This window comes from Paenibacillus amylolyticus (assembly GCF_036894225.1).
GTDB classification, from domain to species: domain Bacteria; phylum Bacillota; class Bacilli; order Paenibacillales; family Paenibacillaceae; genus Paenibacillus; species Paenibacillus amylolyticus.
Window position 1 is genome coordinate 1730145 of record NZ_CP145892.1, and the last position, 115343, is coordinate 1845487.

At 42.1% G+C, this 115343-nt stretch carries 128 protein-coding genes and 2 pseudogenes (2 of these 130 cut by a window edge); 113 read left to right on the forward strand and 17 right to left on the reverse strand.

The window, feature by feature from the left end:
- Nucleotides 1–39, reverse strand: partial view of a DUF1273 domain-containing protein gene (locus V6668_RS07725; RefSeq protein ID WP_338708914.1) — the start only. Its footprint begins 540 nt before the window's first position; the window shows 39 of its 579 coding nt (coding positions 1–39); it begins with the start codon at nt 37–39; its stop codon lies beyond the left edge, outside the window.
- A 72-nt stretch (nt 40–111) separates the two neighbouring features.
- A complete protein-coding gene (locus tag V6668_RS07730) occupies nt 112–1260 on the reverse strand; it encodes an RluA family pseudouridine synthase (RefSeq protein WP_338708076.1) in 1149 nt (382 codons plus the stop codon).
- Nucleotides 1261–1450: 190 nt separating this feature from the next.
- Here V6668_RS07730 and V6668_RS07735 point away from each other — a divergent pair, with 190 nt between their 5' ends.
- A complete protein-coding gene (locus V6668_RS07735) occupies nt 1451–1858 on the forward strand; it encodes a hypothetical protein (RefSeq protein WP_076327225.1) in 408 nt (135 codons plus the stop codon).
- A 217-nt stretch (nt 1859–2075) separates the two neighbouring features.
- Here the strand turns inward: V6668_RS07735 and V6668_RS07740 are convergent, their stop codons facing one another.
- Nucleotides 2076–2786 (reverse strand): GT-D fold domain-containing glycosyltransferase, encoded by a 711-nt coding sequence (locus V6668_RS07740; RefSeq protein ID WP_338708077.1) that lies wholly within the window; start codon nt 2784–2786, stop codon nt 2076–2078.
- A 312-nt stretch (nt 2787–3098) separates the two neighbouring features.
- On the opposite strand from V6668_RS07740, the gene V6668_RS07745 reads away from it, so the two are divergent.
- The 6 genes from V6668_RS07745 (at nt 3099) to V6668_RS07770 (ending at nt 9717) form a co-directional block, all read left to right on the forward strand.
- Nucleotides 3099–3788, forward strand: coding sequence for a glycosyltransferase (locus tag V6668_RS07745; protein ID WP_076327223.1), 690 nt, complete (start codon nt 3099–3101; stop codon nt 3786–3788).
- A gap of 18 nt (nt 3789–3806) precedes the next feature.
- Nucleotides 3807–4796, forward strand: coding sequence for a polysaccharide biosynthesis protein (locus V6668_RS07750; RefSeq protein ID WP_338708078.1), 990 nt, complete (start codon nt 3807–3809; stop codon nt 4794–4796).
- 75 nt (nt 4797–4871) lie between these two features.
- Nucleotides 4872–6275: a nucleotide sugar dehydrogenase gene (locus V6668_RS07755; protein ID WP_338708079.1), complete on the forward strand. Its 1404-nt coding sequence runs from the start codon at nt 4872–4874 to the stop codon at nt 6273–6275.
- On the forward strand, nt 6262–7008 hold the full coding sequence (locus tag V6668_RS07760) for a class I SAM-dependent methyltransferase (RefSeq protein WP_338708080.1): 747 nt from the start codon (nt 6262–6264) through the stop codon (nt 7006–7008). The genes V6668_RS07755 and V6668_RS07760 overlap by 14 nt, the downstream gene beginning before the upstream one ends.
- Before the next feature lie 1073 nt (nt 7009–8081).
- Nucleotides 8082–9212: a glycosyltransferase family 2 protein gene (locus V6668_RS07765; RefSeq protein WP_338708081.1), complete on the forward strand. Its 1131-nt coding sequence runs from the start codon at nt 8082–8084 to the stop codon at nt 9210–9212.
- Between the two features lie 148 nt (nt 9213–9360).
- Nucleotides 9361–9717: a hypothetical protein gene (locus tag V6668_RS07770; RefSeq protein WP_338708082.1), complete on the forward strand. Its 357-nt coding sequence runs from the start codon at nt 9361–9363 to the stop codon at nt 9715–9717.
- Between the two features lie 350 nt (nt 9718–10067).
- Here the strand turns inward: V6668_RS07770 and V6668_RS07775 are convergent.
- Nucleotides 10068–10409, reverse strand: a pseudogene (locus V6668_RS07775) (hypothetical protein); the annotation flags it as partial.
- A 208-nt stretch (nt 10410–10617) separates the two neighbouring features.
- Entirely contained in the window at nt 10618–11511 is an 894-nt protein-coding gene (locus tag V6668_RS07780; protein WP_338708083.1) for an AraC family transcriptional regulator, read from the reverse strand.
- Nucleotides 11512–11601: 90 nt separating this feature from the next.
- Here V6668_RS07780 and V6668_RS07785 point away from each other — a divergent pair, with 90 nt between their 5' ends.
- The 17 genes and pseudogenes from V6668_RS07785 (at nt 11602) to V6668_RS07865 (ending at nt 28083) form a co-directional block, all read left to right on the forward strand.
- Nucleotides 11602–13446, forward strand: a complete 1845-nt coding sequence (locus tag V6668_RS07785; protein WP_338708084.1) for an ABC transporter ATP-binding protein — start codon at nt 11602–11604, stop codon at nt 13444–13446.
- Between the two features lie 187 nt (nt 13447–13633).
- Nucleotides 13634–15385 carry an ABC transporter ATP-binding protein gene (locus tag V6668_RS07790; protein WP_422395270.1) on the forward strand — a complete coding sequence of 584 codons (1752 nt, stop codon included), beginning with the start codon at nt 13634–13636 and terminating at the stop codon, nt 15383–15385.
- Nucleotides 15364–15657 (forward strand): annotated as a pseudogene (locus V6668_RS07795) (Rpn family recombination-promoting nuclease/putative transposase); the annotation flags it as partial. The gene V6668_RS07790 and the pseudogene V6668_RS07795, both read left to right, overlap by 22 nt.
- A gap of 373 nt (nt 15658–16030) precedes the next feature.
- Nucleotides 16031–17911: a DNA helicase RecQ gene (gene recQ, locus V6668_RS07800; protein WP_036669316.1), complete on the forward strand. Its 1881-nt coding sequence runs from the start codon at nt 16031–16033 to the stop codon at nt 17909–17911.
- Between the two features lie 405 nt (nt 17912–18316).
- Nucleotides 18317–20359: a B12-binding domain-containing radical SAM protein gene (locus V6668_RS07805; protein WP_076327218.1), complete on the forward strand. Its 2043-nt coding sequence runs from the start codon at nt 18317–18319 to the stop codon at nt 20357–20359.
- A 306-nt stretch (nt 20360–20665) separates the two neighbouring features.
- Nucleotides 20666–20995 (forward strand): DUF3024 domain-containing protein, encoded by a 330-nt coding sequence (locus tag V6668_RS07810; protein ID WP_051447171.1) that lies wholly within the window; start codon nt 20666–20668, stop codon nt 20993–20995.
- Between the two features lie 138 nt (nt 20996–21133).
- The gene (locus V6668_RS07815) at nt 21134–21778 is read left to right on the forward strand and encodes a DUF3885 domain-containing protein (RefSeq protein WP_036669326.1); all 645 of its coding nucleotides are present in this window, start codon (nt 21134–21136) and stop codon (nt 21776–21778) included.
- A gap of 115 nt (nt 21779–21893) precedes the next feature.
- Complete coding sequence (locus tag V6668_RS07820) at nt 21894–22373, forward strand: hypothetical protein (protein ID WP_036669330.1); 480 nt, start codon at nt 21894–21896, stop codon at nt 22371–22373.
- 47 nt (nt 22374–22420) lie between these two features.
- Nucleotides 22421–22987: a histidine phosphatase family protein gene (locus V6668_RS07825; RefSeq protein ID WP_036669545.1), complete on the forward strand. Its 567-nt coding sequence runs from the start codon at nt 22421–22423 to the stop codon at nt 22985–22987.
- 55 nt (nt 22988–23042) lie between these two features.
- Complete coding sequence (locus tag V6668_RS07830) at nt 23043–23393, forward strand: hypothetical protein (protein WP_036669332.1); 351 nt, start codon at nt 23043–23045, stop codon at nt 23391–23393.
- 46 nt (nt 23394–23439) lie between these two features.
- Nucleotides 23440–24036, forward strand: coding sequence for a chloramphenicol phosphotransferase CPT family protein (locus V6668_RS07835; protein ID WP_036669335.1), 597 nt, complete (start codon nt 23440–23442; stop codon nt 24034–24036).
- A gap of 154 nt (nt 24037–24190) precedes the next feature.
- Nucleotides 24191–24700: a DUF6933 domain-containing protein gene (locus tag V6668_RS07840; RefSeq protein WP_036669337.1), complete on the forward strand. Its 510-nt coding sequence runs from the start codon at nt 24191–24193 to the stop codon at nt 24698–24700.
- 179 nt (nt 24701–24879) lie between these two features.
- Nucleotides 24880–25137 (forward strand): hypothetical protein, encoded by a 258-nt coding sequence (locus V6668_RS07845; RefSeq protein WP_036669338.1) that lies wholly within the window; start codon nt 24880–24882, stop codon nt 25135–25137.
- Nucleotides 25138–25257: 120 nt separating this feature from the next.
- Entirely contained in the window at nt 25258–25485 is a 228-nt protein-coding gene (locus V6668_RS07850; RefSeq protein ID WP_235193759.1) for a hypothetical protein, read from the forward strand.
- Nucleotides 25486–25889: 404 nt separating this feature from the next.
- The gene (locus V6668_RS07855) at nt 25890–26930 is read left to right on the forward strand and encodes an iron-siderophore ABC transporter substrate-binding protein (protein ID WP_338708087.1); all 1041 of its coding nucleotides are present in this window, start codon (nt 25890–25892) and stop codon (nt 26928–26930) included.
- 1 nt (nt 26931) lies between these two features.
- Nucleotides 26932–27708 (forward strand): IucA/IucC family C-terminal-domain containing protein, encoded by a 777-nt coding sequence (locus V6668_RS07860; RefSeq protein ID WP_338708088.1) that lies wholly within the window; start codon nt 26932–26934, stop codon nt 27706–27708.
- A 45-nt stretch (nt 27709–27753) separates the two neighbouring features.
- Nucleotides 27754–28083: a hypothetical protein gene (locus V6668_RS07865; RefSeq protein ID WP_036669343.1), complete on the forward strand. Its 330-nt coding sequence runs from the start codon at nt 27754–27756 to the stop codon at nt 28081–28083.
- Nucleotides 28084–28857: 774 nt separating this feature from the next.
- On the opposite strand, the gene V6668_RS07870 is transcribed toward V6668_RS07865, so the two are convergent.
- The 4 genes from V6668_RS07870 to V6668_RS07885 all read right to left on the reverse strand — a co-directional run bounded on the left by V6668_RS07870 (nt 28858) and on the right by V6668_RS07885 (nt 31603).
- On the reverse strand, nt 28858–29493 hold the full coding sequence (locus V6668_RS07870; RefSeq protein WP_338708089.1) for an ATP-binding cassette domain-containing protein: 636 nt from the start codon (nt 29491–29493) through the stop codon (nt 28858–28860).
- A gap of 19 nt (nt 29494–29512) precedes the next feature.
- Nucleotides 29513–30259, reverse strand: coding sequence for a hypothetical protein (locus V6668_RS07875; protein WP_036610592.1), 747 nt, complete (start codon nt 30257–30259; stop codon nt 29513–29515).
- Nucleotides 30256–31203, reverse strand: a complete 948-nt coding sequence (locus V6668_RS07880) for a YydG family radical SAM peptide epimerase (RefSeq protein WP_036611077.1) — start codon at nt 31201–31203, stop codon at nt 30256–30258. Before V6668_RS07880 ends, V6668_RS07875 begins: the two co-directional genes overlap by 4 nt.
- 271 nt (nt 31204–31474) lie before the next feature.
- Nucleotides 31475–31603, reverse strand: coding sequence for an epipeptide YydF family RiPP (locus V6668_RS07885; RefSeq protein ID WP_036669347.1), 129 nt, complete (start codon nt 31601–31603; stop codon nt 31475–31477).
- 303 nt (nt 31604–31906) lie between these two features.
- Here V6668_RS07885 and V6668_RS07890 point away from each other — a divergent pair, with 303 nt between their 5' ends.
- The 15 genes from V6668_RS07890 to V6668_RS07960 all read left to right on the forward strand — a co-directional run bounded on the left by V6668_RS07890 (nt 31907) and on the right by V6668_RS07960 (nt 44910).
- A complete protein-coding gene (locus tag V6668_RS07890) occupies nt 31907–33628 on the forward strand; it encodes a helix-turn-helix domain-containing protein (protein WP_036669350.1) in 1722 nt (573 codons plus the stop codon).
- Between the two features lie 330 nt (nt 33629–33958).
- Nucleotides 33959–34564, forward strand: coding sequence for a hypothetical protein (locus tag V6668_RS07895; RefSeq protein WP_036669352.1), 606 nt, complete (start codon nt 33959–33961; stop codon nt 34562–34564).
- A 165-nt stretch (nt 34565–34729) separates the two neighbouring features.
- Nucleotides 34730–35200 carry a GNAT family N-acetyltransferase gene (locus V6668_RS07900; RefSeq protein WP_338708090.1) on the forward strand — a complete coding sequence of 157 codons (471 nt, stop codon included), beginning with the start codon at nt 34730–34732 and terminating at the stop codon, nt 35198–35200.
- Between the two features lie 281 nt (nt 35201–35481).
- Nucleotides 35482–36168, forward strand: coding sequence for a hypothetical protein (locus V6668_RS07905; protein WP_036669357.1), 687 nt, complete (start codon nt 35482–35484; stop codon nt 36166–36168).
- A 130-nt stretch (nt 36169–36298) separates the two neighbouring features.
- Entirely contained in the window at nt 36299–36607 is a 309-nt protein-coding gene (locus tag V6668_RS07910; RefSeq protein WP_036669359.1) for a hypothetical protein, read from the forward strand.
- A gap of 264 nt (nt 36608–36871) precedes the next feature.
- A complete protein-coding gene (locus V6668_RS07915; RefSeq protein ID WP_156946089.1) occupies nt 36872–37201 on the forward strand; it encodes a hypothetical protein in 330 nt (109 codons plus the stop codon).
- 104 nt (nt 37202–37305) lie between these two features.
- Nucleotides 37306–37740, forward strand: coding sequence for a DUF4279 domain-containing protein (locus V6668_RS07920; protein ID WP_235193760.1), 435 nt, complete (start codon nt 37306–37308; stop codon nt 37738–37740).
- 172 nt (nt 37741–37912) lie between these two features.
- A complete protein-coding gene (locus tag V6668_RS07925; protein ID WP_036669362.1) occupies nt 37913–38143 on the forward strand; it encodes a hypothetical protein in 231 nt (76 codons plus the stop codon).
- An 81-nt stretch (nt 38144–38224) separates the two neighbouring features.
- Nucleotides 38225–38860: an AAA family ATPase gene (locus V6668_RS07930; protein ID WP_036610570.1), complete on the forward strand. Its 636-nt coding sequence runs from the start codon at nt 38225–38227 to the stop codon at nt 38858–38860.
- A 104-nt stretch (nt 38861–38964) separates the two neighbouring features.
- On the forward strand, nt 38965–39339 hold the full coding sequence (locus V6668_RS07935; protein WP_036669364.1) for a hypothetical protein: 375 nt from the start codon (nt 38965–38967) through the stop codon (nt 39337–39339).
- A gap of 111 nt (nt 39340–39450) precedes the next feature.
- Nucleotides 39451–41256 (forward strand): serine hydrolase domain-containing protein, encoded by a 1806-nt coding sequence (locus tag V6668_RS07940; protein ID WP_338708091.1) that lies wholly within the window; start codon nt 39451–39453, stop codon nt 41254–41256.
- 320 nt (nt 41257–41576) lie between these two features.
- The gene (locus V6668_RS07945) at nt 41577–42812 is read left to right on the forward strand and encodes a WXG100 family type VII secretion target (RefSeq protein WP_338708092.1); all 1236 of its coding nucleotides are present in this window, start codon (nt 41577–41579) and stop codon (nt 42810–42812) included.
- Between the two features lie 12 nt (nt 42813–42824).
- Entirely contained in the window at nt 42825–43118 is a 294-nt protein-coding gene (locus V6668_RS07950) for a hypothetical protein (protein WP_338708093.1), read from the forward strand.
- 78 nt (nt 43119–43196) lie between these two features.
- The gene (locus V6668_RS07955) at nt 43197–43400 is read left to right on the forward strand and encodes a helix-turn-helix transcriptional regulator (RefSeq protein ID WP_338708094.1); all 204 of its coding nucleotides are present in this window, start codon (nt 43197–43199) and stop codon (nt 43398–43400) included.
- Between the two features lie 184 nt (nt 43401–43584).
- Nucleotides 43585–44910 carry an RNA-binding domain-containing protein gene (locus V6668_RS07960; RefSeq protein ID WP_338708095.1) on the forward strand — a complete coding sequence of 442 codons (1326 nt, stop codon included), beginning with the start codon at nt 43585–43587 and terminating at the stop codon, nt 44908–44910.
- A 768-nt stretch (nt 44911–45678) separates the two neighbouring features.
- Here V6668_RS07960 and V6668_RS07965 read toward each other — a convergent pair.
- Nucleotides 45679–46035 carry a hypothetical protein gene (locus V6668_RS07965; protein ID WP_338708096.1) on the reverse strand — a complete coding sequence of 119 codons (357 nt, stop codon included), beginning with the start codon at nt 46033–46035 and terminating at the stop codon, nt 45679–45681.
- Nucleotides 46036–46841: 806 nt separating this feature from the next.
- The gene (locus tag V6668_RS07970; RefSeq protein WP_338708097.1) at nt 46842–47129 is read right to left on the reverse strand and encodes a DUF6809 family protein; all 288 of its coding nucleotides are present in this window, start codon (nt 47127–47129) and stop codon (nt 46842–46844) included.
- 155 nt (nt 47130–47284) lie between these two features.
- On the opposite strand from V6668_RS07970, the gene V6668_RS07975 reads away from it, so the two are divergent.
- The 13 genes from V6668_RS07975 (at nt 47285) to V6668_RS08035 (ending at nt 61260) form a co-directional block, all read left to right on the forward strand.
- Nucleotides 47285–47509 carry a helix-turn-helix transcriptional regulator gene (locus V6668_RS07975; protein ID WP_338708098.1) on the forward strand — a complete coding sequence of 75 codons (225 nt, stop codon included), beginning with the start codon at nt 47285–47287 and terminating at the stop codon, nt 47507–47509.
- 285 nt (nt 47510–47794) lie between these two features.
- Nucleotides 47795–48634: a restriction endonuclease gene (locus tag V6668_RS07980; protein WP_338708099.1), complete on the forward strand. Its 840-nt coding sequence runs from the start codon at nt 47795–47797 to the stop codon at nt 48632–48634.
- A gap of 318 nt (nt 48635–48952) precedes the next feature.
- A complete protein-coding gene (locus tag V6668_RS07985; protein ID WP_338708100.1) occupies nt 48953–50926 on the forward strand; it encodes an ATP-dependent nuclease in 1974 nt (657 codons plus the stop codon).
- Nucleotides 50923–52728 carry an ATP-dependent helicase gene (locus V6668_RS07990; RefSeq protein ID WP_338708101.1) on the forward strand — a complete coding sequence of 602 codons (1806 nt, stop codon included), beginning with the start codon at nt 50923–50925 and terminating at the stop codon, nt 52726–52728. The genes V6668_RS07985 and V6668_RS07990 overlap by 4 nt, the downstream gene beginning before the upstream one ends.
- A gap of 497 nt (nt 52729–53225) precedes the next feature.
- Nucleotides 53226–53966 (forward strand): restriction endonuclease, encoded by a 741-nt coding sequence (locus V6668_RS07995; protein WP_338708102.1) that lies wholly within the window; start codon nt 53226–53228, stop codon nt 53964–53966.
- 137 nt (nt 53967–54103) lie between these two features.
- On the forward strand, nt 54104–55306 hold the full coding sequence (locus tag V6668_RS08000; RefSeq protein WP_338708103.1) for a protein kinase family protein: 1203 nt from the start codon (nt 54104–54106) through the stop codon (nt 55304–55306).
- A gap of 163 nt (nt 55307–55469) precedes the next feature.
- The gene (locus tag V6668_RS08005) at nt 55470–56477 is read left to right on the forward strand and encodes a hypothetical protein (protein ID WP_338708104.1); all 1008 of its coding nucleotides are present in this window, start codon (nt 55470–55472) and stop codon (nt 56475–56477) included.
- 186 nt (nt 56478–56663) lie between these two features.
- On the forward strand, nt 56664–57668 hold the full coding sequence (locus V6668_RS08010) for a hypothetical protein (protein WP_338708106.1): 1005 nt from the start codon (nt 56664–56666) through the stop codon (nt 57666–57668).
- 613 nt (nt 57669–58281) lie between these two features.
- A complete protein-coding gene (locus V6668_RS08015) occupies nt 58282–58455 on the forward strand; it encodes an aspartyl-phosphate phosphatase Spo0E family protein (protein WP_338708107.1) in 174 nt (57 codons plus the stop codon).
- A 36-nt stretch (nt 58456–58491) separates the two neighbouring features.
- A complete protein-coding gene (locus V6668_RS08020; RefSeq protein WP_338708108.1) occupies nt 58492–58800 on the forward strand; it encodes a hypothetical protein in 309 nt (102 codons plus the stop codon).
- A 205-nt stretch (nt 58801–59005) separates the two neighbouring features.
- Nucleotides 59006–59605: a hypothetical protein gene (locus V6668_RS08025; RefSeq protein ID WP_036669386.1), complete on the forward strand. Its 600-nt coding sequence runs from the start codon at nt 59006–59008 to the stop codon at nt 59603–59605.
- Between the two features lie 444 nt (nt 59606–60049).
- Nucleotides 60050–60658: a hypothetical protein gene (locus V6668_RS08030; protein ID WP_051449644.1), complete on the forward strand. Its 609-nt coding sequence runs from the start codon at nt 60050–60052 to the stop codon at nt 60656–60658.
- A gap of 17 nt (nt 60659–60675) precedes the next feature.
- The gene (locus V6668_RS08035; RefSeq protein WP_143781017.1) at nt 60676–61260 is read left to right on the forward strand and encodes a hypothetical protein; all 585 of its coding nucleotides are present in this window, start codon (nt 60676–60678) and stop codon (nt 61258–61260) included.
- A gap of 126 nt (nt 61261–61386) precedes the next feature.
- On the opposite strand, the gene V6668_RS08040 is transcribed toward V6668_RS08035, so the two are convergent.
- The 3 genes from V6668_RS08040 to V6668_RS08050 all read right to left on the reverse strand — a co-directional run bounded on the left by V6668_RS08040 (nt 61387) and on the right by V6668_RS08050 (nt 66851).
- Nucleotides 61387–63066 carry an ABC transporter substrate-binding protein gene (locus tag V6668_RS08040; protein WP_338708109.1) on the reverse strand — a complete coding sequence of 560 codons (1680 nt, stop codon included), beginning with the start codon at nt 63064–63066 and terminating at the stop codon, nt 61387–61389.
- Nucleotides 63067–63200: 134 nt separating this feature from the next.
- Nucleotides 63201–64811 carry a response regulator transcription factor gene (locus V6668_RS08045; protein WP_338708110.1) on the reverse strand — a complete coding sequence of 537 codons (1611 nt, stop codon included), beginning with the start codon at nt 64809–64811 and terminating at the stop codon, nt 63201–63203.
- 228 nt (nt 64812–65039) lie between these two features.
- Complete coding sequence (locus V6668_RS08050; protein ID WP_338708111.1) at nt 65040–66851, reverse strand: sensor histidine kinase; 1812 nt, start codon at nt 66849–66851, stop codon at nt 65040–65042.
- A gap of 276 nt (nt 66852–67127) precedes the next feature.
- Between V6668_RS08050 and V6668_RS08055 the strand changes: the two genes are divergently transcribed.
- The 6 genes from V6668_RS08055 to V6668_RS08080 all read left to right on the forward strand — a co-directional run bounded on the left by V6668_RS08055 (nt 67128) and on the right by V6668_RS08080 (nt 72908).
- Nucleotides 67128–67985: an ABC transporter permease gene (locus tag V6668_RS08055; RefSeq protein ID WP_179086446.1), complete on the forward strand. Its 858-nt coding sequence runs from the start codon at nt 67128–67130 to the stop codon at nt 67983–67985.
- Nucleotides 67986–68001: 16 nt separating this feature from the next.
- On the forward strand, nt 68002–68874 hold the full coding sequence (locus V6668_RS08060) for a carbohydrate ABC transporter permease (RefSeq protein WP_036610522.1): 873 nt from the start codon (nt 68002–68004) through the stop codon (nt 68872–68874).
- A gap of 192 nt (nt 68875–69066) precedes the next feature.
- Nucleotides 69067–69723 carry a hypothetical protein gene (locus V6668_RS08065; RefSeq protein WP_036610519.1) on the forward strand — a complete coding sequence of 219 codons (657 nt, stop codon included), beginning with the start codon at nt 69067–69069 and terminating at the stop codon, nt 69721–69723.
- Nucleotides 69724–69765: 42 nt separating this feature from the next.
- Entirely contained in the window at nt 69766–70233 is a 468-nt protein-coding gene (locus V6668_RS08070) for a GNAT family N-acetyltransferase (protein WP_036610514.1), read from the forward strand.
- Nucleotides 70234–70353: 120 nt separating this feature from the next.
- Nucleotides 70354–71970, forward strand: coding sequence for a xylulokinase (locus tag V6668_RS08075; protein WP_036611069.1), 1617 nt, complete (start codon nt 70354–70356; stop codon nt 71968–71970).
- Between the two features lie 296 nt (nt 71971–72266).
- Nucleotides 72267–72908, forward strand: coding sequence for a FusB/FusC family EF-G-binding protein (locus tag V6668_RS08080; protein WP_036610511.1), 642 nt, complete (start codon nt 72267–72269; stop codon nt 72906–72908).
- A 129-nt stretch (nt 72909–73037) separates the two neighbouring features.
- Here the strand turns inward: V6668_RS08080 and V6668_RS08085 are convergent, their stop codons facing one another.
- Nucleotides 73038–73625 carry an NAD(P)H oxidoreductase gene (locus tag V6668_RS08085; RefSeq protein WP_036610508.1) on the reverse strand — a complete coding sequence of 196 codons (588 nt, stop codon included), beginning with the start codon at nt 73623–73625 and terminating at the stop codon, nt 73038–73040.
- A gap of 244 nt (nt 73626–73869) precedes the next feature.
- Between V6668_RS08085 and V6668_RS08090 the strand changes: the two genes are divergently transcribed.
- From V6668_RS08090 to V6668_RS08155, 14 genes are all read left to right on the forward strand, one after another.
- Complete coding sequence (locus V6668_RS08090) at nt 73870–74268, forward strand: winged helix-turn-helix transcriptional regulator (protein WP_036610505.1); 399 nt, start codon at nt 73870–73872, stop codon at nt 74266–74268.
- Nucleotides 74265–74750, forward strand: a complete 486-nt coding sequence (locus V6668_RS08095; RefSeq protein WP_338708112.1) for an NUDIX hydrolase — start codon at nt 74265–74267, stop codon at nt 74748–74750. The genes V6668_RS08090 and V6668_RS08095 overlap by 4 nt, the downstream gene beginning before the upstream one ends.
- A 69-nt stretch (nt 74751–74819) precedes the next feature.
- The gene (locus V6668_RS08100; RefSeq protein WP_036610502.1) at nt 74820–75209 is read left to right on the forward strand and encodes a hypothetical protein; all 390 of its coding nucleotides are present in this window, start codon (nt 74820–74822) and stop codon (nt 75207–75209) included.
- A 229-nt stretch (nt 75210–75438) separates the two neighbouring features.
- Complete coding sequence (locus V6668_RS08105; RefSeq protein WP_338708113.1) at nt 75439–76302, forward strand: DUF4085 family protein; 864 nt, start codon at nt 75439–75441, stop codon at nt 76300–76302.
- A 14-nt stretch (nt 76303–76316) separates the two neighbouring features.
- Nucleotides 76317–76610, forward strand: coding sequence for a hypothetical protein (locus tag V6668_RS08110; protein ID WP_143781019.1), 294 nt, complete (start codon nt 76317–76319; stop codon nt 76608–76610).
- Nucleotides 76611–76632: 22 nt separating this feature from the next.
- A complete protein-coding gene (locus tag V6668_RS08115) occupies nt 76633–76848 on the forward strand; it encodes a hypothetical protein (protein WP_036610495.1) in 216 nt (71 codons plus the stop codon).
- A gap of 46 nt (nt 76849–76894) precedes the next feature.
- Complete coding sequence (locus V6668_RS08120; RefSeq protein ID WP_036610494.1) at nt 76895–77440, forward strand: HAD-IIIA family hydrolase; 546 nt, start codon at nt 76895–76897, stop codon at nt 77438–77440.
- Between the two features lie 20 nt (nt 77441–77460).
- The gene (locus V6668_RS08125) at nt 77461–77934 is read left to right on the forward strand and encodes an NUDIX domain-containing protein (protein ID WP_036610491.1); all 474 of its coding nucleotides are present in this window, start codon (nt 77461–77463) and stop codon (nt 77932–77934) included.
- An 84-nt stretch (nt 77935–78018) separates the two neighbouring features.
- Complete coding sequence (locus V6668_RS08130; RefSeq protein WP_036610487.1) at nt 78019–78882, forward strand: phosphotransferase; 864 nt, start codon at nt 78019–78021, stop codon at nt 78880–78882.
- Between the two features lie 70 nt (nt 78883–78952).
- Entirely contained in the window at nt 78953–79507 is a 555-nt protein-coding gene (locus tag V6668_RS08135) for a MepB family protein (RefSeq protein ID WP_036610484.1), read from the forward strand.
- A gap of 25 nt (nt 79508–79532) precedes the next feature.
- Nucleotides 79533–79718: a hypothetical protein gene (locus V6668_RS08140; RefSeq protein WP_036610482.1), complete on the forward strand. Its 186-nt coding sequence runs from the start codon at nt 79533–79535 to the stop codon at nt 79716–79718.
- 115 nt (nt 79719–79833) lie between these two features.
- On the forward strand, nt 79834–80874 hold the full coding sequence (locus tag V6668_RS08145) for a hypothetical protein (protein ID WP_036610479.1): 1041 nt from the start codon (nt 79834–79836) through the stop codon (nt 80872–80874).
- Between the two features lie 37 nt (nt 80875–80911).
- The gene (locus V6668_RS08150) at nt 80912–81346 is read left to right on the forward strand and encodes a hypothetical protein (protein ID WP_338708115.1); all 435 of its coding nucleotides are present in this window, start codon (nt 80912–80914) and stop codon (nt 81344–81346) included.
- A 63-nt stretch (nt 81347–81409) separates the two neighbouring features.
- Nucleotides 81410–81706: an SHOCT domain-containing protein gene (locus V6668_RS08155; protein ID WP_338708116.1), complete on the forward strand. Its 297-nt coding sequence runs from the start codon at nt 81410–81412 to the stop codon at nt 81704–81706.
- Between the two features lie 142 nt (nt 81707–81848).
- On the opposite strand, the gene V6668_RS08160 is transcribed toward V6668_RS08155, so the two are convergent.
- On the reverse strand, nt 81849–82832 hold the full coding sequence (locus V6668_RS08160) for a cation diffusion facilitator family transporter (protein WP_076252671.1): 984 nt from the start codon (nt 82830–82832) through the stop codon (nt 81849–81851).
- A gap of 292 nt (nt 82833–83124) precedes the next feature.
- Between V6668_RS08160 and V6668_RS08165 the strand changes: the two genes are divergently transcribed.
- The 9 genes from V6668_RS08165 (at nt 83125) to V6668_RS08205 (ending at nt 90324) form a co-directional block, all read left to right on the forward strand.
- The gene (locus V6668_RS08165) at nt 83125–83802 is read left to right on the forward strand and encodes a response regulator transcription factor (RefSeq protein WP_282322204.1); all 678 of its coding nucleotides are present in this window, start codon (nt 83125–83127) and stop codon (nt 83800–83802) included.
- A complete protein-coding gene (locus V6668_RS08170) occupies nt 83799–85175 on the forward strand; it encodes a HAMP domain-containing sensor histidine kinase (protein ID WP_338708117.1) in 1377 nt (458 codons plus the stop codon). The genes V6668_RS08165 and V6668_RS08170 overlap by 4 nt, the downstream gene beginning before the upstream one ends.
- 67 nt (nt 85176–85242) lie before the next feature.
- Nucleotides 85243–86373 carry an ABC transporter permease gene (locus V6668_RS08175; RefSeq protein WP_338708118.1) on the forward strand — a complete coding sequence of 377 codons (1131 nt, stop codon included), beginning with the start codon at nt 85243–85245 and terminating at the stop codon, nt 86371–86373.
- Nucleotides 86370–87047, forward strand: coding sequence for an ABC transporter ATP-binding protein (locus V6668_RS08180; protein ID WP_338708119.1), 678 nt, complete (start codon nt 86370–86372; stop codon nt 87045–87047). Before V6668_RS08175 ends, V6668_RS08180 begins: the two co-directional genes overlap by 4 nt.
- A gap of 134 nt (nt 87048–87181) precedes the next feature.
- Nucleotides 87182–87751 (forward strand): NUDIX hydrolase, encoded by a 570-nt coding sequence (locus V6668_RS08185; RefSeq protein WP_338708120.1) that lies wholly within the window; start codon nt 87182–87184, stop codon nt 87749–87751.
- Nucleotides 87752–87796: 45 nt separating this feature from the next.
- A complete protein-coding gene (locus tag V6668_RS08190; RefSeq protein WP_235200764.1) occupies nt 87797–88309 on the forward strand; it encodes a DUF4275 family protein in 513 nt (170 codons plus the stop codon).
- 58 nt (nt 88310–88367) lie between these two features.
- The gene (locus V6668_RS08195) at nt 88368–88961 is read left to right on the forward strand and encodes a DUF4304 domain-containing protein (protein ID WP_338708121.1); all 594 of its coding nucleotides are present in this window, start codon (nt 88368–88370) and stop codon (nt 88959–88961) included.
- 42 nt (nt 88962–89003) lie between these two features.
- Entirely contained in the window at nt 89004–89819 is an 816-nt protein-coding gene (locus V6668_RS08200) for a phosphotransferase (RefSeq protein ID WP_338708122.1), read from the forward strand.
- A 211-nt stretch (nt 89820–90030) separates the two neighbouring features.
- The gene (locus V6668_RS08205; RefSeq protein WP_338708123.1) at nt 90031–90324 is read left to right on the forward strand and encodes an RNA polymerase alpha subunit C-terminal domain-containing protein; all 294 of its coding nucleotides are present in this window, start codon (nt 90031–90033) and stop codon (nt 90322–90324) included.
- Nucleotides 90325–90343: 19 nt separating this feature from the next.
- On the opposite strand, the gene V6668_RS08210 is transcribed toward V6668_RS08205, so the two are convergent.
- Complete coding sequence (locus V6668_RS08210) at nt 90344–91282, reverse strand: hypothetical protein (RefSeq protein ID WP_338708124.1); 939 nt, start codon at nt 91280–91282, stop codon at nt 90344–90346.
- A 364-nt stretch (nt 91283–91646) separates the two neighbouring features.
- Here V6668_RS08210 and V6668_RS08215 point away from each other — a divergent pair, with 364 nt between their 5' ends.
- The 32 genes from V6668_RS08215 to V6668_RS08370 all read left to right on the forward strand — a co-directional run.
- Nucleotides 91647–92153 (forward strand): DUF2569 domain-containing protein, encoded by a 507-nt coding sequence (locus V6668_RS08215; protein ID WP_076252651.1) that lies wholly within the window; start codon nt 91647–91649, stop codon nt 92151–92153.
- Between the two features lie 128 nt (nt 92154–92281).
- A complete protein-coding gene (locus V6668_RS08220; RefSeq protein ID WP_076318215.1) occupies nt 92282–92896 on the forward strand; it encodes a histidine phosphatase family protein in 615 nt (204 codons plus the stop codon).
- A 41-nt stretch (nt 92897–92937) separates the two neighbouring features.
- Nucleotides 92938–93594, forward strand: a complete 657-nt coding sequence (locus V6668_RS08225) for a pyridoxal 5'-phosphate synthase (protein WP_338708125.1) — start codon at nt 92938–92940, stop codon at nt 93592–93594.
- 80 nt (nt 93595–93674) lie between these two features.
- Nucleotides 93675–94244, forward strand: coding sequence for a GNAT family N-acetyltransferase (locus tag V6668_RS08230; RefSeq protein WP_036669445.1), 570 nt, complete (start codon nt 93675–93677; stop codon nt 94242–94244).
- 339 nt (nt 94245–94583) lie between these two features.
- A complete protein-coding gene (locus V6668_RS08235; RefSeq protein WP_338708126.1) occupies nt 94584–95540 on the forward strand; it encodes a radical SAM protein in 957 nt (318 codons plus the stop codon).
- A gap of 428 nt (nt 95541–95968) precedes the next feature.
- Entirely contained in the window at nt 95969–96982 is a 1014-nt protein-coding gene (locus tag V6668_RS08240) for a phosphodiester glycosidase family protein (RefSeq protein ID WP_051447167.1), read from the forward strand.
- Nucleotides 96979–97992, forward strand: coding sequence for a bifunctional glycosyltransferase family 2/GtrA family protein (locus V6668_RS08245; protein WP_338708127.1), 1014 nt, complete (start codon nt 96979–96981; stop codon nt 97990–97992). Before V6668_RS08240 ends, V6668_RS08245 begins: the two co-directional genes overlap by 4 nt.
- Nucleotides 97993–98119: 127 nt before the next feature.
- Complete coding sequence (locus V6668_RS08250) at nt 98120–98380, forward strand: DUF962 domain-containing protein (RefSeq protein WP_076252634.1); 261 nt, start codon at nt 98120–98122, stop codon at nt 98378–98380.
- Between the two features lie 21 nt (nt 98381–98401).
- Nucleotides 98402–99112, forward strand: a complete 711-nt coding sequence (locus V6668_RS08255; protein ID WP_036611058.1) for an AAA family ATPase — start codon at nt 98402–98404, stop codon at nt 99110–99112.
- Nucleotides 99113–99179: 67 nt separating this feature from the next.
- On the forward strand, nt 99180–99674 hold the full coding sequence (locus V6668_RS08260; protein WP_036610433.1) for a cysteine hydrolase family protein: 495 nt from the start codon (nt 99180–99182) through the stop codon (nt 99672–99674).
- Between the two features lie 443 nt (nt 99675–100117).
- Nucleotides 100118–100639 carry a GNAT family N-acetyltransferase gene (locus V6668_RS08265; RefSeq protein WP_235200763.1) on the forward strand — a complete coding sequence of 174 codons (522 nt, stop codon included), beginning with the start codon at nt 100118–100120 and terminating at the stop codon, nt 100637–100639.
- 54 nt (nt 100640–100693) lie between these two features.
- The gene (locus tag V6668_RS08270; protein ID WP_338708128.1) at nt 100694–101074 is read left to right on the forward strand and encodes a hypothetical protein; all 381 of its coding nucleotides are present in this window, start codon (nt 100694–100696) and stop codon (nt 101072–101074) included.
- A 305-nt stretch (nt 101075–101379) separates the two neighbouring features.
- Entirely contained in the window at nt 101380–104100 is a 2721-nt protein-coding gene (locus V6668_RS08275) for a YDG domain-containing protein (protein WP_338708129.1), read from the forward strand.
- Between the two features lie 237 nt (nt 104101–104337).
- On the forward strand, nt 104338–104820 hold the full coding sequence (locus tag V6668_RS08280) for a hypothetical protein (protein WP_338708130.1): 483 nt from the start codon (nt 104338–104340) through the stop codon (nt 104818–104820).
- Nucleotides 104821–104920: 100 nt separating this feature from the next.
- Nucleotides 104921–105226 (forward strand): hypothetical protein, encoded by a 306-nt coding sequence (locus V6668_RS08285; protein ID WP_338708131.1) that lies wholly within the window; start codon nt 104921–104923, stop codon nt 105224–105226.
- Between the two features lie 48 nt (nt 105227–105274).
- Nucleotides 105275–105919, forward strand: a complete 645-nt coding sequence (locus tag V6668_RS08290; RefSeq protein ID WP_338708132.1) for a hypothetical protein — start codon at nt 105275–105277, stop codon at nt 105917–105919.
- Between the two features lie 126 nt (nt 105920–106045).
- Complete coding sequence (locus tag V6668_RS08295) at nt 106046–106498, forward strand: hypothetical protein (RefSeq protein WP_076318228.1); 453 nt, start codon at nt 106046–106048, stop codon at nt 106496–106498.
- Between the two features lie 31 nt (nt 106499–106529).
- Nucleotides 106530–107033, forward strand: a complete 504-nt coding sequence (locus V6668_RS08300) for a DUF4188 domain-containing protein (protein WP_338708133.1) — start codon at nt 106530–106532, stop codon at nt 107031–107033.
- Nucleotides 107034–107057: 24 nt separating this feature from the next.
- Nucleotides 107058–107558, forward strand: a complete 501-nt coding sequence (locus tag V6668_RS08305) for a hypothetical protein (RefSeq protein WP_338708134.1) — start codon at nt 107058–107060, stop codon at nt 107556–107558.
- Nucleotides 107559–107729: 171 nt separating this feature from the next.
- A complete protein-coding gene (locus V6668_RS08310; RefSeq protein WP_047842163.1) occupies nt 107730–108176 on the forward strand; it encodes a LytTR family DNA-binding domain-containing protein in 447 nt (148 codons plus the stop codon).
- Nucleotides 108173–108583 carry a hypothetical protein gene (locus V6668_RS08315; protein ID WP_076252609.1) on the forward strand — a complete coding sequence of 137 codons (411 nt, stop codon included), beginning with the start codon at nt 108173–108175 and terminating at the stop codon, nt 108581–108583. Before V6668_RS08310 ends, V6668_RS08315 begins: the two co-directional genes overlap by 4 nt.
- 163 nt (nt 108584–108746) lie before the next feature.
- Nucleotides 108747–109139 (forward strand): hypothetical protein, encoded by a 393-nt coding sequence (locus V6668_RS08320; protein ID WP_338708135.1) that lies wholly within the window; start codon nt 108747–108749, stop codon nt 109137–109139.
- 5 nt (nt 109140–109144) lie between these two features.
- Nucleotides 109145–109492 (forward strand): hypothetical protein, encoded by a 348-nt coding sequence (locus V6668_RS08325; RefSeq protein WP_338708136.1) that lies wholly within the window; start codon nt 109145–109147, stop codon nt 109490–109492.
- A 290-nt stretch (nt 109493–109782) separates the two neighbouring features.
- On the forward strand, nt 109783–110235 hold the full coding sequence (locus tag V6668_RS08330; RefSeq protein WP_338708137.1) for a hypothetical protein: 453 nt from the start codon (nt 109783–109785) through the stop codon (nt 110233–110235).
- Between the two features lie 59 nt (nt 110236–110294).
- Nucleotides 110295–111137, forward strand: a complete 843-nt coding sequence (locus V6668_RS08335) for a hypothetical protein (RefSeq protein WP_338708138.1) — start codon at nt 110295–110297, stop codon at nt 111135–111137.
- Nucleotides 111138–111345: 208 nt separating this feature from the next.
- Nucleotides 111346–111849 (forward strand): NUDIX hydrolase, encoded by a 504-nt coding sequence (locus V6668_RS08340; protein WP_338708139.1) that lies wholly within the window; start codon nt 111346–111348, stop codon nt 111847–111849.
- Nucleotides 111850–111863: 14 nt separating this feature from the next.
- Nucleotides 111864–112433 carry a phosphoglycerate mutase family protein gene (locus V6668_RS08345; protein WP_338708140.1) on the forward strand — a complete coding sequence of 190 codons (570 nt, stop codon included), beginning with the start codon at nt 111864–111866 and terminating at the stop codon, nt 112431–112433.
- Nucleotides 112434–112526: 93 nt separating this feature from the next.
- The gene (locus tag V6668_RS08350) at nt 112527–113042 is read left to right on the forward strand and encodes a nucleoside deaminase (RefSeq protein ID WP_338708141.1); all 516 of its coding nucleotides are present in this window, start codon (nt 112527–112529) and stop codon (nt 113040–113042) included.
- Between the two features lie 26 nt (nt 113043–113068).
- Nucleotides 113069–113611 carry a GNAT family N-acetyltransferase gene (locus tag V6668_RS08355; protein ID WP_076252595.1) on the forward strand — a complete coding sequence of 181 codons (543 nt, stop codon included), beginning with the start codon at nt 113069–113071 and terminating at the stop codon, nt 113609–113611.
- 77 nt (nt 113612–113688) lie between these two features.
- Nucleotides 113689–114582 carry a PhzF family phenazine biosynthesis isomerase gene (locus tag V6668_RS08360; RefSeq protein ID WP_338708142.1) on the forward strand — a complete coding sequence of 298 codons (894 nt, stop codon included), beginning with the start codon at nt 113689–113691 and terminating at the stop codon, nt 114580–114582.
- A gap of 40 nt (nt 114583–114622) precedes the next feature.
- Nucleotides 114623–115075 (forward strand): GNAT family N-acetyltransferase, encoded by a 453-nt coding sequence (locus V6668_RS08365; RefSeq protein ID WP_338708143.1) that lies wholly within the window; start codon nt 114623–114625, stop codon nt 115073–115075.
- 53 nt (nt 115076–115128) lie between these two features.
- Nucleotides 115129–115343: the beginning of a GNAT family N-acetyltransferase gene (locus V6668_RS08370; RefSeq protein WP_338708144.1), read on the forward strand. Its footprint extends 625 nt past the window's final position; 215 of the gene's 840 nt are visible here — the first part of the coding sequence; its start codon is at nt 115129–115131; the stop codon falls past the right edge of the window.

The window sequence follows — 115343 nt, forward strand, 5'->3', positions numbered from 1 at the left end:
TTCATGTGCCCGGTAACCGGTGATTAACAGGTTTTTCAGTGTCCGTTCCTCCTTTCAGGCATGATCAATCGATCAGTGAATTTTCTATATATGCACACATTAGAGGTGCAGTTATTTCGCAGGTGGAGTTTCTGCACGGAACGGATACAGGAATGGCTTCGGAATATCCGTTTCAAATGACATTAACTCATCCGTTGTGGGATGGATAAACGAGAGTATACGTGCATGAAGTCCGAGACGGCCAAGGTCTCTTGTGCGTGCGCCGTATTTTCTGTCACCGGCGATCGGATGTCCGAGATCTTCCATATGCACACGAATCTGATTTTTACGCCCTGTCTCCAGACGCACTTCCAGCAAGGAGAACTCACGGTTCGATTTCAGACGTTTGTAATGTGTGATGGCATGTTGTCCATCATTCGGACGAGAGCTGGAATACATTTTCAGCGTTTTGGTTTCCTTCAACCAGGAAGAGATGGTGCCTTCTTCTTTGGCTACTGAACCTTCAACAAGGGCAACGTAGACGCGGTCCTGCACATTTTCTTTCCAGTTGTTTTGCAGCTTCTGCTGCACCTCTTCACTTTTGGCAAACATCATCACACCCGATGTATCCCGATCCAGACGATGGACAACAAAGATCCGGTTGAGCGGATTGGTGCGGCGCACATGCTCTGTCAGTTGGCGATAAGCCGTCAGGTCGTCCGTCTTGTCAGCGGCAATGGACAATAGTCCGGCTTCCTTGCGGATCACAATGATATCATCGTCTTCATGCAAAATGTTAATACCCGTCAAGGATGGAGCAGCGACTGCACCTTCTTTTCGGATGTAGACAATCTGACCTGGCGTCAGCGCTTCATTAAACTTGGTTACAACCTTCTGATCCACGGATACCTGTCCACGACCCAGAATGGACTTCACTGCGTTCCGTCCTGATTTCAAATGCTGCAACAGGAAGTTCAACAGTTCATCCGGTTCAGTTACTTTGTACTGGCGTGGTGGTTCCTGCTTGCGATAGTAGGAATTGCCTGGTCGTTTGGTTGCGCTGGCATTTTTGGGTTTGTTGCCTCCAGCTTTCTTGGGTGCACCCGATGATTTCGCGGTTATTGGCTTCTTATTCTCCTCCGTATTGCGTGATGCGGAAGCACCTGATGTTTTGGCAGATGAGAAGTTGGACTTGCCGGAACGTGCTGAAGATGAACCTGTATAAGATTTCCCCTTGGCCGAGGCCGATGTCTTGCTGGTTGGACGTTTGCGTTTATTCATGAATAGTAATCTCCTTCTGAACAGCCTGTACCGCTTGTGTGCATACGATCCGTTCATTTTCGTTATGCAGTTCAATATACCATTAACAGTCGACAAATAAAAATAGGTTCATACAATCTGCTATACATCCAATCATAAGAGTAGTGAGATTCATAGGATAGGGTATCCCATAGCATTGGAGGTGTTACTCATGGGCGTGTTTCTCGATATGAGAACTTCGATGAACTCGGCAACCGTAGGACAGCCCGGTTTGTCACTGTCAGATTCCCCGACAGCTTTTGGCACCATTGGTCTACAGACGCAGGGTGTGGTGAATCCCATTATTACGTTGAACGGGACAGTAGGTGTTACGGGAGAACTGGGAGATACCTTTGTTGTGGAGCTTGTGCGGGGTTTTTTATATGATCCTTTCTATATCATCTACCGTGCTGAAGGTACGATTGGACAGAACGGAGGTGCCGAATTCCATTCGTTCACAGCTCAGGATCTGTCTGCACCACCAGCATTGGAAAGTGTGTATACTTCGTTCATCTCGGGGGTGTCCACAGCAGTAAGAACCGGGCCGGAGATGTTATACGGTATTGCAGCCACCGGTTAGTAGTGAAAGGCGAAATATTACAGGCAGAGTGCTTCGTCATCACTTCTGTTGACGGCAGAGTTCGCTTCATACCCCAGAGACGCAAGACAATGCATCGATAGGTTTCGACTAGCGCTCAGCAAGAAACCCTCGGCTTAAGCAGTCGGGGGTTTTTGCCGTACAAGCATCTGCACGTTTCAATACAAATCATGAATCTAAAGTTTGGAACTGTCCAGGATCAATTGGCACGGCCTTTCAGAATGATGTTGTTGGCTTTGCCAAAGTCGATGGCAACTTTGCCTGCGAGTGCAGCTGTTCGCTCCGCAAGGATAACCGCATTGACGCCACAGGAGAAGAGAGCGACGTCGAAGGTATGTTGATTATTCTGAATCCAATGCAGCGTTTCATCCATTTGATCATAGCTGTCGAAGGGCAGGGCAGTCACAATGTTCAGATTATACGGATCATGTTCGAGCATGACACGCAGTGCCTCAATCTCACGAGTAACGAGTAACACACGGTTGCCTGCAAGCATCTGCCAGAAACGCGGGTTCTGCGCCAGTTCCCGATTAACACAGGCGTGACAAGTCATCGGAGGAGAGATGCCAAAGTGTGCAAATACCATGTCGGTCAGGGGTCTTTTGAGATAATCGGGAGCATTAATGGTGCTGTCACCACGAGGAAGAATGCCCACGATATCGGCACGTTGCAAGGAAGCGGCGACTTCATCCCGTAGTTTCGGGTTGGGAAGACGAAGTCCCTTTTGCCCTAGGTTGGCTTTCTTGGCCCAACGCTCCTGAAGGACCTGTTCCGTGGGCCATACGGTTTCTTGAGACATGACGATATTCTCGCCGTCACCGACTCTTACAAGAGACAGCGGTTGGTGTTCCAGAAGTGCCGCTTCGAGCTGATCAAGCACACCTTCCATTTCAAGATAGATCGAATTCATCTGATGGGTTGCCTCCTTTGAAAATTGAACTGTTCTATTCTATGTTGCGACTACCGTAACGATATGTACGTTCGACCCAAAGGGCGCCATCTTCGGTTGTATATCAATCTATTTATATGAAATTTAGTACATCTGTCGGTACCGCTTCTATCAACGTTTCATACGATATAGAGTGCTGGATTCACAAGCGAGATGTCGCTTGTAAGCGATCAGATAGATAGAAGATGGTCTTCGTAGGAAGACGGCATCAAAACTATGAAAACAGTCTGTATCCGGTAAACGGAACTTGTAGCGTTCATGAGGAGGCATGTTATGTCCAGGAAAGTTGTGATTGAGATTAACTTTAACAATTACGGGATGGACCCACAGCGATTAACGCGGGAATGGCTGGAGCGTCGGATGAGCATCTTCCGCACGTTCACATTGCATTGCCTGAAGGCGCAGACGAATCAGGATTTTCTCACAGTGGTGAAGTTGTCCAAGGAATCCGGGGAATTAATGCAGGAGATTCTGGCGGGTCAGGAGCCGCTTCCTTCCAATATTCGTTTTGGAACCAATATGGAGAGTGTGCGTGCCATTTTGGCGTTTGCCAATGGTTCGGAGCAACTCTATATTGCCCGTCTGGATTCGGATGATTTATACCATAAAACCTTTGTTCAACAGCTCTACGATATTCAACCACAGCAGCAGACGATGGCATTGATTAACCAGAACGGATATCTGTGGGACAGTGTGAATAACGAGATGGCCCCAGCGTTTCACCGTTCTCCACAGTTCTATGTCTACTTATATAAGACAGCCGAATACGCAGCAGGATACCGGGTCAAGCTCCCGGGCAGAGGTACACATGGCAATGTCATTGAACTGCCGCACGAGCTGCTTGCTCCGCGCAATTATGTCAACATCGTGCATTCGAGCAATACTTCAACCAAAAAGGTACCGCCCAAAGACCGGTTAAGCCGGGATGAGATGGCACAGGTACTACGCGAATTCATGATCTGATCAGGGAGGGATTCATCCATGATTCAAGGACAAACGATTCTGATCACTGGAGGAACGGGCTCCTGGGGTCAAAAGCTGACTGAGGTACTGCTGAAGCAGGACCCGGCTGAGATTCGCCTTCTGTCACGTAATGAATACGCCCAGATTGCGATGCTGCGAGAGTTCAACCATGATCCGCGTCTGCGATTCATCATTGGGGATATCCGCGATTATCGGGCAGTGGAAGATGCATGCAGAGGTGTGGGTGTGCTCTTCCATCTGGCTGCACTGAAGCATGTTCCGGTCTGCGAGGACCAGCCTGATGAAGCGTTCAAGACCAATGTGATCGGTACCCAGAATATTATTCGGGCTGCGATACGTATGCAGGTTGCCAAAGTCATCGATGTGTCCACCGATAAGGCGGTAGATCCGATTAACGTATATGGCATGACAAAGGCTTTGGGTGAAAAAATGATGATCCGTGCCAACTGGCTAAGTGAAGGTACCCGGTTTGTCTGCATCCGCGGGGGCAATGTGCTTGGAACCAGCGGAAGTGTCGTGCCCTTGTTCCGTCGTCAGATCAATGAAGGCAAAAGCCCGACCATTACGGATATAGGCATGACCCGTTTTTTCCTGACGCGTACCGAAGCTATACATTTACTTCTTAAAGCGGCTGAGGCGGCCGTGGGTGGAGAGACTTTTGTGATGAAAATGAAAGCTTGCAAGATGACGGAACTTGCATCCGTCATGTTGGAACAGGCAGGTCGTCCATCCTTCGATTATAAGGTGACGGGAATACGTCCAGGCGAGAAATTACATGAAGTGCTGATCTCGCCCTTTGAAGCGCCGCGTACGTACCAATACGATGCACAGTATTATGTCATCCTGCCGGAGCACAAGGACAAGAGCCTGACGGATCAGTACAGCAGTCTGCCACGTGTGAACTTCTCCGAGTATCGCTCGGACAGTGCCATGATGAACAAACCAGCGATTGCCCGGTTTTTGCGTGCAGGTGGCTATATCGATTAGGGTGTGTCTCAAAACTCGTTCGGAGTTTTCAGACACACCCACCGAGGGGAGGCGGAGCGTTTGGAGGTGGAAGGAATGGAAGAAAATCATGAGCACAACCAGCACGAAGGAAATGAAGAGTTACAGCAACGTGCCCTAATACAACATATTAATGACCGCTCCCTAAAAGCTGTTGTCATCGGTCTCGGTTATGTTGGTTTGCCCATGGCTGTAGAGATAGCACAGGCCGGTTATCAAGTCCACGGGATTGACATCGATACTTCCAAGGTAGCCAAGCTGAACGCCGGGAATTCGTATGTCATAGGTATAGAAGATGATGTTGTGCAGTCGCTTATGCAGGCTGGATTATTCACGGCAAGCACCGATTATGCAGCGGTGGCACAGGCCAATGTCATTGTGATCTGTGTGCCCACCCCACTGACCGCCGAGCATCAACCGGATATCTCGTATATCTCGGCGGCGGTGGATGGCATGACTCCGTATTTGCAGGAAGGCAGCCTGGTTATATTGGAAAGCACGACCTATCCGGGCACAACGGAGGAACGCGTCAAACAACCGATTGAAGCGGCAAACGGCTGGCGAGCTGGAGAACAGTTCTACGTCTGTTATTCTCCAGAGCGGGTAGATCCGGGCAGTGTGCATTATGGTGTGAAAAATACCCCAAAGATTATTGGCGGTTCGACACCCGCTTGTCTGAATTATGGTAAACAGTTCTACGGCTCGTTCCTCAACGAAGTTGTTCCGGTAAGTTCAACAACGGTAGCGGAGACAGCAAAGCTGTTCGAAAATACATTTCGCAGTGTCAATATTGCACTCGTGAATGAGCTGACCCCGGCCTGTGAACAGATGGGGGTAAACATCTGGGAAGTACTGAATGCGGCGGCAACCAAGCCGTTTGGTTATATGCCATTCTATCCCGGTCCCGGCATCGGAGGGCACTGTATTCCAATCGATCCGATCTATCTGTCCTGGGCTGCAAACCGTCAGGGATCGGAGCTGCAATTCATTCAGCTGGCGGATGCAACCAATCGGCAAATGCCAGAGAGAGTGGTGAAGCGTGCCTCGGAGCTGCTGGAGCAGAATGGTGTAACTGTGCGAGGAGCACGTGTTGTACTGGCGGGTATGGCTTATAAAAAAGATATTGACGACTTGCGCGAATCGCCAGCATTGGACGTTTTTCGGCTGCTAAGCGCAGCGGGTGCAGGTGTGGTTTTCACCGATCCAATGGTGCCTGTCTTCCGTAAGGATGACGGTACAGTGCTGCACTCTTGTCCAGCGGTGCCGGAATTGTGGACAGGAGCTGATTTGGTGATCATTACCACGGATCATTCGGGATTCAATTATCAGGAGATGGCAGATCATGCAAAGCTGATTTTCGATACACGCAATGCAACGGCCGGATGCCACGGGGGGAATATTGTGGTGCTGGGTCAGCCGGTTCACAGAGTGAAAACGGGAGAAATCTATGGCGAATCATGATCGAGTGAGTGAACGCTATTACGGCGAGATTAATTCGGAGGATTCTCATGAAGCGACGAGAACGCGTATCCACTGGATGTGCCGTGAGGCGAAAGGCAAACGCATCCTGGATGTTGGGTGCAGTCAGGGCATTACGTCCATTCTGCTGGCACGTGAAGGGTTTCGTGTAACAGGGATCGATCTGGAAGAAGAAAGTGTCCGATATGCGCAAGCTGAGCTTGCCAAAGAGTCTAGGCCAGTTAGAAATAATGTAGATTTTCGAATGCTGGATATTACGCAATGGAAAGTAAGGACTGCCTTTGATACTGTGCTGCTTGGTGAAGTGCTGGAGCATTTTGCTCATCCGGAGACGTTGTTGATCCAGATTTATCGGCTGTTGCAAGAAGATGGGACGTTGGTTGTGACTGTGCCGTATGGGTATCACCCGTTCTATGACCACAAGCAGACCTTCTATGCGGGAAGCCTGGCGATGACCCTGATGCCGTATTTTGAAGTATTGAAACTCGAAGTTCATCATAAATATCTATGTTGCGTGGCCCGCAAACGGCGGAGTACACAGCTGCATATATCGCCGACTTTGGATCAACTGCTGGAGTGGATGGAGCTGGATCATGTCCATTTTGCCGAGGTGGAACATCAGCACCTCCGCGTAATGAAGCAGCGCAAGAAGGCACTGGACAGTGCGGTGGAGCAGGTGAAACGCCTTCGCCGTCAGGAGAGTGGGGAAGGGTAGCTGTGAAGGTAGGGACAGAGACAGATACAGAGGCAGAGACAGCGGCAAGGGTAAGAGCAGGGTAGGAGCCAAAGCTAAGGACACTGCAAGTGTAAGGGCAAACCCAAACCCAAACCCAAACCCAAACCCAAACCCAAACCCAAACCCAAACCCAAACCTAAGGACACTGACGCTGACACTTTGCTGCAAGTAACTGCAAGGTAAAGGTAAGGATACTGCAACTGTGTTGCGAATAACTGTAGAAGCAAAGGCAAACGCAAACGCAAACGTAAATCTAAACTTTAATTTTAAGACTAGGGGAAAACTCCTGCCTGCGTAAATGTGAATAGGAGAGTGCTCTGGAGCATCATTGCGGTTCTTGTTTTGAAGGAGACTAGGGCGCTCCCGCTTAGATTCAAGGGATGGTTTCGAAAGTAGCTTCTGCAAGCTTCCCAGAGCATTTGTCAGGGCACTTGTCAGATCACCTAGCTGGATCATCTCTATTCCACACTGCTGTTTAGTATGACGACAGAGCTATTCTATGTTCTAACGAATCTCACACGTCTTATTTTGATGAAATAGACGAGATGAGAAATGTAACGAATCTCAGCGGCGCTATTTCATCTGAAAGCTGCAATAAACGACGAATGGATGCCTATAATGCGAGAATAGCGGGTCTCAGATTCGTTACATTTACCAGGTGGCTGAAATACACCAAATAGCGTCACCTCAGTTCGTTAGCACAGTGAAAATGAAAAGAATTCCGTGACCAATACCAAATACCAAATAAATTGGATTAAACATTTACACGAAACGGAGAAGACAAAAAGAATATCAAGAAGTGGAGCTAAAAGCGTTCTGAATGAAAGCTGCATCGGAAGCATATGTTTCGTCTTTATCCCCGGATTTATCCTTTATAAAAGGGATTAAAAAAGTTGGGGATAACAACGATCAGAAAGTTTCTGTCATCGGAGTGTCCAGTGTAAATCTCTTTTAGTCAACTTACGATAGTACGCTGTTCGAAGTATTTAACCAACAAAAGCAAATCGTTATGACATTTCGCAATACGCGTACGACAGGAAGGGGCTCAAAACGTGATCACCATCAGTCTGTGCATGATTGTGAAGAACGAGGAACGCACGCTGGCGCGCTGTCTGGACTCGGTTGCCGGCATCGCGGACGAGATCGTCATTGTGGATACCGGTTCATCGGATCGCACGATGGACATCGCTGCGCAGTATACCGACCAGGTCTACACATATGAATGGACGGAAGACTTTGCCGCAGCGCGGAATGAGTCATTCGCCAAGGCCACGCAGGAGTATATCCTGTGGCTGGATGCAGATGATGTGCTGCTGCCCGCGGAACGGGCGAAGCTGGAGGTGTTGAAGCAGCAGCTTCCGTCCGGGGGGAAGACGGAGGCTGTGATCTTGAACTACACGCTGGCCGAGGGAGCGGAGGGGAGTCCACTTGTGACGGACCGACGCCTTCGCCTGGTCAAGCGGGATGCCGGGTGCCGCTGGCATGGCCGGCTGCACGAGCAGCTTAGCTTCCCGCGGGGCGAGGTCATTACGGCAGATATTGCCGTCACGCATCGCCGCGAAGCGGGACATCATTCGGCGCGAAACGTGCGCATTCTGCGCAAATGGATCGCCGAAGAGGGCGTAGCCCAAGGTCGCCTGCTGTTTTATTATGCAGGCGAATGTTATGACCGCCAGCGTTATGCGGCGGCGGTACGCGGTTACATGAAGCTGCTGGAGCAGCCAAGTGGTTACCGCGAGGATCGCCTGATTGCCTGCGCGCGGCTGGCGGAATGTTATGAACGACTGGGTGAGCCGGGCCGTAAGCTCGGAGCATTGCTGCAGTCGTTCCAGTATGATCTGCCACATGCCGATTTATGCTGTGCCATTGCGGCCTGTTTCCATGAGCGGCAGGAACCCGTTTCGGCGATCTACTGGTATATGCAGGCGGTGGACGTGAGCAGCCGCGATCCGGGCCTGCGCCCGGTACCTATGGCTTGCCGTACCTGGCTGCCACATGCCCGTTTATCCCTTTGTTACGCTCATCTGGGCAACTGGGAGCAGGCATTGATGCATAACACCAAAGCCCGTGAGTACTTGCCCAACGATCCCGGGTTGCTTGCCAATCGCCAGAAGCTCGAAGTTGTGGTACGCAAAGAGATAAAGGAGCGGGAAGAACGTGGTGAAGTGTCACCGCGTAAGTAGGGAGACGGACTGGGACAGATGAGGACAAAAGGGTTTGAAGCGGGAGTAGAGATAGAGAAAATAGATGGAAGTAGAAGTGAAACAACAACAAAAACTAATCCGTTGCTGGTAGAATGCGATAGGGCGGATCAGTGAAAATAAGGGTTGAGTGGAAATAGAGTGTAAGGCACAATTGCGAGCAGAAGCAGAAGCAGAAGCAGAAGCAGAAGCAGAAGCAGAAGCAGAAGCAGAAGCAGAAGCAGAAGCAGAAGCAGAAGCAGAAGCAGAAGCAGAAGCAGAAGCAGAAGCAGAAGCAGAAGCAGAAGCAGAAGCAGAAGCAGAAGCAGAAGCAGAAGCAGAAGCAGAAGCAGAAGCAGAAGCAGAAGCAGAAGCAGAAGCAGAAGCAGAAGCAGAAGCAGAAGCAGAAGCAGAAGCAGAAGCAGAAGCAGAAGCAGAAGCAGAAGCAGAAGCAGAAGCAGAAGCAGAAGCAGAAGCAGAAGCAGAAGCAGAAGGTGCTTACGACTAAGCGGTAGAATAGATGTGATAGATAAGTTATGTGCTGCCATATGTTTAAAGTACGATAGCTACGATATTGTTAGTGACTGAGCTTATGCAGACCACAATGAAGTATAAGTAAATAAACGATAAAATGCAGAACAAGAGCAGCCCCGCTTAACCGAAAGAGTCGGTGAGTGGGGCTTTTAACGCTTCTCGTGCCGCGTGTATCTCCTGCCATGGTGTAATGAAAGTAGCATTTGGTGAAATTTTCACAAGGCATACAGAGCATTGGGACTTTTGACATGCGGTGCAGTGAGGATTACGCATCAAGATGAGCCGTCGAGTGTTCAGAGCCGTCATATTATCTGCTAAGATGTTTTATATTTCGGGTGCCGGGCATCGCACAGACTGGTCCTTCATTCGTAAGCTTTTGCAAGCCCAGCCCCAGCCATCATATATTTCGTCATCGATATTGAGGGTCATGGTCTCATCCGTATATTCATTCCAGTTTTCAATCCGGAGTGTGTTTTCACTTTCCCATTCGAGATGGTTATTTCCGTGGTGCTTGGCACGATAGATCGTTTTTACCGTGGCGTCCTCAGGTGCATTTGTCTTCTTAACATCGACCCAGATTGTAACGCCGCCTGCCGCACCACCGTAAGGTATACCGTAAATTTCGGCAGTATAGTCACCATTACGTGAAGACATGGAATAGCTTAATTCTCCTTTCTCAGAACGGTCTCAAACGTGGAGAAGTAAGGACGGAGCCAGAAATACAGGAATACAGCGGCAAACAGTACAAGAATCAACAATGTAAATGTAGTGAGAATAGGGTGTCTACGTATCCAAGGTTTGCGAGGATTTGTATGGGATGAACTTGAATTAGCTTGAGTATTTGAGTCCATAAGGTTGAACCTCCATATGCAGCTTACAGTGAAATTTGCTTTGCAGGAATATAAATGTCCAACTCTCCGTAGTGGTCCTGAGCCAGACTGCCGTCAATTCTTTCAAAATAGTAGGGATCACTCTTCTCGTACCCCGAATGGCTCTGCCAATATTCATCGATAAATGTCCAGACACTGTCCAGATGATCAATATTGATGAGACTTGGATGGAAATCACAGACAAATTTGAATACGGCATACTGGTTGGCCGGGACCTCAATTCCGTCCAGTTCTTCAGGGATATGATCCAGACTGGTGACCTCTACAGACGGCTGATATGTACTGTAATCCTCGTTAATTTCATTGGTAAATCCGATATATACGTTGGGTTGCAACACGTTAGGAATCGAATGAAAGTGTTTTTCAAAAAAGTCGTTGCCTGCTGAATTGGCTTCATAGTGCTCTTCGTTATCTGCATACCGAATGTGGGACCGTTGCCCAATGAGTTTCATGGCCGGTTTTCGTACATACGTTGGTTTGAAAATATATCCATATGGAAGCGTTGTGATCATGGACGAAGTCATGCGGGCTGTAAATTCAAGGTCTCCAGCTCCCTGTTTGCGATACTGCAGGGGTGTAATGCCGAAGGCTTGTTTGAAAGCACGTATGTAGGATTGTTCATGTTCAAAAGCGTAATGTCCGCTGATATCGATAATCTTCCAGTTCAGATTCACCAATTGCTCCAGGCTGCGTGCCAATTTGCGTGAACGAATGTATTCTCCAGGCAATTGTCCGCTGACATGTTTGAACATGCGATGCAGGTGGAATTTGGATATATGAGTCACAGATGCCAGATGATCCAGCGTTAATTTGTCTTGAATATGGTCTTCTATGTAGTCGAATAGCTTATCCAGTGTGTCTAGCAGATCGTGTTGCATATCAATCTCCCTACTTCTAATAGTACTTACAGCAATAAATGTTCATTTTTTCCTTATCACCGATGATATCATAACCAAGTACATAATTTAATGACAAGATTGGAGAAAGCATCCATGTTTGCTGACAAAAAAAATTATACAACGTTAGGCATGTTAACTCGATTATGGACAATAACGGGCAAGTACCGTATGTTCATCATTCTGTTACTTTTCGCCGCATGCTTGGTCTCCCTGATTGAGGTCGGTTATTTGGAATCGATCCGAAGACTGGTCAAAGGCGCGACTGAAGCACAGTTTTCGTTACTCTACTCAGGGTTGATCATAGGCGTTAGCATTGTAGTATTACGATTGATTGTAACCGCATTCATGACGAGGGTCGAGACGTTATTCCAGCAAAAGACATTATTGTCTGTGCAGTTTCTACTGCTCTCATCCTTTAGCAACACAGAGACACGCGATCTGGCGCATTATCATACGGGTGACCTAACCTCTAGGGTCTGGACTTCAGCCAAGGAAGCACAGAAGGGGATCAACCAACATGGCATTGAACTCGCGAAAAATATCATTCAGCTGATTCTTGCCTTTGCTTACTTCAGCTGGGTTAACTTGCCGCTGTCGTTGGCTATCATTGCATTCACTTTGATCTATCCTCTTGTAACAGTAGGACTGGGTAAACGTCTACAAAGACGGCATGATCAGTTGAATGCCAGTGCAGCATCAAGAGATGAGATACTGACTGAAATCATCCAAGCCCCGGTTGAGATCCGAAGTTACGGACTCGCGGGTTATGTACACCTTCATTTTAAAGATCGAATGGATCAAGTGTTCAGACATACAATGTCCGTATCTGTGTTACAACGACTTTCGGAAGCAGCCGGACGGGTCTCCACGTATGGTGGCATGATTCTGATTCTCTATCTAGGCGGCATGCAGGTCCTGAATGGACATATGGATGTAGGAGGACTGGCAGCTTTTCTGGTAGCAAGCAGTCAGTTAACTCGTCCGATTGAATCGTTATCTGGGCTGTGGAATGATTTTATTGGTTCGGCTTCACATGCGTCCAGAATCTTTGAAGTGCTGGATTTGGAGAGAAAGAACACGGTTGCTAATACCGGTACAAATACATATGTACGGTCCGATACGCATTTAGGCCAGCTTGAAAAACAATCTAAACCGGCTGGCATCAACGTGCAGCATGTGTCTTATAGGTATGCGGAGCAAGAAGAAGTGTTAACAGATATTTCTTTTGAGGCCAAGAAAGGAAAGCTTACTGTAATCACGGGGCCAAGTGGATGCGGGAAAACCACGTTATTGAAATTGATAGCCGGATTAGATAGACCTGTTACTGGTTCGATCCAGGTCATGAATCAGAAGAATTCACTGAAGGATATACACGAAGTTCAGACAGGGCATGTCAATCAGGTGTATGTTCCGCAACAAGCCTTTATTTTCACAGGTACAGTGGAAGAGAATATTGTTTTTGGACAAGAGGAGATATCTGCCGATCAAGTAAAGGTTGCGGCCCATATGACGCATGCACATGACGCGATTATGCGTCAATCGCTCGGCTATGGGACAGAGCTTCAGCCGCAAGGCGGGACGATGTCGGGTGGTGAGCTTCAGCGTATTAGTTTAGCCAGAGCGATGCTGAGGAACCCGGATATTCTATTGTTGGATGAACCGACGTCATCTCAAGACCCGTGGCATGAGCAACGATTGAATGATCTCTTTGCCCGAATCACTGCTGACAAAGGCACAACGGTTATTGCAGTTACTCATCGATTATCGCTGATCAAACGGGCAGATCAGGTCATCTATATTCAGAAGGGACGCGTCGAAGATACGGGGACTCATCGTGAATTGCTGGATCGTCCAAACGGATATCGAAGTTATATTGCGGAGCAGGATACGGAAGTGGAGGGACAGCATGAGTAACAAGATCGAAGATGCAGCATATGCCGATGACGTTGAAATGAAAAGCAGTCATGAGAAAAGCGGAGCATATGAGATAAATGAAAATATCGAAAATGAAGCTCATCATCAGATGAACGAAAGTGATGTTCCAGATGACCCGAAACAAGCTGTATCATTGGCAACGGTATGGCCCGTTATTTTTCGCTGGATGAAGCCTTATGGATTAGCTGTAGCGATCTTGCTCATTTTTATCGCCGCAGATGCGGTCTTTGATTGGGGACTTGCCTTTGTACAGGGATTCTTCGTGGATGCTATTCATGATGGGGGACAGGAGCAGCTTAATGCTACAGCGATCATCTTTATCGCCATTCTGGCAGGGTTTATCGTATTACTCGCGATGCATCGTTATGTGCTGGTATGGCTCAAGGAATCGATGCAACGGGATATGTCCATGGATCTGTTGAAACTGTTAAACCGGATGCCCTATTCATGGGTGCGCAGACAGAAGTCCGGGGATGTGATGCTTCGCATCAAGGAAGACACCAAGCATGGTGCAGAAGTTGTGGAGGCTATTGCAGAGGGTGTTACGGTTGTATTCATCATTGCTCTATCGCTGGGTTATTTGTACAGAGCAGATGCATGGGTTGCGGTTATCGCCTTGGTAAGTGCAGGTGCAATCTGGTTTACGGCGAGGTTGTATGATCAGCGAATTGTACATCTGTCCGATGAGGTCGAATCCAGGGAAGGCGAGTCCCAAGAACAGATCCAACAGTATGTTGAAGGGATACCGGTGATTCAGATGTATAATGCTTCACCGTGGTTTCTCGCTCGATTTCGGACACAACAGCAATCACTGAATCGTGTTCATGCCAAGTTGCAGATGACCCTGAGCATGTCGGATAACGTGGTGATGGCGGTGTTTGGTTTGGCTCAATTGGCAGCGTTGTTCCTTATTGCTTTGTCAGCGGCTAGGGGAACTTTGTCTCCGGGCATAGTTGTTGCAAGTAGTCTGCTGTTTGAACTGGTGGTGTGGCCAGTACTCGGCTTGTCCAGCCAGTGGAGTCAGATGCAAGCCAGCGTGGGTGCATTTGGACGTATCTCTGCATGGTTGAAATTGGCGGAGAACAAGAAGACAGACACATCCAATACTAAGCACGAGGAGCTTGCACAGGGAATTTGTAACCAAGATCAAGGGAGTACACAAAAAGGGGCACATAAAGAGAACGAAATTGCTATGCTACGTCTTCAACAGGTTATGGTAACCGATGAAAACATTGGTCGGAAGATTCTGGATCAGATTACGTTTAATCTGGTTCCTGGTGAACTGGTTGCGGTAGTTGGCGCCAGCGGTGCTGGCAAATCTACACTGTGCCAAGTGTGTGCGGGGTTGATCGAGCCAACAAACGGAAGCGTAATGCTGGGTGATAAACATGTTGCAGAGTATGTAGAGATGGATGACCAGTCCAGACTCACGTATATGCCGCAGACACCAACTTTTTTTACAGGAACGATCGAAGAAAATATTCGTCTGAGTTCAGACGTTACATCGGACAGAGTGAAGCTTGCGGCAAAGCAGGCAGGTTTGCATGAATATATTGAGGCACAAGAAGGACAATACGAAACAATGTTGCATGAGAAAGGGGCCAATCTATCTGGAGGCCAACAACAGCGACTGTCGCTTGCCAGACTCTTTATGAGGTCATCTGATCTGTATATTCTGGACGAACCAACGTCATCTCTGGATATTCAGACAGAACAGAACGTGATGAATCACTTGCTGAACTTTATGAAAGGCAGCATAGGATTGCTTGTCACACATCGAATGGAGGTTGCTCGCCAGTGCTCTCGCATCCTTGTGATGGAACATGGTCGAATTGCCGAGGATGGAACGCATGAACAACTGATGCAGAGGAAAGGATTGTATTATCGCATGAATGCAAGAGGCGGTGGTACAACATGAATGAACCTATTTTGAAGAAGGCAATGGATACGCTGGAGTTCTTGAGTCAGGATCGGGAAGCACGTCGTTTGTATGAAGAGCGGCAGAAGTATTTGCATGATGAAGTTTCCGTGATTGAGTGGGCTATGGAAAAGGGAATAGCTCAAGGAATAGAAAAGGGATTAGTAGAAGGGGAAAAAAGAAAGACGATTGAAATTGTGAAGAACATGCTCTCACTTGGACTCGAAGTTGCTGTTATTGCAAAGGCCAGTGGCTTGCCGGAGTCTGGGTAGAGTCGTTAAAAGATTAAAGTGAAGTTGTAAAGTTGTAAGGTATAGTAGCTTCACCAGATGAATGGGTACGGGTACACTAGCGTGATATGAGTGTGTCGGTTGTGAATAAAAGTTTACAACAATCGTTTTGTCCAACTAGGGCAGGACGGTTGTTTTTATTTTAATGAAGAAGCTTTAAACGTTTTACAGTAAAACGCGGTTGCTCATTCGGGGCTGGGCCGTTAAACTAAAGGGAGCGGCGTTTGCTTGACGGACAAGTCATGAGAACGCCATTTTGTTGTCAAGGATGCGGGATATGTGCCGCTTTCGGATGTCAGAATCGGATCGGACCAAGCTGGTGGGAAAACGCCGGTGATAAGTAAGGAGTCTTTACATGAGTGTGCAAACACCTACATTAGAAGAAGCGCAGGGTCTCCTGCAAAAATATTATGGCTACCCCGACTTCCGTGAGGGACAGAAAAAGATCGTAGCCAGCCTGCTCGAACGTGAAGATACGTTGGGTATTATGCCAACCGGGGGCGGTAAGTCGATCTGTTATCAGATCCCCGCTCTGTTATATTCGGGTCTGACGCTTGTTGTCTCCCCGTTGATCTCATTGATGAAGGACCAGGTCGATGCGTTGACGACCGCCGGAATTGCTGCCGCGTATATTAATAGTACACTTAGCGGCAAAGAAGTGAATGATCGCATCCGCGCGGCGCAGCGCGGTGAGCTGAAGTTGCTCTATGTCGCGCCTGAGCGACTGGAGCTGGATTGGTTCCGCGAGGAGATGGGCCATTTGCCGATCTCTTGCGTTGCCGTGGATGAGGCCCACTGTGTATCGCAGTGGGGGCATGATTTTCGGACAAGCTACCTGGCGGTAGCGCCGTTTGTGGACAGTTTGCCGGAGCGGCCGGTGGTTGCGGCCTTTACGGCTACAGCGACGCCCGAGGTCATGGGCGATATTCTGCGGCTGCTGCGTTTGCAGGACCCGCAGACGTATGTGACCGGACTTGGGCGGGATAATCTGGCGTTTAGCGTGCTGCGTGGCGAGAGCAAGAAGGATTTTGTCCTGAATTATGCGCGCGAGCATGCCAGCGAGCCAGGTATTATATACGCCGCGACCCGTAAGGACGTGGACGATCTGCATCAGCGTTTGTTGCAGGCGGGATTGCCCGCAGGACGCTACCATGCCGGGATGACGGACGATGAACGGTCCCAGAGCCAGGAAGCTTTTTTGTACGATGATATCCGAGTGATGGTGGCGACCAATGCGTTCGGGATGGGGATTGATAAGTCGAACGTGCGTTACGTTATTCATAACAGCATGCCGAAAAATATGGAGGCATACGTGCAGGAAGCCGGACGTGCAGGCCGGGATGGAGAGCCAAGCCAGTGTATTCTGTTATTCGGGGCACAGGACATTATCACCCAGAAGTTCCTGATTGAGCAGAATCCGATGGACGGCGACCGCAAACAGAACGATTACCGGAAGCTGCAACAGATGGTGGATTACTGTTACACAACGCGTTGTCTGCGCAGTGCGCAACTGGATTATTTCGGTGAGGTGCATGACGATACACCTTGCGGTACTTGCAGTTCCTGTACGGACGACCGCGAGTTGGTAGACATGACGATTGATGCACAGAAAATATTCAGCTGCATTCACCGCATGCGTGAACGGTATGGTGTATCGCTGGTCGCTTCTGTGCTCAAAGGCTCCCGTGCCAAAAAAGTGCTCGATTACGGCTTCAACTCTCTGCCAACCTACGGCGTGATGGGTAATCGGACAGAGCGCGAGATATCGGAGATCATCAACGTGATGGTATCCGAAGGATATCTGATGCTGTCTGAGGGACAGTATCCGGTTGTGCGTTTACAGCCACTAGCGGTTGAAGTGCTCAAAGGCCAGCGTGAAGTGATGCAGCGTGTTGTCCGCAAGACAGCGGCAACAGCTTCGGGTACGAACTATGGTGGACGCCGCGGACGCGATGCGATGCCATCTGCGGTTAATGAGACGGTATTTGAACAACTTCGTCTGATCCGGCGTGATCTGGCGGCGAAAGAGCATGTACCATCGTACATTATCTTCAATGATGCGACCCTGCGTGAGATGAGTGTGGTATGTCCACAGACAGAACGTGACATGCTGGATATCAAAGGGGTCGGTGAGGTCAAGTACCGCAAGTACGGACTGCCGTTCCTGGAGTTTTTCCAGAAGCAATCGGGCGAAGAAGTGGATACGGATGATGATGCGTTTTACGAGTATGAGTGAGTATGAAATGAGTAAGAGTAAGAGTGAATTGAGTATGAATTGTTAATTTTCACTTTCCAATCTTTGAAGTTGGTTGTCGCGTCTCTGTAGAGTGGACAAATGGTGGCGAATTGTCTTTCAAAGGGTGGACATTGGCGTTGGTAATGGCTGACCGTATCGTATACAACATGTAGTTTGAAGGTACGGATTTTATACTGTATGTTGTGGTTTTGATTTAGTGCGGTGTATATGTCTTTTTGAAAAGAGTGTCCACTCTTTGAAAGACAAAAGTTGGATATGTCCATGAGACATGGAATGGCTAGGTCAAAAGAGGTTTAGATGAACAGCATCCGGGGCAGGATGGCTGTGCAGCTTTCCTTTTATCAAAAAAATATGGTCTGGGTGTCCAGGCAAAGGTTGTGAACCATGAAGGTTATTCTTTCTACATTAAATGCAAAGTACATCCATACCTCCTTGGCCTTGCGGTGTCTGAAGGCATACAGTGAGAAGGATTTTGATATTGACCTGGCGGAGTATACGATCAAGGACCCAGTGATGAATATTGTGTCTGATCTGTATCAGCGCGGCGCGGACGTGATTGGTTTCTCGTGTTACATCTGGAACATCGAAGAGACGATCAAGGTCATTGATAATCTGAAAAAGGTTATGCCGAATGTGAAAATTCTGCTGGGCGGGCCGGAAGTGTCCTACGACACGGAATATTGGATGAACCGGATTCCCAATGTTGATTTCATCGTGATGGGTGAAGGGGAAGAGACGCTGCATCAGCTTTTGATGGAGCTTGAAGGAAGCAAGAAGTTCCACTTTGTCTATGGACTGGCGTATCGCAAAGGGGAAGAGGTCATTCTCATGCCAGGACGGCCGAAGGCGGATCTGAACGATTTGCCGTCACCACATCGATTTGATGAGGATATCCCAGAGCTTGGGAAGCGGGTTGTTTATTTTGAAACCAGTCGGGGCTGTCCGTTCAGTTGTCAGTTCTGTCTGTCCAGTATAGAGGTCGGCGTGCGCTATTACGATATTGAGCGGACGAAGTCGGACATTCTGTACCTGATTGAGAAGGGCGCAAAGCTGATTAAGTTTGTGGACCGGACGTTTAACATTAAGCGGGATTATGCGCTCGAAATGTTCAAATTCCTGATTGAGAATCATCAGGGGACGGTGTTTCAGTTTGAAATCACGGCGGATATTATGCGTCCTGAAGTACTGGACTATCTGGCAGAGAATGCGCCACCAGGCACATTTCGGTTCGAGATCGGGGTTCAGTCCACGAATGATCCGACAAATGAACTGGTGAAACGTCGCCAGAACTTTACCAAGCTGAGCCGTACCGTGAACAAGGTGAAAGCCAGTGGCAAAATCGACCAGCATTTGGATCTCATCGCCGGATTGCCTGAGGAAGATTACAATACGTTCCGCAAAACGTTTAATGATGTGTTTGCACTGGGGCCGGAAGAGCTTCAGCTGGGATTCCTCAAAATGCTGCGCGGTACAGGTCTGCGTCTGGATGCGGAAAAGTACAACTACACGTACATGGATCACGCGCCATATGAGATTCTGGGCAGTGATGTGCTGCCTTTCAGCGATATCGTGCGCTTGAAGCGGCTGGAGGATGTACTGGAGAAATACTGGAACGCACACCGAATGGACCATACGCTGAAGTATCTGATGGAGCAGGAGTTCAACTCACCGTTTGATTTCTTCCAGGCGTTTGGGGATTACTGGGAAGGTCAGGGTTGGCAGAAGATTGGTCACCAACTGGAGGATTTGTTTACTCGTTTGCACAGCTTCCTGGAGTCACGGAACACGCCGCATATGGATATCGTGCTCGGCCTGATGAAGCTGGATTATTTCCTCGGTCACAAATACAAACCACGCAAAATCTGGTGGGAAGATCCGCTTCAGAAAGACCAGTGGGCGGGTTATATGAAAACGTTGGCTGAACGTCCGGAAGACGTTCGTCTGCCACGTGTTGCCGGCGCCTCAGGCACGGCATGGCTGGAAAGCAGCGGCACGGGTCCGAGTGCCGCTGCGGGAAGTTCGGCTGCTGCCGGAGAAGACTCTGCCGCAGATGCGGCGGGTGTGATCGGCAGCGAAGCCGGGGGTGCAGCGTCGCTCACTTCGGGCGACGCAACAGGGTCCGCCGCGGATGGAGCGGCGGACATGGTGGACGGCAACGCTTCGCGTGCGTTGCCGATGACCTCGGCCATGACCGCACAGACGGTCATGGGTGCCCGTGCTTTCGCCGACCTTGGTCTCGGCGAAAAGGAACTGCAGAAGCACACCGTATTGGATGTGCTTCCGTTCCGGCTTGAGCGTGTGCTAGCTGGCGCCAGCCCGCTTGCCGCGAAAGGCCGGACGCTGCTGGTCGTTGTGTACCAGCAGCACGAAGGGCAGCAGGCGCAGTATTACACGCTGCCGCTGGGAGAAGAAGCCGCTGCTATGTAGGTGCAGCGGCCTGAGATAAGCTACATGGCTAATTGGTGCCATGTAGCAGGATGAAGCATCACGACTATACGGTCGTGATGCTTTTTTTCGTGCATCGCGGCTTTGTGCTCGTGATGCTACCAAGGTGGGCACCGCGATCATTGACGCGGTGCAACCCCATTGGGCGCAGCACCTCACCCTCACGTGGCTTGCTATTGCACAAGCCGCGCTCCGGTTTACCTTTTACAAGTAAAGCATCATTTAAATCGGAGAAATCAACATGATATAATCTAAGCAAAACAGATCAAGGCAGGGGAGTTCGAGAGCATGGATGATTTTACGAAGAAGCGGATTCAAAAGATTATGGACCATTACACCGAGAATGCTGTACCCGAGCATGTGAAAAGTCAGATGAAGATTAGTTATAAAATCAGAGGTAACCATGTGACATTGATTGAAGAAAGACAAGCCTTTCAAAGCGATAAATGGGTACAATTGCCGGTAGCACAATTCAGAATGGATGAGAAGGTATGGAAAGTGTATTGGCAGGACAGTAAAGGAAAGTGGCATTACATCGATGATATCGATCCGAACGAAGATTTTGAAACACAGCTCAAGATCGTGGACGAAGGTCATAACGGAATGTTCTGGGGTTAATTTTTCTGAAAAGGCGTTGGGGGGTTGATTAACCCAATTAATATTAAAAGATCTGAATATAAAACCGCAAACCTTTGAAGAGACGGATACCTTCTTTAATCTGGCATTCATCTTTAAAGTGAACTTGGAGGCCACAGAATGGATCTGAAGACGTACCTGGCAGAGCATTTTCCAAACCTGACCTTAGAACCGCCTCTTTTTTATAATTGGGATGTTGCAATACGATTCGAACTTGGCAATCCACTAATGTTTGGAATGAATACAGAGCATTACATGGAACAAGTGTATCATCGATCACTCGAATTATTTAAAGCTCTTCATGATCAAGAAGATGAAGTCCTATTAATAACTCAAGCTTATTTTGCAGATAAGCTTAAACACAAAGTGGAAAAATTGAACCTGTACAGAAAATATATCAAGAAGAAAGGGCCGATTAGAGCCTTGAGCCTTGAGATATTTCCAGGTTTGGATTGTGAACCGGATGACATCCTAAACCCAAGGAACAACATGTATAGGTATTGGACTAAATGTAGAGTTGAGGGCTTGAGATATAATCAGTTAATCAAAGCTATATGTAATCATGAGGTTGGAATTAAGCCAAAGATATATCATAGGGTGTATTTCATTAATATAAGTAAGAAAACGATATTTCATATCTATGATGATAGAGGTTGCGATGTGATTTCAGCATCAAAAGAAGCACTAACGGATATCTATACAGAATATAACGATTGGATTCTAGATTATGATCGACACAGAATTAACAATATATTTATAGGATAATGGGGTGGATGATCCAAGGAAGTTCCCAGATGTTGATCGCACAGGGATAATGTATTATTTGAAATACAGGTTTGGAAAGAACTTTAAGAGTGTTCCGATGTAAGGAGTATGGATTATGGATAAAAAAGAGAAGAAGATTATTATTGCTATAATTGTACTTGCTGTAGTTGTATTAGGAGTTATATGGTACCTAAAAGTAGGCTATCTATTAAAGAAACCGGAGATGCCTGAGGCAAATATTGCAATTCAGACCCAAATGGTGGATGGTGGTGCGATCAGTTTACGAAATGCTGATTATACGGAAAATCAAATCAAGATTGGATATGAAGTGAAAGGGTTTAGTTTGGAGGAATATAATATTGCTTGTGAGCTTTATCGTGACGGACATTTGATTTCAACTTCTGGCTCAACAGGTGGAGGTTTGATAGAACTGGACGAAAAGCATTATTACTTCATCGGTTATGAGAATATAACTGAAATGACTTTGCCTGAATCTATACATCTAAACGTGAAGATTAAAGTGATACCCAATGATTTTAGACAAAAATCGATAACTTTAACATTTGACGTTAGTCTTGATAAAGAAGTGAAATAGATTAAAGAGGGCAGTAAATTTTGATAAAAGAAATTCAAGGGGGTCCTATGAAGACCATCGTTTATATGGTAAGGCATGCGGAGTCACCGTATACGGAAGGAACGGAAAGAACGAGGGGGCTTACCCTACAGGGCAAGATGAATGCAGAACGAATAACGGAAATATTAACGAATGAAGGAATACATGCCATTGTCTCAAGTCCTTATGCCAGGGCTATTCTGACCTTAGAGGGTGTGGCAGCAGCGTTAGAATTAGATATTCAGATCATGGAGGATCTGCGGGAAAGGCATTTTTCAGATGATATGATTGCGGATGAAGAGTTTGAGCCTGCTTCGAAGAAGATGTTCGATGACCCGGATTATGCATTGCCAGGGGGCGAGTCGAACACGGTTTGCCAGAGTAGAGCAGTGGGCGTGTTGAAACAGATATTAGAAGAATACAAGGGTGAAAAAGTGGCGATCGGCACACACGGACATGTAATGACGTTGATGATGAATTACTTTGATTCGAGTTACGGATTGGATTTTATGAATCAAACCAAGAAACCGGACATTTATCGACTACAATTTGACGAGATGGAATTAGAGAACGTGACAAGGCTATGGAGCGAATGAAAGTGAGTAAGCGAGAACGCTTGTTCATAATTTTGGTTACAGGGGAGTGATTCCAATGACGTTACAAAACTTGTTTCTTGGAAAACCAACGAAACTATGGAATGAGAGAATGATTGAAGGCGGAGATGAGCTTTTCACAGAAGAGAGATTACTCATGTCTGATCAAGCCCTAGATACATATTTGCACCAATTAATAGCATTACAAGAAACGCAAGATTCTGAGCGCATGATGAAGGCTGTAGAAGAAGTTGTGCTTAGGTTTAATGAAATGAATGAGGCCAATGGTTATTTTATTGAGACGATGGAACGTGAAGAATTGGCTGATTTTATAGACAAGGCGGCTAGACTGGCTGGATTAGACATCCAGGAGGATGAAGACATTACGGAAGAATGGAGAGAGTGGTAATTCGGCAGAACAGTGTTTTCCAATTTTAATGATAAGGGTGATCAATATGGAACGAGGACTCATTATATTTTTGAACGGAACGTCAAGTTCGGGGAAGACAAGCATTGCGATGGAAATGAAAAATCAGGGAGACATTCCGTTTCATCATCTATCTGTAGATCAATTTCTGCATAATTATGATCAGTTTATCGACAATACATATCCAGATATGAAACCAACAAGAGAAGTGGAACACCATGTGATGACCGATATCCTGTTCGATCCCATCAATTCGATGTACTGTGCAACCATTAAGCTATTTTCGGAAATGGGTTTGAATGTCATCGTGGATACAGTCATCAGCAATGACAAGTGGTTTAATGATTTTTATGAGTTACTATCGGATTATCCGATATTGTTTGTAGGCGTGCAGTGCTCGAAAGAGGAACTCACCAGAAGAGAGCAGAGCAGGGGAGACCGCGAGATTGGACTTGCCCATTCCCAGTTTGATTACATCTACTCCTATGATGAATATGATCTGGAAGTGAATACGGAAGAGCTTAGCTCAGCTGCATGTGCGGAAAAAATATTAAGTTATATGAAGTCTGATCAGGAATACTCGGCATTTAAGAAATTAAGCAGAAGAGAGGTAAAAACACCGTAAAAGAAATGAATTCAAGACCAAGGCTGGTAAGGTGGTCAAAAATTGGAGATGGAGGATTAGACCTCAAGACAAAGTCTGTATTTTGCAAACAAATTTGGATATAGTTCGCTTGAAGTAGTTTATAATCAGCTTAAGGAGTAAGGAGGAGTCGAGCATGATTATTTTCAAAGCAACCCAACTCACATTAAAAGATCTTCATGCCAAACCGGAAACCATCCAAGACAGCGATGACTTCTTTAGTTGGCATGCAAACTTCTTCACGTTGTATGGCAGAAAACACTATGTGTTTATGAATGATTTGTCCAGATTAAGCTTGACTGTCGATGGGATTAGAACGAATCAAGCGAATAAACTGGCAGGAATCTTTAAAAAGAATTTAGAGGACTATTTGGCCGTTGAGAAACTTCCTGACCACCTGGTGAACTATTATTTGGAAAAATGTAATGAGAGCATGATCACCAAAACCGATAGTCGAAGTGTTATAAGTACCATGAATGAAATCATGCTTGTGATGAAGACGCTTGAAGTTGAAGATAATGATTTTCGTGATAAAGATGAACGGCATATGAGGAATAATAGATCTATGTATAAACCCATCGACTATAAAAAACCCATTGAGATATTTGTTAAAGAGCTTCAAACACGGTTTGAAATGGAGAGTTAGAGAAACTGGATTTTCATCGGAGACCTCTAATGCAAAAACAGTATAAGATAGATCATGGTGGGTTATTCCAGCAAACCACATCTGGTCAAGTCAGACGTCTCGAATACGGTAAAATGAGATCAGGAGATATGTTAAAATTACAGAAAGTAGAACTAACTCAATAACAGGAGGTAGAACACATGAAATGGCAAGAAGTTAGAGAACTGTTCCCTGACCAATTTGTTCTGGTTTCTATCATTCATTATCATGAGGAAGATAACAAAAAAATAGTAGATGAAGTTGCACCAATCCGAACCATATCAGAACGAGATGTAAATAAAGAGTTTTTTCAAGTAGAGCCTGGTAACGTCGTGTATCATACTTCAAATCAAGACTTTGTGATCAACCTTCGCAGAGATCCATTAATGAGAGTGAGACGTAATACGAATGAAAATTAACTATGATGGTCAGTTAATTACAACGTCACTCACCATTACATTTAGAGGCAGAGTATTAAGAATAGATGATGTAATTATAGATACAGGATCCTCACATACGATCTTTTAGAGGAAGTCGGTGTGACCTATGAAACCGGCGATTCGATATATGAAGCATACGGGATTGGAGGAAGTATTCCTTTCTACACCAAAGTCATGGACAGGATTGAAATAGGAACAAAAAGCATTGGGAATATAGAAATAGATGTAGGCATATTACCTAAAGAACATAAAGGGCTTCTCGGATTGGATATTCTGAAACAACAAAATTTTATAATTGATCTGAAAATATTAGAATTACATTATTGAAAATTATAGTAATGAATGAGACCTATTTATAGTGCGTTTCGGATAATAAGATACATATACAAGTGGTTTTTACCTAACAAATTTTGTTGGGTTTTTTTGTTCTAGATCCTACGCGCTTTTCAACAGTTGAATTATGCTCTTATCCCATTACTCTAATCCGTAACCAACACTAAACATAAGCACGATTCGCTGCCATGAAACCGATTGCCCGTTCTCCGGTTTGAGCACAAGAAGCATGGTTTATTTTCTTCCAAGAAGCTATTGCCTTTCTCCGCACCATGTCGCATTAGTCCGGCTCAAATGTCGCAAAAGTACATGGTAACGCGATGCGTAGATCGTATATACTCTCTTTATGTTTCGATAATGAAAATCATTATCAGTATTATACATAAGGGGGATTCATCATGAATCAAGGAACAAAGAGGCAGGCTGCCGGAAGCAAGGCATATGCTGCTCACAAATCACGATTATTCATGGGCTTGATGTTGGCCCTTATTCTTGTCCTGACGGCTTGCGGTGCCGCAACAGGTACAGATAGCGGTAAACAATCTGGGGCAACGCCAGCGGAGACAGCTGCGAATGCGGAAACGCAGACGGACGGAGCTTTTCCCGTAACGATCACACACATGAAGGGTGAGCTGACGCTAAACGAAAAACCACAGAGAATTGCAGTCCTTGATGTTAAGTTTCTGGATCAAATGTTAGCGGTTGGTGAGAAGCCGGCTGGCAGTGTTATCGCTGGAGGTAATACCGATTATCCAGAATACTTAGGCGATCAGCCGAGTGATGTACAGGTTCTGGGTACACGGGACGAGCCTAATCTGGAAGCGATTGTAGCCTTGGACCCGGATCTGATTATTATGACGGATTTCCAGGAGAAGCAGTATGAGAGTGTAAGCAAAATTGCACCTACTCTCGTACTGGACTTCTACGAAGACTGGCGTGATACGTTAGCCACAGTTGCTAAGATTACAGATAAGCAGGACGAAGCGGAGAAAGTGCGTACAGCCTATGAAGAGAAAGTTGCTGGACTGAAGGCTAAGCTGGCGGAGAAGATGGGCGATGAAACGGTAGCTCTTATTCGTCCGAGAAAAGAAGGCATTCGTGTTCACGGTATTGAGCACCGCATTGGCGGTATTATGTACAATGACTTGGGGCTGAAAATGCCTGCTCTGGTACAGGAGATTAATGAAGATGGTTCCGTAGAAATCTCGATGGAAAAAGTGCCTGAGATCGGGGCAGATCGTTATTTTGTCCTGTCGGATGAGCTGTTTGCGGCAGAAGCCGAGGCTATGTTGACTAATCCAGTGTGGAAGTCCCTTGATGCTGTTAAAAATAACCTTACGTATGACGTAAACTCAACACTTTGGATCGCTTATTATGGACCGCTTGCGATTAATCTGATTGTCGATCAGGCAGCAGAAGCCCTACTCGGATCGAACTAATATGAACCGATATCTCTCGACAGACTTATGGAAAGAGACGGTAGAGGATCATTCGATTTTGCTTGGTGAGCCGCCTGATCATAGTGTCCGTACCATTGCTTTGAGTGAGTTGCATGACGAAGAGGCGTGTCGAGAGTATATCCGCTGGTTTCAGAACTATATCGATGCACCAGACATGAAAGTCGCAGCTTCTATGTTAGCCAAGCGGCTTGGCTATCTATGGACGACTCCGCTCGTGACCGCGATGACTTTTCATCATCAGCATGTTACCTTTCAGCTTGAAAACAGCTTTCTCTATCATCCAGCGCTCTCAGATCATGAGGGCGGTACACGATTTCCTTTTCTAGCGGTGAATGGACTTCAGGCTGAAGGACTAACGGGAGACAGGGCAGTGTGGCGGGAAAAGGTGGTCGAGGAGATGTTTGCAGTACAACTTACACCGCTGTTAAAGACGCTTGCTGCGATTGCGCCACTTTCGATGAGTATTCTCTGGGAGAATATCATGGTACGTATCGGCCGACTATTCGCTCCTGATGAAGCCGAGACTGAGCAGGAAAGTAAGATCATTCGAGAGGACTTTTCATATCTGACGCAGGTGGCATCCGGGGAAGTGTTTGGTGAGAGGAAGAATCCGTTAACCCGCTTCACCGATTGTAAGGACAATGTGCATGTTGCCAAAAGCGAGCGAATTACCTGCTGTTTCTATTACCAGATGTCAGGCGAATATTGTCTCAAATGTCCGAAAATTGACAATGAGAAAGAATCTCAACTAAAATGACAACAGCAACAAATTTACCTTTGCTATTGTCAGGAGATGAGAAAAATGCCGCTGCAAGAACAGACAAGTCTATGGAGTGATACGGCGATCAAGATGCTTGACGGGTATAGCGGTACTTTGCAGACAGGTAGCGTTTTACACGAAACGGAATTAACTTCAAATGTGCTGCTGCTGGCATATGGAGGGGAAGGGGAGCTTGCAATGGATGGCGAGGGTTGCCACATTGGAGCTTCTTTTGCTTGTCATGTGGTGAAGGGATCATCCTTTACGCTGACGGCCAGATCAGTTTCGGAGAGGAATCACAGCAGAAAACTGTTAGGGTTCAGAAATACGCAACCTTTATGTTTTGATGGGACTATCCATATAATGGTGTAAAAAGAGTTGATATCAGATTGCCACAAAGTCCAGCTTGTACATCAACTTTTTAGTCAATTCCAAGCTTTAACCAACGTTTGTTCATCAGTTTACTTATCAGAACACTCATTACAAATAAGATACCATTATAGACAATAACCGTTAATACATTACTTAGAGAAATGAAATTGCTCCCTTGTACAAACACTTGGTCAATATGGGAATAAAGGAGATTCGAAGCGTCGAATACAGCAACATATGTTAATTTATCAGAACTAGCTACTAAAACGACACCTAATATCCAGTATAAGATGCTTAAACCAATACTCATCAAGATGTTAGATGAAAGCAAACTGATTGTCCCAATAATGAGGATATATTGTGTGACTACAGACGTCAACAAAAACACCATAAGAAAAAACAGGCTAAAATCCTTGTACATCATAGATACAAATGAAAGTAATATTGTAATTAAAATAAGCGATTCCATAAAAAGTACAGCAACTTTATTCAAAAAAAATCTAAGACTGTCATACGATAATAATCTATAAAACAGAATGGTTTTATTAGAGTATTCTTTATTAACGAAGAATGCAATGATAAACGAGAACATTAAAAATCCAAATTGAGTAAACACAGTATACGTACTGAAGAGATACTCTCGATAACTTAGAGATGTAACTTTATCAATTCCAATAGGAAGGAACCAACCGATTAAGAACGACAATACAAAAATAAGTGCCAGAAACATAAATACTTTATTAAATAGGCTTTTTGCAAATTCAATCATAGTCACTAGTCCTCAATATATATTTTTATTAGTTGATCTTTGTCCTCGTATTGCACTAGTTTTTTGTCTTGAAAGAGGAAGTACCTTCCCTCGATGTTTTTGAGATCTGATAAATTGTGAGTGATGTTTAATATGATTTTGTTTGAATGCTGCTTGCTATAGATATTAAGAAATTGGTGAATCTCATTGACTGTTTTTTTATCAAGAGAATTAGTGATCTCGTCCAGAATGATAATCTCTTTATTTTCTAAAAGAAATGATACCAGCTTAAGCTTCTGTTTCTGTCCATCACTTAAATTTTTAATGAGAATGTTGGATGGTATATTTTCAATATTCAATAAATCACTAAGCTGATCCAACATCATCCGATCATATCTTTTAATTAATATCTTAAAAAGCAATTTTGCGGAAATATCTTCAGGTATATTAGAATAACTTGAGATTACGGTTAGATTTGAGGATAGTTGTTTCGGGAAAAAACCGCTCTTATTTAGAATAAAGTCTTTCGCCAATCTGGATTTCCCCACACCGTTCTTCCCTACAATATGGTTGACACTCCCTGATTGAAAATGTAAATGTGCGTGATCAAGCAAGAGATTATTTTTGATTCTTAACGTATAGCCACTTATATCTAAAACCATGGCATGAATTCCTCCTCTTTTAAAACCACAATAATACTGAACGTATAGCTAGTAAAACTCCAATAATCTGAATTATTTTAATAATCAAATGATTTTTCTTAGAGTTTTCAAATTCATCTTTATTTAGGAGTGTAAGTAAAATTTTATATCCATCAGAGTTCAACACGGGGATCACATTCCATAATAATGCTAAAAAGAAGAAAATATATGATACCGACAACATATCCATTTTCAAGAATAACGTATTGATGATCTGGAACGTTAAAATAATGAATAAATTTATGTAAATACCTGCTGAATGAACAATGAGCTTTTCTTTTTTGGATAACATATAAATATCGTTTAGTTGAACATAAAAAGAAGGAAAAACATAAAAGTTCATTTTGAATCCAACTTTATTATGCTTCCGCCCAAAAAAATTCATGGATTTTATGTGGCCTAGCTCATGAATAAAGACATTAAAAATCATGTAAGAAGCAAAAATGAAATAGTTTTTCAGGTTATGTTCAAACCCAGGGAATTTATAACCGAAAAAATGAATAAAATAAAGATTAGACACAAGTAGTATTAAAAAAATTGTGATATAAATGGTGAAATTCACAGAATTAATTTTACTCTTATATTCGGTCAACTGCTCCTTTAAAGTTTCATTTAAATGGATAATACTTGTCTTATAAAATTCTTTTTTGCACTTATCTTTAACAAAGACTTCGTTTTCTACAAAAATTTCATATTCTTCGTTTTCAAACGTAAAACACTGCTTCATACCATATTCTCGTAGTAATTCATCATATATGGTGTTAACAAATCAATATTCTCTTCCGTTTTAAATAAAATATTGCAAATGTTACATATTGATGAAAATTGTTCCGGAATTTTAATATGATTAAATTCAGGGTTGCTCTGAACTATATCAATAAACCATTTAAACCCTTCCTTTCTCATAATGTAAAATAGAAGATTGGCGTTTAATTTTTCAATGGTTCTGTCAAACGTTTGATCCATACTTTCTCTCAAATGCAATTTGGTATCAAATACCGCTGGCGAGCAACAAGGATATATTTGACCATCAAAATGATACACGACTTCAAATCCAGGACAATGCAAACTCCTTTCGTTACTGAGTTTATAAATATGTTGAAAGCTGTCCGGTTCTTCATGTTTTGCTTCTCCAACTGGCATGAGTGGGAACTTTGTCACTCTGATCCCAAGCAAAGATTCTCCCATATATTCTAATATACGATTAGACATTTTACTTTTTGTTACAGCCATATTTAGCGCCACGCTCGTATTAGAGAAGTCTCTGCTACATTCCAGTATATTTTTAATGGCGTCTGCTTTAACGTATGGTTCATGAAATTCATCATAACTTATTGTTAGATTGGTCACATTGTAATACTCCATGTCGTTAAAATACTGTTCTGTTTTTTTTCTACTCATACCCCAAAAGCCGTTACTAATAAGGGTGATTCTCTTCTGATGAGGTTTTATAATTTCTAATAGCTCTTGTAAAAATGGATAGTTCAAAAAAATTTCTCCACCTGTGAATGAAATCAAGTTTACTTTTTTATTTTCAGCCAATTCATGGGCAAGTTGTCTTATGTAATTTGGCTCCATAGACTGAGTCGAGGCTGGAGAACAAGAAAAGCAGCAATGAGCGCAGGCTGCGTTACATTTCGCTCCCAGGTTTATGACCGCATTGTTATACATGAACATTTCCTTTCTACCGTTCTTAAATGAAGTGAGATGTAAAAGCGTTATTTCATACACAGTCGCTCGAAATTCCTACTAAATAATTCCTAATAAAGTAGCCAGACCCCATAATTAGTGGTTGGCAGTCTTCAGGCGCAAATTGTGCCAGAGCTCACATGAGTAATTCCCGTATGTATCAAAATTGATGAAGAAGCTTGGAGCTTTAGATGACTCAACCACTAATTTGAGTTTTAGCTTTTATGGAATTCACAGATTCAGAAAAGACATTTTACTTGCTTCCGCCTCCTGAACCTACAATCCAAGCACCCTCTCCAGATCTGACAAAATACCACATATCATTAACTTTAGCCAGTTTCTCCGATTTAGAAATCAATTCTTTAATCTCTAATTTTTTCATATGTATTCACCTCCTTCTAATTACCACCATTATACATGTAATTGTTATACAGACAAGTTAAAAATATGTGAAACCTATTAAATGATTGGATACTGCTGGGGATTAACGAGACTTTGATCAACATTGCTGAATCTTCGCCTAACAACTGAATATTCGTTTCCCTCATAGTGTTCTGACCATTGCTTTGCCTGAGCTGCATGACGAAGAGGTGTGCCGAGTCCGAAAATTGACAATGAGAAAGAATCTCAACTACAATAACAACAGCAATGATTATGCCTATGTGATTGTCAGGAGATGAGAAAAATGCCGCTGCAAGAACAGACAAGTCTATGGAGTGATACAACGATCAAGATGCTTGACGGGTATAGCGGTACTTTGCAGACAGGCAGTGTTCTTAGCGAAACTGAATTAACTTCAAATGTGCTGCTGCTGGCATATGGAGGGGAAGGGGAGCTTGCAATGGATGGCGAGGGTAGCCACATTGGAGCTTCTTTTGCCTGTCATGTGGTGAAGGGATCATCCTTTACGCTGACGGCCAGATCAGAGGACATTCATTATATTGTCATTATGTACAAGGCTTCTTCCATAGAGGGTGCCTCTCTTGTTGTGCCTTCATATCGCAAGCACCCGCTGCGCAGGTCATTTGTTCAAAACTCGGCAACCCATGCGGAATGGATCGAAAACGCCGAAAAAATCGTTGTCAAATGGCGCCGCGGTGAAGGACTGGAACGTTTCTATGCCAACGCTTTGCTTCAAGGAATGATCTACGAGCTGATCATGGAGTATGAACGGGGTCAAGGGGGAGCGGAGTCCGACATGGTGGATGTAGTCGCTTCTTATATCACATCGCACTATCGTCAAAACTTGGAGCTAAAAGAGCTGGCAGCCCTGGCGGGCTGTAGTGTAAGACAGCTGCAGCGACGATTCAAACAAGAGAAGCAGCTTGGACCGATGGAATACGTCATTCAGCTGCGTATGGAAAGTGCCTCACGCATGCTGCGTCATACGGATGCGTCCATTGGGGAAATTGCTGAAAAAATGGGCTACCGCGACATGTATTATTTCAGTAGGGCATTTAAAAAATATAATGGCGTCCCACCGCTACATTACCGGCATGCCGCCGCTTCGAGAAGAGATGCAGACTATGCGAATGCTTTGCTGCAACATCGCACAGCTTCTTCCTATGAATCAGCCGAAGGCCCGGTCATCTGCCATATGCGCGGGGAGTACACCGTCACCGAAATAGCACAGCGTATAGCTGTCCTCGATGTGCAATATGCTGATCATTTGCTTGCACTGGGCTTGTCTCCGGTAGGAAGTGTCGGACTTGGAAGTAGCGTGTTAACGTTCCCTCAATCACTCCGGTCAGGACTCCAGCATACAGCATTACTTGGTACGTATGAATACCCCGATCTCCAGGCGGTAGAGCGACTTGCACCGGATCTGATTATTTGCACCGAGGTGCATGATCAGCACCATGAACTGTTAAGTGGAATCGCTCCAGTACTCATGTTCAAGCGTAACGAAAACTGGCAGACCATTCTAAGTCTGTTCGGTGAACTGACAGGCAAGCGAGCAGAGGCCAAGCAGATTATCGCGGATTATCATCGCCGAACAGCTTTGCTATCCGAGGAATTGTCCTCCGTACTGGCAGGAAAAAGTGTGGCATTGATTCGTCCACTCGATTCCCTCGTGCGCGTCCATTCTGCTGCTCATCGCACAGGCGCTGTGTTGTACCGGGATCTGGGTCTGCCCGTTCCGTTATTTGTGGCAGATACCACCGACACGGCCTATCATATCTCGGTTGAGAGATTACCTGCAGTACAGGCTAGCCACTACTTTTTGCTGAGTAATGAGTTTATGCAGGATGGGATATCTGCGACCGAGCAACGTGTCTGGGGGATGCTCGATACGGATGAAGGCCAGCACATACACTCGGTCGATGCCGCAACATGGATCGGTTGTTATGGGCCGACAGGTATTAATGGGATAGTGGATCAGATTGAACAGGCGTTGTTGGCTTGATAGGTAGTTGCTGGCGCTAGCCCGCTTGCAGCGAAAGTTGGTACGCTCTACCTTTTTTAAAGTTGATATGTTCCAAATGCATCGGAAGGTCGTCGGATTCCCCATGGGATAAAGAAGGGCCTTTTTGTTTTATTACTATACGGAAGGTTCCACTGCATACTCGCGTCCTGTACAACCCTGCATATATTCAGCGTATTCAAAGCCTATTGGATCGATTGGATAAGGGGTTGAGAAAACTAATAAATCTCCCTTATTAGCCAATTCACCTTCGCAATTGTAACAATATGGGTTATCATATACGTAGTTCAGGCACAAGTAGGAGGTGACTTAATGAGAAAAAATATTGCAATAATCATACTAATGGTTGGATTGGTAATAAGCATGTACTTCAACTATCAATTCAAAGCGTACAAAGATAATCAAGAAGTTGAATACACGGTTAAACTAAATCATGGAACTCAAATGGGTATAAAAGAATCAATCTTTAATTTAGATAATGTGATAAAAAGCTTAGAGGACGGCTCTTCGAAGGAAACAGTCATACATGCCTTAGGAAATGTGGCGGTATCTTTGAAAGTTGGTGAAGAATCATTTGTCTTTCTGAAATCCGACTTCAGGGAAGATCAATTATCATCAACTTATTTAATCTATAATGTGTTTAGAGATATGTATACGCATATAAGAGTAGAAATCATAGGCGAAATTTTATCGAATAAGATATCGCTAGAAAAAGAATCGAGAAATCAACTGATTAAGGATATTGGAGTGCTTAAACAAGATTTGGAGTATATTGATAGTCAATTTAACGAGGATATTCTGAAAGAACAAAGTCCTAAGTGGATTGAAAACAGATGGAAAGAGTTAATTGGAGAGATTGTAAATCGAAATACGGATTATAAGTTATATGAAAGAATGAAAATGAAATACAATCTATAATGAGTTCGTGAGAGACTATGGATATAGGCGGATAACCCCGCACCAACTAACTGTGCTCATGTAGCAGCACCCTTTCGGGTGCTTTTAAGCCGGTGGTGGGTTAGCATCTACGAAACGACATCAAACCATAAGGAGGCCAATTACGTGATTAGATTGTGTAAAAGCATGGATACGGATGTAATGTATCAGATTATTAATGATGCAGCAAAGGCATACAAAGGAGTAATTCCTGACGATAGGTATCATGAGCCTTATATGACATTGGAAGAGCTAAAGTGCGAAATGAACGATGGTGTAGTATTTTGGGGGTTTGAAGAAAAAAATCAATTATTAGGAGTTATGGGAATTCAAGATAAGGGTGATGTATGTTTAATTAGACACGCATATGTACGAACAAACCAACGGAATAGCGGAATAGGTACGAAGCTTTTAACTCATATGGTGGCTTTAACAAATAAACCGATCTTAATAGGGACATGGGACTCAGCTGAATGGGCTAAGAAATTTTACTTAAAGAATGGTTTTAAACTGGTAGCACCTGATGAGAAGAAAAAGCTATTAAATACCTATTGGAATGTTCCAGAAAGACAAATTGAGACCTCTGTAGTCTTATGCGATAGCAAGAGGGCCACTTGACAAAATTTCAGAATATACAAGTTCAAATTAAATTAAAATTGGTTTCGTATAATATCATATTCCCGCGTAGGGGCTTGCGCCCTTTGATCTGCCCGTAATATTTCTGTGGAATGGATTAGCAGGTACATCCATTCCCTAAGATAAGGGCTATCTAAAGGGGGGCGTCGTGATGCTGGAACATTCCAGAAATTAATAAATCAAAATTTGAAAAGAGGTTTTTTCCTAAAACCGCTTATGTTTAGTTCTGGACGCTTAAGTGAAAGACTATAAGGAGGGACATAATGAAGCTTTTTCGTGGAAAAGAAGCTTTAATTCAAGATACTGATCTTATAAAACCTTCAATATATACGCCTCTTGGAACAATTGAACTTTCACTTGCTGCCTCTGGCGAATGTTATTTTCCTACTCACTGTACTCAGCTCAAACATGGCGGATTGCTCTACCAATATTACTACGACTCGTTTGATTGCGAGTTAGTGCTCTGTAATCTGAACCACAATCTTTCTTCACCTCAGGAAGTAGACGAATGCTGGGGAGCCGTATTTAGAATCAAACCCAATGCATATCATCAGATAAGCACTTGTAGCTTTTCTGCTTTGTGGAAAGAGGGATACAGCTGGGAAGATTACGGATCTGACACGGGAGAAAATCTTGAAGCTGTCGAATATGAGAATGAACAGTACCGCTTACACATAGGAACCCAAGAAGAACCACTGATAATGGGAAAAAGAAACCAAGGTGATAGGACTCCTAAATCTCTTGCTTTGAACTCTGCTTTTGAGAAGTGTAGTTTTGTCTTACATTCTGATCAAGGCATTGAAGTATCTATGACAGAGATTAATTCCCACCAGATATGCCAAGTACATTTTTTAATAGCATGGAAGAGAAAAATAGAAGAGGATATTTCTACTTGGTTAGCTGTAGACCAGCCTACGAAAGAAATCTTAAAGGGAGAAGATATTTGGTAAACGATAAACGAAAAAAGTCTATAAGGACCAAGAGATACAACTTTGAGCAAGTGGTGGAAGAGTTGTAGTACTTTACATAAAAATAGAGGATGAATTTTGATATACGTCTAAGGTAGAAGGAGAGCGTGTAATGAACAACATAAACTCTCATAATTGCAACCTAAATATAAGGTATGACCTGCCTGTTGAGGTATGGGATAAAGTTTCTAAAGTATATGAGAGTATGCCAGGGTGGATTGGTTATAAAAGTGGAATTCCATATTGGTTTGGAACTGAAGAGGATGATGTTTTCATTGAAGCATCCGTTGAGCCTAGTGGATTATCATTTTATGCACAGATGAATAGCGATGTATGGATATCTTGGATAGAAACATTTAAGTTGGAAGCGTCAAAAGTGTTGGGTTTTGATGTTGGTGAACCTGAAGATGGATATGTGTGATGAATGAACGAAGTTGTAAGAATCATGGGCAGTGAATACCCACGCTGGGTGACATAGGTGTCTGGAGGTATTGTTGCAGATCATCAATGGTAAGCTCATTCAGTGGCATGATAACTCAACTGAGCTGCGTAAAATCTATAGTGAAACATTTATGTTGGAGGATCTAAACCAATAAAATGATCTAAAAAGGATAAAAAGAAAAAAATGATAACCTCTATTAGCATTGATGAACGGAATGGGACCACATTTAATGAAGAGATCGTTATGAAACCTACATGGGCAGACAGTTTACGTTTTTTGAGAAAACTCGATGGAGATAAATTTACATTAGTTTTTTTTGAGGTATCTGACACAGGTTCAGCATTAGTTGGAGGCGGACCGGAATATTTTGTAGTGTCTATTACAATGGATGAACATATATATACGCTTATGAACGATAAGCGGGGAAATAGTGAAATTTCTCTAGTGATTGGTGGTCAGTTAGGAAATTATTGCGATAACATTTGTATAGAATTAATACCCATGCTTGAAGTACTAAAGTATTTTTATGAAACTGGTAAACTACACGAATTACATCAATGGAAACAAGAATAATTACTGGTCAGTTAGGGTTCTCGGGCTCGTAAACACCAAAGGTTATGTGCAATTGTATTAAAAGAGTTGGAGTAGGAGAGATCCATACATCAATTCTTAAAGAGGTGAAACTCCTGAAAGACAAAACCAAAGTGATGGCCTATTTTTGTTTATTTGGGGATGAATTCGATCCGAATCATGTAACTTCAATACTTAGAATCGAACCTACCAATACGGCTTACAAAGGCGACATAATTAACAAAAAGCATCGAATAAAAGAAACATCATGGACATTAGGTACGGATTATGAAGAATCATTAGATGTAAATCACCAATTAATAAAAGTAGTCGATATGTTAAGAAACAAAGTAAAAGAGATCAACTCGATTCGAATTGAACATCAATTAAGAACAAAATTTTTCATTGTAATAAGAATAGAAGAGGGGAAAACGCCTGCTCTTTATTTCGATTCTGATTTTATTGAATTTGTTAATATGATTCATGCTGAAATTGATGTTGATTTGTATGCAAATCCATATAATGATGAAAAATTGGAATAAGAAAATAAAGTTTGTAAGACACGCTTTGAAGGAATGGACATCAGATAACATTATGTAGGAATAAACGAACCTTAAGGCTCATCAATATCGGATAACAAAGTGTTTATGATGTGTGACAGGTATCCTTTTTGCTGAAAATAGTGGTGTTTTTCTTAAAGGAGGATCTTAAATAATGAGAAAACGACATTCTATTGAAAAAGCGGAGTGGTCAGAAACAAGAGAGAACCAGTATCACAAAGACTGCAAGAATATTGTATTTTCATTTGGCGATAGACTCATTGAAGAGGGTGGCACGGTTTATTTGAAACGAAAAGAAGTCGAGATTAAGGTAATAAAACCTCTTAAAAGAAAAACATTCTGGTATGAAACTTGGCTAAAGATCAAAGAAATCTACAGTACATAGTCTAATGAAATTCAACATGATCGCTTAAGAGCCAGTGAAGGTTGATTAATCATTTTGTGAGTAATATTTGGAGGTAATTGAATGACGATAATTTGTCTCGAAGGTGCCAGTTCTGTAGGTAAAAGTACCACTTGTCAGCAGTTCGCTACACAATATGATGCATTTATTGTTCCAGAAACAGGGCTTCTTTTTGAATCTCCTCAACTTGACGGTAAGGAACTTATGATGTGGTTGCTGGAGAGACAAATCGATAGATGGCATATAGCATATGAGAAGAATCAACAACATGAGTATGTGATTTTGGATGGCGATGTATTTAAGATTTGGTACAGCTGGATATATGGTTATGAGCACCTATCTTTAGATGAAACAGCGAACTTTTTTAGAGAGAAGTTATTGAAGAATGAAATATCATTACCGGATGCTTATGTACTGTTCTGGGCTGAAGAAGATGAGCTGCGCAAGCGAAAGGAGATGGATCAGACAAGATCCAGAAGAAATTTTGATAAACATCTGCGCATGATTGAACCTCAAATGAGATACTTCCATTATCTTAATGAACTGGTACCAGGATATGTAGGGATTCATAAAGCAGAGACTGTAGCAGATAATATACATCATATTGTAAAGCATAGCGAGACATTACCGGACATAAAAAAACGAGAGATCGAAATCTTTGATAGAGTAATTGATTTTTACAAGAGTACTACTCCTTAATCTTAGTGTGGCTTTTGATATCAGATCTCAAAGCTATTCTAGCTGTGTCTTGGATAACTGACCAAATACTGCGATCAAAGAAAAAGAAATATATGAGGTGGGTTATGGGCGTAAGAAAAAAATATAAACGTAAAATCGTTCGCTCCAATCGATTATTTTATTGGTATGTTGAACCGGATATTGACGATGAAGGGATAATCAAATTACATATCGTTTCTGAGGATAAGAAGTTAATCGTCACTTATGAAGTTGGACAACACAGTATTAAGAACAAGATCCCATTTATAGTCATCATCGGAGAAGAATTCGAAGGATGGACAACAGAATATATAGGATACAGAAGAGTACTAACACCGAAATGGAGCGATGAGATCATCACGCCAAAATTGATAGGTGAAATCATTGATTGGTGCCTCTTGAAAGATAAAGAAATAAACATCGTTAATTGGAAAAGTGAGATTCTTCGGCCTCTCTCCTAGATGGATTGTAATTGCATTTGAAAATAATTTGGAGTCATATGGACTCTTTTGAAAACGCATACTCGAAAACAAGAGATGTAATTAACATTTAATATAAAAGGAGAGAAGCTAATGCAGATGAATCGTGGATATCACACGGTTAACAAAGTAATCGCTTGTGTTCTGTCATTCATATTTATCATTATGGCAATAGGGGTACCTGCCCACGCTGAAGAGAAACAGGTTGAGACTACACCATCCAGGATTCCTTTATCCAAGTTAGAGGAAACGATTGATGCTTATGTAGCCTCGTATGAGAAGTATACCGCTGCCGTTTCGGTTGTGGCTATCAAAGATGGTGAAACCATTGTGAATAAAGCATATGGTTACGCAGATATTGAGAATCAGCGAAAGGCGGATACCTCTACGGTTTTTGAATGGGCTTCCATCTCGAAACTGTTGGTCTATACGAGTGTGATGCAGCTTGTCGAACAAGGAAAGCTTGATTTGGAGACGGATATCCAAGAGTATCTGCCAGAGGGATTTTTCAAAAAGCTGAGATACGATGAACCGATTACCCTAATGAACCTGATGCATCACAATGCGGGTTGGGAAGATCAAACAGCGGCCGAAGTGTTCTATTACTCCGAGGATGAAACGTTAGAATTAGGAGAAACGTTGCGTAGAAATGAGCCGAAACAGATATATAAACCGAATAGCATAGTGGGTTATTCGAACTACGGCGTTGGTCTAGCTGGTTACATCGTGGAAGAGATAAGTGGCCAACCTTTTTATGAATATGTTGATCAACATATATTTAAACCACTTCATATGAACGACACTTCAATTCATCCAACGGGGCAAGATCATCCAGACCTAGTACAAAGAAGAAATGAGATTGAAGGGTATACAAAAGATTTAAAACTGATCCCTGAGAACAGAGTATACGTAACGTTTTATCCTACAGGGGCAGCGATTGGGACAGCAGAAGATTTAGGAAAATTCCTTGCAGCATTGATGCCTGTAGATGATAGCAATGTATTATTTAAGAACAGGGATACGTTGAACGAAATGTTGTCAACAAGTCTATATTATGAAGGCACTTCTACTCCGCGATTTGCGCATGGGTTCGTTGAGATGGAATACTGGGTGCCTACACTGATGCACGAGGGGAATTTGAAAGCATTCTCCAGCAAAGTTGTCTTTGATCCACAATCTAAATTTGGGATGGTCGTCATGACAAACCAGTCTTTTGAGGAAATTTATTATTATGGACTTATCAAAGAAATTTTTGGTGATAACGTCAATTCTAATAGAATTATTTCGGAGGGGGGAGGATATTTTCAATCCGCACGACGGGCAGCATCTAAATTTACTAATTTATTTACGGCTCTTGATATAAGGAAATTCACAAAAGCTGAATTAAGTAGTTCTTATCATGTTGTCGAGCATAATGGTGTTGTTGATAAAATTTCCTTTACTCCTTACATTGATTACTTGCCTATATCGAATGTAAAGGTAAACTTGATTAAAATATCTTTTATTCCTGCTTTGATTGCCGCCATTTTCACTTTAATTGCTTTGATCGGCTATGTAATCCGGATGCTTTTTAATAAACTAAATAAACGAAGAAATCCTAACACTAATTTTAATAAATATCATCTTGCAATTAACTTTGCAGGTGTGGCACTCCTTCTTAATCTTTTCATCCTACAAACGAAGTTGAAATTTCCAAATTATCCTGCTTATTCTTCGATACGGATCAATTTATTGTTTAACCTACTTTATGTGGTTCTAGCAGTGGCGTATCTTGGCTTGCTTATGTTCAAACTACGGAAGAACAATTACAGCAAAAAGCAAAAGGTGATGTACATCATGTCCGGCATCTCGGCTGCTATATTAGCTGCCTTTGTTGTGGGGTGGAATTTGTATGTTTAGATGGGCAGAAGCTAAATATAGATATTTCAAACATTACAAAGGCTTGCGGATGACTCCTATATATATAAGTGATATTAAGTGAGGTCAATTACAAAGACATAAAGACAGCAGTTCCTTATCGGGACCTGCTGTCTTTAAATTAGTTGGACAAGTATATAAACAAAGTCAAAGGTAACAACAAAAATGATCAGGGCTCTAATTTAGATCCTTCACTGGCTTAGTGCTACAGGTATTTGACACAGTTAATAAATGAACGGTAAAATCCAGATATTCCCTGAATTAAGAAACTAAGTATTTCGTTAGTAGGTGTGAGGTATTCTATGACGAGAATTATGATTACGCCAGAGCAACTTTTCGCAATTAGTAAACAGTTCTATACAGCTTATACTACTCTTCAACACATGAATGAAAGTCTTCTACGAAGCATGACTGATATAGAAGCGAACTGGGATGGGAGTACTAGAGAAAGGTTCTACTATGATTTCAAGAAGTCACACCTTGTTATGACTGAAGTTGTCACACTTATGAGTTCAATATCAACTGTGTTACATAACCATGGAGAACGATTACTCCAAGCTGATCGCGAGTCGGAAGGGCAAGTAGACATGAACTGTTTACCACCCCCACCGAATGCTTGTGGCCCACAGGAAGGTGTAGACGATCGTAATGCAGTTGAGAAGTCTGTAGATAGTTTAAAAGAGCTAGGACAAGCATTTATACAATCGGCAGACGACCGATATCAGAAGAGATATGATAGTGTAGGCGGATTTCTGGATTACTGGACATTTGGTATTCCGAGTGGACTCGTAAACGGGTATGTTGATCGAGCTGACAAAGCTTTTGAGTCGCCTCAAGACACACTGAACTGGTTGACATTTGGAGTCCATGGAACGATTAGGGAAGCCGTTTTGCCTACAAATGCTTGGTCAAGTGAACATTGGGCAAGTATGCTTGGTACAGGTGGTATGGTATTAGGCGTCAGCTCTGTTTTCAAACCTAAGCTACATATCGATACCCCTGTCAAATACGATGGCGCGGTAGATTTTAGACAGATTCTCAGTGACGGACAACGCAATGAGCTTCCGCTTACGGATAACCAAAAGATTGAGATAAAGAGTTACTTGAACAAGCTTGATTTCCCCGAAGAAAATATCTTAATCGCACAACCTGGTTATTATGATACCTGGAATACAGGCATGATGTATAATCGCTTGGTCATCAATACGGATGTCTTACCAGCAGCAGCCCCGGGAGTAGGGACTTTGAGTGCGAATACACGCATTTCAATGAATGCTACACTAGCTCACGAGATTGTTGGGCACTATGAGGCTTCTATCGCAGGCAGATCGTTCCCACTTTATGATCTTCCTCCTGAAGTCATCAAAAGAAACTATGCTCTTGATGAGGCTCAGGCAAGTATCCGGGCAGCAAGGTTTGCTCCTGAACTCAATTCTACTGAACGGTATGCTTTATTGAGAGACGCGATGGTTAGACTTCGTAATGCCGATCTCAGAGTGCGAGATGTCAAAGGCGAGCTATTCATAGATCAGAGATAAGGAGGCCATACAATGGAAACTAAAATACTGTTTGGCGTGGGGTTAGTCTTCGATACTCCGGAATTCGGAACCATCGTTATGGGGGCTAATGAAGAGTTGGATGAACTACTTCCTTCAACAATCAAAGAGATGATCGGTAAACAGATTATCATCAAAAAAACGGATGGGGAAGAGCAAATATTTGAAGTTGTCTCTACTCAAATTAACCATTCTATAGCCGGTAAAAAAAATATCGGTATATGTTTGGGTAAAAGTATATCCCCAGACGAAATACCTGCGGGTTCAATCGTCTACTGTTATCCATGAGGAAAAATTGACAGTAGGTATACTTTGTTGAAGCTACATGGAGTGGCAGCATTCAATTCAGATATGAAGGGATACTAGATGATAAGTTATAAACCATTTCAAAAATTGTTGATTGACAGGGAGATTAAGAAGCAGGATTTATTGAGAATGACGGGGATTTCATCTGCAACGATGGCAAAGCTCAATACGAATGAATATGTATCGTTAGAGGTAATTGATAAATTAAGTACGGCATTGGAATGCCAACCTGGAGATCTTTTGGAACATCTAACAGACCAATGAAAGAATAGTATAAGAGGATGTTGGTTAACTCGAAGATGTGATTCCGTCGTATAACATAATATTCAAGCAGCGGTTCCTTAAGAGCCTGGGTCTCCGGATAGATTTCGGAGGAATTTCAGCAGACAACCCCTTCGGGGGTTTATGAATAAAATAAAATGATTGGATTTACTTAACAGGAGGAAATATGTTAGAGAAGCTAAATATATATAATTTTGGCCCATTTAAAACATTTGAAATGAACTTCAATAAAGATATAACAATTATTCTCGGCCCAAATGCTTCTGGAAAGACGCAATTGCTTGGAGCTATAGTTGGAGTTTTTTATGGACAAGATTCAATTTCCGTAAACGATAACACAAACACAGAAGAAATGCGTCTTTCTTTAAAATTTAAGTTTCCAGATAGTCGAGTTGAACTAATACGAGGCTATACAAACAATAAATTTTATGTTGAGAATCACACACACTATATCTCAAATAATAAAATATTTCGTCTTAAAACTAATGATATCAATGAATTTGAACCAATTATTATCAATTATAAAAATAATTTGACTGAATTCAACATAGAACTTATAAAGAAGCATCTTCTTCAATTTCAAATTAAGGATACTTCGATGGACTTATTACTAAGGATAATTAATCGTATTGAAAAAACAAAAATTAAGAATTCGTATAAAATTCATTCCGGCGGAGACATGTATATTTTAGAACTATTGTTTTATTTGTCTATAGCCTTGGAAGATAAAACAAAATTGATTATTATTGATGAATTTGCAGGTATGCTTGATTCTCATTCAGCTTCAGCTCTATGGGATTTAATAATTGAAGTGTCAGAACGAATGCAGGTAATTATATCTATGAGTGGTTATCGTGTCCCACCTTTAGATCTTGAAAAGTCTATCAGAATATTACCTTCAGTAGATTACAAAAAAAGAAATAATATAACCTTTAATTATAGGTTCTTCGATTCTCTTCTTATCGAAAATCGAATATTTAACTCGTTAAAAAATAAAAATAAAATAGTTAAATACCTTATAAATACACAAGTTGAATTCGAGGAAAATATTACTATGGAATTTAAAGAAGTAAAAGGAGGTAATCCTGTAGACTCAATTCTAAGTGTCGTGGATCAATATGTAGTGGCTTATTTAAATGTAGAGAGAGATACAATTGGGACAATTTTATGGGGAATTAGTGATGATAGAATTGTTAAGGGGGTACGGCTAAACTATACCGAAAGGGATAGACTAAGAAGAGAAATAGTTAACAAACTTTCTCAAGTAACTCCTCCTATTCCAAGTCAAGTTTGTTCAATTTCATTAGTTCAATTGTATGATGAAAATATGAATATAGTAACTGATAAATATATTATTGAAGTTACTGTTCTTCCACATCAATCTGAATATTTTTTTGCTAATGGTAAAGATGAAGTTTATATAAAGACAGATGGCGGAAAACGAAGACTTAAGGCACATGAATTACAAATTGAACTGAAATCTAGAAAATGAATCAAGTGAAAGTAGTATGAATAAATTAAAGCATATATATGCATTTATTCAAGTTTTTTAAATATTGAAAATGAAGTATAAGAAAGAAGCGTTTCTAAAATAGTCATTGAAGTATTGACCGTCGTATAACAATATATTCACGCTGCGGCTCCGTTGGAGCCTTGGTCTGCTGGAAGGATTTCGTGGAAGTATATCGGCAGACAACCCCTTTGGGGTTTCATGAATACAGGAACGTGAAAGAATGGGAAACCATGAAGGAAAGAATAAGATGAAGAAGCGCGAGTTCCTTATCGGCGTTTTTGGCTTAGGGTTAGAACGTTTAAAAAAGCAAAGCGATTGACAAAGATAAGAATGATGAAGAAATGAAGGCAAGATTTGAAATTGGAAGCACGGTGTCACTTCCGATCAGACAGATAAAGAAAGGGAATTTAGTAAGTATTTCAAATCAAAGGAAGTCTGAAAAAGATTGAGAACGAGCTAAAAAATCATTGGAGAAAGATAGAAAGAAAGCATAGAATTAAAGAGGAAAAGATCAAATAGGATTAAGAGAATTTGGGAAGATCACAGGCAGCATATAACATAATATTCACGCGGCGGGCATACGCCCTTGATCCGGCAGTCGCCGGATACTCGACATGCATCGAGTCGTGAATACGGGAACGTTACATGCAACCTGAATAGCAGAAGAAATATAGAGAACCAAATAAATCAGACTGGCCAATTTAATTATTGGCCAGTCTGATTTGTAGTGAGTCTCTTAGAGATCAGTCAAAAGTCTACATCTGCTTCGTTGATTTCATCGAGTATGTCATCAAAATCTGTAAACTTATCTTTGTTGAATTTTACTTCTTCCTTTTTAAGTTTTTTTAGAATTTCTTTCTTTTCACCAGCATCTATTGTTTGTGAAGTGGAAATAGCATTAATAATGTCCTTAATTTCGTATATGTAATAACCATCGGTTGGCACAGATAAATCGTCTATGTCTTCAATATCTAGATCTTCATCTACAGCAAAATCAGACTTGTCTTTTTGAAATTGATCAACAAGATAAGCTTTCAAGTCTTCTTCGTCATCGAAACCTCGAACAGTAGATTTGTCTGCAGGAACGAGTAGATACTTTTGCAAGAAAATCACTCCCAAACTAAAGTTAGATTTTATAATACAACGATGCTTGATTACAAAGGAATTATATAACAATAAGCAAGAGCTGTAACTATCTAAATAGAAAAACATATATTTTTACATGAGAGAAATTAAAAAAGTGTAGAATGCTAAAAAAATACTGTAAAAATATAGAAATAAAGCATGAAGTCAAAGAAGTAAATGAATAAATAAGTTTAAGAGGATCTAAAAAACAGGCAGTATATAACATAATATTCAGGATGTGAACATTCGTTCTTGGTCTGGCATTCGCCAGACATCCGACATTCGTCGAATCGTGAATACAGGAACGTTATATGCAACCTGAAAGACTGGGAAATCATAAGAGATATTGAAATGAAGAAGCGCCGAATTGCTTATCGGCGTTTTTTGTTTAGGGTTAAAAATCAAAGGGAATACAAAGCTAAAGAACAATTAAATGAGAAAATCAAGGGTTAATACATGAAGCACAAAGTTGCTTCAGATCAGATGAATAGAAAAGAAGATCAGAAAGAGAAATTTAAAAGAAAATAGAGCTGAAAAACGTATTAAGACCTAAAAAACCATTGTGGAAAGATAGAAAGAAAGCATAGAATTGAAGAAGGAAATAATGAAATAAGATTAAGAGAAATTGGAAGGTCACAGGCAGCATATAACATCATATTCAAGCTACAGGCATAAGCCCTTGATCCGGCAGTTGCCGGACATCCGACATACGTCGGATCGTGAATATAGTGAACGTTATACGACAGAATCAAAAACAATAATAGAAAAGAGGATCATATGATCCTCTAAATGCTAGAGTTTTGCAATTCACAAAAGAGTTGTAAAGCGTCTTTGAAACCTTGTATGTAGATACTTCTTTCTAAGATGGATTGAAGAGAAATTTGAGCGTCTTCGTAAAGAAAAACCGTATGTTGAAGTTGATCAGGTAAAGCATCACGAAGTGTTTTAAAGTATTGATCTGCCTCCGTAGAAAGCTGATTGTATTCCGTATGACATTCCACAAGCTCAGTATAGAGTAACTCTAAACGTATTCTTATTAGTGGTTCTGTTAACGATTCTAATGTATTAACCATATAATTAATCCTCCTTATAATTAACTTTACGAAGTTATTATATAACCTTATAAGGTTAATTACAAGGTGAATATTTGACTTTGTAGAGTTAAAATTTTGCTTTTCGTTGATGATTATTGATGTGGAAGATAAGATAGAGCTATGGAGGGGAAAAGATGAAAGTAATCAAGTGCAATATACGAGAACTCATGGCAGAACATCGAATAGATGATATAACCGAATTGATGGTGAGATCAGGCTTAAGTCGTAACTCAATCAACAAGTTATATAGAGAGACGAATATAGAAACAACAAAATTAGAAACACTATTCAAGTTGTGTGATACGTTTAATTGTAAGTTGTCTGATTTAATCGACTATGTACCAGAAGAAAATAAATAGTGAGAGGCGTTTCGAGAAGAGATCTCGTCGTGTGACATAATATTCGAGCAGCGGCTCCTAACGGAGCCTTGGTCTGATGGAAGGATTTAGGAGGGAGTTTCAGCAGACAATCCTTGGGTTTCATGAATACAGGAATGTTATGTGAAATACTCGTAAATTATAAATAATGAAATGTGAAATAATTGATAGATTTACATATTACTCAGATATTATTTTCAAGTAAAAAAAGAAAATAGAAGAAAGAAAAACTTTATGAATGCTATGAAGTATACTCGGAGGGCATATATGACAAAAAAAATCTTATTGGATTTCTCAGATTTTTATGAAGATAGATACGAATACAGTCGAACTGGGCCAACTGATAATATTTTAACTCAAGAATACAGAAAACCCAATGATGTCAGCAACTTTTTTAAAAAAAGGGGTTTTTGTCCATTTTGCATGAAAAACATTCCGGAAGTTTTTAATAAGACAGATAAATTTACTATGGGTAAAGAAATGTGGACATTTATCAAAGTATGGGAATGTGACTCGTGCAAGTGGTGGGAATACTCAGATCAATTTAGCGAAGAGGAAGATCATATTTCAGAGTTACATACACAAAACTCGGATATTTTAAGACATGGAATTGTTAAAAAATTTAATATTGGTGACAAACAAATTCCAATTAATACACTTATAGACGAACTTATGAGAACAAAGGAGATACTATATAGTATCGATCCTTACAAATTTGAAGAAATTGCTCAACATGTATTTTCTGCATATTTTAATTGTGAGGTTAAACACGTCGGTCAAACTGGTGATGGCGGTATAGATTTAATTATTGTGCTTTCAGATGATCCAATTTTGGTACAAGTAAAGCGAAGGACGTCTGCAAACCATATTGAGTTAGTGAGCGGTATCCGGGAGTTTATTGGATCTATGTATATAAAGGATGCTCGGAAAGGAATATTCTTATCAACTGCAAAAGACTTCTCTAAAGGAGCCAAGGAAACAGTGAATGATGTTTTAAATAACAGAAAGTTTGACTTTTTTGAACTGAAGGACTTTAAGAGTTTCTGCGATATGTTAAGCGTTCTGAAAACAGAAGACTATAAACCATGGAATAAATTTATTAAATAAGTTTTGCTTTAAGTGTTGATGGGAAATGAGTTCTTTATGTAGTAAATCAAAGAAGGGAAGTCCATCACATAACAATGCATTCACGATGCTGGTTGCTAACGTCCCCTTTGTCCACACCGAGGGATTTCAAGGAAGAGGAATCAGGCAGTGAGGTTCTTGATTGCAATACGTTATACGACAGAACGAAGTAAGTATGATGAAGTTATCTCAATTAATGAAGAGTTAATAAATCTTAAATTGCGGTGAAGAGCTACAAAAAGAATTAAAATTCTTATAACTGAAAGGCGGATTTATATGCAATCTCCCTTTATATCGCGTGTGAAAGTTGAAAACTTTAGAAACTTTAGAAATGTAGATGCTTCATTGAGCCATAAGCAAATTATCATTGGTGAAAATAACGTAGGTAAAACCAATCTTATCCGGGCTATACAGCTTATCTTAGATCCAAGATTAAGTGATGAAGATCGTATGCTAGGAGAGTCTGATTTCTACAATGGAATATTAGATCCTTTAGAAAATGGTGAGGAGATCAAAATTTCTATTGAGGTTCAAGGATATGAAAATAACAAAACTTTACTTGCCGTCTTATGCGATGCTTCGATTTCTACAAGTCCGGCAACTCTAAAATTCACATATCGTTATTATCCTATATCTAAAGAAGACGGTTCCAAGGAGTATAACTATACAATTTACCAAGGGAACAATGAGGCTAATCTTTTTACGCATAAACAACGAAAATACTTCAATATTAGAGTGATCAGCGCTTTAAGGGACGTAGAAAATGAAATGAGAAATTCAAGGAAATCTCCAATTATTGAGTTATTAAAAGAATATGAATTTAACAAAGATGAGTTAGAAAGAATAGCTTCTAATTTGAAAACAGAGAGTAACGAATTGCTTTCTATGGATGAAATTCAGGATGCAATTACTAAAATGAATTCTCGTTTTGGCAAAGTGATTGGAATTCAACCTGATTCTGAATTGCAGCTTGAAACAATGGACTTCCAAGCGAATCGACTCATTTCAGCACTTAAACTAGTGATGGGCCAGCATAAGAGATCTACGAGTGAAACTAGTATGGGATTAACGAATCTCCTTTATATTTCCCTTATCTTACTTTTGCTTGAAGATAAAACTATCCCAAGTCTTTCAAGTACCACTCAATATCATTTTTTGAAAGAACTAGAAGGTTCAGAAATACTTGATGATTGTTATGAAGAATCTGATAAAGGTAACTTCAAGTTAAAAAACGATATAGAAGAAACAATATCAAGAACCTTATATGCTTTTATGGACAGTCCTAGCAGAGAGGCAAAAGGATTTACTCTTCTCGCCCTTGAAGAACCTGAAGCACATTTGCATCCTACTTTGCAGCGTATTATTTATAGAGATGTAATGCAGGGAAATACATCGTTACTGATGACGACTCATTCTCCTCATGTTACCTCTGTTGCTCCTCTTGAATCTATTGTACATTTGCTTTGGACATCTGATGGAACTCTTGTAAATACAACTGCAAATATCAAATTACCCCCTAATGAAAAACAGGATTTAGAAAGGTACTTAGACGTAAAGCGGGGAGAATTGTATTTTGGAAAAGCTGTTATTTTGGTAGAAGGAATAGCAGAAGAATATTTGATTCCTAAATTCGCAGAATTACTCGACAAGCCGTTAGATTCTAGGGGGATTTTGGTTTGCAATATTAACTCCACTAATTTCACTCCATACGTAAAATATCTTTATGAACTTGGAATTCCGTATGTATGTATAACGGATGGTGATTACTACATCATTGTTGAGGATAAGGAAGGAAAGGAATCTAGAAAGTACGGTCTAATGAAAGAATCTGATCACGAAAATTTTGGATACTTAGGAAATGAAATTATAGGACAACTTTTAGTGGACCTAAAAAAAATAAAGACTCTTCCTGATGATATGTCATGGGTAGAACAGGATGAATTATTTTCTGAGCAAGGCTTCTTTCTAGGAGCGTATACCCTAGAAACAGAAATAATGGCAAATTGTAAATCTAACATATCGGCCCAAGAAAAGATCTGGCAAACCTTTAATGAGTTAACAAGCGGCGGCGATCAACAAAAAGAGAATTTCAAAAAAGAACTAAATGAAGGAAAGTATGATGCCTGCTTGAGAAAAATAGAAAACAGCAGTAATGGAATAGGTAAAGGTCGCTTCGCCCAACGTCTTTCTATGAAATGTACAAAACATCATATTCCAAGCTATATAGAAGATGCTATTGATAAAATTTTTGAAAAAGTAGATGGTCTTATATGAGTAGTAGTTATATAGAGAAGCTACTTCAAATCAAGAAAGATCCTCATCAACATGAGGCTTTCACTTCTAAAACAAATACAGTAGTTATTGCTGGGCCTGGAAGTGGAAAAACTACTGTTTTAACTCTCAAAATAATGAGTTTACTTCATGATGCAATTGCCGAACCAAGAGGTCTTGCTTGTATTACTTATAGTCGTGCAGCAGCCAGAGAATTTGAAGAACGGTTACTGTCATACGGGTATCAACCCAAAAGCAATGTATTTCTTGGCACTGTTCATGCTTTTTGTATATCAGAGGTTATCGCACCTTTCGCACATCTTTCTATTTACGAGATTCCTTTGCCATTAAAAATCATTTCGGAAAAAGAAAGAAAGCTATTATTTAACGAGGTGTGCAGGGTGCTGCATATATCGAATGATGATTTAAAGATTGAAGAAATGGATAAGGAACGAAATTTAATTATTGAAGGAATAAGTAAAGTGCATATTCCTAGCTATGATCTAGCATTAAGAGTCGCTTTAGAATTTGAGGATAGACTACACGCTAGTGGCAGAATAGATTACATTGATGTTGTCAAATGTTCCACTTTAATTATTCAAAAAGAAAAGTATGTTAGAGATTGCTTGGAGGCTAAGTTCCCTTGGATTCTTATTGATGAGTATCAGGACTTGGGTAAGCCTCTACATGAAATGGTTCTATCCCTTTTTAATTTAACAAAAATTAAATTTTTTGCAGTGGGTGATCCCAATCAATCAATATATAGCTTTGCCGGAGCGATACCTGATTATCTATTAGAACTATCTGCTTTAAGAGAAATGAGTTCCATCGAACTGCTAACTAACTTTCGAAGTAACCAAGGCATTATAGATGCCTATACACTTGCAATGCCTCCGGCCAGCATTAAAAATTATAAAGCCGGAAGTAGATTTAATGAAGAAGCTGAATTTAAATTTGTAACTTGTAACGAGGGCCTTGAGGATCAATATCGAAAGGTTGTAGCATCGATTATTCCAGAATGTATTCAAAATGATGTTCCATACAGAGAAATATGCGTTTTAGTTGGTAGTAATGATAACGCTAAGAAACTAGGTGAGCTTTTTCAAAGTGAAGATATCCCATATTACATCAACAAACGTAAAGACTTCGAAATCACAGAGATCGTTAAATGGTTAATTGGATGTGCAAACTGGTGCTTAGATTCAACTAAGGAATCCTTCTCTGATTTATATTTATTTTGGGCAAATATTTTCGGGGTTCATAAAGGACACTCCATTACAAATGATGTTGTTAAACAAAAACTCTTTTATGCAGCCCTTACTCAAAGCAAGCAAGCATCTGACAACCTTTCAGATTGGCTTGATTGTATAGACGAACAGGTACAGTTGCTAGATCTACTTTTTGAATCTGACTTTTATTCAGACGAACATGAGAATTTAAAGAAACTCAAAGAACTTGCATATGATGGTGAGTTTCAAGATTTTTCTCTAAAAAACTTTGTGGGGATTTTAAAATCTTCTGATCGAGTGACTATTTCTACTCGACATAGCTCGAAAGGATTAGAATTTGAAGTTGTTATTTTGCTGGGATTGGAAGATGGAAGTTTCCCTTTTTTCAAAAGTATCAACAGTAAAGATCCTAGCAAGTTAGAAGAAGAATTCAGAGTTTTTTTCGTCTGTATAAGCCGAGCTAAAAGAGCTTGTTACTTAGTCAGATCACTAAAGCAACGAAATAAATATGGAAGAATATTTGATAAAGAGCCTTCAAGATTTTGGACGATGCTCTATGACGTGTATGGCGATTAATTACTTCTCTGTAACTCCTACCTTGAACTTTGTTTATTACGATGAGATGAGGCTCACAGTCAGCCTATATGCCCAATGTGAGCCTCATCTCATATTAGGCTAGTTTCTTTCTATTCGGTATTTTCTAAGGGTGCCGGAGTTTCCAGATGTTTTGATTATAAAAAATGTGTGAATATCCAGTTGTTCAGTAGAAAAAAAGGCTCTTCACCGTAACGTTTCATTCACAGACTTCAACTAAGAAACAGAAAACAAGCTGCATTCCCGATGTCGTAGAATTGTTGGAACATATAACGGTTTAATGAAAGAGTAGAATATAAGAGGGTGATGGTTAACTCGAAGATGTGATTCCGTCGTATAACATAATATTCAAGCTGCGGCTCCTTCGGAGCCTTGGTCTGCGGATGAATTTCGGAGAGGCATTTCAGCAGACAACCCCTTCGGGGTTCATGAATACAGTAACGTTATGTGAAATACATTAGGCGCCAAGGAGAGTATTTATGAGGATATTAGAAAGCCATCCAAGTGACTGGAAGGAATTAGAGGTGAAAGTTGCAAAGATTTTAAACGCTTCCGGATTCAAAGCAACAGTAAATAAGCAAATTAAAACAGTTAGAGGACATGTAAATGTTGATGTATATGCAGAAGATGTTAAATCTATTCCAAAGTCAATAAATTTATTCGAGTGCAAGTATTGGTCAGCAGATATTCCTCAAGCAGTGATTCATTCTTTTAGGACAGTATTAAATGACTTTGGGGCCAATAGTGGATTCATAATTGTTAAGAACGGTTTTCAATCAGGTGCTTATGATGCAGTTAAGAACACAAATGTTCATCTTTTAAGTTGGAATGAATTTCAAGATGTATTCATAGAAAGATGGCTTGAATGTACATTAGATACACTTAATGAAATTAGTCTACCGCTAAGGGATTATACTGACCCATTAGATATGGATAAGTTTTACGAAAAAGCTTCAGATGGTGATAAAGAAATCTACAAGAATCTCTGCGTTAAATATGTAGGAGTAGCACTTTACTCTAGTAAATTTCTTTACCAATTTCAAAGTGGAGTAATGCAAATTAAAAAAGAAGAAGTTGATCAAGTAATAGATAAAGCAATAAAGGAAGAATTATTAGGTACAACACGGTTTCGCTCATACTCCGATTATTTTGAATTTTTGTATGATAATTGTATGGAAGGGATGAGAGAGTTTGAATTACTATTTGAAAAGTATAACTGAGAAGGATGCACTTCACATAACATAATATTCACGCTGCGGACATTCGCCAGGCACCCGACATGCGTCGGATCGTGAATACAGGAACGTTATAGGAAATCAGCTTGCAGAAAATTTTTAATACCTAATGAGGTGAACACATGCAGAATGTAGATGGATTCTTGAATTTGAAAATCAGCCAACTTTCAACTTATAGAAATGAAAAAATTGTACTATTTTATGAGTTTTACAGAAACATACCTAATGAAAAGTTAAAAGAAATATTTTCAATACTTCATAGTAGCTTGAATGATTTATTCTCATTTATGAATAGTAAAAACAGGCCGGGGTTAGGTGGGCATTATAATGCTCATGAGAGTAGATCTCTGATCGAAATAATCGATAATATAAGAGTTCTTCAAACTTCCCTTAAAAATGATTATAGTTTTGAAATAGATCAAGAATATCAAGATACTATGAATTTTTGTGAGAAGTTTTTATCGGATAGTGGAGGCAGCGCAATTCCAGATGAATTAACGCGAATTAATATAATCGAAGATAGACCAGTATTTATATTACTTGATACAACAGTAATAAAAACGTTAAAAGCAACAGCTACAATAGACTTGAAGCAAATAGGAGAAGGTTCATATGCAAAGGTCTTCAAATATAAAGATCCGTTTTATGATTGTGATTTTGTAATCAAAAGAGCTAAAGAAGATTTAAGGGAAGACGAATTAATCAGATTTAAGAATGAGTACAACGACTTAAAGGCTTTAGATTCTCCATTTATTATTAAGGCATACTACTATGACGATGAGAAAAAAGAGTACACAATGGAATATGCAAATAAAACTCTTGAAAAGTTTATGAGTGAGAATAATACCAAATTAAATTTAGATAGAAGACGAATTTTGATAAATCAATTGTTGAATGCTTTTGAATATATACATTCAAAAGGTTATTTGCATAGGGATATTAGCTATCAAAATATTCTCGTGAAAATTTATGAAGATAGTTCATTAATGATAAAGGTATCAGACTTCGGTTTAGTAAAACGACCTGATAGTAAGCTTACGCGGCAGGGAACAGAAATAAAAGGAGCTATTAATGATTATTCTGATCTTGCTGTAGTCGGATTTGAGAACTACGAAGTACGTCATGAAACGTTTGCCCTAATCAAGATCATTTACTTTATTTTAACGGGGAGACAAACAAATTTTCATAAAGAAAAGAATGATGTCGTTAAGGAGTTTATCTTAAAAGGAATATCGTCTGACAAAAATGAGCGATACTCATCTATAGAACAAATTAGAAGGAAATTAATAGAGGATGTATACCCTGCTATAAGATCAATGAAGTGATTTCGACGAAGTTGCTTACATCCTATAACATAATATTCACGCTGGGGACAGACGTCCTTGATCCGGCATTCGCCGGATACTCGACATGCGTCGAGTTGTGAATACAGGAACGTTATACGCAACCCATGAATCCAAAAAAACTATTTTGGAAGGAATAAATTAAATGGAAAACAAAGAAACCTTAAAACAAGAATTTTTGAAAGCTAATCCATTATATCAACGGCTATCGTTCAATATAACCGAATCTCTAAAATTCTTACTTAAAGATAGTGGTATCCCATATTTAGACGTATATTCAAGAGTTAAAGAGTTTGATTCATTTTTCGATAAGATAGATCGGAAACAATATAAAAAACCATTTGATCAAATTGAAGATATTTGTGGTTTACGTATTGTTTGTTACTATCCTTCTGACATTTTGCAAATTAAAAAAATAATAGCCGAAGAATTTGTCATTGTGAATTCAGAAGATAAGGTTGATAATCTTGAACCAGACAAATTTGGATATAGATCTCATCATTTCGTTGTAACGCTAAGACACGAGTGGTTAAACGTTCCCAATTACAGAGGATTAGAAGGTATAAAAGCTGAAATTCAAGTACGAACGATATTGATGCATGCTTGGGCAGATATCTCTCATAAGCTATCTTACAAAAAGAAAGAACATATTCCAGAATTATTTCAGAGAAATTTATTTCAATTAAGTGCATTGTTTGAGATCGCAGACGATAGATTTGAAATGCTTCGAGCAGAGCGTGAAAAATATCGTAATAGTATGATTAACAATGGACAATTCAATCTTGTTCAAGAACTAAATTTAGATAGTCTCCAAGCTTTTTTGGACTTTAATTTTCCAGATCGAGTTAAAGACACCGATGATATTATAGATTTATTGGACGAATTAATGAAATACGAAGTTTCTTTAGAAGAATTGAATGAATCATACATTAAAGTCAAGGGATTATTACCTGAATTTGAGCAGGAAGTTTTCTATGAGAACAATATAGGTATTGACGAAGAAGAAAGTAGATGGACTCAGTGTGGAGTTGTTAGAAGTTTCCTAATCCTAACAAACGATCGCTATTGGGAAGATAGATGTTCTGAGTTTCCAAATAGCGTAATTGAATTAAGACGAAAACATAGAGATAAAGTAAAGAGTATTGAAGCTTGATCGATGAAGCCGGGGCAGCGTATAACATATTATTCACACATCGGGCATACGCCCTCGGTCCGGCAGAGTGATTTCAAGGAGGTAGAAGTAGCCGGACACATACGACTCCGTCGGGCGTCGTGAATACAAGAACGTTATCCGAAACCCCTTGGAGATACAAATAAATTATTACGAGGTGTATTTTAGATGTCAATTTCTTTGAGTTCGGAAATAATTCAAACAGTAAGGGAATTTCTAGATATCGATTATGAAATTACTCCAAGTGATTTATATGAAAAATTATATCAATACAGATCTAAAACTCATCCTGATTTATTTATTGACAAAGATGAAAAATCAGCTGCTGAGAATAGGTTTAAGGATTGTTATAAATACTTAGATGAACTATCAGATTATATAAATAAAGATAGGATGATTAACCCAAAGGAACTAACTGTATATGACAAAGAATTTGAAATGCTTCAGAGACGGCAAGAAATGATAAAAAATGAAAAAGAATTGGAAAGATATAAGAATGAGATTCTATTTCTTCAATCATCAAGCATTAATTTATCAAATAAAGTAAAATCACTGGAAAGCGAAATGAAAACTTTACGAACAAGTAAAATTTCGGAGAAATCTGATGAATTAATATCAACATATAGACCAACCTCAAAAAACTTTAAAGTATTAGGAATAACTATTGTACTTTCGACGTTAATTGCAGTGTTGACACAAATTGAGCAAATTACGGGCAAAATTTTAAAATATTCTCCTTTAGACAAATCAATTTTAAATATTATTGTTTTTACTGTCTTTGTTTTCGTGATTGTATTCTATCTAAAGAAGTTCATAGAACATAAAAGAGTTGAGGGATTTATAAAGGTTATACAATCTCAAAGAAGTATAAATGGATTCTATGAATATTTAATGGAAACTGCGAAAGATAAGGAGTTTAGTGATTATGATGTTTACCAGTATATTGAATTAAGACTCGAACCACAGAAGTTCATTTCGAAGCATATTCTTTCTAATATGAGTAAAGTAAATAAAGAAGAAACTTATGAAGTGTTAAAGGAGATTTTTATTTATAATCTCTTGATAAAAAGTTTAGTAGTGCATGTTGGGGCTGAAAATCTAAATCAAAAGTTTAAAATGAAAAAATCTAACTCATATAGTTTTGATGACATTAATTTAGACTTTGAATTCTAAAAAAACTTGCAAATAAAAGTAGGGAAAAATAGAGGTTGTATATCCTAGAAGAAGGGGCATCGGATAACAATTCATCTACGCTGCGGAGCTGATGCTCCTTGGTCTGCAAGATGAAATTCTAGGAAGTATATTCAGCAGACAACCCTCACAGCCTAACCGCATCGCGGCCAGTCGCTACGCTCCTTTAAGGCAGTGAGGGCTCGTAGATACCCGAACGTTAAACAAAACCCCTAAACAAAACAAAAGATACAACACATTTGAAAGTTGAGGATGAGATTAATGGAGGATCGAGTAGGAGCTTTTTAAAGCCTTGGTTGGAGGGGGGAGAAATTTCTTAACAGACAAGTGAAATTGCTGTGACTGTGAGGTTAGATAGGAAGCTGAGAGTTCGTCTTATTATTGACACCGAAAGTTTATATCGGTGTTTTTTTATTTTTAATTCGACTGCCGCATTAAAGTAATCATAGTTTATCTTAAAATTTGGTTTAGATGAAAATATTAGTATTCAACATCGGGTATAGATAATCGCTTTAAAATTGACTGTTCACGTCTAGTCTCAACAAGACATGGTGCAGTTAGACCCATCAGAGAGGTGGATGTATGAGCCGTTTGCTTGACTTATTTGGAAGAGGAACGGCGCAAGCTTAATCAACTTGGAGAGGCATCCTTGAAGCAAGCGATTCCGTTGTGGGAGAACCCTGAGGTTCAGGAACAGAGCCGGAGGGTGGATGAACTGGTGGCCCAAGTGAGTGAGATGAAGGCGAGACATAACCGAGTTGTAAGATGATGAGAGAGGTACAAAATGCGTAGGGGAGGAGAAGCAATGGAATTTCCACCGTGGATGCAACAAGCGATTCAAGCAAGGCTGGATGAGGTGACTGCCCGGCTTGAACATGATCCTGAACTGAGTCGAGTACGTGGGGGAACAGACGAAGCATTTGAAGTTTTGTTTGCAGGTAAAGATGTCGAGCAAACACCTGAATATAACGAGTGGGAGAATCGTTTTATTGTTAGCAAAGGCATAGAAAATGAGCGGTTGTATATGCAGGGACTACGAGATGGCATTCAGCTCACAGTATCCTTGCTGGGTCAGTCGAAGTCGATGCCAGAGGAGACCGATACAGAGGCTTGATCCACTAAGGCGAACCCAAAAGTCAGGGGAAGCTGCCTAATGGGAAGCTGCCCAATCTTAACTTAAAAACCGGAGCCGAAGCTTGAATCTATCGCTTCGGCTCCGGTTTTAATGCTCTACTTTTCCAAATTCTAAATTAAGGAAAGGAGGGCATTGAGTATGTGTTAAGCTTAAACAAACAAAGGCAGAAGTGAGGTATGGTTATATGAAAAAAATATCTAAATACTTAATTTTGCTTTTTATGTTTATTGCGATTGTGTTTATTCTTTTTTTTTTGAATACGGACAAAAAAGAAGCCAATGAGCCAGTGGTTAATGGCAATATCATTCACGTCAAAAACTTTGATCTGGATGCCAAATCAACGAATTTAAAGACTATGACAGAAGGGTCGATATTCGTTGAAGGTGAGAAGGAGCATATTGATCATATCAAAATAGTAGCCCATGTAGAGATTGACCCCGTTGACTGGGGTGGTGTTGCATTTTATATCCCTGATCAATGGAGTGTCTCAAGTATCACCAGCAGTTATCCTGAACATCAATCGAAGTTAAAGCCTGCTGAGTATGTATCCACCTGGATGAATTCTTCTGATGACTCTTCATGGCGCACGATGATTGAGATTGGGAGAGAACGAAATTACATAGCAAATGGCGGAGGCACTGGAACGATTGTGATCGAGTTAAGTCCAGATCAAAAGGGTATGTCCCCCTCTGAGTCATTAAAAATTGGTATTGAGGTCGGATCAGAAGAGAAAAATGGAAACCGAATTATGGGTACGGATTCTGTTAAAGTTGCTGTATTTTGAAGTGTTTAATCGTGGTTCTTTTATTTGGCAAACGAAAACTAATGGAAGTTGACCTAGTGTTCATAAAAAAGAAAATTTCCGAATTCCATTAGACACAAAATAGACACAAAATTAAGTAAACATTTTCCATATATGTTACGTTTATATAAATAGAGGGTTCAACATTTAGTTATCGCGAGAAAGCTGCTTGTATTCGTTAAATGACAGTGCAGATTCAGATTGTGATTAGAGAGATTTTCATGCTCTCTTTTACAATAAATATGCTTGTTAAATTATCAGGATGAAGGTGGACTTACTAAAAGCTCGAAGGTTCTATTTTATTTTAAAGATAGAACTTTTGAGACTCGTTCTTTAAAAGGGGGGCTTAGTTAATTTCACAAGGAAATTTAGTATGTTTTGTATTTCATCAAATGCTGAACAAATTTATACGGAGAGGTGAATATTTTGAAGAAACGTTGGATGGTAATGTTAACCTGTTTAATGGCTGCATTCCTCATTACAGCATCTGTAAAGGCAGCAAGCTCGGATTATTATAGCGGATCATGGGATACAACTAGTACAACCAGTTTAGGTATAGCAGTAGGGTCGAGTATGTCATCCAATTTAAGTTCGTTTCAAAGTTGGTATACCGGATGGAATGGTGTATCCTCCAAAGTAGGCTTGGCAAAGCCTTATGAACAATCAAGTCTAGATCAAACACCACACTTTGCAAGAATCAATATTATTGGAAAGAATCTTGGTTCTACAGGTAACTGGGCTGAAACCTGCAATTATAAATATAGTGTTATATGGGGTTACTCGTGTGATTGGAACGGATCTTGGAAAGACTCCATAATTGAATTCAATACCAACACGGATTCAAATACAAAAATAGGGTATTCGTTTCAGAGTGCTAATTTAAAGAAAAAAATATTCCTACACGAATTGGGACACTCATTAGGACTTAAACATCCAGATACTACTTCTAACGCCATAATGAAACAAGGGGATAATGGATACTATGTTGTACAGACCTATGATAAGTCAAATATAAAAGAGAAATATGGAAATTAAACTTTGGAGGTGCTGACGTGAAAAAGTGGATAATGGCAGGAGTTATAGCTGTGATGGGGGTTAGCATTTTTTTTGGATATAAGCATTTAAATGCACAAGAACTACGTCCAGATGCAGATTACCACAATTACGCTCTTTCTGAGGTAGAATCATTAGCTACTGTAATTGTGGAGGCTGATTGGGAAGAGGAAACGAATTCAATCGTTGAATTAGATCAAAAGGATAAGTATCCATTGGACACACGTACATTTTCAAATATAAAAGTGAAGAAAGTATACAAGGGTGAAGTGAAGGAGGGGGAGGAACTAAACGTAGTTGAATACTATGCCAAGTGGAGAGATGTGGCAGGTGCATATGTAAAATATCCAAATGAATTGTATCAACCTTTAACGTCGGGCAAAAACTATCTATTGTTTTTATATCAAAGTCCAGAGGAACCTTCAGGTTCATATGAGATCATCGGCAACCATCAGGGGAAATATGTTTACCCGGAAAGTCAAAGTAATATGAGTATTCAATCCACTAGTGATCTGGATATTGCCGAAAAAGATGAACATTATTCTGCCTTATATAACGAGGTAAGTGAAAAGTATTTTAAGTAGCACAATGGATATTATTTGAATTACAGAGGGCAAGCGACCCTGATCTACACTTAAAAACCCGAGCCGAAGCGTGAATAACTCGCTTCGGCTCGGGTTTTAATGCTCTACTTTTCCAAAATCCAATTCTTACTTCGCACTTACCGACTTAAACCAATCATTCACTTCTTGCGTGATCTGATCACCGCCATTGGATTTCCAGTTGGCGACGAATTGGTCAAAGGCATCAATTGGCAGATTGCCGTAGATGATTTTGTTGAAGGTTTCCATCTCGGACTGGCGGAGCAGGTTCCATTTGGATACCATGGTTGGTGTTGCAGCGCCAGTGAAATAGTTTTGTTTACGGACGTCGATCTGGGACATAACGACTTTACCTGCATACCAGTTTTCTGGTTTACGGAATTCGGCCATTTGTTTCTCGTAAGGTGTTTCAGGCTTCTCGCCGTTGGCCAGCTTCACGAGTGTTTTCATGTAAAGATCCGGGATACGTGCTGGGCCGGTCAGGAAAGGGAACTCGTTGGAGAAGTCTTTGATCTTCTCTTTGTCACTGGTCGGTTGTCCGTCAATGATATCCCAGTCATAACCTTTGGCGAAGCCGTATTCATACTCACTGCCCGCAGCCGGGTTAGCCAGGTTATCGAGCATGTAGTTGTAGTACAGGAAGATGGCTTCTGGATGCTTCGCATCCTTGTTGATCATGATACTTGCGTTGACACCAGAGTTCTGCCACTTCGTACCGATCTTGCCGTCTGGGCCAGCTGGAACAGGGTAAGCTTTATACTTTGAGCCAGGTACGTTCTTCAGCAGGTCAGGTGCAGGCCAGTCCGGTACCCAGTTTGCGCCAGGCAGAATGCCCGCTTTGCCAGCTGTCCAGCTTTCAGCGGATTTGCCTTCGTCCCACAGAGCGGAGTCAGCGTGGATATAACCTTTATCCATCCATTCAGCCAGCTTGGCAAGGGCTTGTTTGGCACCCGGGTTAACGGAGCCGTACTCGAGGTTGCCGTTTGCGTCTTTGTTCCATTGCTCCTCGATTGTGCCGTATGCACCGAACAACCAGTCGAGCTGACCCATCCAGGTGTTGGTGTTATTTTTCAGCGAGATCGCCAGAGGGAATACTTTGTCTGGAGACAGACCGTCCGGGTTTTCGTTTTTGAATTTGTCCATGATGTTCTCAAGGTCTGCGATGGTTTTCGGAGCTTCCAGGTTCAGCTTCTCCATCCAGTCCTCGCGGAGCCAGAGCAGTGTATCATCGTTATCGGTGTACTCCATGATCGGCATATTGTATTTCTTGCCGTCCTTGGTGAACGGATACCACAGTTCAGGATGTGCTGCTGCGTGATCTTTCAGAGTCTGACTCGCGTACTTGTCGAACAACTCATCGATAGCGATGAATTGACCGGAGTCGATCAGCTGATTCGTCAGTACCGCATTGGTGGGTACGGTAACGAAATCAGGCAGTTTCTCACCAGAGGCGATTGCCAGTTGCAGCTTTTGTCTGTATTGATCGTCATTGGCCGGATACCAGGTATCTTTATGTTTCATACCCAGCGTTTCGAGCATCCAGCGATCGTGCACGTTATTTTCTTTGGTATCTCCTTGCACGTATTTCTTCGGCATTAATACCGAACTGAACTCGATGGGTGGGTCATATTTTCCTTTAGCAAAAGCAGCTTCTGCTTCAGCTGAGCCGACAGTTCCCGGCGTATTATTACCATTGTCACTGGCTGTCTCGCCACTGCCGCACGCAGTGATCGTGATGAGCGCGATAACCATGAGCAGTGACCACCATGTTTTTTTGAATTTGATCATTGTTCAATCCCCCTACGGTGTATGATCTTTACAGTGTAACTGTACCAATTTGTGCGGGAGTGCATCTATATGAGTTTTTTAGTTTTGATAGGACTCTATTAGTGAAAGTTCAAAAAATTCGGTTTTCAGTCATGTTATTTATGCTGGTCTCTATATTCTTGCGGCGTAACGCCGAATTGACGCTTGAACACTTTGATAAAATAAGCCGGGTCCAAATAGCCAATTTCCATGCTGATTTCGTACACTTTTTTGGTGGTCGTCACCAGCTTGTGGCAGGCCCGATCCATACGCAGGCGCGAGATATAATCACTGATACCTTCGCCCGTTTCGATCTTATAGATCTTGGACAAATGCGTCGGGTGCAGATTGACATGGTCAGCCAGTACACGCAAAGACACATCCAGATGCAGGTTCTTATCTGTAAAATCCTGAATCTTCTTCACATACTCGGAACGAATGTCCTTGATCTCGTTGGACGTACCTTCCTTGAGTTTGCCCAGCACACTGAGCGACCATTTCCGCAATTTGCTGATGGTAGCGAAAACTTCCCCACTTTGCAAACCCTCGACATCATTTCCCATTAAAGTGGTCAGAGTCAGCTTGTTCCGGTGGGCAATATTGGTGAATGAAGCCGTAATAAGAAAACCTGCCTCCATGCAATGCTCCCATGATTCCGACCATTTCTCATCCAGTTCCGCGCAGACCGCGCGTATTTTCTCTTCGGCGGCATCCCACTGTCCGCTCTCTAGCAAACTAATAAAGGTGGGTGGGGTGTACAGTACATCCAAGGGACCTTGTGCCGCAGGTGTCTCGACATCGCTGACACGCATGACAAATTCGCGTTCATCGCCAACGATCTGCCGGAAGTAAGCGGAAGCCTGACGGAAACGATCGTAGAGCTGATCCGGAAAGGTGAACCACTCGGTGATAACGATGGAGAGGGAGCCTTTCAGAAATTGTTTTACTTTGGATTGAAGCTGAATGGACAGCTTCTCCAGAATGGTTTCTTTGCCAATATCGCCTTTCCGTTCTTTCAACTGAAGCAAAAACACCAGATATCCGTGCTCCTCCTTGACGCCCCACACCTCTATAAACTCACCCATAATCTCTTCCGCCATATTGATGATCGCATATTCGATCAGGGTCTGATCATTGCTGTCATAGTGTCCGAATTCTTCTTCCAAACGAACCAACATTAACGCGGCATCCCCGGTGTGAAAAGGGAGATCATAATTGGCGAGTTTCCGCTCCCATTCGGCAGCGGCGATTCGTTGTCCTTGCAAAGTCCCAAGGAGCAGTCGTCCTCGCAAATGGGGGAGATTCTCGCGCAATGTAAACTGCGTTCGTGTCAGTGAGCTGACCAGTTCCCATTCGTTGTTCAATTGATCGATGGCTTTCTGCACAGCACCCATTAATTCATCGTCAGTGGGCGGCTTCAGCAGATAGTCTACGGCTTCGAACTGGATGGCTTTTTTGGCGTAATCAAATTCGGAATACCCGGATAACAGAATACATTTTATTTTTTTGTCCCGGATGCGGATGCGTTCGATTAGTTCTATGCCTGTCATTTCGGGCATCTGGATGTCCGAGATCACGATATCGATGGGGTGGGTGTCGATCATTTGTAGTGCTTCGTGTGCCGAGTATGCTTTATGCACATGTTCGATCCCCAGCGTGTGCCATGGCTTGGTCATGGACAGGTTATCGACCCAGTGTGCTTCATCGTCTACGATCATCATTTGCATTATAATGTCTCCCTTGGTGGTTGAACTAAGGCATATTTACACTTGCCACTCCGATGACAGAATAACCTTCCGATCGCTGTTATCCCCAGATTTATTGAATGAATTTTATAAGGTTTAAATCTGGGGGTAAAGGCGAACACTTCGTTTCTTCAGGTTTTTTCTGTCCTCTGCGTTCACGTGTAAATGGTTTGTTCAAAATCAAATGTCAACTTATCGTTAGTATCGATATCAATTCATATCTGTACTACCTTTATCGGAATCTGTGTCCTCTTTTGGTATCTCCCAGATGATTTCGGTTCGGAATCCGCCAAGTGGGGATGGGCCGAATAGGAGGTAGGAATGACTGCCGAACAGGTGCGTGATTCGTTGGTGCGTATTCCAAAGGCCGCAGCCCATTTCTTCTTGTAAAGGTTCCTGCATCTTCAAGTTTAGCGCTTCGTACTGTTCCGGGCTTAGGCCTGGACCATCGTCGTCGATGTATATTCGGCCAAAACCATTCAAGCGCTCCCCGGTAATTCGGATTTCCCCGGATGAATAGGACTTCGCCACGCCGTGTATGACGGAATTCTCGACCATCGGTTGAAGCATTAATCGTGGCACCGACTGGGCAAGCATATCTTCAGGGATATCGATGTGATACTCAATGCGACCATTGCGCAGCTTCTGGATATCCAGATAGTTGATCAGCAGCTTGATCTCTTCTTGTAGCGACGACGTCTCCCGTTCCATACGGGTGGTGTAGCGATAATACGCACTTAGGTTATGCGCCATGGAGACGACGGCTTGCTCGTCCTTCATTTGGGCCATGTTGATGATATAACCAAGACAATTATATAGGAAATGCGGATTGATCTGCGCCTGTAATTGCTTCAGCGTAGCTTCCCTGGCTCTAATTTTCTCATGGAATACATTTTCGATCAGATCTTGAATCTGATGGGACATATCGTTGAATCGGCGGAACAGGAATGAGAACTCATTCTGGTTTTTGCTATACAGTCGGACAGAATAATCCCCTTGCTCTACACGGCGTAAACCTTTGATCAGCTTTTTGATCGGATATTGAACATTTCGGTACAGCAGGATTGACGCAGAGATACCCACCACCAGCAGCAAAATCATACAGGTGTAGAACAGATTCTGACTGAGCGAGATGGGTTTCAAAATCTGATACAGCGGGATGACGTCAACCAGATGCCAATCCAGATAGGTGGACTTCACGGAGCTAACCAGATATTTCTTTCCGTTCAGTTCGACCACGTCCTGTGTGGTATCCTCTGGCGAGTGCGTATCCAGATACTGAGTGAGTGCTGCGGATAACTGTTTGTCCGCGCTGCGATTCAGAATGGGTGCATTTCCTTTGTGATATAAGAAAGGATCACCTTGTCCGCCGGCTTTATACGTATCCAGCATATTCTGAATGTTCTCATAACTGAAGCTGGCTTCAATCACCAGATTACTTCCCGTGAGCATCCCCGGCTGTGCCAAGGAATCGGTATAGAACCAATAGAAGGAGTTCAGTTCGTCCTGTGATGCGGAACCCTGATCCCCATAGGTCCATCGTCCACTCATATTTTTTTTCAAATACGCCTCATCATACCCTGTCGTTTGGTTGTAGTTGGCGATGACATCCTTATTCTGCTGTGAATGCACCGCATATCGGGTGGGCCATATATCCGTAACGCCGGTTTGCAGCGTCATCTTCTCTTGTATCACATAACGGGTCTGCATCCGGTCATATCGATCATCCCACATGTTCAGGCCGTTGAAGGCTCTGACATTCGGATCTCGGGAGAGAATCAGGCTGAAATCCATCATCTGATTGATACGGGAGTCGATCTGACTGGACAGAAACGTGAGCTGTTTTGTGTTGGAGATCTGCAATTCTTTGCTGACGACATCATAGGTGACGTTATTCGAGTAGGTGTACATGATCAGAATGGGGATGAATAAGACCACAATTAACAAGTTTATTTTGGCGAATAGACTGAATCGGGATCTGGTTTTATTTTGAAAAGGCATTAAGCGCTTCCATATATACATGAAAAGTCTCCTTTAAATTCGTGTGTAAATTAACCTCTTCCTAGGATGGCCCTAACAAAACACTATCAAGCCTAACAATGTTATATAGCAGACCTCAGTATGGCTTGATACTATTTATATCAGAGAACCCCATCACACACAAAAACTTTTTTTGGGAACAGGAGCAGTGCTATGGAGGCTAAATTGGAGGGTAAGCGGGTTCCGCAGGCAAACGTTGGGAACAAGCTGGATAAAAAGAGAAAAAAACGCTATAAACAGCCATGGATTCTGCACTTCATGGTGTTGCCGGCGGCCATTATGGTCTTTATATTTTCATACATTCCGATGTCCGGGATTTTGATGGCATTTCAGGATTATAAACCTGCACTGGGATTTTTCAATTCCGAATGGGTAGGACTAAAGCACTTCAGGTACATGTGGGAAAATGATTACTTCCTGCAAATTACGTGGAACACGCTATTTTTTGCCTGCACGAAGATTGTCATGAATCTGATCATTCCGTTTGTCTTCGCCTTATTGCTAAACGAGGTACGGAAGATGGCGCTGAAAAGAACGATTCAAACGCTCGTGTATCTACCACACTTTCTGTCATGGGTAACGTTATCCGGTATCCTGATCGATATTCTGGCCCAGACGGGTATTGTCAATCAGTTCCTGGTATCCGTATTTGGTATCAAGCCGATCTTCTTCCTGGGGGATGGCAGCTGGTTCCGGTTCACGATTATTGCGAGTGATGTCTGGAAAGAGTTTGGTTTCAACACAATCATCTTCCTCGCGGCATTGTCCGGCATTAACCCGGCTCTGTATGAAGCGGCTGAGGTGGACGGTGCAGGACGCTGGAAGCAAACGATGTATATTACCATCCCGGCACTGATTCCCATTGGAATCGTAATCGCAACGCTGGCACTGGGTAATGTGCTTAACGCCAACTTTGACCAGATCTTTAACTTATATAGTCCGTTAATTTATCAACAAGGAGATATTATCGATACGTTTGTGTATAGAGAAGGTCTGCTTAGTGGGCAGTTCAGTTTCGCTACCGCTGTGAATCTGTTCAAATCGGTCATCAGCCTGATCCTGATTGTGATCTCGTACCGACTGGCTTACCGATTCGCCGGATATCGAATTTTCTAGAAAGGATGACAAACGAATGTATCATAAAACGATGCCTTACCGCATATTCAGCATATTCAACAATGTGTTCCTGACCATCCTTTCACTGCTCTGCTTGCTGCCTTTGTATCACTTGCTCATGGTATCACTTAGCGCATCCGCACCTGCAAATGCTGGTCTCGTAACGTTCTGGCCAATTGGATTTACACTGGAGGCGTATGCGAAGACATTTGCCAATACCAACTTCCTCTCCTCCTTATGGGTATCTGTGGAGCGGACGGTACTTGGTACTGGACTTGCGTTAATCGTTAATACGATTGCAGCCTATGCACTTTCCAAAGAGACGCGGGTGTTCCGCGCACGTAACATCTATCTCTGGTATTTTGTCATCACGATGCTGTTCAGCGGTGGCCTCATTCCGGGGTACATCCTGATTCTGAAGCTGGGACTGATGAACACATTGCTGGCCTTGATCCTGCCAGGATTGGTTGCGGTATTTAACATCATTCTGTTGCTGAATTTCTTCCGTACCGTTCCGAAGGATCTGGAAGAAGCGGCATTCATCGATGGAGCAGGACACTTTAAAACGTTTATCAAAATCTATCTGCCTGTCTCGGTACCCGTTATTGCAACGGTTTCGCTCTTCATGATGGTTGGGCATTGGAACGCATACTTTGACGGAATCATCTACATCCGTGATGCGGAAAAACTTCCACTGGCTACATTCATGCAGACGATCATCGTGCAAGCGGATATGTCGAAGCTTGATCCAGAAGCGGTGAAGAACCTGTCCCAACGGACGATTCGGGCTTCGCAGATCTTTATCAGCGCGCTGCCGATCTTGTTAGTGTATCCGTTCCTGCAACGTTATTTTGTTACTGGGATCGTGGTTGGGGCTGTTAAGGAGTAGTTAAATGTAGGGAATGAATAGGATTGTAAAATGGAGTCACTGAACTGGGGAAGGCCAGGGAGGTGGCTTCTTTTTGTGTATGGATAAAGAACGTTGCATATATGTAGTGTATTACCTTTATTTGAATAAAATGGTACGATGATAGCTGATTGAAACTTATCTTTATTATTCATATCAGAGGGTGTGTACGAAGTGAAAAAAATAATAATTGTTACTCTTGCTTTGTCGTTAGTAAGCGCTTCTCTTGCTTTTGCAGCGACAAGCGCACCACAGAAGATAAGTATATTTTTGAATGGAAAAGAACTAAAGACCAGGGCAGGGACAGAAGTCAAAATAATTGAAAATCGTGCTTATATCCCGGCCAGTGTTCTTCGTGATGCAAGATTTGCGGTAGAGTATAAGAATTCCAAGCTTAATCTAGTGAATAGTTATTCTCATTACACCAAAAATTTAATAGAGATGCATCTTTCCAATCATGAATTCACAAGCAAATTCATCAAGATCGAGCAAGAAGTGGTTGATGTTCTTAGTAAAGTAATATTAGAAGAGCAAGTTGACATCTCCAGATTACAACAGTTAATAAAGGAAGCCGAATTTAAGGGCTGGATCCGTCCAGAGGTGTTTACTCCAGTACAAGACTATAATTCCTTTGATTTTTCTGATGCGGGTTATAGTGTGGAATCATATAAAAAAGCGAGTACTGAGTTAATAGCCTATGTTCATACCGGGGACAAGGAAAGATTAAAGTCTTTCCACGAAGAGAGAAAAAAGGCGCTTGAGTATTACGATTCTTACACATATATGTATGATCGTATTTTTAAATTGAGCTATATTAGTGCAACAAAATAGGAAGAAAATAGTAATGATGATGAGTGCGGGAGGGAATTCAAAATGGAATTTAGAAGAATAACTTGGGATAATTTTATCGAATGTATTGAACTTAAAGTCACTCCAGATCAACAAAGATTCATATCCTCGAACCAACATGCACTTGCTGAAGCGTACGTGGCCTCAGATGAGGGGCAGATTATTATTACTTTTGCAGTCTATAAGGAAGACAATATGGTAGGTTTTATTTCGATGTACTATGATGACGGGGATGGCAATTTTGAATATAGCAGTTATGGCATCTTCAAGATGATGATTGACCAGCGATACCAAGGTAAGGGATATGGTAAAGAAATGGTAGTAAAAGCAATCGAGTATGCGAGAACTTTTCCACGTGGAAAAGCCAAAGTTGTAGAACTCACCTACAAACCTGAAAATGTAGTTGCGAAGAAAATTTATGACTCTCTTGGTTTTATTCAAACCGGTGAAATATTGGCATGTGGCGAAGTACAGGCGGTATTAACTTTGTAATTGTCCGTTACAGCTCCAATCCTGCTCTTTCTTCATGAAATTTACACCTTGATTTGGGCTATTCAAATCAACTATTTCCGAATCGGGCGAATTCCAAATTGAGAGAGGATGAATACGATGATGGATCAAAACTTGAAACAAGCAACAGTCAGGGGAGAAACTTCGCTAGGTATTGAATTTGGATCCACACGAATCAAAGCTGTACTCATGGATCACCATTTTAATACCATCTGTTCAAGCAGTTATGAGTGGGAAAATCAATTGATTGGCGGTTACTGGACTTACCCTATGGATGAAATGATTCATGGGTTGCAACAAACCTATCATCAATTAAAGCAAGAGGTTGAAAAAAATTATGGTGTAACGATACAAAAAATTGGCTCAATCGGATGTTCTGCTATGATGCAGGGTTACATTGCACTTGATCAAACAGGGGAGTTATTGGTTCCGTTTCGTACATGGCGTAATGCCACAACGGGTAAGGCTGCATCAGAGCTAACCGAGAAATTCCAGTTTAAAATTCCAGAGCGCTGGAGCATCGCACATTTGTATCAAGCGATTTTGAACGGAGAAGAGCATGTTACGAACATCAATTATATTACGACGTTATCGGGTTACATACATCGGCTGTTAACTGGCAGTAAAGCTATTGGTATAGGGGATGCCTCAGGTATGTTCCCAATTGATGAATCCACACTGGAATACCATGAAGATATGTTGAAGAAGTTTGACGATATAATTGCCGACAAAGGCTACACGTGGAATCTTAAAGATATTTTACCTAAAGTGTACACTGCCGGTGAACATGCCGGATATCTTAGTGAAGCTGGTGCCCGACTGTTAGATCCATCAGGTAATCTGGAATCCAATATTCCACTTTGCCCTCCGGAAGGCGATGCTGGAACAGGCATGGTTGCTACGAATAGCGTCCAAAAACGTACGGGTAACATTTCCGTAGGTACATCGATTTTTGCCATGATTGTATTAGATAAAAACCTATCTAGGGTATACCCTGAGATTGACATCGTGACTACACCTGATGGCAATCCTGTGGCTATGGTTCTTGCGAATAACTGCTCCAGCGATATTAATGCCTGGGTCGACTTGTTCCGTGAGTTTTATGAGGCGATGGGACAGAAGCCCGATATGAACCAGTTATTCAGTGTGTTGTTCAATGAAGCACTGAAAGCTGACGCTGATGGCGGTGGCTTACTGAGCTATGGCTACTATTCAGGCGAGAACATTACAGGAATTGCAAAAGGTCGTCCGTTGTTCGTACGTTCTCCAGAGAGCCGCTTCAACCTGGCAAACTTTATGAGAGTCCATCTGTTTGCTGCGTTTGCTGCACTAAGGCTCGGGCTGGATATTCTCACACAGAAGGAGCACGTAACGATTGAGCACATTTGGGCGCATGGCGGATTGTTCAAAACCCCACTAGTCGCTCAAAAAATGTGCGCATCCGCACTGAATATTCCCGTGTCGGTCATGTCTACCGCTGGTGAAGGTGGCGCATGGGGAATGGCTATTTTGGCTTCCTACATGGTTAATAAGCAGCAGCACGAGGGTTTGGCGGAGTACCTTACTACCAAGGTGTTTATTGATGCAGAAGGACAAGAGGTTTCTCCAAATAGCACGGATGTGAATGGATTTGCCTTGTTCATGGAGCGTTACACGGAAGGACTGGCCATTGAGCAGTCAGCGGTAGATCATTTCGTGGAGAATGGGAAGAAAGCCTGAGATGTAATCATATTTCTTGAACAGAGGAAATTGGAACGAAGCCCGTTGCCTACACTATGCTGCCCTGCTATAATTCCTGTATATCTACTGCATTGGGGGTTATGACGTGGCAATATGGATAATGCCGGATTGCTCGTTCGCTAGAAAGCCTTACGCAAAGCCTGAATAGGGGCGGACTTTGTGTAGGGCGCGACAAAAATGAGATTGTTGCCCTGGAATCAACATCAACATAATGTTACATCCCGCAGGCTTTGCACCTTATTTGTTCTTCCAATAAAAATAAGGGGCTGAACGCCATGCAAACACCATTTATTCAGAATCATCAATTTAATTATATTCAAAAACAAGCTGATTTCCTGCTTAAAACGCTACGCTCGGTTGTGGATCCCAAAGTATTGGAAACCGTCCGTTATACGGTCGGCACAAATGCGGTGAGCATCTTCGATGAACTCACTTCGGAGCAGAAGCAACTGCTGGAGCAGTTATCCACGTATGAGACGACACATGAATTGCAGACGTATCTGAACCAGCTCGAATCATATCTGATTCCATATCCGCAAGTATCAGCGAAGCAGATTCAGAAGCTTTTTCCAAAGGCCAAGAAGCTCAAAGTGCCCGATCTCGAATCCATCGATTACGCACACACAACCTATCTGAGATGGACTGACATTGCGACGAGCCGTTTGTTCATCGTGTACCCGTACGAAGGCAGATTCCTCGGTATTGAGGGACGGATTACACCTACGAACAAAAAGGGGTACTGCATGTTCTGTCATCGTCATCAGGAGCTCGGATTCTTCAACGTGAAGACCAAGGCTCATTCGCCGGATAACTTTTCTTCCATTGCCCAGTACGTATGCATGGATAACACAGCTTGCAACCATAGTATTACCGATATCACTATGCTGGAGAAGTTTCTTCTCTCGACAGTAAAATAATGCAAGACACACAGGCAGGGTCGCTCTTCGGAGCGACCTTTTTGCCGTGTTCAAGTATAGTAATCCGCTATTGAACGTACCACTAAACTTCAGAATTCATATTAGGTTCACACCTTTTTTCTCATACGATCATGGAGTCGGAATATCGTTGACATAGTTCAGTCCCAAGTGATGTGCATGGTTCAGCAGTGCCTCATAATGCTCAGGCTTGGATTCCAACGTTTCATATAAAAACTCAACCCTCGATTGGGACACGCCGCAGTAATCGGCAATTCCCACATTGAGCAGGTTGGTGATCGATTGACCATAGTTGCGCTTATGCATCTGTTCTTCCGTCACACCCGAAAGAGAGATCCACAATATCTGCTTATGAGAGAGCTTGTTCGCGCCGTAGGCAAATCCGTTGTTCATGACACGATCCACATAACCTTTCAAAATGGCTGGCAGATGCCACCACCAGAGAGGAAACACAAAAGCCACAGCATCGTGTTTCTTCAATCGCTTCATCTCGGTTTCAACCTCAGGCGAGAACACCTGAGTTTCTTGGGTATAGTCTGGTTCATCCATCTCTCGGAGAATTGGGTCGAAGCCAATTCCATGCAAATCCAATATCTCATAACCGTGACCGGCATCGGTAAGACCCTGTGCAAAACGTTGAGCTACCTGAAAGGTCAAGGAGTCTTTTCTTGGGTGGGATACTACAACGAGTACGTTCATCTTATCTTTCACTACCTTTCTGGATTGCAGTCTTGTAGCCATAAATCAGTGGCTGATGCTATTATAAACAGGTATGAAAACATCTGGAAGTACGCACTTTGATGTTCTATAGGAAGAATGAAGTGCCATAGGAACATCAAAGTACCCTAAATGAATGCCTTGAAATAGATTTGAATAATGGAAAAAATAGCAGAAAAAAAGATCATGCTTCACCTTGATAGCCTATTTATGGAGGGGTTCAAAAATGACAGAACATGGAGAAACGAGTGCTCCAAAAAAATATAAAGTAGGCGTGGAAGCGGCCTTGGAAGTAATGGGTGGGAAGTGGAAGCCTTTGATTATTTATCATTTGATGACCGGACGGAAACGCACGTCGGAGCTTCGGCGGTTAATACCGGACATTACGCAGAAGATGCTGACAACACAGCTCAGAGGACTTGAAAAGGATGAGATCATACAGCGCAAGGTATATTCAGAGGTACCTCCCAAAGTGGAATATGAGTTGACGGACTACGGCTGGGGACTCAAGCCTGCCCTGGACCATTTGTGTTATTGGGGAGAAGAGCATCTGGATAAAATCCACGGAGATAAGTTTAAAGTTTTGGAGGACTTCGATTCTGAAGAGAAGGGGGCGAGAAATTGAATGGTGCGGAGCACGTGAAACAGGTAGTCCCTATTCGTTGTGAAGGCGTGGCTGTAGTTCTGTTGAAGAAAAGCCTCGATCAATACCGTGTACTGATGCTAAAGCGGGCTGGTCGTATGTTGCATAACGAGTGGTGTTATGTTGGCGGCGGGATAGAAAAGGGCGAGAAGGCATGGGAAGCTGCACTCAGAGAAGTTCATGAGGAAACAGGTATTACGGAAGTCCGGTTGTATTCTGCCAATCAATTCGAACAATATTATTCACCCATGGGGGAGTATATCTATACCGCTCCCGTATTCGTAGGATATGTGGATGAACGCCAGCCTGTCCGGTTAAATCATGAACATACCGAGTACCAATGGATGACGTTTGACGAAGCTAAAGAAAATGCGGCATTGCCCAGAATTGAAGACATCTTGGATTTTGTTGAAAAGCATTTTGTCAGAAAAGCCCCTTCCGAGTGGCTTCGGATTAATGGTTAGAATAATTAGGAGGTGGAACTCATCACATACAAGACGATTTATCCAAGAGCATGGTTGAGCCTATTATGTATGTTGGTCATTGAAGCTATGTTTTTCAGAAATATTATTTATGATGAAAATGGTATTATGAAGTACTTCCTGATCGTTATATTGACTTTTATTCTCGGTTACATCGTTTTTCTGCTCTGGCGTTTGTTTTTCACTAAACCCAGTATTACGCTGGAAAGCGATCATGTGATTTCTATGAAACATCAGAGATATGATGCATCTCAGATTGAGTGTATTTATATGAATTACAGACGGATTGGCATCAAACTCTATGGTAAACGGTTAGTGCCGATGGATCTATGTTTTTATTTTCAACGAGGTCAGGAGTCCGCAGGCGTAGAATCAGTGTATGAATGGGCGGCGCGAAACGACAAAGAGATCAAACATAAATTTTTTCAAACCGTGGGGTAGACCAGTACGTCTGTTGAGTATAAGGAATCGTTGAGGCTGAAGATTTTGGAGGAGTAGCGATGAAAACAATGAGCAATTCCTAACGAGCGGTGAGCGCTTAAATGATGACCCAGTTGGGGAATTCCCAAGAAGGCGAGGAGCCTGATGCAGGAGATCATGTCCTCACTAATTAAAAAGCTCTAAGTTTCAATAGCAAAGTAGATTCTATAAATCAACAGGAGAGATGCATATGAGATATCGAACTAAAGAATGGTATGAGCTTTGTCAGCAGACAGGGCTTCATTTTGGGATGAGGGTACATAGAGGAACTTACGAATTGGACGAAGCACTTTTCCTGCGACGTTATAAGAGAAAAGAAAAAGAGTATGTAGAGTTTCAGCGTGAGATGTATAATACAGATCCTCGTTTTTTGCTGGAGCAAAATGGCCATGTTTTTGTACCTGCCGAAAAGTTTCTTAGTGGGAATGAAATATCGGAAGATGATAAAAAAGTATATCAGATGCCTGCTGAAGAAAGAGAGCGGATCGAGAAATTAATCGCGGATTATGATGTGAGGCCTCCTTTTGACGAGCTACAGCATAGAATTGCATTTAAAGAGATGCAGGAATGGGATTACAAACACCAGAAAGAACGATTACCAAAGGAAATATATGAGCAAATTGCGGATATCCGTGTATTTACGTTGGGTTATTGCACGAGAGAAGTTATGCTCCAGCTGAAGAAACAGAGTGCAGAAAATAGGAGAGAGATGGAGCGTGTATCGAATGAATACAGGGAAGCCATTCTAGCGCAGGATATTCCCGATGAAATCCGTAGTCGGGTTCAATTTCATGATTGTACAGTGATGGAACTACTGACGGGAGATGAAGTGGTCATTCGTTTTGACACCCGTGGGGGCTTCACCAATATAAATAAACTCACGCTCGTTGCGCCGGAAATCCTTAAGCAAGATGGTGAGATTGTAGGCAGTTACTGGCTGTATCAAGAGCTGTATCGGATCGATAACGTATATGAGCTTCATGTTCTATTTGATGGAGAGAATATGCCTGAGTTGATTGTTCGCTGTGCTGATATTCTCGTAGAGGAAGAATGAGAGAGGCCAAGAGGATGAATATGGAGGGAATAGAGATGGAATGGACCACCAGTACCTTTGGTTATTTATCTACTCCCGTATTTGTCGTGGGCATTGCATGTTACTTCTTTCCTGATTTTCTATACAAAATATTTGTTCTGATGAGATATCGAAAAATTAAACCGAATTACGAGTTTGAAGATAACCCACCTAATAGTGATATCCCTAAACATATCGAAATAATATTAAAAGTACTAGGCACCATAATGGTTATATTAGGGATGATATGGTTTTGGTTTTCAGAAGAGTTTTATAACATATTATTTTGACAGCAAGGAGTTGAACACCATTTTGGAGTTTTATGGAGCTTTAGTAGTATCACTTATATGTTTAATTGTCGTTCTTATCTTTGCTGCAATTGTACGTTATGCGATAGATTCATCCAAAACATCGAAAAAGCTGGATGTATTAATCAAAGAAGTACACTATCTGAAAACTGAAATTAAAAAATTGCAACACCATAAGCAGCAAGATGGTAGCAAGCATATTATTGATGAGAAAGTATAGATGAACGACAAGACTTGAAATTTTTTTAAGAAGGGAACAGACCATAATGAAACCACAGGGAAACGTACAAGCTGTTTTTATAGACAGAGATGGAACAATTGGTGGTACAGGTCATTTTATTCATCCGAGAGATTTCAGATTATACCCAAATGCTCAAGAAGCAATTATGCATTTAAAACGAGAAGGAATTATGGTACTGGCTTTTACGAATCAATATCGAATCTCACGTGGAGAAGCGAGTGTTGAGGATTTTGAAGAGCAATTTCGCGAGTACGGATTCGATCACTCCTATATATGTCCGCATGAGCAAGAATGCAGTTGCAGAAAGCCTAAACCCGGAATGTTATTACAGGCATCAGAGGAACACAGTTTGGATTTATCCAAATGTATCGTTATTGGAGATGTAGGAGATACAGATATGCTTGCTGCCCATGCCGTAGGAGCGACCAAGATCATGGTGCGAACAGGCTGGGGGGAATCTTCATTAACCAAATTCAGAGACAAATGGATGGAGACCGAACCTGATTATATCGCAGAAGATATTTGGGATGCCGTACAATGGATCATTCATGGAAGAGAATTCAGTAATTAAAAGACAGGAGGTAACTGTGTATGGGCATGTCAGACTATTACAAAAACCTGAGGGAAAAGATCGGCAACGAGCTTGTTTTTATGCCGGGTGTAGCTGGGATTATCCGAAATGAACAAGGGGAGATCCTGTTCGGTCGTAAACATAACGAATCAACCTGGGGGTTGATTGCTGGAGCAATTGAGCTTGGTGAGACACCGGCGCAAGCGATGGTAAGAGAGGCACTGGAAGAGACAGGTTTAGTTGTTGAACCCGAGAAGATTATCGGAATATACGGGGGTGAAGCAAGAAGGATTACATACAGCAATGGTCATCAGGTCGAATATTTGACTATCGTATTTGAATGCAGGATCAAATCCGGGCAACTCACGCCCGATAATGAAGAGATGAAGGATTTACAGTTTTTCCCCGAGGATCAGCTTCCACCCATGGCAAACCAGTATCCAGATTATATTTTTAGTTCCAATCAAGAAGAACGGGCCCATTTTGAAAGATAACCCAACCCACTGTGCAGCTGGAATTTATACTCACCTTATCTTCGACAAATGAATTCAGATCCTAGTTATTATGAGGAGAACCATATGTTAATTAATCCAACGATTAATGAGATCAATAACTTATTCAAGATGCATCATATCAACGAAGAAATATCTGGAATTCAAAGTTTGTCAGGTACCACAGCTGGACGTGTTTATCGGTTGAGTACAAGTCTGAATAAGCACTATATTTTGAAATCAGATGAACCCGAACAGATTCACATCGCCCAGCAGTTTTTGGATACGTATAAGAATTCTTTGTTATTGCCTGAAGTTTTGTACACTGACCCGGCTAACACTCATTTTATTTATACGTATATGGAAGGTACGACCCATTTCAACCGGGGCCTGAAGAGAGAATGGTTAACTCGTCTGGTGAAAGAGTTATTCAATACATATGTGCGTTCTACAGATACGAAATCATGGGGCAGAATAGAGTTCCCGCAGAGGACATGGAAAGAATTCAATCAGATTAGTATTCAAGAAGCAAAGATGAATATCGGCAGTATTTTAACAACAGATGATTATAATCTGGTTCAATTCAAAGTGGATCGTCTTTTTCATGAGGAAGAAGAGAAGTTTCTTTTACATGGCGATACGGGGGTTCATAATTTTGTATTTGCTCAAAATAAACTCATAGGCGTCATTGATCCATCTCCAATGGTTGGACCTATCCTCTATGATTTTTTGTATGCGTTTAGCTCCTCGCCAGATAATATCAACACCGAAACATTATTTGCTACATTCGAACTTCTGGAACAGGTGGAAATGGAAAAATCCAGATTAATAGAGGAAGCTCTGGTTCATCTATATTGCCGAATTGGGCTGAGTAACAAGCATCATCCTGATGATCTGCCTGAATACTTGAAGGCATGGCAGGAATGGAAGCGATTATGTCAGGAACTTTGAACTAACAAAGTTTTCACACTATCGTGAATGCTCCAGTTCAGACTAAACAAGATAGGAGAGGTATCACAAGTTGGATAACAAAAATAGTTTGCATAGTCCGAATGGATGGACCTCCGATATGCTTCATGGCGACTTACTTGCCAGTAAAGAACTTATCTATGACAAGTGTGGTTTTGTATGCTCACAACCACATGAAGAAGCACAAAATGCTGAATATGGGGCATATGTGTTTACCTTAAATTCTCTCTCCATTCGATTCCGCGTCGCCAAAACGACGCCAACCAAGATCGGACAATTTGTTACCCTATGGCAGCGGAGTGAGGATGGAACGACACAGCCATATGATGTATCAGATCCAGCAGATATGTATGTCATTAGTACGCGCACAGGCAGCCACTTTGGTCAATTTGTGTTTCCAAAGCATGTATTGTTACAGCGAGATATCGTATCGGATCAAGGCAAAGGTGGCAAACGGGCCATACGTGTATATCCGCCTTGGGATAAGCCAACAAGTAAGCAGGCTGTAAAAACGCAGCAATGGCAGCTGGAATACTTCTTGAAAGTGTCTTTTACCGAACCGTTGAACTGTGATCAAGCTCGGGTACTTTATGATAAACCATTATAATCACCTATGATTTAGGAGTGTGGTCATGATCGTATTAACGTCAGCAATAGCATTTACCTTCCTGATCCTAATCGTGATTCTCTTTCAAGTTGCTTTAGCGGTAGGTGTGCCTTGGGGGGAGTACGCCATGGGTGGAAAGTTTCCCGGGAAATACCCTATCTCCAATAATCATTGCCATTTCATAACAATGAGCAACAATGGAATATACTAAACTAGAGCCCTGGCATGTATGCCAAAGGGCTCTATTAATAACTGCCGTTCCTCATTTATACTAATGATAGTTTAACCCTACATAGAGAAGATCAACGGAGAGGAGCGGTTATATTATGCCGATCTACTACTACCTTGCAGCAGTTTTATTAGTTGTAACAGCCTATTTGGTTCGACGTAAGTTCAAGATTTTCCGTCCAGCAGCAGGAAGACGCAGAAAACAGATGAAAGTTACGTACAGACGAAAAAAAGCACCATTGAATCTTGGACTTCGAGAAGAAGTCTCCTATCAGCAAACCATTCTTCAATTGGAGAAGAGTTACAATAAGCATTTTGCCAACAAACTCAAGATCCGAATTCAAAAGGAATATCCTCACATGAAAACGCTGGAGTATCGGTGGAAATTGATAGAGCTTAAGCGATATTTCATTATGACTTCATTACTTAAGCAGGTGCCCATGTTCAGTGATGAAGTTGATGATTTGTGGCATGAGATGCTGATGTTCACGAAATCTTACGCTGATTTTTGTGCAGAATTCATGGGTTCCACGGTGCACCATGAGCCGGCAATCACCCGCCGCGAAACGCCAGGAGCACGTGCATGGTTTGATTGGGTGTACTGTCAATTATTTGAGTTCACTCCCTACAGTGCTGCAATCTGGGGTGATTTTTTCACTTACCCATTAACCAGTGATGTACAGAAGCTGATCGCACAGGGAGATCAATCTGAACTGGTGAATGAACTGTTTCATGCCAGACGCAAGCAGGAAGATCCTGAAGCTGCTCAGGTGATTGCCTACTTGATTGATCAACTACGTAGATCCGCAACGCTAAGTGAAGAAGAGCTATCTCCAGCATTTTCCGGAAGTAGCGATGTAGCTCTCGTCATGGCTAGCGCCATGGTGTATTACTCCATGCATAGCGAGGCGACATATGGGCTACACATGGGGCGGCTAGAACAGGAAATTCTTCCACAGGAAAAGGCAGCCTATGGTTCCTCGTCAAGCAGTGGCTGCACGAGCAGTTCCAGCTGTTATGCTGATCAATGTACTGACAGTAGTAGTTCCTCGGGAGGATCTGGATCATCCTCGGGGTCATCTTCCGACTCTTCTTGCAGCTCATCCAGCTGTTCATCTTGTGGTGGTGGCGGAGATTAATGAAGTTGAGTATTTGGGCTACAGTGACTCTGTAATCTTGAATGAAACAGTCACAAGACCAATGGAGATTGCCGGAAAGGAAGATCATATGCGAAGCGACAAATTTACACCGTATTTAAGTTTTATAGGTTTTGGTTTAGTCATTCTGACCCTGAGTGTGCATATAAGTTTCAAATTAGGAATTGAGAAAGGTTTGGAAGAAGGTTCCCTTATGCTGTTGTCAGTTGCTAATGCAGTGTTGCTGGTATATCCATTGGCATGGGGAGTATTTGCTATACTTGAGTTCTACATGTTCTGGAAAGAAAAACAAAATATGAAGTCCAAGCTGGAACACGGAAAAATGAACAAAGAAGACTACTTGGATCAGATCAAGAAAGTTAAGACCAGTTTGGGAATCAACATCAGTTATATTGTCATCCTGTTGTTTCAGCTTGGATACGTCATTATAAACTGGGACGAGGTTAATGTTTAGTCTTCTGACCGACCTTTCCTGAAGTTTGAATAGAACATACATAACATTTAGGAGGAATATTCATTGAAAGTATTATCAATCGTCAGCCTTATTGGGTTCGTACTCAATTTTTTATTAATCGTAGTTTTTATAGATGGTTCGCAAGAAAGTGCGGAGGTAGCGGCAGGTTTGGGGATTTTGGGTGTCCTGTATGGTCTGCTTTTCTCAATTCTAACCTTGATCATATCAAGCAAGAGAAAAAAGACCCCTGTGAATGTTCATGAACAACTGCTTCAGTTGGGTGAATTAAAAGAGAAAAATATCATATCAGAATATGAATTCGATCAGAAGAAAGAGAAGTTACTCGCCAGGTACAAGTAGTTCAGAGCCTGCTGAGATAAAGTAAAGGCTATTCCATTTTCTATTCATGCAAAAAGCTGAACTTCTGCAAACAAAAAGACAGGGCATTCCCTTTAACGGGAAACTGCCCTGTTTTTGTTTACAGCTATAATGTTATACCATCTCAATGGTGATGATGCGCATGGGCATCTGGTGCGTCGCCTTTGACAGTACATAGTACCGAGGTGTCATGCAGATGTTTTTCGGACTCCACTTGGAGCGTCACATGTTTGATTTCTTTATGTTCCAGCATATGTTCAATCTTCTGAACCAGGATCTCGGATGCATAAACATCCATCGTTCCATCCACCACGATATGAGCGGTCAGCGCGTTCAAGTTACTGGTAATGGACCAGACATGCACATCATGTACACCTTTGACACCATCGACTTGTTTGATGGTTTGCACCAGTTCATTCACATCCACATTGGCTGGAGTGCCTTCCATCAAGATATGCAGGGATGATTTGGTGACATAGAACCCACTACGCAATACCAGTGCCGCGACAATTACACTCGCAAGTGGATCGGCCCAACCCCAGCCAAAGAACATCATGAGCAGGGCTGCCGCGATGGCCCCAACCGATCCCAGCATGTCACTGATGACATGGAGATAAGCCCCGCGCATATTCAGGTTATTCTCTGTATCGCTACCACGCATCATGATCCAGGCCACCAGAATATTGATGAGCAATCCAATGACGCTGATGATTAACATGCCTACGGTTGCGACTTCTGGCGGGTTGATAAAACGCCCAATCGCTTCGTAGAAAATGTAGAGTGCAATGGCGATTAACGTAATTCCGTTTAACGTAGCGGCCAAAATTTCAAATCTTCTGTATCCGTACGTTTTGCCAGTATTCACCGCTTTTTCACCAAAGGTGAACGCCAGCAAAGCGATCCCGAGCGCAATGGAATCGGACAACATATGACCTGCATCCGAGATGAGCGCTAGACTGTTGGTGATGAATCCACCAATGGCTTCAACGATCATATAGATGGTAATAATAATGAAGGAAAACAACAGGACTTTCTTGTTATTGGTAGTATGAGCGTGGTTGTGTCCATGATCGTGCCCATGGTTCTGATCGTGATGATGTCCGGACATATAAATCCTCTCCTTTGGAGCCTTGCTCCGTTATGTAATATGGTTTCTAGTGTGGATATAATTGATCCTTAGCGATGGTTAACCACTAACAAATGAATATATGAGCGTTTGTTCATATGTTATGGTTTTATTATAGTTGCGCCTCATAATAGTGTCAACCAGATTCATGGAAATGTAAACATGGCCGCGGTGTTTCCGGGAATGTGTACTGGCGAATGAGATTGCTTTTATGCTACCATCTGTGCAGGATCAAAGTGAGATGTACTCGTTACATAGAAGGGCGGACAACCTTATGAAACATCTGCTGCTGGCAGACGATGATGCCAATATTCGAGCACTCCTGCGGCATGTCATGACCAAGGAAGGATACCGGGTCCATGAAGCGCAGGATGGATTGGCAGCGGTCAAACTGATGCAAGAAACGCCGATCGATCTGGCGATCCTCGATGTGATGATGCCCGGCATGGACGGACTGGAGTTATGTGATTACATTCGGCAGCACTACGATATTCCAATTATGTTGCTGACGGCACGAGATCAGCTATCTGACAAGAGAGATGGTTATTTGAAAGGAACAGATGAATATGTGACCAAGCCATTTGAACCGGAAGAATTAGTCTACCGGGTAAAGGCGTTATTTCGTCGGTACCATCGCACATCCAGCGATATTATCCGTATGAACCGGATCGTCATTGACCGAAACAATGTGGAGGTTACCGATGGGCAATCCATTCTCTTTTTACCGATGAAAGAATTTGAATTACTCTCACAGCTTGCCCAGTTTCCAGGGCGGTTGTTCTCGCGGGATGAGCTCATTCGGCTCGTTTGGGGAGCAGATTACGAAGGAGATGACCGTACCGTTGATGTGCACATCAAGCGATTGCGTGATCGTTTTGCCGATTATACGGACGATTTCATCATCCAGACTGTGCGGGGTATTGGTTACAAGATGGAGGTGAAAGCACCTTGAGGACCTTGTACGTCCGGGTATTCCTCATTACAATTGCGGTGATTATGGTCAGCGGCATGCTCGGTTTTCTTTTGTCCAACATCTACTATCATACAAAGCTCAAGGATTTCAATGATGAGAAGCTGGTGGGCATCGCGACGCAAATGAAGCAATTTGTGGAACAGCAACCCGGCACGATGGAGCAGTATTTGAACAATGCCGCCGCACTCGGGTACGAAATCTATGTAACGGATGGAAAAGGCAACGACCTATTCTACGGCCGCGAATTCCGTGAGAAAGATCTGGACAAGCAAGCTGTAGAACTGGTGTTGAATGGTGAGGTATACCATGGCGTCGCGCAGTTCCCAAGCAAACCGTTCATTACCGGCTTCTTTGATAATCAATTAAGCAATACCGTGGGTGTTCATCTACAGCTAGGCAATGCGAATTACGCCCTCTTTATGCGTCCGGATGTAATTCTGCAATTCGGTGAGCTGCGGATCTTTTTTGCGCTGATTGGAGCATTGACGATAGGTATTAGTATCCTGATCTTTCTGATCAGTACCCGCTATCTGGTCAATCCGATTGAACGTCTGTCCGAGGCAACCAAACGGATTGCGCAAGGAAAATATAATCTGAAATTGCCTACCGCACGGCGGGATGAGATTGGACAGCTGGCCCAGCATTTCATGACCATGAGTCGTGAATTGGAAAGGGTAGATCAGGCTCGGCAGCAGTTTGTATCCAACGTATCCCATGAGATCCAATCGCCGTTGACCTCGATTCAGGGTTTTGCCCAATTGGTGGCGGATCGGGATCTGCCTGAACAGGAAAGAGAGCACTATGCATCAATCATTGAGGAGGAGAGCCGTCATCTCTCTTTGCTCAGCAAACAACTGCTACTCCTGTCCTCCCTAGAACAAGGCAACGAAGATCTGAGCAAAGTAAAGTTCTCTCTGCGAGATCAATTCCGGCAAGCCGTTCAGGTGCTGCAATGGCAATTGGAAGAAAAAGAACTGCTGCTTCGGATTTCGGTGCCCGAATCCATCCAGCTAGTCGGTAATGAAGTGCTGCTCATGCAAGTTTGGATGAATCTACTGGGCAATGCGGTAAATCATCTACCGCAGGGAAGAAGCATCGAGATTCACGCCGAGCAGACGGATAACCAGTGTGTGATTCAGATTCGGGATACAGGAGACGGGATTGCTGCGGAGCATCTGCCTTTCCTGTTCGATCGATTCTATCGGGTGGATCGTGCGCGGGAACGTTCTTCTGGACGAACCGGGCTTGGACTTGCCATTGTGCAGAAAATTATCCGAATTCATGACGGTACGATCGAGGTTTCCAGTTCGCCTGAGGGTACGGTCTTTACGGTGACACTTCCGCAGATGTAATCTGTTATTCATTTGCCGTTCATTTTCGCCTCCTATACTTGGATTATCAAGAGGGAGGTCACAGAACATGTACTTGGCTATTCGGGAAATGAGGTATGCCAAAGGGCGCTATGCCTTAATTGCTACAATCATGGTGCTGGTTTCATTTCTGGTACTGTTTGTTACAGGTCTTGCACAGGGGCTGGCGTATGATAACGCAGCTTCGGTCAAAAATATGGCAGCAACCCACTTTGTGCTGGAGCAGGATTCGAATCATCGGTTCACCCGGTCACAAGTGGATCAGGATCAACTTAATCAAGCTCGCTCCGTGGTGGGGCAAGAGAACGCTGAGCCACTCGGTGTGAAAATGACAACCGTCAGTCCAACCGGCGACACAAAAAAGATCGATGTCACGCTGTTCATGGTTAATCCGGAGGGCTGGCTTGCTCCAACGGTGACTGAAGGGTCTCCGATTACGGATCAGACAAAAGGGCAGGTTGTGGTGGACCAAAAGTTGTCTGAATCTGGTGTCACAATTGGCACCGTCTTGGTCGATCAAGCTTCGGGAACGGAGTGGACCGTTGGTGGATTTGTACAAAATGAGTCTTTCAGTCACTCCCCAGTAGTGTTCTTGAATGCACAGGAATGGCTCGCACTTCAGGGAAGTTCACGAACTTCGCAAGGTTCAGCAGACACCAATGCTCATGCTCCGGTGTACAATGCCATTGCGATTAAGGGTGGGGGCGATCAGGTAGACCGCCTGAGTGCTGCAATGCCTAATACGGAAGTCATCACAAAGTCGGATGCCGTATCGGCCATTCCTGGTTATAAGGAAGAGCAGGGATCGTTGCTCATGATGATCGCTTTTCTATATGTCATCTCGGCGTTTGTGCTTGCGGTATTCTTCTATGTCATCACAATTCAGAAAACAAGTCAGTTCGGGATATTAAAAGCCATAGGAACGCGGAATGCTTATCTGGCGGGTAGTGTTTCGTTACAAGTCTTGGTTCTGTCGGTTGGCAGTCTGGTCATTAGCGTACTATTGGTTCGACTGTTCGAGTCCATTCTTCCTGCATCGATGCCGTTTCAATTAGGCTTGTCCACCCTTGCTCTGACCTGTGTGTTATTCATACTCATGTCTGTGGCGGGTTCGTTATTCTCGGTGTGGAAGGTTACCAAAATTGATGCACTTGATGCGATTGGGAGGACAGCAGCATGAGAAACCGATTGGTATTACAGGGAATTACACAGACCTTTGAAGATGGCGGCAGCAAACGCACGATTCTGGACAAACTGGACCTTGAGGTTGCCGAAGGGGAACTTGTGGCTGTAATGGGGCCTTCCGGCTCGGGCAAAAGTACATTCCTGTCCATTGCTGGCGCACTTCTTGAACCAACGGAAGGACAGGTTTTGCTGGACGGGGCTTCTATTATGGGCAAAAGCAAACAGGATATATCCGATGTGCGATTACAGCAGCTGGGTTTTATATTTCAAAGTGCCAACCTCATTCCATATCTGAAAGTAGAAGAACAACTCATGGTGGTCGCAAAGCTCGCCGGAACGGATAAAAATAAGGCGGAGAAGCGAGTGGATGAGCTGCTGGATACGGTGGGGTTGACCCATCGGAGGAAGGCATATGCGGAGAAGCTGTCTGGCGGGGAACGTCAGCGGGTCGCCATTGCAAGGGCGTTGATGAACGATCCGGCTGTCCTGCTCGCGGATGAACCAACAGCCAGTCTGGATGCGGAACGTGGACTGGATATTGTCGGCATGATTGCACGGCTCGTGAAAGAGCAGGGCAAGAGTGCAGTGATGGTTACGCATGATGAGCGGATTTTGCCGCTCTGTAGCCGGGTTCTTTTTTTGGAAAATGGGAAACTGGTGCAGCATTAGAAGGAGAATGGTCTGAGAGTCTGGAGAGAACACTGATTCAAGGCTTAAGGGCAGAGAGCGTAAGAAGAGGGTCACGTATTCCCCGGTGGGAAGGTGGCCTTCTTTCTGTGTTTTCGACTATAATTGGAAGAATAGTGGAATTAGATAGAGAGGATCGGGTGCGGATGAGTAGCTTGAGTGCGGAACTATTTCCGGCGCTGAGTACGTCGATTCATTGGGGAATTATTGAGGCGGAGTTCAGATTTAACGATATCGTGGATGAAAATCTGGTGAGCAATATTAGCATCATTCCATTTGTCGGGGATCAATGTGTTGTCTTTCAACTGGATAATGGAGCCTGGGAGCTGCCTGGGGGTACGCTTGAAGCAGGTGAGCATTACATGGATGGACTGAAGCGTGAACTGATGGAGGAACTTGGGGCAGAAATGCGGTCCTATCAGATCTTTGGTCAATTCTATTGCACATCCAGTGCTTTGGAACCGTATCGGCCGCATATTCCGCATCCCCATTTTGTACGAATCATCGGATATGGAGATGTTGAACTTGTCGGTGATCCACTGAATCCGGAAGATGGCGAGCAGGTGGTTGCGGTGGAAGTGGTTGAGATTGATGAAGCGATCCGAAGATTCCAGGAACAGAACAGGCAGGACATTGCGGAGATGTACAAACTGGCTTATGTACTGCGAGATGAAGCGAAACAGTGAGAGGCAATGGTTAGGTATTCTAATTCCAGATAACTTACGGAGGTAATGATGATTCGAGATAAAATTAACGAGCTGCTGGATGCATTACCCGAAATGGAACTGAACCGAGCATATTGGGGGATTGAGCGTATCCATCAGGAATATATATTCAAGAAGAACTTGCAGGATAAGGGAGTTATTGTGTCCGAACTGTACGACGAATCCGAAGAGATTGTACAGAAATGGGACAGCGTATTTTCCAATAATATCGATGATGTGGTCAAAGAGTCTATCCATTATAGCCAGTACAAGTGGCATATGTTCAGTTATGAACAACAGAAATGTCTGACACATGATGAAGCACGAGATGCTTTCGATGCCGAGCCGAAAGATGAAGTATATGTGATGTATGAAAGTGGTGGTTGGGTGCTTTTATACGAAAACGCGAATCGGGTCATTGCAGCGGATTTTGATTCGGAGCAGGATATCTATATCTTCGACCGAGCGTTTACATGGACGTACGTGTATACGCACGAATCCATGTGTGGCCCTTATTTTTATAAAATAGAACAAGCATGATTCTGAACAAAAAAGGGTAACAACGAATTAAATAAACTTTGCCTTGGGAGTGATATCAATGCAGGAACTTTTTAAGAAGATCATCAAAACAGACGTCAAACCCGTATTTGCCAAACACGGCTATTCGAAGAAAAATCTGAATTTCTACAAAGCGGATGGAAACCTCGCATATAAGTTCAACATTCAAAGAGCAAAGTATAACACCAGTAGACAAGTCCAGTTTTATGTTAATTGTGGTGTTCATTCCACCGAACTTGCGGAGTTGCATTCCGTTGGATTGAATGGAGACATATTGGAGTTCACATCTCATTTTACCTGCCGAATCAGAGAAATAGCCCCTTCCGCTCCGGCCCACTATACCTTAACGCCTGATATCGATCCAGACGCTTTATCGAAAGAACTGGTGTCACATTTGGAAGAGGGTATGTCATTCTTACACTCGCTAACAGGGGCCAAAGATATAGTCCATTATTATATGGACAAGACAGCGCTATATTTAAGCGAAGTAACCTTCCGCTTCCTGCTAAAAGCCGGCAATACGGAAGAAGCCAAGCATTATTTACAGCAACTGTACGCCAAATACGGAGCCGAAAAGCGCTGGACGATATTAGAAAAGAAATATGCAGCCGTTTTTGCCGAGTACGGATTATAAGCTTTGCTCCAGACAAATAGCCAAAATGAGAGGGGATAACATATGAACGATACTCAATATAATTTAAATTTTGAGAAACTGTGTAATGAATTACAGCTTGGTGAATTGATCAGTTCGCCCAAACCGATTTCAGGTGGACTTCTTCATCGAATGTACGCCATTCAAACGACGCAAGCTAATTATGCAGTTAAGGCATTGAATCCCCAGATCATGATACGACCTGCTGCTGTGCAAAATTATATTGATTCAGAAAAAATCGCAAGCGTGGCAGCTGAACATATCCATGCTCAACCTGCAAAAAGGTTAAAGGGTGCTTCTATACATAACATTGATAATCAATTCTATCTAATATTTGATTGGATTGAGGGTCAATGTTTGAAACAAGATGAAGTTACTATCAATAACAGTTCTCTGATGGGAACGATTCTTGCAGATATCCATAAAACGGATTTTAGACAACTAGAATTGGATAGTTCACAGGCGACTAATTCTAAAAAAATAGATTGGCTGTTTTATCTGAACAAAGGAAGAAATGAGAATTCGGAATGGATTAAGATTTTGGATTCCAATATGGATAAGCTGTATGAGTGGAGCATGAAAGCTAAGAATTCATCTTCAATGTTAGCATCCAATAATGTTATTAGTCACAGAGATCTGGAACCTAAGAATGTGATGTGGAGACAAGACATACCTATTATTATAGATTGGGAATCGGCAGGTTATATTAATCCGATGCATGATCTGGTAGAAACAGCTGTGTATTGGTCAGTAGATAGCGCTGGAAGTATAAACGAGGAAAAGTTCTTGGCTTTTATAAGTGGATATAAGAAGCGAGTGGGGAGTCTAACAGCCAATTGAGAAGTGGTTCTGGATATTGGTTTTGCTGGAAAGTTGGACTGGCTCGAGTATAGTCTTAAACGGTCACTGTGGATTGAATGTACGGACATAGAGGAACAGCTAGTAGGAACATCCCAAGTCATTAGGACTTTAGAGGCTTTGAAACAATACGAGTATATGATTTCAGATATAAAGAACTGGTTGAATACTTAATCCAGGAGGGGATGCCCATATGGCAAACGGTAAAGGAACACTCAGGACGTGCGAACAAGGACATTTGTATTATAAAAAAAGTGATTGCCCAACCTGTCCAACGTGCGAAGCTGAACGTAAACCGACAGAAGGATTTCTAGCTTTGCTGTCAGCTCCCGCCGGACGTGCCTTGGAGAATGAAGGCATAACAACACTACTGCAACTTGCCGAGTACACGGAGAAAGAAATCCTGAAGCTGCACGGAATCGGGCCATCTGCCATGCCTAAACTTCGAAATGCATTGGAAGAAGAGGGATTGTCTTTTAAGAAATAACCCTCTTCACCCCTTTCCTCTAATCCAAGACGGAAGTAATCTCCTCCATCGTTACCCGATACAAGAAGTTACCTTCACTGAGTAGCAGACGATGTTGGCGAAAATCCTGCCGTGCCTGCTTGAAGGGCTGATCTTCCTCATTTAACAAAACAATCTTCTGCCCCTTGTTCAATCTACTGGGTTTCTCCATTTTCTTAAGCACAAACGTACCATGTTTACCGTACCCGGCATCAAACAAGAAATGATAACCATCCGTACTGAGGCCAGAGGAACCGGAGATGTTTGGATTCATAAATGTTACGTTAGGTTCACTGGTTCCCCCTGAGATACAACCGAGTTCAAAATCGGTATAGAAGTAGAACCAGATCTGCTTCTCATTCACCACATTGAGTGCGTAACAATCTGCAATGTCAGCTGCGCTGTTTTCGTACACTTTATTACCGTGCTCATCCCAGGCCAACAGACCGTTTGATCCAATTGGATCGGCCCATCCGTAGTTACCAAATACCCCTTCATCAAAGTAACTGGTCCAGATTGTTCCCTGCTCTGTGACCTGTACACTTTGGATACCGTCTCCCAACAGAAACTCGCGAATTGTATTTCCGTCTAAATCACACACTTTGGCGTTCAAATCAAATTGTTCATTTCCGTAATTCGCACACCGTGCTCCGACGAGCAGCAGATGATCATGTAATGGTTGTACGTAATGATAATTGAACGTCTGCCCCCAGATGACAACTTCCTCAATAGTTTGATCTGTCACAATAAGCACTTTGTACGTATAGCTTTGCTTCAATTTACTTTGGACGAACATACCTCGCTCTCTCTCGGGGATCTGATTCATCAACAACACATAGACAAGGCCATCACCGCCCCACTGGGTGGAAACGATATCGAAGTCCTCGACATAATTTGAAATGTCGGCAAAAGGCAAAAGTTTTACTTTAGGATTGGGCATATCCATATCCTCCTTTGTAGTCAAATGCAGAGTCACCATCTGCATCTGTATAAGAGGATTATGACGTTCACGTACTAAACTGAACATGGCGGAAGTATAGCGAAGGTCTTCTATGGCTTTTGCAGCGTATGAGTACGATGTTTTGAAATGGATGCTTTGCTCTTGACACGCATAGTACAATAAGGAAGTTGTGTAAAATTCTATATGAGAGGAGGACGGAGAGATCGCTATAAGGAGAGTGTGAAAATACATACAACGGACGTGAGTAAAGGGATAGAAGCACCCGTAGATTCGATTTGCATTATTAATATTACGAGGAAGACTCATCTCAGAAAAACAAAACTGCATAAGGAAGTGTTACGAGGTGGAACCACATATTCAAGAGCAAAAAACAGACTACCGTCCACTAGGTGTGTCGGGATTGGGTGGTTGGCTGATTCTCATCCAGATTGGATTATTTGTTACGGTAATTCTACTTGCAGTTCAATTATTTCAGCAGATAATACCCACATTCACAACTGAGACTTGGGAAATGCTAACTTCCAAACAATCAGACTATTATCACCCATTATGGGGTCCAGTACTTATTTTTGAGATGGTGTACAATACGCTGTTTTTATTATTCAGTGTATATACAATTTTTGTGTTTTATAGCAAGAAAGCAATATTACCCCGTCTGATGATCATCTTCTATGGTCTCAGTCTGATTGTAGGTATTATTGATTACCTATTATTGCTCCAGATTCCGTTAGCAAAAGAATTGGAAGATGGAAGCTCGATCAGAGAAATTGCTAAATCTGTCATCACTTGTGCCATTTGGATTCCTTATTTTATCAAATCCGAGCGAGTTCATAACACATTTGTAAGATAAATGGTAAGCAGGAAATACCCGATCTTGGATAGAAGCTATCTGAGATCGGGTTTATTGTATATATGCCGGGCTAGTCATACAGTGTAAAGGTATATTGTTCATTATAGAAATGAAAAGGAGGAGAGATCTTGAAAATTTATCTGGTAAGGCATGGGATGGATGAGGAAGGGTATCGAGGCGGATGGAGTGATCGTGGACTTACGGAACAGGGAATCAATCAATCCAGGAAACTGGGAGAGCATTTGCATCATCATGCTGAGGAGTACAACATACATACGATTATTAGCAGTGATCTTCCTCGTGCAGTGCAGACTACACGGGAAATTGAGAAGAAATTAAACATGCAGGCTAGCTTAATGAAAGATTGGCGTGAGATGAATAACGGAGATTTGGCAGGCATGCTCCATAAGGATGCTGAAGAACATTACCCAGGAGTTTATTTCAACACCCTTGAAATGGATTCACCTTTTCCGAGAGGAGAAAGTCCAAGGGATTTTTATAACCGGATAAGCATATCTTTCGAGAATCTTCTTAGAGATATAGAGGAACAAACAGTCAAGTCCAATGTTCTGTTAATTACTCATGGCGGAGTGATTAACATCCTGTATTACCTGCTTGAGAAGAGGGAGTGGAGTAATAAGTCCAGCTTTTATCCCATGGACAACACTAGTGTACATACCGTTGAAAAGGGAAGGCATGGTTGGAAACTTAGCAGCGCAAATGTGTTAAGTCATCTAGATTAGTTGTTTTCATGATAGATTAAAGAGAAGATGGAGGCGATGACATGAGCGATAAACCAATCGAACTGTTGCAACGTTTAAAATCTTTATCCGGCCCATTTCCAACGTGGGATACGGGGCAGTTGCCGGAGCGGCCGGGGAAGCTATTTTTGGAGTGGTTGAGATTGGCGGTTGAGAACAAAGTGAAAGAACCTCACGCTATGACAATCTCCACCGTGGATCAAGACGGTTATCCTGATGCGCGGGTGTTGATTTTGAAAAACATAATTGATGAAACGTTCTATTTTGCCTCCAGTTCGGAGAGTCGAAAAGGGCAGCAGTTGAAGGAGAATCCTCATGTGGCTCTGACATTCTACTGGCCTTCCCTTGGAAGACAGATTCGGATAAGGGGAATTGCCGAGGATCGGGGAGATGAAGCGGGCGCTGATGATTTCCGCAAACGTTCAGCTGGAGCAAGAGCAGTTGCTATGACAGGGCATCAGAGTGAGGTTTTGGATAGCGAGGAAGTGCTGGATAGTTCCATTGAAGCTCAGAAGGAAAAGATAAGACGTGACCCCAGTGTTGTTACACCTCATTGGCGTTTATATGCCTTGAATGCACAAGAGGTGGAGTTTTGGCAGGGAGATTCGGAGCGCAAGCATGTACGAGTCCAATATGTAAAGGAAGATGGGCAGTGGAAGACACTCAGATTATGGCCTTGATTGTACAACAGATGAGTTAGGCAATATGGACCGAATTGCTGAGTGTTTCTTTGTCCTACTAATCTCAGGAGGGTGAGTCAATGAAAACGATTGAAAGTTTCTTCGAACCATTTCCCGTGTTGGAAACCGAACGGACGTTACTCCGGCCTCTTACCTATGATGATCTGGATGATATGTATAGTTATTGCGTTGTACCTGCTGTATCGGAGTTCACCACCTGGGACGCGCATCAGAGCAAAGAAGACACCAAAGCTTTTTTAGATTTTGTCATGAGTCGCTATGAGACGGATCTAATAGGCCCATGGGGGATTGAAGATAAACACACCAAGAGGCTGATCGGTAGTTGTAACTATCTAGGGTGTGATAGCGATAACAGGAGAGTTGAGCTGGGATATGTGTTATCTGATCAATATTGGAATCAAGGCTACATGACTGAAGTAGTGAAACGAATCATCCGATTTGGATTTGACGAAATGGGGCTCGAGCGAATCCAGGCCAGATGTTTAGTGGAAAACACAGGTTCTGCCAAGGTCATGGAGAAGGCAGGCATGCAATTCGAAGGTGTGCTGAGGAAATACATGAAGGTAAAAAATGAGCTTCAAGATCTGAAGATGTATGCTATCGTAAAAGAAGACTTCTACTCGTGTTAAATAAAGAACGTGTTATTGAAAAGTCGTGTGTCATTTATCAGGCTGGCGAGCCATGGATCTTCCTATAATCCTGAATTTATCAGTGATACACAATAAAAGCAGAAGTAAGAAATAGCTTGAATTGCTGCATCAAAAGGTCAAGGTATCGTATTTTATATTGTCTAATTCAATAATTATATGCCTAGCTTTGGCCCATTCCTGATCGTTGAGGAAATGGGTTTTATTTTTGTTTTTAACAACCAACGTACATAATGTCATATCTTGAACCAGGTGCCTTCCGCTATAATCTTCAAGTTATTAAAACATGGATTGAATGAAGGAACCAGGAGGTACAACGAATTGACGACCAAAAACAAATATAAATCACTCGAACTGGAAACCCCCGGCGTGTATGAGCTGGAAGGGCTTGAAGTGGGAGTGACATCGAACTGCAATTATAAATGCGACTATTGCTGCGCCTACAATCGGGATGATGGAGCGTGTATCAATAGTCAGGAAGTCATCCGTATTATTAGTGAGCTTCCTCGTCTCAAGAGAGTGCGATTGTCAGGGGGAGAAGTTACTCTGAAATATCAGGATTGCCTGGAGATTGTGACGTACTGTGCGGCACATGGCATCGATACACAATTGAACAGTAATGCCAGTCTGCTGACTGAAGAACGAATCATCGCGTTGCGTGATGCAGGCTTGTCCAACATTCATATCTCGTTCAATTATACGGATGCGGAGTCTTATGCTGCGTACTACCGCGTGCATCCTCGCATGTATGAGAGACTGGAGCAGAATATCCGTTTGTGTACAGAAGTCGGTCTGGAGACGGTATTGGAAACGTTACTGTTTAAAGGCAATCAAGCGAACATGCAGGCCATTAGCGATAAGGTGTATGATCTGGGTGTGCGCATCCATGAGATCCAGAACAGCATTAAGATGCCGAATACCGACTGGACCCAGATTGTATCCAAAGAGTCCCTTGTTCGATCTGTTACGGAGCTGATAGAACATAAGAAGCCAGATACAACGCTCTATTTCACCTGTATGGATCGGTTCGCTGAACAGTTGAATTTGCGTGAACAACCGGGTGTGTATTTCTCTAATTGTGTGGATGGCACGAAACAGCTGCACTTGCACGGCAACGGGGATATTCTCATCTGTGAGTTATGCCACCCTGTCGTGATTGGCAACATCTATACTGGAACGTCTTTGAAGGATATTTATGCCCAACAGCCACCGGCGTTAACGGAATTTTTGGAAAAGCGGCCTTGTCCCGCGTACGATGCTCTTTTTGCAGACGCATAACAGGAAGACCTGATGAAGATATGTGATATGAATGTTGAACGAAATATGTACACGATAACAGTGACATTTAGGGTTCTATAGATTAAAAAATCAAGGTGATCTGATTTCCTTAATAGGAAAACGGATCACCTTTTTTGATTGAACTATTCATTTACACAATAACGGAGAGGACAGAAAAAACCTGAAAAAGCGAAGCGTTCGCCTGAAAGCTTTCTGAAAGAAAGCTGCATCGGAAGCCTACGCTATCCCCGGATTTTCCCCTTTAGAAAAGAGAATTAAAAAAATCTGGGGGTAACAGCGATTGGAAGGTTGTTCTGTCATCGTAGTGTCAGTGTGATAATCTCTAGTCCAATTCGTGTAGTTTCAGATTCATTTAAGCTACCCGGCCTAATATGGCCTTAAGACTTAGATGAAGAGGTGAGCTTCACATGATGAAGATTGATGAGAAACCAACCCGGAAAGAACCACATAAAAGGCCGATCTCTCCAAGAAAGCGCAGATGGCTTATCATCACACTTGTCATCGTGCTTGCGGTAGGTGGAATCCTATACAGTCTGGCTGACCGTTACCTGATCCGGCATGTGCAGGTGGTTGTGGAGGATGAGAACACGGCAACGGCAACAACGAACAACGCCAATGATTCCACCAACACTTCAACCACAGCGACTGAGGTGAGTGTAACGTCAGATGATTGGAATTATTCGAGTGATGATATGAAAGTCAGTATTGAAAAGGTACAGACTGGTTCAGGCTCGGATCAGATTACGTATTATGTCGCTGATGTTCAGCTAACGGATGCAAGCAGCCTGCGAACTGCGCTGGCGGACAACAGCTTTGGAACGAACATTACCGAAAATACGTCAGAGATTGCTGCTGCCAATAATGCGATCTTTGCCATTAACGGTGATTATTACGGATTCCGCGACGATGGTGTCATTATCCGAAATGGAACGTTGTACCGGGACAGCCCAACGCGGGATGCACTTGCCCTGTTCAACGATGGTACGATGAAAACATATAACGAGAACGAGATTACTTCCTCGGAATTGCTGGCCGAAGGTGCAACCAACACACTATCTTTTGGGCCAATTCTGATTCAGGATGGCGAGATCGTCAGTGATTTTAGCAGTGTAAAAATCGATAACAACTTCGGTAACCGCTCCATCCAGGATACCAATCCAAGAACAGCGATCGGCATGATTGCTCCGAATCATTACGTCTTTGTGGTGGTGGACGGACGGCAGGACAACAGCCGTGGCATGACCTTGGCAGAACTGGCTGATGTCATGAAAGGTCTGGGAGCAACCGAAGCCTACAACTTGGACGGCGGGGGTTCATCCACGATGTATTTTATGGGCAGAGTTGTCAATAATCCGCTGGGGCGTAATCAGGAACGTGGCGTAAGTGACATTTTATATCTGACGGAGGGACAAGGATCATGACGATATTAATTCCATCATATGAACCAGATGTGCGTTTACTGAATCTCGTTTTGCAACTGCAAACCTTTAAACTTGGACCCATTGTGATTGTGGATGATGGCAGTGGCCCCGGTTACCGTGGAATTTTTGAAACGGCAGAAGCGTATGGCTGTACGGTCCTGACACATCCCATCAATCTGGGTAAGGGCAGGGCCTTGAAGACTGGCTTTCAGTATATTAAGGAGTATGGACCTCAGGGCGGTATAGTGTGCGCAGATAGTGACGGACAGCATCTGCCACATGATATTAAGCGTATCTTCGAAGTGCTACTCGCACAAAGCACACCAGGAATTGTACTCGGCAGCCGTCGCTTCAGTGGTAAAATTCCAGCACGTAGCCGGTTTGGCAATACAGTCACAAGGGCGGTCTTTTCCCTCACAACAGGTACCAAAGTATATGACACGCAGACCGGTCTACGCGGTTTTCCCTACTCCATGCTGGACTGGCTGAACCAGATTCCCGGGGATCGGTTTGAATATGAGATGAACATGTTGTTAACGGCACACAAGGAAGGGTATGAGATTACGGAGGAGTTTATTGATACGGTGTATCTGGATCACAATGAGTCCTCCCATTTCCGCCCACTGGTAGATTCGTTCCGGATCTATATGCCAATCCTGATGTTCAGCACATCTTCGGTGCTATCGGCACTGATTGATTTTGGATTACTGTTCGTTATTCAGTATTTCACGCATAATCTGTTTCTGTCGGTTGTTGCAGCAAGACTGTGCAGCTCCATCTTCAACTATACGATTAATCGGAAGTACGTGTTCTCCGCAGGGCGAACCTCTAAGGTTCGGCAGTCTTTGCCCAAATATTTCTCACTTGTCCTACTGGTGCTGTTATTAAACTACACTTTATTGTATTTTTATAATGAAAAACTAATAATCCCGCTGCTCGCAGCTAAGCTGCTGACCGAGGTATCCATCTTTGTATTCAGCTATTGGGCACAGCGCAGATTTGTCTATTAACTTTGAAGAGAGAGTAAGCCTATGGCTTGCTCTTTTTTGGTTGAAACGGTTTCATATGTACCCTGAAATAGGTTACGATGGAGTGGGAAATAAGGAGCCTTATTTTATGTGAAATGGATGTGGGCTGATGTTGAATCGTGTGCGCAAGGACTTGCGTTATTACCTTCAGGAGCATCAGGATCGGAAAAACCGCATTTTGCATTACTTCGCGTTTTTGTCGGCGTTTGTGGCATGGATTTTTTTGTTTATTGATATCAAAGTCACGCTCCTACTCGCTGTAACCCATTACGCTTTATCCTGGATGGGGCACTTCTATTATGAAGGCAATAAACCCGCAGCTTTTCGTTATCCTCATAATTGTAAATATTCTTTAGTTGAACTTATATAAAATAAATATGGGAGGATGATTATGTATCTTCGAAGTGTGGAACTCCTGTCGGCCAAGATCGAGAATCGGAACCAATATCCTTTTGACATCCCCGCGATCCGGTCCTTGGAACGATTGGAGCTCACGAATAACGTTACTTTTTTTGTAGGTGAAAATGGTTCAGGGAAATCTACGCTGCTCGAAGGCATCGCTCATCAATGTGGATTCAATACCGCAGGGGGCGGCAGGAATAATACCTATGAGACACATGCTTCAGAATCCTCGCTCGGGAATTATCTCAGGCTGGCCTGGTTGCCCAAAATAACGAATGGCTTCTTCATGCGCTCAGAATCATTCTATCAATTCGCATCACATGTCGATGAGATGCCGGCATCGCTTCAATATTATGGCGGGCGTTCATTACATGAACAATCACATGGAGAGTCTTTTCTCAGTCTGTTCGTCAATCGCTTCAGTTCCAAAGGCATCTATCTGCTTGATGAGCCCGAAGCCGCTTTATCTCCAGCTAGGCAGCTCTCCTTATTGCGTATCCTTCATGATCTGTCGGGCACTTCACAATTCATTATTGCGACCCACTCACCCATTTTGCTGGGATATCCGGGGGCAGAGATTTTAAGTTTTGACGATAGCCATATTCAAGAGGTAGCCTACGAGGAGACCGATCATTATCAGATTACTCGCAGCTTTCTGGAGAACCGCGACCGGATGCTGAATGAATTATTTAAAGATTAAGTTCTCAGTTTAACAAGGGAAGTTACTCAACCATGCGGCGTGAAATTTATTTATGAGGAGAGATTGGATGAAAGTAGGTTTGCTGATTGTTGATATGCAAGAGAGTATTGTGCGGAAAAAGATGGATCAGACTTCGATAGACCATGCCTGTGAGTACATTAACCATGTGGCTAATGTGCTGCGCTCGAATGATCATACGGTCGTTCACGTGCAGGATGTGGAGGGCATGGAGGAGGCAGCGTCAGATGAGTATCGCATCATTCCCGAGGTGGATGTGAATGAGAAGGATCTCACCGTTACCAAGGAAGCCTCCAATGCCTTCTGGCAAACTGACTTGGAGCAGGTGTTGAAGAGTCATGGAATTGAATTGGTGATCATCGCCGGGTTTGCCGCAGAGGAATGTGTTCTATTCACCTACAACGGAGCGATGGAGCGAGGTTTCCGGCCGGTGATGTTGCAAAATGGAATTCTTAGCACCCATCCCGAAGCGGTGGCTTCAATGTACAGAGATCGCAATGTGATCTCATATCCTGTGGTTGATTATCTATATAAGTTCAACTAAAGAGGTTTACACTGAGCACTCCAATGACAGAACAACCTTCCGATCGCTGTTATCCCCAGATTTTTTTGATTCCCTTTTTAAAGGGGGAAATCCGGTGCTAAAGGCGAACGCTCCGCTTCTTCAGGTTATTTCTGTCCTCTCCGTTTTTATGTAAAAAGTTTAGTTGAACCTATATAATTCGATAATTATTAGCTAAGTGCTAATGGATATCTGGTGAAAAATAAAGACAAGACCAATAATCGGACTCTTTAGGGAGTCTTTTTTTGTCCAAATGTTCATGTCCACTGTGAAAGTAAGGTTACTCCATGGTTTAAACCAAACTTTGCCTATATCTGCTGTGGTTGAAAGAATATATTGAGAACAGGGCACAGCAAACTCGTTGTGGAGATCGGTAATGTCATGTATGGACCACTAGCCAACTCATTAACTAAGGGAGATGTGCAATGAAGATGAATGTACAAATTACGAGTATTTTGGCAGAACAAAAGGAATTGTTCCTCAACCTGTACAACTTGTACTTATATGATCTGTCCGAATTTTCTGGCGAGGATCTACTAGAAGAGGGGAAATATGATCCAACGAACACCTATCTATATCTGGAACGCGATGAATTACATCCGTTTTTGATTCAGTATGAAGGAAAGGTTATTGGATTCGTACTGGTCTGCTCACCTCCATATGTGCCGGAAGGTGTGGATTATACCGTGCAAGAGCTGTTCTTGGTCAAAAAATATCGCGGACAGGGGCTGGCAGCACAAACGGTTGACTTGGTTTTTGCTCAATTTGAGGGTACATTCAAAGTAGAACAGCTCGCTAACAATGCGACAGCAGTTTCATTCTGGAAAAAATATTATGAGCAACATCAGATTGAATACACTGAGTCTGAATATAACATTGAGATTGACAATATCGCTGGCAGTCACCGGATTTTGTCTCAGACTTTTGTGCGTGAAAGAGAGAAATAATATTTAAATTAGAAGGTGATTAGTTTGTTCATTATCGTAGCAACCAAGGGGAGTTTGAAGTGGATTTCAGGTGTATTTCAGGCAGAAGATGTAGCTAGACAGTACATGGATCTCATACCTGATGAGCTTAAGGCATACCAGAAATTCATTCAGATAGAAAACCTCACATATCCATTTTATATTATAGAGCGTCAGGATTCTCCATTTAGGTATCTTGGTAAAGATGAAGTGATTTCACTTTTTGATAAAACAGATGTGTCAGAGGATGAAGATGAGGTGCACTTCAATATTTACACGATTGATTCAGATTATAGATCGAACAAACCTGGAACAGATTATATGGGAGCACTGAGGCATGATCATGTGACCAATGAATCTATAGAGATGTACCGAGAAGAAGGAACAGCGTTTCTGAGTAGACGAAGGATTTTATGAATGTGAGAATTGAGGAAACTAGTGATTCAGCATTTTAGTTTACTACCTAATTTAATAAACGAGGATACCTATGGATACGACAACGAGGTGTCCTTTTTTTTGTTATATTTCAGTTCTGATGTGATAGGGAGGAGTAGAAAAAATGTATACTGTATGCACCGAAAGTTGGGCTCTAAACTCTTTAACAGACTGGGTTTTGTAGCCATATTTCATGGTCAGTATTTTATGTATACTATTGCTGATCTTTGTGATAAGTTGAGCGAGTAAGATCCAGTAATCATACTATGAGTGAGAGGACTAATATCATGAATTGTGCTAAAAAGCTTGTGACCACTCTATTGATTACAGTTATGTTGTTTTCATCGTTTAATGTAGTATTGGGTGCCGCCGAATCTTCGGCATCAGACATCGAGGGAAACTGGGCAGAAAGCCAAATTACGAAATGGATCGACAAAGGTTTTATTCATGGTTATGAAGATGGCAGCTTTAAACCGAACAATACCATAACAAGAGCAGAGTTTTTCTCATTGGTTAATCGTTCATATGGATTTACTGAAACAGCATCTGTATCCTTCAAGGATGTTACTTCATCTAACTGGGCATATGCTGAGGTTTCCAAGGCTGTAAAAGCTGGATACATAAAGGGTTATAGGGACGGTACAATCGGTGCCAATAAACCCATTACTAGACAAGAAGTTGCAGTTATTATCAATGATCTTCTGGATCTATCGAATGAAGCTAGTACTGGAAATCACTTTACGGATTCCAATATGATAGCCTTATGGGCTAAAAATTCGGTAGATGCTATAGTGGCTAAAGGGATTTTACAGGGCTACGATAATAACTTCAATCCGAATAAACCGATCACTCGTGCTGAAGCAGTCGTTGCGCTGGATCGTTCAGTGAATGCAAGAGCAACGGATTACAGCTTAGCTGGAACATATGGCCCTGAGGCGGGGACGCAGACCATTGATGGGGATGTGCTCATTAGCACGGCTGGGGTTACATTGAAGAATATGATCATCAAAGGAAACCTATTATTTAGTGAAGGTATCCAAGAAGGAGATGTACACCTTACGAATGTTACGATTAAAGGTGTGACACGGGTAGAGGGTGGGGGCGTTAGTACCATCTATTTAAAAAATACCGTAACATCTACCCTTATTGTTGATAAGAAAAAAGGACCCGTTCTCATTATTGTAGAAGGTTCAACGACAGTTGGAGAAGTAACCATTCACTCCCCTGCTACGCTACAAGAAACGGATATTACGGGGAATGGCTTCGGCAAGATTACATTATCCGAGCGGTTACCTGCGGGTTCAAAAGTAGGTTTGAAAGGAACATTTGATTCCTTAATCATTAAAGGCAGTGGGGTTCAGGTGGATATTCCTGAAGGCCGTATTAAGGACGTTATCGTAGCAGTTACAGCAACGGGGACGACTCTTAACTTAGGCACGGATGCAACGATTGTAAACCTTTTCTTAGATGCAGTCGCTAAAATTCTAGGCACGGGTACTATTGAAAAGGTGACGCTGAGTTCCGTTGCTAAAGGTGGTACGACTTTTGAAACTACAATTCGACTGTTGGATAAAGTCATAAATACAGTGACTCCAGCTACTCCAACTGCTCCTGTGACTTCACCTTCCACTGGAGGAACGGATACAACCGCTCCTACTCTGTCCAATGTAACGAGTGGTCATATTGCAGGTGGAGATCCTGTGGTGGGTAGAAGCAATGAAAATGGGTATCTGTATTTGGTTCCTTCCGCAACACCAAAAACAATCACTAGTCTAAACCAATCTGTTGCAGGGTTGTTTGGCAAGAAGCAGTCGGTGACAGCAAACGTAGATACGACAATGAGTACAGCGGGTTTAGTGTCAGGTACGTATGTCTTATATGCCGTTGATCTCGCGAACAATATATCGATGGCTTCGGCAGAGATCATTATTGGTACAAATCAGTTAACCGTTTCGGCTCCAGTACTCTCAACCGAGAAAATGTACGATGGAACGTCTTCGGCTACAGTAATAGCAGATTCACTAACCGGGGTTGCTGCTGGAGACCATGTAACCGTAAGTGCAGCAGCCACCTACAATGATGCAATAATAGGCACAGGTAAAACAATCACTGTAGTTTATACGTTAGGCGGAGCAGATGCAGCCAAGTATATTGCGCCTTCAAACTATACAACCCAGACAGGGGCCATTACAGCCGCACAGTTGACGATCGGGGAGCCGATGTTGACTGTTATTGAGAAGACAGATGGAGATTCATCGGTAGTCGTATCTTCAGGTTCCTTAGTTGGGGTTGTTCCAGGTGAGGATGTGACCGTGAGTGCAGATGCGGTATATGATACAACTTCCCGGCCTAATTCGGCGCTTGTAACTGTGGCTTACACAATAGCTGGTACGGATAGTGGCAAATATATTGCTCCAGCTAATAATACGAACTACACTGTTTATGTACAATTTAGTGTGGATACGGGAACGATTATAGATTTGATCACCACTTCCAAAGTGTATGATGGAACCTTAGCAACAACTGCACTAGCGGGTTCTAGAGTTGGATCTTGTGGAGTAGATGAACAAGGCATTTGTCCTGGGGATGACGTAACGGTTAGTGCTTCAGGAGTCTATGATAATGAAAATGTAGGAACAAATAAGAAGATAACTATATCGTATACTCTATTGGGACCACCTGTAGAAGTAAGGAATTATTCTCCACCAAAGGATATTGAAGTAGTTGGTGTGATCACTGCAAAGCAATTGATGATCACGGATCCGACATTAATACTCTCCAAAGTATATGACGGAACTCTTGCAGCAAATGTAACGGCAGGTGCATTAACTAACGTGATCTCTGGGGATGACGTACAAGTAAATGCTGTAGCGACATACAATAATGCAGCCGTTGGTACCAGTAAAGTAATAACAATTAAGTATACTCTTACAGGGGATGATGCAGGAAATTATATTGCCCCAGCAACGCAGATGGTTGGTACGGGGGAGATTACTGCTACACCCTGATATTTATGTAGAAGACTATTTTCATTAGTGACTTTTCTGATGAAGGTATAGATGCTAATAGAGTCTCCACTGTCGAATAAGACTGTGGAGGCTGTTTTGATTTTCTGAAAAGAGTAGAATATAAATGGTAGAGTTCAATGCTCAAAATGATTTCGCATTTACCAATACATGGGTTATGATGAATTAAGAGGATTGAACAGATATTGAAGCATGGGGAACTGTAACGGAGGTGCGGGTATGTCGAAGCATCATTTTGTTATTGAAAACAAATCGCAAGTAAACGAAGATATCTATACTTTCTATTCTTGGGACTCTAACGGCGTGATACATGGAAATGGATTAACCACAGAGAATCATGCGACCTTGGAAGACGAATTCATTGCGTACATCTATGATTCCCTTTGCTGGTTGGATACATGGAATCCATCTACCTGTATGAGATGTAGTGGACTGAACAACTATGGATTAACCGTTATTGAAGAGCAGGATGTTTTGTTGAAGTTTCATCAACTGATTCGGGCCTGGATGGATCTATTTAGCCATGCGACTGATCCGATCGTTCTTACAGGGCGTTACTGTGTTGATGGAGAAGAACAAAAGGGCTACTACGAGAAACTCGTGTACAACAAAGTTGAATTAATCAACGAATTACATAAGCTTGCGAACATGGCAAAGTATGCTGAGATAAATGGGAAATGCATTGTGCATTTCGGGATATGAAATTTAATTCTTTTATTTAAAGGTGAATAAAAGAATTGCTATAGCTTGTTGTTTTTTTAAAGTCTGTATGAGATTAATATTGTCACTAAGAGGTGTAGGAATGGAAAAAAACAAAATTAAAGCATACCAAACACTAATATACCAAGCCTTTTTAGATATACGTGTGATTGCATCCAAGTTAGCATATCCCTCAGTTGTAGATGTCGAGGATGCTAAAAGAAGTAGTCTGCTCATATTTCATATGACAAACGCTTTTCACAATCTTGCATTATCTCTGGCTGAGAACACAATTTCAAATTGTGAAGATGACTTTTGGAATAGAATAAAGTTTATCAATGAAAAACTTCCTGAGTCGATACAATATAAAGATATATTTAATAGGTTGATCCAAAATTCAGACTGTTAATGTAAATCCATTTCAATAAAGAAGGGAGTTTTTGTATTGCCTTGGCCGATGGTACATTTTGCAATTGCATCCGAATTGATATCCGAGCCATCCCCTGAATTGTTATTGGGAAGCCTTGCTCCTGATTCGATCCATGTAAGAACTAATCTTCGTACAGAAAAGGCAAGAACCCACCTCATGCCAGAGGCAGGAAGATTCGCAACAGACGAAGAACTTAAAGGATTTTTTGAATCCAACAAGAAGTTAGCTTATAGTGATCCCAAATTCCTGCAATATCTGTGCGGTTACATCGCCCATATCTATACGGATCGCGCGTGGACATTCGATATCTATCCTGCATATGAAGTCCATCCCAACGGAAGAAGTGTGTATACACAGGATGTCACAAAGCTGGAGTTTATGATTTTACGGAATTGGAACAGGGCCAACGATTGGTTAAATGAGCTGAATGTGGGAAGAGCATTTGATTTAGGCGGATTGCTGGAATCTGAGGTGTACCAGTATAGAGAAGAGAAACTTGAGTTTTTAGTTAACCCTGACAACGAACCTTTGGGTGATTTAAATATGTTATCCATGGAAGCTATGGAAGAGTTCATACATAAAACGGCGTTAGCGCTAAAAGAATTGTATACAAGTTGGAATGTGTATGAAGATTTACGCAGCAATGAAGGCACTGCACAAATGCGTTTGTGAGTTGCATCCCAAGATTAATGAGATTATTTTAGCTGTAAATGAAGGGAATATTGCGGCACAGCGGTTATATCTGAAAATGGGTTTCCAGTTATTCTGCTTCACAGAATTGCATAAAGGAGGATGACTATGGACATCGTTATGACACTTGAACCGCACGGATGGCTGGATATTCTTGTTCAACCCGATCAGGGAGAACAGATTGAGATTCCGGTTTCTTTTTTGTCGGATGCGGTGGATGAGATAACACGTCAATTCGTTGCATTGCACAAAGGAGCGACGGAGGTAACCATGACCATGCAGACCGAACCTGGAGAATATCGCTTCTGGATCAAGAAACGTTCGCAGATAATCGTTCAATTCATGGTGTATGAGATGAGTGATAACTTTAGCACGGAAGCCGTTACAGAGGGGCGATTGCTTATGTCTGAGGAGTTATCCTTGGTCAAGTTGACTAAGCTATTTTACAGAGAATTAAGCAAATTGAAGGAAATGGGACCGGAGGAATATCACAAACGGTGGAGTTTTGAGTTTCCCTTGAATGCCTATGAGCGGATAGGAAGGGCCGTCCAGATCCGATGAAATCGAATGTTTTGAGAGAAGGAGAGATTACGTGGCGAACATACATAAGGGAAGATACTCCGCTCAGATTGAGGGAGAATTTGTTGTTTTTATCATCGGAATGAGGATCAATCGTCTGTGGGCTATACACAAATGGTTGCCTGTCTTTAAGTCCATGGGACCGATGATTAAAGAACTGTATATGAATCCGGAGACTGGATTTCTGAGTACAGAGTATTTTATAAACTGGCGTGGGGTGACGTTACTACAATACTGGCGCTCGTACGATGAATTGGAGAAATACGCACGGGGCGGATTACACTTGGAAGCTTGGAAAAAATTCAACCGATCCATTGGTACTGACGGAACAGTAGGAATTTATCATGAAACATACAAGGCTCAGTCGGGTTCCTTCGAAACCATATACGCCAACATGCCCAAATTCGGATTAGCTAAAGCGTCTGGACATGTGCCTTCGACAGGCAGTATGGAAACATCCAGACGCAGAATAGGCGGAGAGAATGATCCGGCAGTGGAAGCACCGGAGAATCCTTAAACGTTGAAAAGAAAGGAGCCTGTTATGAAGGCTAAACTTCGACCAGAAGATATATATTCAAAGCAACTTAGCTGGCTGTGTATTGAACCAATGCTTGTTTCGGTACGGGGCAGAGATATGGCAGCCAAAACAGAGATATACCGAATGTTACACGAAGGGCAACAAGCTTTATTTCTGTTCTATTCCTATCACAATCACACGAAAAGTCTGGCAGAATTTTATTGGTTTTCGGCATATAACATCATTGAGATCAAAAGTTGGAATGGAATTAAAAATGGGATGCACTTTTTTCATTTAGATGAGATGGTTAATGTACTTGAACAGATTGAAAGTCTCATTACGGACAAAAATAAAGTGGGTGAAGAGTGGCTTGAGGTGCTGGCCACAGATCTGGATAAGGACCCAATCTTGCTTCAGAGAACAGAGGTGTTATATGCGACCTATCAGACCGTGGCGCAAGCAGCTATTACACATATGAATGAGATAATCCTGCAAAATCAGGAGATGTATCTGGAGGTTGAGTAAGGTTAACGTAGCACCTCCTTATAATAAAAGAACTGCTCCCATGGAGTGGTTCTTTTTAGTATTTATGCAGTACCGATGCAACAAACTTGCAAAATCATGCAACAAAACGCAATACAGTGGGATTGCCGTAACTATGCTTGTAATATGAGTTGTGAGAGGAGGGGCAAACACATGAAAGTCATTTTTGAAGAGGACACGACAGTTGAAAAAAGGTTAGCCAAGGTCATAACCCATCCTGCGGAGAAGTCGAAGTGGGACCGTATTCAGAAGGCAATCTGTGAATCGGAAACTCAATTAACGGTCATCCATGCCAAGAATAATCGCAATATACAGATCCAGTTGAGCTCAGTGGTTGCCTTTGAATCAGAGGATCGGATGTGCTGTGTCCGGGTGATCTCAGGTGAGAGGTACTTGCTTCATAAACGTCTGAAATTTGTAGAAGAGGATCTGGATGACCTTCATTTTGTAAAAATAAATAATCAAACGATCATCAATACGCGGTACATCACCGCATTCTCTGCAACAGACCAAGCTCGAATTAAGGTAGACCTGAGCGATAGCTCCAGTTACTTCGTCAGCCGATTTTATATTAAAAACTTTAGGGGGAAATTATCATGATTACTCAACTTAGAAATTCTTTTTTTCAAGTATTCACTATAATGACGCTATGGATCACGTTCTTGGCTACAATATTCTTTGGTGATCTGCCCATTCAGATGTCCTATTTATGGAACATAGCGGGTATTGCTTTTATTGCAGCTTTGTTGTTTGGAATGATGTATAACATACTGTGGAACTATTTTACGTTAAAACCGGTATGGAATATCGTCATTTCTTCCACATTCAATATTGCAGGAGGTATGGCGATGGTATGGTTATTCTCGGTAGACATGTTCCAATTCATCGCTCCCTGGTTCCCCGGCATGTGGTTATTATCTATCGTGCTACACGTCATCGCTTTTTATTTTTATGCTAGAATGGATAGCAGGAAAAAAGCGGAAGAGTTAAACAACATTCTCAAGTAGGTAAGGGGAACAAATATGAACGAGGAAGAACTGTTGCAGCTGTACGGATTGGAGCCTAGAACCGTATGATTTTGTTAATTTCTCCAACGCGGAATGGGTCTCACACTATAAATAATATTATGGTGTTTGATTCGGATTTATAAGGTATGGAAGGAGGGGGACTATGCCAAGTTTGCATGACAACATCATATTAAGCTACGAAGTTGATTTAGAGAACAAAAGAATCAGGATGCGCACACGTTCGAGTCATGCTGTGCCGAAAAATATGGATGTTATATTCTCTGGTGTAATGGCCCATGCGTTTGATACACCGCTGCATGGCAGCATTATTTTGGATCTGGATGATTGGGATATAGAGCATTTTATCCCTTATAATCGCGAGTTGTTAGAATCGGGGATGGGTCAGGGGTGGCCTGTCAGTTATGATTCCTATGACGAATTGCAAATCCGGCTGATCGAGGAGAAATACAAGTACATGGTGATCTCATCCTCGTATGGATTGAGTGGTTGGGTTTTGGCGAAAAACGTAGAGATTACTGTTCAAGAAACGGGGTGAACGGGATGAAGGGTGAAAACACACAGCATGGTGGCAAGAAGGGCGCAGGACTAAGAACGGGCATTGTTGTTCTTGTTGTTCTGCTCGTTATTCTAGTAATGACCAATCCAAACGAAGAAGATTTTGTTGCGTGGCTCGCAAGTGAACATGACATCCATGCTTCGTATGATGTGATTGATGGCAGGTCGTTTACGCAGACGATCGACGGTGAGGAAAAGAAGCTTCACTATAAAGGCGGACATATAGGGCATATGGGGATTTTTTCAACATACAGTTACCGTTTTGCGGATACTGAAGAAAAGGAGATCCAAATTGTAGCGGCCGGCATAATGAATATGTTATTTGATAGATAGGTAGATTGATTGTGGACGGTTACAAAAGTTCGATGAAAGATCTGCTGATATCCACGCGCTTTGCATGATGTAACTCGTGCAGAGAAGCGTGGTTTTTTGCGCGAGAAGCGATAGAAACAGAGATGGTTAACTTCGTTTATTCGCAAATTCCACATTATGGGTTATGATGTACCTTGAGAGAAAATTTTACATACATAGGAAGTCTCTATTTTAAATAAAATATTTTAAATAAAAGGCATTTAAGGTCTTTACCAGGGGAGTATTATCCATGATTGAATGGAGGGCTGATTATGAAAAAGTTAACCATAGTTTCATTATTATTTCTACTTCTAGTGGCCTGTAAGAACCAGGAAAACACTGAAGATGCACAACAATCATCGACATCCCAAGAGAAGGAAGACATCCCACCAGAGTATCTCGATGAAACAAACTATACAGGGGACAAATTGGAAATCGTCAAACTTATGAATGCTCGTATGCGTTATTTATACGAAGAGGATGAAAAGCGATATATGAATCTTTTTGATCCAAAATCTCCTATATCAAGTATGGGAAGATACAAAGTTCTCAAGGTTACTCCCATGAGCGACATAACTATACAGGAGCAAAGGAAGCTCTTTCAGGCAGTGGTGACGGTTAACGAGTTAAAAGAGAACAATGAAGAGTATAACAATACGATGGTGTTTTGGAAAAAGAAAGAAGATGGCGATTCTGCGCAATGGGTTATTGCAGATATTGATTGATAACATAGTGTCTGACACATGAAAGATCCATATCTTCACACAAAGTAAAGGGTGATGTAATGATGACAAGGCGATTAATACTGATTGAAGGGTTACCGGGTTCAGGCAAGTCAACAGTTGCCAAAATGGTATCCGAAATTTTGATAGGACAAGGCAAGGAGGTACAACTATTTCAAGAAGGGAACCTGGATCACCCTGCTGATTACGAGGGCGTATCTTTTTATTATGCTGGAGACTTCGAGGCTTTATTGAAAACACATGAAGAATACAGAGAGATTCTGGAAAGCAATGCGACTGCTCATGATCAAGGTTTCCTGATTCCATACCGTAAGATGAAAGAGCAATGGGGAATAGAGCTTCCTGATCACATTGTACAGGATATTTTCAGACGAGATATTTACGAAATTCCTTTTGAGCAAAATGTTAAGCTGATCACCGGGAAGTGGCAAGATTTCTCCCAAAACGTGTTAAGCACGAATGATGACTGCATCACGATATTTGAATGTTGTTTTATCCAGAATCCACTAACCATGGGTCTCGTAAAATGCAATCAATCCAAAGAGCAGAATGTGCAGTATGTATTGGAACTGGGGCGTATCATTCATGCTCTGAATCCGCTTCTCATCTATATCGACCAGAAAGATATATCCTATACCTTTGATAAGGCAGTCAGTGAAAGACCAAAAGAATGGTCAGAGGGATTCATTAATTATTATACGAACCAGGGTTTGGGGCAGGCACAGGGTTATCAGGGTGTTGAGGGTACGGTACAGGTTTTGCAGGAAAGAAAGAAGCTGGAGTCCAAAATCTATGGGTTACTTCAAATGGATAAGGTATGGCTGGATAATTCGGATTATGACCGCGAGGCTTGTAGGCACAAGTTAGAAAAGATTCTGCAGTAACCTTAATGAAATACGAATACATACCGGAGGTCAGTTTTATGACATTTTATGGAGTAGCCTTAATTGCAATAACCGCAATCTTAATTATTATAGGTGTTCGAAGCAAACGGAAAGTAATTCTTAGATGGGGCATAGCCAGTTTAATTTTATTGCTCGTACTCATCATTCCCTCATTCATCATGGGATTCATGGACGGATTTGCTGATGGATGGTCAGCGAGATGACCACTGCAGATAACAATAATGTATCGTATGAACAAAATAACAACAAATTCAACTTCCGTGTGGCAGGTATTGTGATGGATGCGGGAAGAGTTCTTTTGCATACGACTGAACAGGATGATTTCTGGAATCTGCCCGGAGGTCGGGTGAAATTAAACGAGACAACAGAAGCGGCTATTATACGAGAAATGATGGAGGAACTGTGTGTTCATGTAGAAGCGCAAAGGCTCGCATATGTTAGTGAAGATTTCTTTGAATATGATGGTCTGAAGTATCATGAAGTTGGCTTTTATTATCTCATCACATTGCCGGAAGCCCATAAGCTATATAGTGAAACTGAATTCAAAGGTTTAGAAGATAACGGTAAGTTAACTTTCCAATGGTTTTCCTTGGACGAACTAGAGCTGATGGAAGTATATCCTGTGTTTTTGAAAAAGGAACTGAGTAACCTTCTTGATGCAAAAGGCATCAAACACTTCATTCAGAAATAGAGGAATAGGTGCCTATGGACATTACATTTATTCGTCATGGTCATGGCGAACACTTGATGGATTACCCAAATCAATTAAATTGTCAGCATCCGGGCCTCACTGAATTGGGGAAAAGTCAGGTTATAGCGTTGCGTAAACAAGTGGTTTTTGCGCCTGAAGACGTCATTTTGATTAGTCCAACGAAACGTACTATTGAAACAGCACAACTCCTAACCCCTAACAAAAATCTTGTGTTCTTCAGCCCACTGGTTGGCCCAAGAATGTTTCCTCAGAATCCAGAGTTTGTTCCTTTCGTCTGTGATCAGATCTATTCCAAGGAAGAGCTCAGCCATCAGTATAGTGACATAAGATTGGTTGAATTGGGGTTCGATTGTTGGGAAGAAAGTATTAATCAGATGGATGCAGATCGGTTCCAGATATTAGCTGAACAGCTTCTTGAGTGGTGCAGGCAACAGGGCGGCAATACGTTTATCATTTCCCATGATGGTACGATATCGAACTACAGAATGGTACTCGGAGAAGAAGGGTTAACCAAAAGTGATTTTCTTGGTGAAGCAGGGCAGTACACGATCAGGAACTTTTAACGATCTAAGGAGATTCCGTCAATCTCTTTTACTACACATTAGACAAGGAATCTGCTTTATAAGCGACTATAACTGCACTTAGGGGGATTTTCAATGAAGTTATCGGATTATGAGTATCTGACTTTGGCTCTGGAAGAAGCAGAACAATCATTTACTGAAGGAACGTATCCGATTGGTGCGATAATCGTGGATGTGGATGGGATTGTCGTGAGTAAAGGCCGGAACCGAGTCTTCTCAGATTGCGACCCCACCGCACATGCTGAGGTGGATGCCATTCGTCGGGCAGGAAAACATTTGCTGGATGTAGAGAAGAAGAAATTCTCGAAGAAGAAAGAATTGACGCTTTATACTACCTGTGAGCCTTGTCCCATGTGTTCGTGCACCATATTAATGTCGGGGATTAAGAAGATTGTATGGGCAGCAGATGATGAAGAATATGGAGGGCTTCGACGTTTCAAGGAAGGGCCTCATTTTATCCATATGTTCGACACGTTATCCTGTGTTGCAGCACCATACCTTGATCTGGAAAATAAACAGAGAGCATTGCTCGCCAAATGGAATATTGGTAGAGGATTGCTTAATACAGAATGGGAGATTCCTAAGAAATGATCTTTTTATAAAGGGGATGAATACACATGGAATTCGTGGGAGAGAAGGTAAGAATAACAACAGTCACAGAGCAGGACCTCGACTTCATATGTCAACTTGAATGTGACACAAATATATGGAGCTTTGAGGAAACTGTTGAAACGGATGAGGAAAAGGTCCGTGAGAAATATGGCAGCCATTTTGCTGTCGCAGATGAGAAACCGTATGCCTATGATTTTGTTATACGCCGCTTGAATGATCCGGAAGATACACCCATTGGTATTGTTCAGATGTGGAGTTATGTGGATTACCGAAAAAGCTGGGAACTTGGATACGGTGTGCTTTCGGAATACGCAGGCAACGGGTATGGGAGCGAGGCTACACATCTTTTGTTACAATTTGCGTTTCAAGAGTTACAAGCTCATAAGGTCGTCGGTATGTGCAATTCACAAAACGTTCGCTCAGCAGCACTGATGAAGCATGTGGGTATGACACGGGAGGCCGTCTACCAGGAAGAACTATGGTGGAACAATCAGTGGACAGACCAGTACTTTTTCTCGATTTTGGATAGAGAATTTAAGTCAGTCTAATAGGTACGGGAGGAAATAAGATGACTACGTTGGTTCTGTTGTGTTTCTCGTAAATTAGGGCAAAGGTGGTTATAACCATGGGGAGAATTACGGTCTATCATTATGATGCTTTCTCTACCGTTCCCGGTCAAGGTAACCCGGCAGGAGTGGTTTTTGATGCTGATCATTTCAGTGAGACGGAGATGCAGCAGATCGCTTATAAGGTTGGTTTTAATGAGACGGTATTTGTGTTGAACTCTGAAGTAGCTGACGTCAGACTACGTTATTTTACACCGGGGCATGAGATTAATCTGTGTGGTCATGCCACAATGGCATCACTGTATGGTTTGAAGACGCGTGGGATGTTGAGTGACAAAGAGTTAATCACGATTGAAACCAATGTAGGTACATTACCCATACGATTTGAGCGCAATGCCGACACCATTTACATGGAAATGAAACAGGATCAGCCGCAGTTTATACCATTCCAGGGGGATATCGAGAAGCTGGTAAGCGCCATCAATCTCACTCTGGATGATGTTGACCTTTCTACGCCAATCGTTTATGGAAGTACAGGAGCCTGGACGTTATTAATCCCGATTCGTGAACTGAACTCCTTTATGAAAATGAAACCGGATTCTTCCCAGTTCCCAGGAATTTTAATTGATAATCCCAAAGCTTCCCTGCATCCCTTTTGTTTCGAAACCCGTGATTTCGATGCGATGATGCATGCCAGACATTTTTCATCACCATACTCTGGTACGACGGAAGATCCTGTGACTGGAACAGCCTCCGGGGTGATGGGTGCCTATTATTTAACCTATGTGAAACCGGAGATTGATGAGATACAGTTTGTGATAGAGCAAGGGCATGAGATTGGAAGAGATGGAAAGGTTCAAGTGAGTGTGATTCGGGATGGTGAGGATATGGATGTCAGAATGAAGGGGACAGCTGTATTTGTGCGTGAACTGAATGTTGAATTGGACATTTGATCATATACGAAAGCAAAAAGGGCGAAGGGAGATTAACATTTTGCAAATTTTTGATATTCGGCAGAAGCCGGACGTGCTGCAAGAAGCAGTACAGTATTTCTGGAAACAATGGGGCTCGGAATCAAGCTTCCATTTCTATCGGGATTGTATAGAGCGTTCTGTGGATACAGAGAGTGATGTACCAAGATTTTATGTGATGTTGGACGGAGACCGAATTATCGGTGGGTGCGCTTTGTTGCGAAGTGATCTGAATAGCAGGCAGGATCTTTTTCCCTGGTTTGCGTGTCTTCATGTTGATCCAGAATATCGGGGCCAGAATCTGGGTGGACAACTTCAGACCCATGCATTAAATGAGGTGAAAGCAAAAGGGTATGACAAGCTGTATTTATGTACTGATCTGACTGATTATTATGAAAAAAATAACTGGGCCTATATCGGCAAAGGATATCTGCTCGATGATGAAGAGACGAGAATCTATGAATATACGATTTGATAGAGGTTACACACGCTTTACGGCTTTGTCTTGAATTCGGGAGGAATGAACCTATGATTACCGAGATTAATAAACATGATTTCCACAAAGTAAAACATCTCACGGACTCGTGTCAGAATATTGAAGTCAAGGCGGTGGCGTCTGGCTTGAACCCGGGACGGATCTATGTAGATGATGCAGAGAATATCACAGCAGCTCTAATTTGGGTACATGGACAATCTGGTTTTCAGTTGATCGGCGACTCTCGAAGTGAGCCCTTTCTGAATGA

Excerpts from the sequence above, each read along its gene's own strand:
- V6668_RS07870 (WP_338708089.1), bottom strand. The coding sequence starts at position 29,493 with ATGGTTTTAGATATAAGTGGCTATACGTTAAGAATCAAAAATAATCTC.
- V6668_RS07960 (WP_338708095.1), top strand. The coding sequence starts at position 43,585 with ATGTTAGAGAAGCTAAATATATATAATTTTGGCCCATTTAAAACATTT.
- V6668_RS08055 (WP_179086446.1), top strand. The coding sequence starts at position 67,128 with ATGGTGTTGCCGGCGGCCATTATGGTCTTTATATTTTCATACATTCCG.
- V6668_RS07930 (WP_036610570.1), top strand. The coding sequence starts at position 38,225 with ATGACGATAATTTGTCTCGAAGGTGCCAGTTCTGTAGGTAAAAGTACC.
- V6668_RS08275 (WP_338708129.1), top strand. The coding sequence starts at position 101,380 with ATGAATTGTGCTAAAAAGCTTGTGACCACTCTATTGATTACAGTTATG.
- V6668_RS07815 (WP_036669326.1), top strand. The coding sequence starts at position 21,134 with ATGGATCTGAAGACGTACCTGGCAGAGCATTTTCCAAACCTGACCTTA.
- V6668_RS08180 (WP_338708119.1), top strand. The coding sequence starts at position 86,370 with ATGAGAAACCGATTGGTATTACAGGGAATTACACAGACCTTTGAAGAT.
- V6668_RS07740 (WP_338708077.1), bottom strand. The coding sequence starts at position 2,786 with ATGAATTCGATCTATCTTGAAATGGAAGGTGTGCTTGATCAGCTCGAA.
- V6668_RS07805 (WP_076327218.1), top strand. The coding sequence starts at position 18,317 with ATGAAGGTTATTCTTTCTACATTAAATGCAAAGTACATCCATACCTCC.
- V6668_RS07820 (WP_036669330.1), top strand. The coding sequence starts at position 21,894 with ATGGATAAAAAAGAGAAGAAGATTATTATTGCTATAATTGTACTTGCT.
- V6668_RS08080 (WP_036610511.1), top strand. The coding sequence starts at position 72,267 with ATGCAAACACCATTTATTCAGAATCATCAATTTAATTATATTCAAAAA.
- V6668_RS07860 (WP_338708088.1), top strand. The coding sequence starts at position 26,932 with ATGAACCGATATCTCTCGACAGACTTATGGAAAGAGACGGTAGAGGAT.
- V6668_RS08140 (WP_036610482.1), top strand. The coding sequence starts at position 79,533 with ATGATCGTATTAACGTCAGCAATAGCATTTACCTTCCTGATCCTAATC.
- V6668_RS08120 (WP_036610494.1), top strand. The coding sequence starts at position 76,895 with ATGAAACCACAGGGAAACGTACAAGCTGTTTTTATAGACAGAGATGGA.
- V6668_RS07840 (WP_036669337.1), top strand. The coding sequence starts at position 24,191 with ATGATTATTTTCAAAGCAACCCAACTCACATTAAAAGATCTTCATGCC.
- V6668_RS07950 (WP_338708093.1), top strand. The coding sequence starts at position 42,825 with ATGGAAACTAAAATACTGTTTGGCGTGGGGTTAGTCTTCGATACTCCG.
- V6668_RS08160 (WP_076252671.1), bottom strand. The coding sequence starts at position 82,832 with ATGTCCGGACATCATCACGATCAGAACCATGGGCACGATCATGGACAC.
- V6668_RS08290 (WP_338708132.1), top strand. The coding sequence starts at position 105,275 with ATGGTACATTTTGCAATTGCATCCGAATTGATATCCGAGCCATCCCCT.
- V6668_RS08325 (WP_338708136.1), top strand. The coding sequence starts at position 109,145 with ATGAAGGGTGAAAACACACAGCATGGTGGCAAGAAGGGCGCAGGACTA.
- V6668_RS08060 (WP_036610522.1), top strand. The coding sequence starts at position 68,002 with ATGTATCATAAAACGATGCCTTACCGCATATTCAGCATATTCAACAAT.
- V6668_RS08345 (WP_338708140.1), top strand. The coding sequence starts at position 111,864 with ATGGACATTACATTTATTCGTCATGGTCATGGCGAACACTTGATGGAT.
- V6668_RS08045 (WP_338708110.1), bottom strand. The coding sequence starts at position 64,811 with ATGCAAATGATGATCGTAGACGATGAAGCACACTGGGTCGATAACCTG.
- V6668_RS08125 (WP_036610491.1), top strand. The coding sequence starts at position 77,461 with ATGGGCATGTCAGACTATTACAAAAACCTGAGGGAAAAGATCGGCAAC.
- V6668_RS07780 (WP_338708083.1), bottom strand. The coding sequence starts at position 11,511 with ATGCAACACGATCTGCTAGACACACTGGATAAGCTATTCGACTACATA.
- V6668_RS07900 (WP_338708090.1), top strand. The coding sequence starts at position 34,730 with ATGGATACGGATGTAATGTATCAGATTATTAATGATGCAGCAAAGGCA.
- V6668_RS08130 (WP_036610487.1), top strand. The coding sequence starts at position 78,019 with ATGTTAATTAATCCAACGATTAATGAGATCAATAACTTATTCAAGATG.
- V6668_RS08240 (WP_051447167.1), top strand. The coding sequence starts at position 95,969 with ATGATGAAGATTGATGAGAAACCAACCCGGAAAGAACCACATAAAAGG.
- V6668_RS07830 (WP_036669332.1), top strand. The coding sequence starts at position 23,043 with ATGACGTTACAAAACTTGTTTCTTGGAAAACCAACGAAACTATGGAAT.
- V6668_RS08230 (WP_036669445.1), top strand. The coding sequence starts at position 93,675 with ATGAAAACGATTGAAAGTTTCTTCGAACCATTTCCCGTGTTGGAAACC.
- V6668_RS08000 (WP_338708103.1), top strand. The coding sequence starts at position 54,104 with ATGCAGAATGTAGATGGATTCTTGAATTTGAAAATCAGCCAACTTTCA.
- V6668_RS07760 (WP_338708080.1), top strand. The coding sequence starts at position 6,262 with ATGGCGAATCATGATCGAGTGAGTGAACGCTATTACGGCGAGATTAAT.
- V6668_RS07745 (WP_076327223.1), top strand. The coding sequence starts at position 3,099 with ATGTCCAGGAAAGTTGTGATTGAGATTAACTTTAACAATTACGGGATG.
- V6668_RS07880 (WP_036611077.1), bottom strand. The coding sequence starts at position 31,203 with ATGTATAACAATGCGGTCATAAACCTGGGAGCGAAATGTAACGCAGCC.
- V6668_RS08260 (WP_036610433.1), top strand. The coding sequence starts at position 99,180 with ATGAAAGTAGGTTTGCTGATTGTTGATATGCAAGAGAGTATTGTGCGG.
- V6668_RS08305 (WP_338708134.1), top strand. The coding sequence starts at position 107,058 with ATGAAGGCTAAACTTCGACCAGAAGATATATATTCAAAGCAACTTAGC.
- V6668_RS07755 (WP_338708079.1), top strand. The coding sequence starts at position 4,872 with ATGGAAGAAAATCATGAGCACAACCAGCACGAAGGAAATGAAGAGTTA.
- V6668_RS07995 (WP_338708102.1), top strand. The coding sequence starts at position 53,226 with ATGAGGATATTAGAAAGCCATCCAAGTGACTGGAAGGAATTAGAGGTG.
- V6668_RS08285 (WP_338708131.1), top strand. The coding sequence starts at position 104,921 with ATGGAAAAAAACAAAATTAAAGCATACCAAACACTAATATACCAAGCC.
- V6668_RS07895 (WP_036669352.1), top strand. The coding sequence starts at position 33,959 with ATGAGAAAAAATATTGCAATAATCATACTAATGGTTGGATTGGTAATA.
- V6668_RS08340 (WP_338708139.1), top strand. The coding sequence starts at position 111,346 with ATGGTCAGCGAGATGACCACTGCAGATAACAATAATGTATCGTATGAA.
- V6668_RS08280 (WP_338708130.1), top strand. The coding sequence starts at position 104,338 with ATGTCGAAGCATCATTTTGTTATTGAAAACAAATCGCAAGTAAACGAA.
- V6668_RS08245 (WP_338708127.1), top strand. The coding sequence starts at position 96,979 with ATGACGATATTAATTCCATCATATGAACCAGATGTGCGTTTACTGAAT.
- V6668_RS07790 (WP_422395270.1), top strand. The coding sequence starts at position 13,634 with ATGAAGCCTTATGGATTAGCTGTAGCGATCTTGCTCATTTTTATCGCC.
- V6668_RS08200 (WP_338708122.1), top strand. The coding sequence starts at position 89,004 with ATGAACGATACTCAATATAATTTAAATTTTGAGAAACTGTGTAATGAA.
- V6668_RS08210 (WP_338708124.1), bottom strand. The coding sequence starts at position 91,282 with ATGCCCAATCCTAAAGTAAAACTTTTGCCTTTTGCCGACATTTCAAAT.
- V6668_RS07845 (WP_036669338.1), top strand. The coding sequence starts at position 24,880 with ATGAAATGGCAAGAAGTTAGAGAACTGTTCCCTGACCAATTTGTTCTG.
- V6668_RS07875 (WP_036610592.1), bottom strand. The coding sequence starts at position 30,259 with ATGAAGCAGTGTTTTACGTTTGAAAACGAAGAATATGAAATTTTTGTA.
- V6668_RS08145 (WP_036610479.1), top strand. The coding sequence starts at position 79,834 with ATGCCGATCTACTACTACCTTGCAGCAGTTTTATTAGTTGTAACAGCC.
- V6668_RS08310 (WP_047842163.1), top strand. The coding sequence starts at position 107,730 with ATGAAAGTCATTTTTGAAGAGGACACGACAGTTGAAAAAAGGTTAGCC.
- V6668_RS08350 (WP_338708141.1), top strand. The coding sequence starts at position 112,527 with ATGAAGTTATCGGATTATGAGTATCTGACTTTGGCTCTGGAAGAAGCA.
- V6668_RS08070 (WP_036610514.1), top strand. The coding sequence starts at position 69,766 with ATGGAATTTAGAAGAATAACTTGGGATAATTTTATCGAATGTATTGAA.
- V6668_RS08040 (WP_338708109.1), bottom strand. The coding sequence starts at position 63,066 with ATGATCAAATTCAAAAAAACATGGTGGTCACTGCTCATGGTTATCGCG.
- V6668_RS08105 (WP_338708113.1), top strand. The coding sequence starts at position 75,439 with ATGAGATATCGAACTAAAGAATGGTATGAGCTTTGTCAGCAGACAGGG.
- recQ (WP_036669316.1), top strand. The coding sequence starts at position 16,031 with ATGAGTGTGCAAACACCTACATTAGAAGAAGCGCAGGGTCTCCTGCAA.
- V6668_RS08025 (WP_036669386.1), top strand. The coding sequence starts at position 59,006 with ATGAAAAAAATATCTAAATACTTAATTTTGCTTTTTATGTTTATTGCG.
- V6668_RS07955 (WP_338708094.1), top strand. The coding sequence starts at position 43,197 with ATGATAAGTTATAAACCATTTCAAAAATTGTTGATTGACAGGGAGATT.
- V6668_RS07940 (WP_338708091.1), top strand. The coding sequence starts at position 39,451 with ATGCAGATGAATCGTGGATATCACACGGTTAACAAAGTAATCGCTTGT.
- V6668_RS08010 (WP_338708106.1), top strand. The coding sequence starts at position 56,664 with ATGTCAATTTCTTTGAGTTCGGAAATAATTCAAACAGTAAGGGAATTT.
- V6668_RS07925 (WP_036669362.1), top strand. The coding sequence starts at position 37,913 with ATGAGAAAACGACATTCTATTGAAAAAGCGGAGTGGTCAGAAACAAGA.
- V6668_RS08330 (WP_338708137.1), top strand. The coding sequence starts at position 109,783 with ATGAAAAAGTTAACCATAGTTTCATTATTATTTCTACTTCTAGTGGCC.
- V6668_RS08050 (WP_338708111.1), bottom strand. The coding sequence starts at position 66,851 with ATGTATATATGGAAGCGCTTAATGCCTTTTCAAAATAAAACCAGATCC.
- V6668_RS08100 (WP_036610502.1), top strand. The coding sequence starts at position 74,820 with ATGTTGGTCATTGAAGCTATGTTTTTCAGAAATATTATTTATGATGAA.
- V6668_RS08090 (WP_036610505.1), top strand. The coding sequence starts at position 73,870 with ATGACAGAACATGGAGAAACGAGTGCTCCAAAAAAATATAAAGTAGGC.
- V6668_RS08195 (WP_338708121.1), top strand. The coding sequence starts at position 88,368 with ATGCAGGAACTTTTTAAGAAGATCATCAAAACAGACGTCAAACCCGTA.
- V6668_RS07855 (WP_338708087.1), top strand. The coding sequence starts at position 25,890 with ATGAATCAAGGAACAAAGAGGCAGGCTGCCGGAAGCAAGGCATATGCT.
- V6668_RS07835 (WP_036669335.1), top strand. The coding sequence starts at position 23,440 with ATGGAACGAGGACTCATTATATTTTTGAACGGAACGTCAAGTTCGGGG.
- V6668_RS07885 (WP_036669347.1), bottom strand. The coding sequence starts at position 31,603 with ATGAAAAAATTAGAGATTAAAGAATTGATTTCTAAATCGGAGAAACTG.
- V6668_RS08175 (WP_338708118.1), top strand. The coding sequence starts at position 85,243 with ATGTACTTGGCTATTCGGGAAATGAGGTATGCCAAAGGGCGCTATGCC.
- V6668_RS07905 (WP_036669357.1), top strand. The coding sequence starts at position 35,482 with ATGAAGCTTTTTCGTGGAAAAGAAGCTTTAATTCAAGATACTGATCTT.
- V6668_RS07825 (WP_036669545.1), top strand. The coding sequence starts at position 22,421 with ATGAAGACCATCGTTTATATGGTAAGGCATGCGGAGTCACCGTATACG.
- V6668_RS08250 (WP_076252634.1), top strand. The coding sequence starts at position 98,120 with ATGTTGAATCGTGTGCGCAAGGACTTGCGTTATTACCTTCAGGAGCAT.
- V6668_RS08165 (WP_282322204.1), top strand. The coding sequence starts at position 83,125 with ATGAAACATCTGCTGCTGGCAGACGATGATGCCAATATTCGAGCACTC.
- V6668_RS08075 (WP_036611069.1), top strand. The coding sequence starts at position 70,354 with ATGGATCAAAACTTGAAACAAGCAACAGTCAGGGGAGAAACTTCGCTA.
- V6668_RS07735 (WP_076327225.1), top strand. The coding sequence starts at position 1,451 with ATGGGCGTGTTTCTCGATATGAGAACTTCGATGAACTCGGCAACCGTA.
- V6668_RS08320 (WP_338708135.1), top strand. The coding sequence starts at position 108,747 with ATGCCAAGTTTGCATGACAACATCATATTAAGCTACGAAGTTGATTTA.
- V6668_RS07750 (WP_338708078.1), top strand. The coding sequence starts at position 3,807 with ATGATTCAAGGACAAACGATTCTGATCACTGGAGGAACGGGCTCCTGG.
- V6668_RS07730 (WP_338708076.1), bottom strand. The coding sequence starts at position 1,260 with ATGAATAAACGCAAACGTCCAACCAGCAAGACATCGGCCTCGGCCAAG.
- V6668_RS07945 (WP_338708092.1), top strand. The coding sequence starts at position 41,577 with ATGACGAGAATTATGATTACGCCAGAGCAACTTTTCGCAATTAGTAAA.
- V6668_RS08020 (WP_338708108.1), top strand. The coding sequence starts at position 58,492 with ATGGAATTTCCACCGTGGATGCAACAAGCGATTCAAGCAAGGCTGGAT.
- V6668_RS07975 (WP_338708098.1), top strand. The coding sequence starts at position 47,285 with ATGAAAGTAATCAAGTGCAATATACGAGAACTCATGGCAGAACATCGA.
- V6668_RS07935 (WP_036669364.1), top strand. The coding sequence starts at position 38,965 with ATGGGCGTAAGAAAAAAATATAAACGTAAAATCGTTCGCTCCAATCGA.
- V6668_RS08360 (WP_338708142.1), top strand. The coding sequence starts at position 113,689 with ATGGGGAGAATTACGGTCTATCATTATGATGCTTTCTCTACCGTTCCC.
- V6668_RS07970 (WP_338708097.1), bottom strand. The coding sequence starts at position 47,129 with ATGGTTAATACATTAGAATCGTTAACAGAACCACTAATAAGAATACGT.
- V6668_RS07785 (WP_338708084.1), top strand. The coding sequence starts at position 11,602 with ATGACAAGATTGGAGAAAGCATCCATGTTTGCTGACAAAAAAAATTAT.
- V6668_RS08225 (WP_338708125.1), top strand. The coding sequence starts at position 92,938 with ATGAGCGATAAACCAATCGAACTGTTGCAACGTTTAAAATCTTTATCC.
- V6668_RS08205 (WP_338708123.1), top strand. The coding sequence starts at position 90,031 with ATGGCAAACGGTAAAGGAACACTCAGGACGTGCGAACAAGGACATTTG.
- V6668_RS07915 (WP_156946089.1), top strand. The coding sequence starts at position 36,872 with ATGAAACCTACATGGGCAGACAGTTTACGTTTTTTGAGAAAACTCGAT.
- V6668_RS08005 (WP_338708104.1), top strand. The coding sequence starts at position 55,470 with ATGGAAAACAAAGAAACCTTAAAACAAGAATTTTTGAAAGCTAATCCA.
- V6668_RS08295 (WP_076318228.1), top strand. The coding sequence starts at position 106,046 with ATGGACATCGTTATGACACTTGAACCGCACGGATGGCTGGATATTCTT.
- V6668_RS07890 (WP_036669350.1), top strand. The coding sequence starts at position 31,907 with ATGCCGCTGCAAGAACAGACAAGTCTATGGAGTGATACAACGATCAAG.
- V6668_RS07990 (WP_338708101.1), top strand. The coding sequence starts at position 50,923 with ATGAGTAGTAGTTATATAGAGAAGCTACTTCAAATCAAGAAAGATCCT.
- V6668_RS07865 (WP_036669343.1), top strand. The coding sequence starts at position 27,754 with ATGCCGCTGCAAGAACAGACAAGTCTATGGAGTGATACGGCGATCAAG.
- V6668_RS08315 (WP_076252609.1), top strand. The coding sequence starts at position 108,173 with ATGATTACTCAACTTAGAAATTCTTTTTTTCAAGTATTCACTATAATG.
- V6668_RS08110 (WP_143781019.1), top strand. The coding sequence starts at position 76,317 with ATGAATATGGAGGGAATAGAGATGGAATGGACCACCAGTACCTTTGGT.
- V6668_RS08355 (WP_076252595.1), top strand. The coding sequence starts at position 113,069 with ATGGAATTCGTGGGAGAGAAGGTAAGAATAACAACAGTCACAGAGCAG.
- V6668_RS07910 (WP_036669359.1), top strand. The coding sequence starts at position 36,299 with ATGAACAACATAAACTCTCATAATTGCAACCTAAATATAAGGTATGAC.
- V6668_RS08335 (WP_338708138.1), top strand. The coding sequence starts at position 110,295 with ATGATGACAAGGCGATTAATACTGATTGAAGGGTTACCGGGTTCAGGC.
- V6668_RS07980 (WP_338708099.1), top strand. The coding sequence starts at position 47,795 with ATGACAAAAAAAATCTTATTGGATTTCTCAGATTTTTATGAAGATAGA.
- V6668_RS08265 (WP_235200763.1), top strand. The coding sequence starts at position 100,118 with ATGAAGATGAATGTACAAATTACGAGTATTTTGGCAGAACAAAAGGAA.
- V6668_RS07810 (WP_051447171.1), top strand. The coding sequence starts at position 20,666 with ATGGATGATTTTACGAAGAAGCGGATTCAAAAGATTATGGACCATTAC.
- V6668_RS08085 (WP_036610508.1), bottom strand. The coding sequence starts at position 73,625 with ATGAACGTACTCGTTGTAGTATCCCACCCAAGAAAAGACTCCTTGACC.
- V6668_RS08190 (WP_235200764.1), top strand. The coding sequence starts at position 87,797 with ATGATGATTCGAGATAAAATTAACGAGCTGCTGGATGCATTACCCGAA.
- V6668_RS08255 (WP_036611058.1), top strand. The coding sequence starts at position 98,402 with ATGTATCTTCGAAGTGTGGAACTCCTGTCGGCCAAGATCGAGAATCGG.